This window comes from Pseudomonas sp. PF05, from assembly GCF_056521845.1.
Genome location: NZ_JBWLPW010000004.1, coordinates 224,235 through 320,404, shown reverse-complemented (window position 1 = coordinate 320,404; position 96,170 = coordinate 224,235). Strand labels below are relative to the sequence as shown.

Genomic DNA, 96,170 nt, shown 5'->3' with positions numbered 1-96,170 from the left:
GCTCCCACAGGGGTTTTGTGTTGAACACATTATTCGTGAACACCACAGACCTACTGTGGGAGCAAAGCTTGCTCGCGATGGGGCCAGTCCAAGTGCCACATTTTTTCAGGAGAAAACCAAAAAGCCCCGCCATTCACATGGCAGGGCTTTTGTTTTTCAGCGCTCGGTCACTCAGACCATCGGGTCGCCAACGTGCAGGATTTTCATCCCGTTGGTGCCGCCGATGGTGTGGTAGCTGTCGCCCTTGGTCAGGATGACCCAGTCACCGGTCTGCACCACGCCGCGCTTGACCAGCTCATCCACCGCCGCCTGGCTGACTTCGCCCGGTTGCAGGGCGGCCGGGTCGAACGGCACGGTGTAGACGCCACGGAACATGGCGGCGCGCGCCTGGGTTTCGCGGTGCGGGGAGAACGCGTAGATCGGCACCGAGGAGCGGATGCGCGACATGATCAGCGGCGTGTAGCCACTTTCGGTCAGGGCGATGATCGCCTTCACGCCCGGGAAGTGGTTGGCGGTGTACATCGTCGCCAGGGCGATGCTTTCGTCGCAGCGCTCGAAGGTCTTGCCGATGCGATGGCTGGAAGTCTTGCTGGTCGGATGCTTTTCAGCGCCGATGCAGATGCGAGCCATGGCCTGCACCGCTTCGAGCGGGTAGAGGCCGGCGGCGCTTTCGGCCGAGAGCATCACGGCGTCGGTGTAGTCGAGCACGGCGTTGGCTACGTCGGACACTTCGGCGCGGGTCGGCATCGGGTTCTGGATCATCGACTCCATCATCTGGGTCGCGACGATCACCGCTTTGTTGTGGCGGCGTGCGTGCAGAATGATCTTCTTCTGGATGCCCACCAACTCGGCATCGCCGATTTCCACACCCAGGTCGCCACGGGCCACCATCACGGCGTCGGACGCCTTGATCAGGCCATCGAGGGTTTCGTCGTCGGCCACGGCTTCGGCGCGTTCGATCTTGGCCACCAGCCAGGCAGTGCCGCCGGCTTCGTCGCGCAGTTGACGGGCGTATTCCATATCCGCTGCGTCACGCGGGAAGGACACGGCCAGGTAGTCGACCTCCATTTCCGCCGCCAGCTTGATGTCGGCCTTGTCTTTTTCAGTCAGGGCCGGAGCGGTCAGGCCACCACCGCGACGGTTGATGCCTTTGTGATCCGACAGCGGGCCGCCGATGGTCACGACGCAGTTCAGTTCAGTAGCGGTGGCGGTCTCGACGCGCATCACCACGCGACCGTCGTCGAGCAGCAGCTCGTCGCCCACGCCGCAATCCTTGACCAGGTCCGGGTAATCGATGCCGACCACCTGCTGGTTGCCTTCGGTCAGCGGATGGCTGGTGGAGAAGGTGAACTTGTCACCAATCTTCAGCTCGATGCGCTTGTTGGCAAATTTGGCGATACGGATCTTCGGGCCTTGCAGGTCACCCAAAAGGGCAACGAAGCGGCCGTGCTTGGCGGCGAGGTCGCGCACCAGCTTGGCACGAGCCTTGTGCTCGTCGGGGGTGCCGTGGGAGAAATTCAGACGGGCAACGTCCAGGCCAGCCAGAATCAGCTGTTCGAGAACTTCCGGCGAATTACTGGCCGGGCCAAGGGTAGCGACGATTTTGGTGCGACGGACGGACATGCAAGACTCCTCAAGTTCAAGCGCCAGCGAAGGCTACTATGCTCTTTGGGTGTAGTCATTGTTCATATGCACTACTTTTTCGTTTGTTTTTCGAAATGAACATTCCTGAAAATTTTTGCGCCTTAATAAAAAGAAGATGAACCCCTTTGCAATGGGAACTCATCCTGTAGGAGCTGCCGAGTGCAACGAGGCTGCGATCTTTCCCCAGACAATTGAATCTCAAGCGAAAGATCAAAAGATCGTCCGAACGCGGCCCGAGCCTTCGGCAGCTCCTACAGATTTTTCCACCCAGGTCGATACAGAGCTCAAGACAGGAGAACCTCCCATGCGATTCGTGCTTTTCGTTGCCCTGGCCCTGAGCGTCACGGGCTGCACCCGTTGGTCGATGAACCACCACATGAACCTGGCCTACAAGGCCTATGACCGCGGCAATTGCGAACAGGTCATGCTCGAGCTGTCCAAGGTCGACCGCGCCAGCCGTGCTCGCCGCTATATGCAGCCGGAAGTCTCGATGCTGCGCGGCCAGTGCCTGGAACGGCAGAAGCTGTTTATCGATGCGGCGCAAACCTACCAGTTCATCATCACCCAATACCCCAACAGCGAATACGCCTTCCGCGCCCGCGCCCGGCTCGAGACGCTGCAGAGCCTGGGCCATTACCCGACCCGCAGCGCGTCGGCGATCCGTCCGACGGCGTCCTGACAGGCTCACCCAGTCATGGCCGGGGCGCTCCCTGGCCACGAGCGGCTGGCGTGTTTTCGTTCATGAAAGGTTTGCGCACGGACTGGCTGCTGTACGACCATGAGCTATATTTGTACAAATCGTCACTAGAGCTAAATCTCTAACTTCACGCGGCACCTGTGACCGGCAGCAGCAGGGCCGAGACGCTTGGAAGCGTCTGGCACCGGGATCGGGGAGAGCGAGCCGACGTATGCTCGTTCCGAAGTATTAGGTTGCCCCGGTTCGGGGTCGTTCAAAAAGCGATACCAGACATGTACAAGAAGCGGAGAATCGAACGGCAGCAGTTGCCGTGTTTCCTGAGAGTGTTTAATGGTGTCAACGGCAAGCCCATCGGTTTTTTGGGCAACGTCTCTGCAGATGGCCTGATGCTGATCAGCCATTTACCGTTGATGGTCGGCGCAGACTTTGACCTGCACCTGAAAATCCCTTCCGATGAGGGACCGCAGCAGAACATTATGCTCAGAGCCAATTGCCTGTGGTGCCGCGAAGACGTGACGCCGCAGCATTTCGACGCCGGTTTCCGCCTGCAATGGGCGCCACCGGAGTACGGGCAACTGATCAGCGCGTTGCAGCAATATTTCAGTTTTTATTCGTTGCCGGAATCGGCTTGACACTGCTGAGTGTGGAGCTGTCGAGTGCAACGAGGCTGCGATCTTTCTCCAGACAATCGAGTCTCAAGCGAAAGATCAGCAGATCAAGATCAAAAGATCGCAGCCTCGTTGCACTCGACAGCGCCTACACGCTTATGCAGCGGCTACAGGGGGCGCTTCAGCGCTGAATCTTCGCCTCGTTATCCATGAACCTTTCCAGCAACAACATCCCCATCTCGCCCATCTGGTGAATCACCAGGGCCAGGTTGCGCGGGGCGCCTTCCAGGTCTTCTGATAAATCCAGAATCAGCGTGCTCACCGAGCAGAAGGTTTCGTAGGGAGGCGCCGGTAAGCCTTCGGGGAATGCTTGTGCACATCACTTTTGCCTCCGGGCGGCTAAACCCGATGGGTTCTGGGGGATCTGTAATCCGTTGCGCAGGGCGTTGTAGTCAGTTGGAGGATCCTTACAAATTTGGTTGCCGTTGATCGTGACTGTCAGGTTCGACAGGTGTCCCCTAGGCCGGACAGGTATTCACTACTCAAACGGTCGGAAAGAGCGGTTGGCGACGAAAATCGTGGATTTACATTCAAGCAGGATTTGAAATGAAAACTGAAAATGACATGAAGGATAAGTCTAGACAGGAACCTGCCTCCAGCACCGTCGAAGTAACCGCGTGGGGGGGCGATAACAATAGGCTATGGGCAAAGCTTGAAGTGAGATACTGGTGGTCGGCGGACGGTAGAACATTTACCGCTGAAACGCTTCGCTACCAAGTGGATCCCAATAACCGCAATAGTGGTGATGTGTACTTTAGGATAGAGGCGGAGGGTGATTCGGGATGGAGCACATTAACTACCACTGCCAGGCAAGATGGGCAATGGCACTCACTGACTTCTCAAACGTCAGTCGCAGGCAACTCCAGCTTTGCAGATATCTCATTTCATTATGACTATGACGTAGCCTTTGCCCCCGATCCGCGCCTCAGGGGCAGTGTGCGTGTGAAAAGAGATACTCCCTATATTGATATTGAGCACTGATTTTCCTTTGAGCAAGATGGTGAATGGAAAGATTTGTCGAGGGCGTATATGGCGACGGTAAATGCCATATCCGCAAGCGTGCATTTTAAATATATATATGATCGGGTCGGTGCACCTGGCGTCGTTATGGAAGGGGTGGCGGTGGAGTTTTCTACGGGATTTTTCCATCTTCGGAAATGTAACTTCTAATGACTAAGCGAAAGAGTTACGCTTTTTTGATTCGAATATGTAGGGTTGTAACTACGTCGCCGGCTTGGTCTCCTGGGCCACTTTGCAATAAGTGAGGCTGGCCCGCTTTGACAATAAAGCTGGTTATTAGGGCTGAAAAAGATAGTTATTGGGCAGGGCAGGGCAGGGCTGGAGGTTGAGTTGTTGGCTGTGGGGTGGAACATTCTTTTCTTGTGGGAATGCTGAGTTATCGAGCTGAGTTGTCAGCAGGGAGTCACGTCACGGGGCAAGGCCAAGACGCACAAGCTGGCGGGCTCTAGCGGATCAGTAATCAGTTGCGCAAAGCGATGTAGTCATCCACGTTTCCTACATTGGGTCCTACCGTTGGTCGGGACTGTCAGGGTTGACAGTTATCCTGGTACTTGGGGGGGGATTTACTGGGCTCGAACTCTTTTTTATAGGGTGCAGTTACTCGGAGCGAGTCTTGCGCTACAGGAGATAGTTATGAGCGTTGATAACGAATCTGATAAACACCCGTCAGCCGATGTAATGCAAGGAAATGGCGAAGAGGATGACATTGATGGAGGTGATGAACGGGCGAGAATGAACGGGCGCACGATAATAAGAGCGACAAAAGATGGTTACTGGGCAGATTACGAATTGGACCATACTTGGTCAGCAGATGGTTCCACCTTTACTCTCCGATCCTCTCGATATAGGGCCGCAGATAATGGCCGTACTTCAGGAAATGCTTTCGCAAAAGTTATCACGTTGGTCGACCCTGAATGGACAGCGCTGACGGGTGATGATGCTGTTCAGGACGAACAATGGCGCGGTCTGGCTAAAGTAATCACTGTTAATAGCTACAAGCCTGATCATAGTGTCACTGTGGGCTTTTATTTTATCTATGACAGGAGGGGCGTGGAAGATGTCCATATGTATGGATATAAAGACTTTCCTTTCGTTCCTCAGGCGCCCGTTATTAATTCCATGCAAAATGTTCCGGGAAGACGATTTACTGTATCTGGGAAAGGTGGCGTCGATAGGGTAGGTATCATCCAGCTTCACCAGACTAATAATAACAATCCTATAGGCGCCCCGGCTACGGTGGAGTCGAATACTTGGTCTACCGAGATTAATTTGCCTTCAGACATTAGGGGTATTGACTTGTATGGCCGGCAGAAAATTGGCGAAAAGTGGTCCGGCAAGTCCGTAAGTACCGGATATATACACGTGGCCGAAGTGACAACCCCCTCTGCTGGTTCGGTGGTGCTGAGTGACGCCGAGTTTTCTGGCCGCGCAGCCCCAGGGACCAGGGTCAAGATGGTCAAAAGCGGCAGCCCCAATGAAGAGGTTACGAAATATTATGACGTGCGTGATGATGCCCAATGGAAGTTAGAACTCGATCCGCCATTGGCCAGCGGTAAGCATCGGTTAACGGTTTGGTTACGGCTGAATGGTTTTGCTGACAGCTATACTTCTAATCTGGAATACGAGGTGCTCGGTATTCCCGCTATAACGGCTCCGGAAGTAAACAGTACACAGTCGATTCCCTTTACGCTCTCCGGCAATAATGGGTTGAGCGGCGCTACGATCAAAATTTACCGCTCTGATGACAGTGCAAGGGACCCGAAAGGCTCAGGATCGGTGGACGGCAACGGCTCTTGGTCTGCCACAGTGGGCAAGCAGTTGCCTTTTGGCCGGGTAAGCCTGGTGGTAGAGCAGGAAAAGGGAGGTAAGAAATCTGGTAACAGCGCACTCCGTCAATTCATCATTCCACCCAATGTACCTACAATTAATTTTGATACCAATAACGGAGTCATTCGGTTGTATGGTACCGGGCTGGCCGATGCTCGATTGGATATCCATTTTAGAAATAACGCTACGCCGTATCTTGATACGGTTGTTGAACAGGATGGTACTTGGGAAAAAGATATCCCAGCAAATCTAGTTCCGGGTTCCTACGCGTTTTCGGCACGGCAACGCGTTCCGGATGGAGGTGGGTGGATTTACTCAGGCTATTCCTCTAATTTGTCGGTTGAAGTTCCTGTCCCCCGCCCGACTGCGTTAGAAATCAGACTGGCGGGGCAAAAGCCAACTTTCTTGGGGCGGGGGCTTCGGTGGGACGGCTATAACACCTACGTCCGGATATACAGTGATAAGTCTCCCATTGACGGTGTGTCGGATGCCGACGTCGGGAATAATTTGCAATGGCAAACTACGGCAACTAAAGATCTTGCTCCTGGCCGCTATACAAAGTTGAGTGCTCAGCAAGTAGTCAATTCAACAAACTCAGCGCACACGGATGATCATGAGATAACGATACCTTCCCCAATCCCCGGATTGAGCGAGCCTAAGGCGGCTCCTGAATACACCACTCAACGCCCACTGTTTGAGGGCACAGCTTGGCGGGGATCCACTGTCGAGCTGAAGTTTACCGACGGGCCCGCTTCTATCCCCCTGACGGCGCCAGACGGCACCTTCCGCCATCAGGTCAATGAAGACTGGGCGCCTGGCTTATACACCGTCACGGCGACAGCTTCGTTTAACGATCAGCCTGCAGAAACCGTTCGCAGCTTCCTGGTCAGGACGCCGAAACCCACAATCACCACCTCCGGCTCAGTCGACATGGATCCGCGCATCGAAGGCACTGGTTGGCCCAGCGGATGGGTTGTCATCCATAAGGGGGACAACACCGTGTTGGGCGAGGGACCAGTAGACGCGCAGAGCAGGAAGTTTTCGGTGCAATTAAGTCAACAGTCGCAAGGGATACTCGTCGTTTACGCCAAACAAGCGCTGGCGCAGGACAGCACGAATATTTCCGAGGAAACTGCACGGGTGACGTTGACCGTGGAGATAAGGGCTCCGGTCATACAGGAACCGTTAGTCAAGACGACGCGCACGTCGACATTCTCAGGGACTGGCACGACGGGCGGTACCGTTGAATTTTATCTTAACGACGTAAACGATCCGATTGTCGATGGGATACCCGTTGAAGGGGGCGAATGGCGAACGACACTCGAGCTGCCTGCGGGCAACCCCAAGCTTGAGGTTGCCCTCCGACATTTTGGGGTACTCAGTGCGAAGCAGCTCCACCCCATTACAGTGGTCCCGGCGCCGCCCATTGTCGATACCCCATTGCCAGGCGAGGCGCTGGGCGATGTGTTGCACATCAGCGGCTTTGGCTTCCCCGAAGACCAGATCCGCATTGACAGGCGTAGTGATCAGCAGGTGCTAGGGAGAACCACAGTCACGCCAGCCTGCACCTGGACGGCCAGTGTTAAAAACGAACTGGTGAATGATGACGATACGATCGGCGCCTTCGCTTCCGCAGGCGCAGGGCTGGATTCAACGTATTCACCCTGGTTAAAGCCCACTTTGCTATTGAAAGACCTGCCCCACTTCACCGAACCGCTACCAAATGACCGGGTCGGGCTCAGGCCTTGGTATGCCGGCATCGCCACGCCGAACGCGACCATCAGGGTGGCGTCCTGGTTCAACACCGATGAACTGCTGGCGCCGTCCACCGTGGCCGATCAGTTCGGACGGTGGCAGGTCATGGGCAACAAGGATCTGCCGGAAGGCCCGACACGAGTGGCGGTGCGTCAAACCATGAATAGCGTTCATTCACAATGGGTCGAGAGTGGGCGTTTCATCGTGGAAAAAATGCCTGCGGGGTTCAGGCCCCCAACCGTCGATTATCCGCGGTTGGGGCAGGAGGTCGGGCGTTATCCGATGTTCTCGGGCAGCGGTGTACCGGGGGCTAGGATCTATATCTGCGAGGAAGGAAAATACGACCCGCCGTTGATCCCGAACTGCTGGGTCGGGCGTGACGGAAGATGGGCGGTGCAGTCAATAGTCGAGTTGCCGATCAAGGATGACTTCAAGTATTCAATCCAGCAATACCGTGATGGGGCGTCATCGCTTTGGCTCACGCCCAATCGCGATATCAAGGTGATCCAAGTGCAAGAAGGATTTGCCCAGGCGGTCATCCATACGCCGGAGAAGGAGACGACGGTAGAGCGGCGGCCACTGTTTGCCGGCACCGGCACGCCGGGGGCGTCGCTTCACATTTTCTCCAGATCCGAGGAGGACCTCTACCGCAAATATGGCGAAACCCAGGTTGATGCCCAAGGGCACTGGTCGATGCGCAGCGACGTGCAATTGGACGTACGGTCGCACGCAATTTCCTGCGTGCAAAAGCTCGATGGGCAAGACTCGACGAAGCCGGCGACCGTCAATTTCACTGTGACCGATGTCATTGACTTGCCCGTCGTGACCAGCCCGGCCTCTGAAGATGAGTCTGTCCCGCCTGAAGCGGTGATCAGGGGGACGGCGATGCCAGGCGTCATGATCAAGCTGGCCACCAGTGGGGATGAGAGCATTGTGTGGGGCACTACCGTTGTTGATGAGCTAGGGCAGTGGGTCATTGTTACGAGGCCGCTACCGTTGGGTCTCTTTATTATGGCTGCACTTGCCTACAAGGATGATGGCACGCGCTCCTATTGGCGTCAGTTCAAGTTCACTGTGCGGGATATAGGCTGATCCGATCCTTTTTTGACGATGGCTACTTTCCGAACGGGTGACAAAAGCCAGACAGGCGGCCCCGCAAACTGTCAGTCCTGACAGTAGATGTCGCCTCATTTTCAGCGCTAAATCCATCAAACGACAGTAGTGCCAGCCGTTCGCAGGGCAACGGTGTAGCAGGAGCTCAAGCAAATGAATGCATCTGACAACCTCCCGGTTCATCAGTTGACCAGGGCTGTACTGGGCCAGGAACGCCTGGCTGTGCTCTCAGGCTTGAACCAATACCTCGCAAAAAACACCAGTGTCTTCGATTTAATCAAGTTGAAACACGCCCAATTACGGGCGCTTGGCTTGAGCCGCGATGAAGCTCAGGCGCTGTTGGCCCGCGGCAATGCCCTGGCGGTTTACGTGGCCCGGTTTTTTCGTGAGCAAGCCGCTCCGGGGGCGGCCAACCGGCGCAACGAGAAGGCGCTGGTGGGCTTGCCCACTTACATGAACCTGTTCAATCCGGATATCAAGGGCAGTGCTCCGGCAGGCGCCATCGAAAACCGCGCCTCGACTACGGCTTACCTGGTGGCTTTGCGCGAATGGGTGCGCGATTACATCGAGGGCAACGGCCCCGAGGTCATACCTTTGCCTCTGGAAATGCGTCGACCTGACGTGGACGAGCTGTTGCTCAACGAGATGGCGGTCGACCGACGCCTGTCGCGTCTGGAAATTGCCAATTCGGTACTTGAAGCCCAGATCAAGGCCAAGGAAAACATCATCGACGTCAAGGCCTTCTTGCGCACTTGTCGTTATCACAACAGCCTGCCTTACGATCACGACTGGGAAAGCATCACCCACGTGGTGCGCACTGCGATCGAGGACGGATCGCTGGGCGATGTCATCCGCCATGTCGATTTGGATTACCCCTATTTCAAGAATCCGGGGGCCAAGGGGCAACGGGCCGATGTCGCCCAACAGTTGGGCATCGGAATCGGGCCATTGCATTTGTCGTTGTTGCTGGAGTCCCCGTATTTCAGGCTCCGTCCCGATCCGACCCGCACGTTCATGAGAGTAGACCCGCGAACCCGGTTGATCGATCCGGCACCGCAGGATTATGACTTTTACCGGGACAATTTTGGCCACCTGGCGGTGGGGTTGCTCAGCTTGCGCCAACTGAGAATTTTCAGCGAGTCAACACGGCTCGATCAGCGAGGGGTCGACGCTTTGCTGGGGCGTGGCGCTTTCACACCTGAACTTTCTGCCAACGCACCGGCCTTGGGCGAGCCAGGAACACCGCAGACGGGTGTTGATGCGGGCGCCGTTTATATCCATGGCGGGGAGTTGCCTGAGATTGAATTGCGCCCAGATGGCATCCCCCAAGGCACGTTCATGTTGCATCACGTTGGCGAGACGGATAATCAGGAACGAGTGATGGGCCATCGCATGGACCGGATCAACCGCAAGTGCCGGCTGGATCGCATGCTGGGCTTGCCTAGCCATCAAGTCGACCGCTTGCTCGTCGCCTCGATGCGTGCCGAATACCGGGGTACGGGCAATGGCGAATTCTGGATCCGTTCCAATACGCTGCGTTGCCTGGGGCTGTTCAAGGCATTGAGTACCCGTTATGGCTGCCAGGCCGAGGAGTTCGCGGCTTTCATCGATGTGTTGTCGGTACATGGCCAAGATGGGCAGTTGTCACAATTCGACCGGGTCTACAACCGGCATGCGATGTACGACGAGCCGTTGCTGATCGATGATGGTGAGTTCTCGATTGCGCCGCGAAGCGAGGCCGATGGGCGAACCGTTCACCAGATATGCAATGCCCTGGACATCAATTTCGAGACCTATCGGTTCCTGGCCTTGGTGATTGCCGGGGCGTATGGGTTGAGAACGCAATTGCAGCGCAGCCTGAGGATCCTCTCCAGTTTCTGGCGCTTGACGCATCTGGCCCGGCTCGTCGGCATGACGCCTATCGAGGCGACCGCCTTGCTGCAGACCATGAGCGATGGCGAAGGCCTGGTTGCCCTGCTGGCGGGTGAGCCGGTTGTAACGATCCATGGCATGGAGGATGGCGCGGATGCGTTGAGCGCCATCCAGGGATTGGTGGATTGCGCCCTTTGGGCCCAGGACTACGATCTGTCGGTGCTGTGGCTGGTGCGCTATGTCAATCCGGTGCATGTGCCTGCCGTCTGGACCGAAGGCCAGGAGCAGTTTTTGCGGCAATTGCGCAGCCAGGTGTTGGCGGTTCGGGTGCTTGAAGCCTCTTTGCTGGAAGAAGGCGCACCCCCGCGCATTGAATGGTTGCCACTGCTTCAAAATGAGAATCTGGTCGATGGCGAAGGCTTGGTGGTCGGTAGGCATGACGAGACCGAAGCGCAATACCTCGCACGTACTCATGAGACGGTCCGGAAAATAGTAGAGGAGGCCATCACGGAGCCAGAGTCGCGAGAGCCGCTGCAGGACCTCATCATGACCCTTCTGCTGCGTTGCCGGGACGAGCAGCGGACGGTCGTGGAGGAGGGCGTTTCAGTCTTCCTGAAGCTCGACTCATTGTTGGCCGCCCAGATCATGCGTTGGTCGCAAGGGCATGCCTATGACTTCTTGCAGAAGGCGATGGAGCTGTCCGAGCTCCAATCACCCTTGGCACGGCGTCAGCAGGAACCTGAACCTTTCTTGAAGATGCTGGCGGAGCTCGAGCGACGCGGCGAAATCGCTGTCCGGCTGGGCCTGAGCCCGCAGATGCTCGATACCCTACTGACGGGCGAGCAATATCAATGGTTCAGTCTGGAGGGCCGCTACGAAATCACGCTTCAGACGGTGTATTACCTGGCGCTCTACAGCCGCATCGTCAGTCGTGTTCGCGAACCCGAAGAGAAAATGCTGGACTACCTGCGTCAGGTCAACGAGCTGACCGACGACATGAGCGAGGACGGGATGCGTCTGGTCCGCGATGCGGCCGCTGACAAGCTGGCAACGTACCTGGGCTGCGGGATCAAGCATGTGTTGGAATGCGTGCAGCACATCCAGGCGCAACTGGGCGAGGACGACGCGCCCGTCAAGCCGATGTTGAGCAATCTGGCGCAGTTGGATGTGCTGCTGCGCACATTGGAGTTGGCCAAGAAGGGCATGGACGCTACCGCTGCGTTTTCCATGGGCTCGCTCGATCCGCTTGATAGCGACGCGGCCTTTGCTGCCGCTGCGCGCAATGCACTGGAAAGCCTGACCCAGTTCAACTCCGCTACCGGCGTGCCGGATTCCGCTGAGGTCGGCCAGAGCGTCACTACCCGGTGTCTGGTGGATAACTCACGATTGATCGCCAACGTGCCTGAAGAGGTGGCGGAGTTCGAGTGCACCCTGCTCGATTTCTATGGCGAGCCCCTCAAAGGCGTCGACGTCTACTGGGCTACTGATCTGGGCGCCATCCTCACCCCTCAAACCCGCACCGATGACCAGGGGCGGGCACGCGCGCAATTGCAATCGGGTGGGCGAATGGGGACGGCTCATGTTTCGTTCAATATTCCATTGCATGAACCGATCTACGGGCCGTCGGTGGTGATCGATTGTGATGAAGACACGTTGGTGGTCAATCCACGAAGCCAGTGGCCAATTTCCGGCTCCGTCCCTCCAATACTGGCGGGGTTACGCGGAGAACAAGAACTGAGGGTCCGGATGTACGATCGCTATGGAAATCCTGGGGCGTTGCGCAAAGTCGAGTGGTTTACGACGCTTGGCCAGATCCGGCCCAACGAATCGTACACGGACAAAGACGGTTGGAGCCGTGTGTGGATTTCCAGCCAGCAAGCCGGCAGCGCAACTATCAAGGTGACAAAAGAGAACGGCGAGGGATTCGATTTCACCTACCAACCCGAATTTGTCGACAAGCCGCGCATTCTTGACAACCCATACGCCTTCAGCGTGGCGCTGGTGGGGCAACCGTTGAGTTTACGTTGCCTTGTGGTGGGGCTCGGTGGTGAACCGGTCGAGGGGCAAGAGGTGTCCTGGTGGACCAGCTTGGATCCAGAGAGCAAGACTGAAGAGCCGAGCGATGGGCAGGGCATCTCGCAATTCACTCTCGACTCCCCTCCAGCGGGCCAGCTGACTGTTTTCGCTCAGTTGGAAAACGGCCCTCAGGTCGAGCTGCCGGTTTGGGTGGCCAGTACCGCGGTTATCCAACGACATTCCGTGGACAAGCAGCATTCGGTGCGGGGTGGCAAGCCAAGGCTGCTATGGGTCGATGTAACGGAACCGGTCGAGGGTTCGCCGCGACCGTTGGCCAATTATCCAGTGCAATGGACCTTGGTGGCCGAGTCGCCGAAAGGTGCGGTCTTGGAAACGGTTTCCATTGCGACCGATGCCCAGGGGCGGTCCGGCTATCTGTTCAATCCGCAGACGGAGGGAAACTTCAGCTTGACCGCTCGGTTGGCCTTCGATGACGAACAATCCCACGAATTCAAGTTGTCCGTGATCAGGGCTTTTGTATGGAAGGTCGATTTACTGCTCTTGGAGGACGATGAGGAACCTGTACCTATCTTGCCCGGCCTTGGCGAGCTGAACCTGTTCAGAAATGCCCGTTACCGCCTCGAGATCAGCGCTGACGTTCCAGAAACACTGGCAGGCAGCGAAGGGGCCGTGGGGTGGAGTTCCAACTACACCACCCAGGCCCTGGCCATGACGTTCAACCCGCCGTTGGCTACACGCATCACCTTTGAGCAAGACCAACCCTTGTTCGTGGAAATCCGCACTGGCGACGTGCGCAATGGCCGTTTCCAGTTGAGCCTGGTCTGCGATCGCTTGACCGAAGCACTGGTACTCAACGGCACTTTGAGCAGACGCCCCTGACGGACTGCCTTTGACGACAGCTGACCGGGAAGCCCCGGCCGGCCATCACAAGGAGCGTATTCGATGGAATTACTTCAGATCAACGAGCTGACAGAGCGCTACACCGCAGCGATGCTGGAGGCCGTGCTGGGCCAGAAAATCTGGGAAGGGGCTGTCGTGCTGGCGAGTCCCGAGGACCTGAGCGAGTACCTGATGCTCGATACCCAGGACAGCGCGCAGTTGGAGGCGACGTGGATATCGGCGAACGTGCGGTGCCTGCAGCAACATATTCAGTCGGTCTACAGCGGGATGGAGCCAGGTTACGAGGACATCCATTTCGAGCCGGAGGATGTCCAGTATTGGTATCAGATCTTGAGCCACTACAGCACCTGGTCGGCTAACGTGATCCTTAAGGATCAGGCGGAAAATTATATTGTCCCGTCACTGCGCCTGAAAAAGACCGCCCTGTTTCGATCGTTGGAAAACAGCTTGAATCAAATGCGCCTGACCACAGACTCGGTGCAGCGGGCGTTGATGGAATACACCCAGGCCTTCCAGCACATCTGCGACCTGGATGTGATCGCCGGCTATATCGACGGCGCCAATAGCCAGAAGGCGCGTTATTGCTTGATTGGGCATGAGCGCACGCCACCGTACGCCTACTACTGGCGTCCTGTCAGGGTCGAGATCGATAACAGCAGCCAGAGAATCAACCCGGCAGCCTGGGGTGAATGGCAGAAGATCGACGTTGCGACCGCGGACAAGGTGGTGGACATCCGTCCGGTGTATTGGCGCGGACGCCTGGCGTTGGTCTGGTGTGAATGGCGGGAGCGTCAGGTCGATAGCGACGGCAGGGTGCAGATCCCGTGGTCACTGGAAATCAAGGTGGCCTACAGTTTCCTGAACGGCCAGTGGTCGGCCCCTGTGTCGCTGCACCAGCGGTCCTGCGAGCACGACGTTTCCAACGGTCGCCTGACAGCGGTGTCGCTGGGGGATGGCGACCCGCGCGACGACTTGCTGGCGGTTTGTTATACGAACCGGCAATCGTTGGATGGGGCGGCTACGTTCCACGAAATTGAGATCCACGAAACCCGCGATGCGATGTTTCGCAAGGTCGCCGATGATACGGCCACCTTGTTGAAAATGACGTTCGCTCGCTTCCTGGCCCCCAACCGTCTGCAACAGAAAGTGGTGCCGGCCGATTATTCGAAAGTCACGATTGGTTCTGAAGTGGATGTAGCGGGTTCCATCACGGATGAACTTTTCCTGGATGCCATCCATACCCGTGAATATGTTGGCAGCCAACTCTTTGACGTACTCAGGGTTCGTGGACGTTGCAATGCGGTGGAGGAGACAGGTCGGACGATCGGACGGGTTTCGGTCAGTTGGGATGCCGGGCCGCACCGCGTAGAAATTGTCGATGCGGGGGAGCGACGGCTGCGCATCACCATGACCACGAACGAGGAGCCTACGCAAGCCCACACGCTGGAGCTGAAAGAGGCTCTGGTCGATGGTGAGGACGGTAAGGTAACTATTCATGCGTTCCGGACAGACGACTTCAAGCCCACGGAACGGGGGGGCTACGTTGCAGAGGCAGTGGCCGAACTGAATCCTGCTGCGCTGAAGTTGCTTCTGGAAAGAACGATGGGCGAAGTGCAGGCCGGTGCGGGTTTCACCATGAGCGGGGTCGGCGGCGCTGCACTGAACGAGCAAAATCAGGTGGTGCCGAAGATTGCCTATGGCTCGGTAACGTTCATTCTCAGCTACGAGCTCAGGAACAGTGACGACCCGAAGAACTGGGTTTCGACCGGCGTGCTGAGCGGTCAATACGCGACCCCCTGGTTGACGTATCGTCGCCCCGTTGCGACCCGAGACGATGTACAAAGCTTTCCCATCGATTCACCGCTTGTTTTCAAGTTTGGTCAGTACGAGGGGGAGGGGTATGGACGTAACAAATTCAACGTACTACTCAATGAGCAATCGGTGCTCTACCCAACAGTGTCCATCGATAAAAGTGACCCCAGGGGGTCGCAATTCCTGCACTTCGACAGGGCTGGCCAAACGCTTGAGTATGTGCGGGTGAACTCGACCTTCGGCCCGGTGTTGAGCAGCCGCGCGGCGGTTTCTGTGGATGCTTTGCTGGCTTGGGAAACCCAGCACATCGAGGAGTCACCCATGCCGGATGGCACGCAGGAGAAAAACGGGCCGTTCGACGGTTGCAACGGCTTGTATTTCTGGGAGATGTTCTTTCACACCCCCGACCTGGTAGGGACGCGCCTGACTGCAGAAGGGCGCTATCGCGAAGCCCAGGGCTGGTACGAATACATCTTCCACCCGTTGGCGCGGGAAGTTCCGGAATCGTCGGCCGAAGACGACTCCGGGGAAATTGCCGCCCCTGCCTATTGGCGCTGCCGCCCGTTGTGGAATGACCTTGATCCGTCGTACGAAACCGAGGCGCCAACCGACCCGGACGCCATTGGTTATTCCGCGCCCATCCACATGCGCATCGCCTTGTTCTTGCGTTACGTGGAGAACCTGATCGCCTGGGGTGACAGCCAATATCGACGCCTGGACTACGACAGCATGATCGCTGCCAGGCTCAATTACAGCCGGGCGTTGTCGCTGATGGGCCAGGAGCCCAGTATCCAGACCATCTCCACATGGGAACCGACGACCCTCAAAGAACTTCTGGAAAAAGTCAGCGGACGCAATGCACTCAAAGCGTTTGAAGCGAACTTCTCCATTGATTTGGCTGACGTGCCTGCCGGCATGACGGCCACGCCTCGTTTCGAACTGCTGGGCGCGGATCCGTTTCGGCCAGGACTCAACCAGCGACCCGATGCGTTGCGCGCGTTGCTCGGGACGCGGCTGGACAACCTGCGCCAGAACCGCTCGATCGAGGGCCAGCCATTGGCGATTCCGTTATTCAGCCCTCCCATGGACCCCATGGACCTCTTGCGCGCCCAGGGCAATTCCGAATCGGGTGAGAGTCGCAATCCAGGTGGGCAAGTGCAAGTGGTGCCATACAAGTGGCGGACGGTGCACGACCTTGCCTTGCAGGGCACAGAGTTTCTGATGCAACAGGAAGACCAGTTGCGGTCATGGTTGGAGCAACGTGACCGGGGTGAGCTGGAAGAACTGCAACAAAGCCACCTGATTGAAATGGCCGATTATGCCAGGACCGTCCATGAGGCGACGATTGCCCAGCTGGAGGCGACGGCGGCTTCCTTGAGGCAGAGTGAGGACATGCTCAAGGGCCGGGTGCAATATTATCAAGGGTTGATCGAGGAGGGGGTGTCCCCGGCTGAGTATCGAGTGCTGCAGACCAGTCGGGCCGCCAGGGCCCTCGGGACGGGCGCAGGTGCATTGAGAGCGGTGGGCGCGGCCCTTGATATGGTTCCCAACATTTATGGGGTCGCCAATGGCGGTGCGCATTTTGGGGCCGCCCACCAGGCTGCCGCCGAAATCATACAGGTGGCAGCCGATTTCATGATGCGCGAAGCCGACGAGACCAGTGTAAACGAGCAGTATCGTCGGCGTGGGGAAGAATGGGCATTCATGCTCGCTCAGTCGAATGCCGAGGCAAGGGTTCTGCGAGAGCAGATCCTGGCGCAAGAGCACGCGATCGAGGCCGCCCGGGCCAGCCTGCTACAGACTGAAGCGGCCAACACCCAGGCCATGGAAGTGTATGCGTTCTACAAAAATCGCACGACGGGGCGGGAGTTGAGCAATTGGATGGTCGGCCAGTTGAAGACGCTTATCTACCAAGTGTATGACGTAGTCGCCGGGCTGTGCCTGTGTGCCGAAACCTGTTGGCAATATGAAATGGGTGATTTCAAGTCACGGTTCATTCGTCCTGATGTGTGGATGGACACTTACCATGGGCTCACCACGGGCTACTCCTTGAAGTTGGATTTGCTCAGGATGGCCGCGGCCCGTATCAAACGTGATGAGCACCGGCTTGAGCTGGTCAAGACGATCTCCTTGCGTTCGCGGTTGGGCGACAACTGGAAAGACCAGATTACCTCTGAGGGGCAGTTGAGCTTTTCGTTGGATGAACGGATGTTCAACGAAGATTACCCAGGTCACTACTGCCGCCAGGTCAAGCAACTATCGCTGACTTTCCCCGGCTTATTGGGCCCTTATGAAAATGTTCGGGCGGTGCTGGTGCAAACGAGCAGTGCCACGATTCTGGAACCTGATATCGAAGCGGTCAAATACCTGCATGGCGTTAATGGGGCTTCGCCTCAAGTAGGCTCGCTGATGCTGAATCTGCGGCCATACCAACAAGCTGCTTTCTCCGTTGGGCTGGACGACAGTGGCGCGGTTGGGTTTCCTGACGATGATCGCTACCAGCGTTTCGAAGGCACCGGGGCTCATGCCTCCTACCAGTTGACGTTTCCTCGATACTCGTCAGCTTCGCAACGAAAACTGCTGGACTCCCTGACGGACATCATCCTGAGGCTGACCTATCACGCCAAGGATGGCGGCACCTCATTCGCCGCTGAGGTGGAGGCAGAGCTTGTTCCCGAATCTGAGATGACTGCGACGCCCGACAAGGCACCGCTCGCGATTCGCTGAAGGATGACGCAGCCATGAACAGCAGAAATTTTCGCTACGAAGAAAACTTTATTCACAACGGTGACTTTCAAACCGGTTTGGAGAACTGGACCCCTGTTGGAGGTGTCATCAGGTCGGAAGACAGTTGGAACGGCGCCTTAACACCTAACATGCATGCTTATGACGAAGGGGCTGCGAGCCAAATTATCGAGTTGGCTGAGTACCCGCGTCCTCATGATGAAAAAGCGTTTTATGAACTGGAGTTTTATTACGAGGCATACGGCACTCAGGGCGCCACGTTGCAAATTGACGCGGCGGATAAACACGAACAGTGGCCTCTTGTCCCATCGCTCAAGGCCGAGTCTGAACGGCCAGTTGACCCAAATAAACCAAGGGCCATCTCTCTGGTGCGGTACACGCGTCGCCTTGATCTCATTGACCTTTCAGACGATGACCTCAAGGTGACTTTCATCAGCAAGAAGGATAACGGCGCTGACGAACACGGTGTGCGGGTTACCTTTGTGCGAGTGGAGTTGGTGCTTGAGGACCTGCGGCTGAAAAGCCTGACTATCGATGATGAGCCTCAGTCCCTCGAGGAACCATTGCGCCTGTGCTTTGGTGCGTTGGGCGACAAATCGCATCGGCTCATGTTGGAGCCGGCCGATGACAGCGTTTGGCGGCAGACTCAGGCGGGATTGTGGTTGGAGGAGGAAGGCACCAGCCTCCTTGCCGCTTCACCGCCCTGGGAGCACGAGCACCCGATCGAGGATGCATGGGCCATTAGTTGCCGTGTCCCCGCCGACGACGAACAGGAGTACTTGCACCCCGTTCAGGTTCGCAGCCAATACACATCCGCACCCTATGACTTAACCGCGAGGTCGGGCCATTTCCGTCTCGAACTGGCGGTGCTGCAAGACGTCGCTTATTACCCGGTAGTCGCGCTTGAGCAGAGTGTGACGATGCGTGTCAAGGTTCGATCCCACTACACCGAAACCGCTCTGCCCAATCGGGAAGTGACCTGGGCCGTGACTTCCACAAACGCATCGGCTTCGCTCGTGCTGTTCAAGCAGCGTTCCGATGAAAATGGCGAGTCCACTTATACCTTTACACCAACAGTCGCGGGCGAGTATCAGGTCACGGCTTCTGTAGACAGTCATTATAGAAAGGATGATGCCAAGCACATATTTGAGGTGCGTGCCCTGGCGGAAGACCCTTGGGCGACAGCGACGTTTTCGCTGGAAAACACCACCGTTCCTTTTTTGTGGGGAACGCAGCCGGCTTATCCCTGCCGTGGCGGCAGCCATCGAGCAAGCGTCACCTTTGCGGCCGGCCATGCCCTGGCGGGGACCGACCTGATGTTGACGTGGGAGACCATCGATGGCGATACCCCCGTGGGGCTGGGCGTGACGTTCAGCCCGGAGCTGGACGACATGACCGCCATTGATGCTGCGGGCCTGACCTGGAGCATGGATTACCAAGATAAAAAGGACGCCAACTTCAATCTCATTGTCCGCTGCTCGAAGCTGTTGGAGGACTCTCCTCGGCAGAGGATGGAGTTGGCGCATAACTCGCTAGACATCATTGCTGACCGGCAAGTGCCGAGATTTCCTTTTCTGGACGATGATGTACCTCTGCGCTTAGAGCTTCAGGTCTCGTCAAAAATTGAAGGTGTCGAGATAAATCGGGGTATCGAAGTCGAATGGCGAGTCGACGGCGGGGAACCGAATTGGACGGAAACAGGAGACGGGGGATGGTCTGCTCACCTATTTGATTTGTCCGAGCCACGGACTTTTCAGATTGTCGCCAGCGTGGAAAGCCGTTACGAAGGCCAATTCGTCCGGCGCACATTTGACGTCGAGGTCTTCCCTGAAAGTCCGTGGCGATCACTGGTCAGTGTCACGTTGGATGGTAAAGAACCTCAGTCCGCCAGACTGCCGTTTTTTCTCGGCGGTGGGCCTTCGGTACTGCAGGTTGATCTACAGAACGACAAGTTTCTGGATGAAGAAATATGGCTCGAGGTGGGGGGGGATGGCGAGCCGCCTATTGATGCAGTCCCTGACTTTGGGATGAAGCGCGAAATGATTGCAGGAGGGCTGTCATGGGAGATTTCCCCAGTCGCCACTTCCAGTACGGGATTTCCTTTGCATATTTGCCACGAGGAAATGGGGCCTTTTGAATTCCAAGGTTTGTTGCTTTCAACAACCCTGGAAGAAGAGGGGGAGCTGACGTTTGACGGGAGAAAGATCCTCGCAGCCGACAAGATTTATCCCAGCATCGGCGGTACGCACACGTTGCGTTTTGTACCCAAGGCCAGTAGCCCTTTGATCTTGCTTGACGTTGCAGCGCAATGGATATCCGATGCGCCCGGAATCGGGCTGGACCCTCCGGCGAACGAGCCAAATGAACTGCCGTCCAGTGGGGTCGAGTGGAGGCTGACCACCCCCGAAACGGGAACGGCAGAGGAAGCCGAGCTATCGCTGAACTTTCCACAAATAGGCCTGGCCTACCCGCCTGTAACTGTGAACCTGGGACACCATCGATTTGAAATCAGGGGGACGGGACCCGATGCTGAGCCGTGGGTGGGAGAGTCTGTGCGTCTGGAAATCGAAGTCCAGTCACATTACACCAAGGCGCCATTGAGCAATGTTGACGTGACGTTTAGTCATCAGGATGGCGGCTCGGAAACGCGATCCACGGGAAGCAATGGCAAGGCGGAGTTTTGGTTCGAGGGCAAAACATCTGGGCAGGCGCATGTCATCGCCAAGGTCCCAAGCGGCTATTACGAACCTGAGGATTATCCATCCCATGAATTCGTCATCCAAGTGTTTGGACCCTAGTGGGCAGGCTTCAAACGCGAACTCATAGCGCCGCTGATATCTAACCCAACTGACGTGGAGGAGCCTCTCATGTACAACGATAAGGATTCAGTCCGTGACACTCTGCTGATCAATGACGTGCGCGAGGCCACGTTTGATCCGGTCTTGGGTGAAAGCGTTCTTCTGGCGCTCAAGGTCGTCTTGTCCTCCAACCGCATGGCCGCTACTGGGGTGACCGTCACTTTCTCGATTGAGCGAGGGGAGAAAGTATCGGTCATAACGGATGACCAGGGTTGGGCAAGCTACACCTACACCGCCGACACGCCAGGTAATGTGGCCGTGATTGCAAAGTTGACCGGGTGCGACGAACCCATTCATACGTTCCCCCTCAAGGTATTGGCGGCGGGTTTCTGGGACGGCGCAATGTTCCAGTTCGGTGCGTCCGAGCCGGCGGTCTGGGGCACAGAAGCGGCTTTCCCTCGGACGTCTGGAGGCCACACCGTCTGGTTCAAGACCGACTCGGCCCCCTTGCTCGGCCGCCAGTTTTGCCTCGGGTTGACCGGCTATTCTTCTGCCACTGAGCTGGGGCTGACTGTAGTGCCGCCCTTGGGTGAATATCGAGCGCTTCCCGACAATGGAGAGTTAAAGTGGGATTTCAGTTATACCGGTTCGAGGGGCGGTGCCTATGGGTTGAAATTGGCGTCTCCGTTGATACTCAAACACTCACCCATGAACGTAATGTCGTTAGCGCCTGAGGGGAGTCGAATCGAGGGTGCAGAGTGAGGCGTCAATGAATGCCGTTGGAGCAGAACCGAGTCAATGGTCGAGCGACCGCTCTGTAGGCTGATCACCTACAAATCCCCCGCCTTCTTCCACCCCAGATACAACGTCACCAGCTCGGCCCCCAACTCCCCGGGCCGGGCTTGCAGCACCGCCATCCCATGGGCACTCAAGCGCTCATGGAGCGTGGCCCGTGCGTTCAGATAGTCCACCGTCCCGCAATACGCCAGCGCCTCGGGCAAGGTCTGCACCGGCGCTTGGCGCAGCCGGTCCAGCGCCTCTTCCCGCAGGCTCGCCACCAATACCCGATGCCGCTGGCCCAGGCGTTTGACGGCGGTCAGCAGTTCTTCATCGTCCTCATCTCGCAGGTTGGTCACCAATACCACCAGCGCCCGGCGTTTTTGCCGGGCCAGCAGTTGCGTGACGGCGGCCTGGTAGTCGGCGGGGTGTTGGCTGCTGTCGAGGTCGTACACGGTGTTGAGCAACACGTTGAGTTGGCCGGTGCCCTTGACCGGGGCGAGGTAGCGCGGCTGTTCGCTGGCGAAGGTACTCAGGCCGACGGCATCGCCCTGGCGCAGCGCGGTGTAGCTGAGCAGCAGGCAGGCATTGAGGGCATGGTCGAAGTGCGACAGTTCGCCGTCCTGGCTGCGCATGCGCCGGCCGCAGTCGAGCATGAAGATGATCTGCTGGTCGCGTTCGTCTTCGTATTCCCGGGCGATGGGTGTGCGATGGCGGGCCGTGGCCTTCCAGTCGATCTGGCGCAGGCTGTCGCCCTCGCGGAACTCGCGCAGTTGATGGAACTCCTGGCCCTGGCCGCGCCGTTGTCGCTGGCGGATGCCGAGCTGGCTGAGCCAATTGTCCACCGCCAGCAGTTGACCGTCGTAGAGCCTGGCGAAATCCGGGTAGACGCGGGTGTGGTCGACGGCGTCCAGCAGGCGTCTGTCGGTCCACAGGTCCAGCGGGCTTGGCAGGTTGGTTTCGCACCGTTCGAAGGTGAAGTGGCCGCGCTTGAGCGGGCGCAGGCGGTAGCCGACCTGGCTGACCTGGCCGGGTTGCAGCTCGACCGACAGCGGCAGGTTCTCGAAGTCCAGAGCGTCGGGTACATGATCGAAAAGCTGCACGTGCAGCGGCTGGGCAAAGTCATGGCTGATCTCCAGGCGAACTTCGCCCCAGCGGCCCAGGGCCAGGCTGCCGGGCATCTGCCGTTGCACCCGGGGCGAGGGCAGGCGCCTGACGCGCACCGCGTCGAGCAGCGCCAGGGCCAGCAAGGCCAACAGCAACCCCCAGTTGATCGACAGCAGCGTTGATGGAACCGCCATGCCCAGCGCCCGTAGCGCGCCGAGCACGATACTGAGGGCCAGCAGAAGCGCGAGCCAGGTCAATAGCAGGCGCGAGGGTTTCATTGACACATACCCTTTGGGAGAAATGCAGGGCGAGCTTTAGTGCAGAGGGGACTCATGTGGGAGCAAGGCTTGTCCGCGATGGAAGCGACGCGGTCTCGCAGAAATCGAGGTGCCTGTTTCGCGAGCAAGCTTTGCTCCCACAGCAAGCCTTGCTTCCACATGGATTCCTTTGCCACAACAGGTATGCGCAGCATGGTGTTACTCACAACCGCGGCGCCGGCACTTGATCGAGCAGTTGCCCCAGCACCTGGTCCACCGACAGCCCTTCGATGTCCAGTTCCGGCGCCAGGCGTACGCGATGGCGCAGCACGGCCAGGGCGCAGCCCTTGATGTCATCCGGCACCACGAACTCGCCCCCGCGCAACAACGCCCGGGCCCGGGCGCAACGTACCAGCGCAATCGAGGCGCGCGGGCCGGCGCCGAGGGTCAAGCCCGGCCAACTGCGGGTAGTACGGGCCAGGCGCACGGCGTAGTCGAGGACCTGGTCGTCCATCGGCAGGTCACTGGCAATGCGTTGCAGCGCTTGCACGTCCTTGGCCTGCAACACTATGCGCAGCGGCTGCACGTCGAGCATGTCGGCGCGGGTCGAGCGGCTGACCTGGCGCACCATGTCCAGCTCCTGGTCGGCGTCCGGGTAGTCCATGCGCACCTTGAGCATGAAGCGGTCGAGCTCGGCTTCCGGCAGTGGGTAGGTGCCTTCCTGTTCAATGGGGTTCTGGGTGGCGAGGACCATGAACGGCTGGCTGATGGGCAGGGCGCGGCCTTCGAGGGTGACCTGGCGTTCCTGCATGGCTTCGAGCAGCGCAGCCTGGGTCTTGGCCGGCGCGCGGTTGATCTCGTCGGCCAGCAACAGGTTGGTGAACACCGGGCCCTTGCGCAGCTTGAACTGCTCGGTCTGCAAGTCGTACACCGCGTGCCCGGTGACGTCGCTGGGCATCAGGTCGGGGGTGAACTGGATGCGCGCGAACTCGCCGTTGAAACAGCGAGCCAGGGCCCGCACCAGCAAGGTCTTGCCCAGCCCGGGAACGCCTTCGAGCAGCACATGCCCGCCGGCGATCAGTGCGGTGAGCACATCGTCGATCACCGCGTTCTGGCCGACCACCGCTTTACGCAGTTCGGTGCGGATGGCCTGGGCCAACTGACTGGCGCGCTGGCGCTGTTGGGCGGCGTGGGCCTGGCCGTCGACAGGTTCGTTCTGTTCAGTCATAAGGCATTCCTGAGGGTTTGCAAATGGGCGACCTGGCGGCAGAAGTCAGCGCGGGAGAGGCGCTGTTTCGGCCGGGGGCTCAAGGCCTGGCTGATGGCTCGCGTCGGTTGTCGGGTCAGGCGGGCGAGTACCTGCCATTGTTCGGCGACGGCCAGTTGTTCGAAGCCTGGGTGAAGATGACGGGCCCGGCGCAGCACGTCTTGTTGCAAGGCATGCAACAGGTACTCCTGGCCGTTGTGGCGCAGGTGGAAACCGGCGCTGGCCTGCACATGTTCTTCCAACTGACGCCGCGCCTTGGAGGCGGGTTGTTGCAGTGGGCCATGACGCACCGCTGAGCGCCAGAACCACAGCGCAATCAAGGCTAGCAGTGCCACCAGTGCCTGGGGGAAATATCGCAGCAACAGGGTCAGCAGGTTGTCGTGGTCGGTGTTGAACAGCAGCGTGACGTCCGTGTCGGCGCTCAAGTACCAGAGCAGCCAGGCGTTGTCGTACTGGTCGATGTGTTCGTTCTTCCACAGCTCGGCGTCGGTGATCACGGTGACCGAGCCCAGGCCCAGGTTCAGTTGCATCATGTGGGTCGACAATGCGCTGTTGGCCCAGGCCTGGGCCAGGTTATGCGGGTCTTCGAGGTGGAAGTCGGTGTCGAAGCCGACATACGCCGGCGCCTCTTCGTCTTCCAGGTAGAGCTTGGTCAGTTCCGGATAGCGGTCCTTGATCAATTCAGGGGCCGGCTCCTTGAGGTCCTTGCTCAAAAATTGGCGCAGGCGCACGCGGTCGAGCAGCAGGTCGCCGCTGCTGCCGGTGCTGTTGTCCCACAAGGCTTCGGCAACGAAGAGCAAGCGCCCGCCGGCCCGGGTCCAGTTCATCAATTGCTCGACTTCCCGTGGCGTCATGTGCGTTCGCTCGCCCAGCAATAGCAGGCTGTGCTGGCGAGGCTCCAGGGTGGGCAGCACATCCAGGCTGTTGGCGTGTTCGACGTTGATGCGTTGCTGGCGCAGGAAATGCTCGGCGGCCAGGTAAGGATTGGCCTGGACTTCAGGGGAGGGGCCGTGCTCGACGACCTCTTCATAGGGCTCGGCCTTGGTGTAGAGGTAGAGGCCGAATGCGCACACCAGAGCGGCCAGCACGGCGCCGATCAGCCACCCGGCGTGCCGGCTCATCGAGAGGCTCCCGGACCGAACAGCTCGCGCCAGCCGTCACACAGTTCCTGTTGCAGGTGGGGCGGCGGGACGCGATGCCCATAGGCAATGTTCTGCCAATGCAGGGTCAGGCTTTGGCTGAAGCCCAGCAGGTTGTCCTGCTTGAGCTGTTCGACGCGCTCCAGCACCTGGCCTTCGGTGTCGGCCGGTTTCAAGGGGATCTTGAAGTCATGATGCAACCGACTGAGCAACGCCCGGTACAGCAGGCCCAGGGCTTCACGGGGTTGCGTGGCCCACAGCTGTTCGACGCTGGCGGCGACGTCGGCGGGCAAGCTCTCTTCGCGAATATCCAGGCCGAACATGCGCGCAGGTACGGCTCGTTCCACCGGCAGGCGCTGCGTCGGCCGGCGATTGACCAGGGTCTTGAGCCTTTCCCGATAGCGCCAGGCCAGCCAGACGATCACCGCCACCAGGCCTGCCCACAACACCACCTGGATCAATGCTGCGGCGATGTCGAAGCGTTGGCTGCCGAGCCATTTGAACAATGCCTTGAGCCAGCTCGGTTTGGCTTCGGTCTCGGTCTTGGGGGATTCGGCAGTTTCTTCGCCAAAACGATAGCGGGTGACGGTCTCGGGGTTCTTGAATGGCGGGGCGTCGAGGATTGCCTTGATGCTCTCCCGGGAGGCTTCGCTGGTGAGCGGCTGGTTGAGCAGCCGCGGGCTGTCGGGGCCGCTGTTGTCCTCGGCGGCAAACGCCGGGGGCGCCAGCGGCAGCAGCATGAGCGCCAGCAACATCAATGCCGGGGCCACGCCAATGAGGCGCTGGCGCAGGCGCCGGAACACCAGTTCGATGTCCCATGCCTCAAGGATTGTGCGCCGGTTCAGGTAGAGGCTGAAGCCGCAGGCGACATACACCGGCTCCCATAAGATCAGCAGCAGTGGGTACAGGAAGTTGACCAGGTGTTCGAACCACAACCAGTCGTGCTCGGCGGCTGACACCAGTGTCTCCCAATCCCATTGCAGTTCGACTTGTTGCGGCACGAACAGATAGAACAGGGCCATCAGGCCGAACCACAAGGCGGTTTCCAGGTGCACGCCGATGATGGTCAACCACTGTGCCGCGCCGCGGTTGCGTTGTTGCAATACCCGCAAGCGCTGCGCCCGCGCCTCACCGGCGAGCCCCTCGAGTTGCACCACCGGCATCAGGAAGCTGCGGCTCAGGCTCAGCCGGCGCCAGGTCAGGCTGGCCAGCAACTGCGGCTTGAGCAGCGCAGGCCATTGGCGCAACGCCTGCCGCAAGGTGGGGGTTTCGCCAAACAATGCCTTGGACAGAATGTACAGCGGCAGCCGGTCGAAGGCCGGCTTCAGCCACCAGAACAGCATCACCACCAGTGAAGGTGACTCCCACAGCAGCAGGGTCAGCAACAGGTACACCGGCAACGTGATGATCGCCCAACTGGTCATCAGCAGGCGTCGATGCTGCTGGCTCATCAGCACACCGAGGTCCATGGCTTCCCAGGTGGTGCGTGGGCGGATGACGACGGTGGCGTCACTCAGGCGCATGGCGGACCCGTCCGGCAAGTGACAGATAGCTGATCACCAACAGCCACAACAAGGCGCCCACCGTGTATTTGGTAGCGGGCGTCACGGCGCTGGAGGACCAGTAGGCCTCGATGAACGCGGCAATGAGCAGCAACAGCATCACGCCGCCGATCATCAGCACGCTTTTGCCCGCCGCGAGCCGCAGGGCCTCGCCTCGGGTCAGGCGTCCCGGCGCGATCAACGCCCAGCCCAGTTGCAGGCCCGCGGCCCCGGCCAGGGCGATGGCGGTGAGTTCGAAAGCCCCGTGGCCGATCACGAACGACCAGAACGTTCCCCCGGAGCCGATCTGGGTCAGGTGCCCGGCCACCGCGCCAATGGTCAGGCCATTGAAAAACAGGAAGAACGCGCTCCCCAGGCCAAACATCAAGCCACTGGCAAAGGTCTGAAAGGCAATGCCGATGTTGTGCATGATGTAGTAGCCGAACATGACCCAGTCTTCGCTGGCGGCCCGTTCGACCGAGCGTCCCAGGTGCCCGGAGGCCGGGTCATACATGCTGCGGATCTGGCTGAGTTCATCGGCGCCGAGCACGCTGTAGACCAGTTCCGGGAACAGATAGACCAGCAGCCCGATGCCCACCAGGCTGCCCAGGAACATCAGGCTGGCGGCCAGCACGAATCGCCATTGTTCACGCACCAGTCGGGGAAAGCCGACCAGGATAAAGGCCGAGAGACTGGTCGAGGGGCGGCTGCGGTCCCGGTAGAGTTGCTGGTGACCGCGCAGCGCCAGTTGTTGCAGCGTGTCGACCAGCAAGCTGCTGTAGCCCCGGGCCTGGGCCAGTGCCAGGTGATGGCAAAGCCGTCGGTAGGTAGCAGGAAAGTCGCTGCTCTGGGGCACGCTGCGGCTGCGCTCCAGTTGGTCGAGTTGCCGGGTCAGGTGCTCCCATTCCCCTTGGTGACGGCTTTCGAACAGGCTCTGCTTCATGTTGGCCCCAGCAGGCCGCGGGCGATGCCATTGAGTTCGGCCGCGGCGTTTGGCACCTGGACGTTCAGTGGCGCGGCCAGGATGGCAGCCAGTTCGTTGACCCGCGCTGGGGAAAGTTCTGCCTGGCGTTCGGCGAAGCCCAGCACGGCGCGTTGCTCATGCAGGCTGAGGGTCAAAGGTGTTCGTATCGGTGCTGCCATTGGCAATGTAGGGCGTTTGACCGGCTGTTCGCGATACACCACCAGCGTGCCGGCCGCGAGATCGCCCAGCCGCTTGAACGCTGGATGCTGCAGGCAACTGATGGCCCCGAAGGTGTAGCCGAAAGGCAGCATGTCGACGAAACGCAGCAGGTTGCGGATCAACGACGCCGACCAGCCGATGGGCCGGCCATCGTCCTGCACCACGCGCAGCCCCATGATCTGCTTGCCGGGAGAGCGACCCTGGTTGAGCACCTCGAACAGCACCATGTACCACCAACTGACGACAAACAGCAGGATGGACCCCAGGCCGATCCCCAGTTCGCCGAAAAACGCCAGGACCAGGAAGAAAAGACCCAGCACCAGCCCACGTATGCCCAGGTCGATGGCGAAAGCGATTGCACGCGGCATCAATCCGGCCGGGCGCAACGGCAGGTCGATGCCTTCGGGCGTTTCAACCTGATAGCGCGTGTCCAGGGGCGCGGGCAGCGTCGCGTTCCTTTGCAGTGCTGGTGTCTCGAGCATGGGCAACCTGTGATGGGCCAGACCGAATGTTCAATCTCGGCCCAGATGCTAGCAGTCTTCGTGCGGGCAAACGATACAACTGTGTGTGTCATTTCATGGTTTGCAACAGATTCGTGGGCACCGCAGATCAACTGTGGGAGCAAGCTTGCTCGCGATGACGGCAGTCCATTCAACATTGATGCAAGCTGAACCACCGCTATCGCGAACAAGCTCGCTCCCACATGGGGTGGGTGGTGGAACTGCGCATTGGTCTTCAAAAGTTACAGACTGCTGGTCGCAGGCGGGTTCGAGCGCCTAGACTTCGCCAGTCTTCAGTTCAGGAACAGCCCGTGACTTCCATTTTCTGGTACGACTACGAAACCACCGGCATCAACCCGCGTTGCGACCGGCCCTTGCAGGTGGCGGGTATCCGTACCGATTTCGAGCTCAATGAAATCGACGAACCGGTGAACCTGTATTGCCGGCCCAGCGATGACATCCTGCCTCATCCGGCGGCCTGTGCGATTACCGGTATCACCCCGACATGCCTGGCCGAAAAAGGCTTGAGCGAAGCCGATTTCATGACCCGTGTCCACGGCCAACTCGCCGCGCCCGGCACCTGTGGCGCCGGCTACAACACCCTGCGCTTCGACGATGAAATGACCCGCTACAGCCTCTATCGAAATTTCTTCGACCCGTACGCGCGGGAATGGCAGGGCGGTAACAGTCGCTGGGACCTGATCGATCTGGTGCGCGCGGCCTATGCGCTGCGCCCGCAAGGCATTGTCTGGCCGCAAGAGGACGGTCGCGTGACCCTCAAGCTCGAGCGCTTGACCGCCGCCAATGGCATCGACCATGGCCAGGCCCACGATGCATTGTCGGACGTGCGCGCGACCATCGCCCTGGCCCGCCTCATCCGTCAGCAGCAGCCCCGGCTCTACGACTGGCTGTTCCAGTTGCGCAGCAAACAGAAGGTGATGGACCAGATCCGCCTGTTGCAGCCTATGGTGCATATTTCCGGTCGCTTCTCGGCGGCGCGTCATTACGTCGGCGTGGTCTTGCCGCTGGCCTGGCACCCGAAAAACCGCAACGCCCTGATCGTCTGCGACCTGCACCTGGACCCCCAAGGCCTGCTGGACGACGATGCCGAAAGCCTGCGCCAGCGTTTGTATACCCGCCGTGAAGAATTGCTCGAAGGTGAGTTGCCGGTGCCCCTCAAGCTTATTCATATCAACAAATGCCCGGTAATCGCGCCGTTGGCGGTGCTGCGCGCCGAAGACCAGCAGCGACTGGAATTGGATATGGAGGGCTATCAGCAGCGGGCATTGCGGCTAACAGACGCACAGAAAGTTTGGCAGGATAAACTTCAGGCTATTTATGGTCGGGAGGATTTCACCGCCAGCGAGGATCCCGAGCAACAGTTGTACGCAGGTTTTTTGGGGGATCGCGATCGGCGTTTATGTGAACAAGTCCGTATGGCGGACCCGGTGCAATTGACCCAAGAACGCTGGCCTTTTGATGATGAGCGTTTGCCGGAACTATTGTTCCGATATCGCGCACGCAACTTTCCGGATACGTTGAGCCCCGAAGAGCAGGAACGTTGGAGACTTTTCTGTCAACAACGGCTGTCAACCCCGGAATGGGGCGCGCCTAATACCTTGGAAAGTTTTGATAAGGCGATGGGGGAGTGGATGGCCCTGTCTACGCCAGTGCAGCAAGAAGTACTCAGGGAGTGGCAGGGTTACAGCCAGCAATTGCGCAAACGTTTAAGCCTTGAGCCGCGATGAAGTAAAAAATCACAGGCAAAAAAAACGCCAGCAATCGCTGGCGTTTTTGTGTTCGCAAAGAATGGTGCGAACCGCTGAGGCTTAGCCCAGCAGGGTTGCCCAGCCTTCAACCACGTCACCGCCCCACTTGGCTTTCCACTCTTTCAGAGTCTTGTGGTTGCCACCTTTGGTTTCGATGACTTCGCCGTTGTGCGGGTTCTTGTATTGCTTAACTTTGCGAGCGCGTTTGGTACCGGTAGTTTTCACGGCGCCACGTGGTGCTTTGCTCGATTTGGCATCTGGATCCAGCAGGGCAATGATGTCGCGCAGCGACTTGGAGTATTCGCCCATCAGCGTGCGCAGTTTGCCTTCGAATTCAAGCTCGGTTTGCAGTTTGTCGTCTTGGGACAGGTTTTTCAGGCGAGCTTGCAGTTCTTTGATGGCTTCTTCTGTGGCGCGGTATTCATTGATCAAGGACATGTGGACTACCTTATGTAGGACGCGGGTGACAAGGACACAGTGCGGCAATAGTAATCAGACAGTTTCATCAAGTAAACATTTAACCGGTGTTTTATTTAATTAATTAGTGCTGCAGCACAAAAATGGGTGTTGCAGTTAAATAGCCTGACAGTCTCTTCACATCGGTTCACACATATAGCCTGCGCTCCCGGGCCGCACCGGTCATGGCCTGGGGCCGTCGTCGAGGATGTGGCGCGTCATCGATACTGCAGTTTTGCCGCGCAATGGCTAGAATGGCCGCCTTTGCGAAGTTCTGGAGTTTCCCTAATGCGCACTTTTCGTCTGGTGATTGCTTGCCCGGACCGCGTCGGCATCGTTGCTAAAGTCAGTAACTTTCTGGCGTCCCATAACGGCTGGATCACCGAAGCAAGCCATCACTCGGACAATCAAAGTGGTTGGTTTTTCATGCGTCACGAGATTCGTGCCGACTCGCTGCCCTTCGGTATCGAAGCCTTCCGTGAAGCGTTCGCCCCCATTGCCGAAGAGTTCTCGATGGACTGGCGTATCACCGACACCGCGCAGAAAAAACGCGTGGTGCTGATGGCCAGTCGTGAGTCTCACTGCCTGGCCGACCTGTTGCACCGCTGGCACAGCGATGAGCTCGATTGCGACATCGCCTGTGTGATTTCCAACCATGACGACTTGCGCAGCATGGTGGAATGGCACGGTATCCCGTACTACCACGTGCCGGTCAACCCGCAGGACAAGCAGCCGGCGTTCGCCGAAGTCTCGCGGCTGGTCAAGCAGCACGATGCCGAGGTGGTGGTGCTGGCCCGCTACATGCAGATCCTGCCGCCGGCCTTGTGCCGCGAATACGCCCACAAGGTCATCAACATCCACCACAGTTTCCTGCCGTCGTTCGTCGGTGCCAAGCCGTACCACCAGGCGTCGATGCGCGGTGTGAAGCTGATTGGCGCCACTTGTCACTACGTGACCGAAGAGCTGGATGCCGGCCCGATCATCGAGCAGGACGTGGTGCGCGTCAGCCACAGCGACAGCATCGAAGACATGGTGCGTTTCGGCCGTGACGTAGAGAAGATGGTGTTGGCCCGGGGCCTGCGTTATCACCTGGAAGACCGGGTGCTGGTGCACGGCAACAAGACCGTGGTGTTCTGACTGGGTTTTGGACACTGGGCTTTGGGCTTTGGTAGGAGCTGCCGAAGGCTGCGATCTTTTGATTTTGATCGTTCGCTTGAGACTCAAGTGGTCGGGGAAAGATCGCAGCCTCGTTGCACTCGACAGCTCCTACACAGCTACAGGCGCAGCCGAGCGGGAACAATCTCTGGCCTCTAGATTCGGGCAACCTTCTTGCGGGAGCAGCATTGCGCCATGACCGATCCGTTGGACAAAGCCACCTCCAAGGCGCCCCCCACCCTGGGTGAGGGCTGCCTCAGCCGCTACGACCCAGACGCGTTGGGCCCGGAGGACGGCACTGAGTTTCCCGATGCCGCGCAATTGTGGGAGCAACTGCATCCCCAGGACGAGCCCGAACAGAAACCGTGATGTGTCAGGCCTGCCTGAGCCTGATCAGTTTCTTGAGCAACGGCCGTCCGACCATCAGCAAGAACACCGGCCCGCCGGCCACCAGGTAAAAGTAATAGGTCACCGCCCGCCAGATCAGAATCGCCGCCGCCGCGGTGGATTTGCCCACCATGGGGGCCAACAACGCCGCCGAAGTCAGCTCGGTCGCCCCGGCGCCGCCCGGCAGCAGGCTGAATTGCCCCGCACTCAGCGACAGCATCTGGACCAGGAAAGTCCAGGCCCACTGCAGATCCGCTCCCAGCCCCTTCAATACCAGATACAACACGCTGTAGCGTAGCGCCCAATGCAGACAGGTCAGGCCGAAGACCTGGAACAGCGTCTGCTTTGGCAGCTTCAAGGTGTCGGTGAACGCTGCCAGGAAGTTCAGGATCTTGCGCGCCCAACGTCGACGGGTGACGGCTTTTACGCGCAGGTGGTGCAGCAGTCGAGCGCCCAGCAGGATCAGCTTGCGGTGATACCGGGCCACCAGCACGCAGCCGAACAGCCCGCCAGACAATGAAATCGCGCTTAACGCCAGCATCCATTCCATGCGCTGGCTGAGGTTCTGGAACAGCGCGTAGAACAGAATGCCCACCAAGGCGCAGAGGAAGAACAGCAAGTCGCTCAACTGATCCATGGCAAACACTGCACTGCCATGGGCCGGGCGCACGCCGTTGCGCGCCAGCAGGGCCATCAGCGTCAGCGGGCCGCCACTGCCACCGGGCGTCGCGCACAGGGCGAACTCGGTGGCCATCACCACGCCGATGCTCTTCAGCCCGCCGATGCGTCCACGGTGTTCACCCAGCAGCAGGCGCAAGCGCATGGAGTTCAGGCCCCAGCACAGCACGATCATGCCGAGCATGGCCAGCAGCAGCGACAAGGGAAAGCGCTGCACTCGCGACCACATTTCCCCACCACCGACCAGCAGCGGCACCAGTAACGCCGTGAGCAGGGCGGCGCCCAGCCAAATCAGCCGTTTCATGCGGCGCTGCTGACCCGCAGCCCCTGGGTCGCCAGCCAGCCGACTTTGGTCATCGGCACGCGACCGTCGTTGAGCAGGCGTTCGAGGGTGCGCAGCCAATAGTCCCGGGAAAAGGTATGGCGCATGTCCACCGGGTGCAGGCCCAGGCGGATCACCGGGGCCCGGCGCCAGCGCTGTTCGCGTTGGTCGCTGATGACTTTCGACAGGCCACGGCGCCAGGCGCTGCGAGCGCTCCAGACCAGCCCCGGCGCGTCGATGGCGGTGAAGTCGGGCAGGCGATAAAGGTGTTGGGTGTCGCTGGTGTAGCTCAGGGGCAACTGGCGCAAGGCCTGGCGCGTGCCTTCGCTCATCAGCCACGCTGGGGCGACGAAACCCTCCAGTGGCCAGTGGTAGCGTTCAAAGGTTTCGATACCGGCGCGCAGGCGGGCGAGGGCGGCGGCCTCGGACAGGTTGTAGAACTCACCCTCATGGGTATAGACCCGGCGCATGAACCAGTCCTTGGGATGACGGGCGCCAGGGCCGTCGTCGCAATGGTAGTAGCCATGCAACACCAGTTCGTCGCCGCGCTCGACCCGGCTGTCGAGCAGGCGCCGGAAGCCGGGGTGAGCCTCCAGGGCATTGTTGCGATGAAAGTCCGGCACCACCAACCAGGTCATCGGCACCTGGCCAAGGGCGTCAGCGGCTTCGACGAAGGGCTGGTAGTCGGGCCAGGTTTGCGGTGCCACGTCGTGTAGCACCAGGAGTACGCTAGTGTCCTGTATCACAAATACTGTTCCTTTTTGACGGTGTCTGTTGTCGTCATGCTGCGTTGCCGCTCCTCGCCATAGCGGGCTATGACTCATCGCGGCGCCTTGCCTGACGACAACAGCCACTCGCCAAGAAAGAAACGTATTTGCGAAACAGGACACTGGGCAAGTGATTCATCGACATGGACCTCGCCTCAACCATTGGCCAACAGTGGCATTTGCTCGCCGAGCACGGCGTAGTAGTGCCCCAGCAGGCTGTTGACCACGGTATCCCAGGCGTAATGACCCTCCACATGCCGGCGTGCCAGAATCCCCCGGCGCTGAGCACCTTCGTAAAACAGTTGGCGCACGGCATTGGCCATGGCCTGTGGGTTGTTGGGCGTGCACAGCAAGCCGCAGTCTTCGTTGACGATTTCGGTGAAGGCCCCCGCTGCCACTGCCACCACGGGAATACCGCTGGCCATGGCTTCGAGGATCACCAGGCCGAAGGTCTCCTGGTCGCCAGCGTGCAGCAGGGCATCGGCGCTGGCCATGAGCCGGGCGACTTGTGGTGCCGGGCAGAATTCATCGACCACCGTGACGTTGTCCGGCACCACGGCGGGCATCGACGAGCCCACCAACAGCAGGTGGTAGCGCTCGCCCAGGCGTTTCATGCACTTGAGCAGCACCGGCAGGTTTTTTTCCTTGGAGCCGCGACCGGCGAAAATCAGCAGGCGTGCGTCTTCAGCGATGCCCAGCTCGGCGCGCAACTCCGGGTCACGGGCGGCCGGGTTGAAGGTTTGCAGGTCGACGCCCAACGGTTGCACGTAGACGTTCTTGACCCCCAGCCCGATCAGTTTGTTGGCCATGACCTGGCTCGGCGCCAGGACTCGGTCGAAATTGCCGTACAACTTGCTGACATAGGCTTCGATGTTGGGGGTGAACCAGTTGCCCATGCGGTTGCTCACCAGCAGTGGCAGGTCGGAGTGATAAAAACCGATGACGGGCACGTCGAGCTGGCGACGGGCATCCAGCGCGGCCCACGCCGTGAGGTAGGGATCGCCGACTTCAATCAGGTCGGGCTGTAGATCGCGCAGGACATTGCGCCAGGGGGCCAGGCGAAGGGGGAAACGATAGCCCTTGCCGAACGGCAGTGCAGGGGCCGGAACCTTGTAGATCCCATCGTGCTCGCTCAAATGTGCGCCGGGGATCAACAGACTGTGACGAATACCGGGCCGATCACCCAGGCGCCGGTGCTTGGCATCCAGATAAGTGCGCACGCCTCCGCTGGCGGGGGCGTAGAACATGGTTATGTCCGCTATATGCACGATGAACATCCCTCCGGTCAGTGTTCTCCAGTGTTGACCTTTGGTAAGAATAGATGTTCGGTTGGGGTTGTGGGGACGGTGATGGGGCCAGTCCTGGTTCGCAGGCTATTATTCCCGGCGCCAGGATCTTACTGCGCCAGGCATGCTTTTATATAAGCGTGCAAAATGGCGTCATATCGCAAACATCACAGGTGACCACATGCCTGACTCATCGCAACTCATTATCGGTGCCGACCTTAGCGGCCAGCCCATCGCCCAGGCCATGCGCCTGGCGAACCGTCATGGTCTGGTGGCGGGTGCCACCGGTACCGGCAAGACCGTCACCTTGCAACGCCTGGCCGAGATGTTCAGCGACGCCGGCGTGGCGGTGTTCGCGGCGGACATCAAGGGCGACCTGTGCGGTCTCGGCGCGGCCGGCAACCCCCAGGGCAAGATCGCCGAGCGCATCGCCGGCATGCCTTGGCTCAATCACAATCCCCAGGCTTATCCGGTGACCTTGTGGGATATCCACGGCCAGTCCGGTCATCCACTGCGCACTACTTTGAGTGAAATGGGCCCGTTGTTGATCGGCAGTCTGCTGGAACTGACGGACAGCCAGCAGTCGGCGCTCTACGCCGCGTTCAAGGTGGCTGATCGCGAGGGTTTGTTGCTGCTGGACCTCAAGGACCTGAAGGCGCTGCTCAACCATCTCAAGGACAACCCTGAGTTGCTGGGGGACGACGCGGCCCTGATGACCACCGGCTCCAGCCAGGCGTTGTTGCGACGCTTGTCCACTTTGGAGCAGCAGGGCGCGGACGCATTGTTCGGCGAGCCGGCCTTGCAGCTCGAAGACATCCTGCAACCGGCCAGTGATGGCCGTGGCCGCATTCACTTGCTCGACGCCAGCCGTCTGGTCCATGAAGCGCCGAAGGTCTACGCGACGTTCCTGCTGTGGCTGCTGGCCGAGCTGTTCGAGCAGTTGCCCGAGCGCGGCGACGCAGATAAGCCGCTGCTGGCGCTGTTCTTCGACGAGGCGCACCTGCTCTTTGCCGGGACGCCCAAGGCCTTGCAGGAACGCCTGGAGCAAGTGGTACGGCTGATCCGTTCCAAGGGCGTGGGGGTGTATTTCGTGACCCAGTCGCCGGGCGACTTGCCGGACGACGTGCTGGCACAGTTGGGCTTGCGCATCCAGCACGGGTTGCGGGCCTTCACTGCCAAGGAGCAGAAATCCCTGCGGGCAGTGGCCGACGGTTTCCGGCCCAACCCGCAGTTCGATGCCCTGGCGGTGCTGACCGAACTGGGCATCGGTGAGGCTCTGGTGGGCACCTTGCAGGAAAAAGGCACGCCGGAAGTGGTCCAGCGCGTGCTGGTGGCGCCCCCGCAATCGCGCATCGGGCCGCTGAGCGAGGCCGAGCGCGCCGGGTTGATCGCCAGTTCACCGTTGCAAGGACGCTACGACAAACCCATTGATCGCGAATCGGCCTATGAGGTGCTGATGGGCCGCAAGGGGCTGGAGCCGCAGGCCGAAGTGACGCCGGGCAAGCCGACGACTGAAGAACCGAGCTTTACCGAAAAAGCCGGCGAGTTCCTCGGCACCGCGGCCGGCCAGGCATTGAAATCGGCCATGCGCCAGGCGGCCAATCAGTTGGGCCGGCAATTGGTGCGTGGGTTGATGGGGTCGTTGCTGGGGGGCAGCAAGCGCCGTCGGTAGTCAGGACCGAGTTGCTCCTTTCGCGAGCAAGCTCGCTCCCACATGGAGTTGGCGTCGTACACGAAATAGGTGTCCGCCGCAGATCCCCTGTGGGAGCGAGCTTGCTCGCGATAGCTATCCAACCGGCGCCGAAAATCTCAGCCCTTGGGCCGCGCATGTGCCGCCAACCGCTCCAGCGCCGCCCGCAGGTTGGGGTCGGTGATGCCATCGGCGGTGGCCTGGATGGTCGCGGCGGCGTCGGTGGACAAATCCAGCGTGTGCCCCTTGGCGCCGACCTGGACGGTGGGCGGTTGTACCTTGAACAGGATCCGCGTCAGGTTGGCGAACTCTTCAAACGCCTGGAGTTGGCGCAGCAGGCGTTTTTGCTGGTAGCGCAGGCGCGTGGCCCAGTGGCCGTCGGTGACGATCAGCAGCAAGCTGCCTTCGCGCCAGGAGGCCACATGGCAATGCTCGCGCGCGGCCGGTTGCAACTGGCTGTCGAGCAGGCGTTGCAGGTGACCCAGGCGCCTGGCGTGGCCAAAGATGGCTTTCAGCGGCTTGGCTTCGCGCAGCAGAACGGCGGGCGCCTTGGCTGGAAGTGGGCGAAAGGCCATGAATGAATACCGCAAGTGACAGAGGCGCCATGGTAGCAGAAAGCGCCAGATGCGCCTCGACCCTCTCGCCCAGCGGCTTTTGGCGACATAATCGACGAATAACTTCTGCGCTGAGTGGGTTGAAGTTCGCGCAAAAGTCCTTATTTTAAGCAAGCCCCGTCACAGCGCTGTGCCAGCATCGTGGAATAACGCCACTTTCCTCTCCATCGTTTCCGGGTAGAATGCTCGTTCGCATGCGGCCATGAGGGCTGCACGGGCGACTCATGGGGCCGCCCTCCATCCCTTTAGTGTGGAAGATCCTGCCGATATGTTTGCGCCTTTGTTAAAGAAACTTTTTGGAAGCAAGAACGAGCGTGAAGTCAAGCGCATGCTCAAGACGGTACAGACTGTCAATGCCTTCGAAGAGCAAATGGTGGCCCTTTCGGACGATCAGTTACGCGCCAAGACTGCCGAATTCAAGGACCGCATCGCCAAGGGGGAAACCCTTGACCAGCTCCTGCCCGAAGCCTTTGCGGTCGCCCGTGAAGCCGGCAAGCGGGTCATGGGCATGCGCCACTTCGACGTCCAGTTGATCGGCGGCATGACCTTGCACGAAGGCAAGATCGCCGAAATGCGGACCGGTGAGGGCAAGACCCTGGTGGCGACCCTGGGCGTGTACCTCAACGCGCTGTCCGGCAAGGGCGTGCACGTGGTGACGGTCAACGACTACCTGGCCCGCCGCGACGCCAACTGGATGCGCCCGCTCTACGAATTCCTCGGCCTGAGCGTCGGCGTCGTCACGCCGTTCCAGCCCCCGGAAGAGAAGCGCGCCGCCTACGCCTCCGACATCACCTACGGCACCAACAACGAATTCGGGTTCGACTATCTGCGCGACAACATGGCGTTCAGCATGGAAGAAAAATTCCAGCGTGAACTCAATTTTGCCGTGATCGACGAAGTCGACTCCATCCTCATCGACGAAGCCCGTACTCCGCTGATCATTTCCGGTCAGGCCGAGGACAGCTCCAAGCTGTACATCGAGATCAACAAGCTGATCCCGCAGCTCAAGTTGCACGTCGAGGAAGTCGAAGGCGAAGTGACCCAGGCCGGGCACTACACCGTTGACGAAAAGACCCGCCAGGTCGAACTCAACGAGGCCGGTCACCAGTTCGTCGAGGAAATGCTCACCCGTGTTGGTTTGCTGGCCGAAGGCGAGAGCCTGTACTCGGCCCATAACCTGGGCCTGCTGACCCACGTTTATGCCGGCCTGCGTGCCCACAAGCTGTTCCATCGCAACGTCGAATACATCGTGCAGGACGGCCAGGTCGTACTGGTGGACGAACACACCGGCCGTACCATGCCGGGGCGTCGCCTGTCCGAAGGCCTGCACCAAGCCATCGAAGCCAAGGAAGGCCTGAACATCCAGGCCGAGAGCCAGACCCTGGCCTCGACCACCTTCCAGAACTACTTCCGCCTGTACAACAAGTTGTCCGGCATGACCGGTACCGCGGACACCGAAGCGTTCGAGTTCCACCAGATCTACGGCCTGCAAGTGATGGTGATTCCACCGAACAAGCCGCTGGCCCGTAAAGACTACAACGACCTGGTGTTCCTGACCGCCGAAGAGAAGTACGCGGCGATCATCAACGACATCAAGGAATGCATGGCCCAGGGCCGTCCGATCCTGGTGGGTACCGCCACCATCGAAACCTCCGAGCACATGTCCGCCCTGCTCAACAAGGAAGGCATCGAGCACAAGGTGCTCAACGCCAAGTTCCACGAGAAGGAAGCCGAGATCATTGCCCAGGCCGGTCGCCCGGGTGCGCTGACCATCGCCACCAACATGGCCGGTCGTGGTACCGACATCCTCTTGGGCGGCAACTGGGAAGTGGAAGTCGCCAGCCTGGAAAACCCTACGCCTGAGCAGATCGCGCAGATCAAGGCCGACTGGCAGAAGCGTCACCAGCAGGTACTCGAGTCCGGCGGTTTGCAGGTGATCGCTTCCGAGCGTCACGAATCGCGCCGTATCGACAACCAATTGCGTGGCCGTGCCGGTCGCCAGGGCGACGCCGGTTCCAGCCGTTTCTACCTGTCCCTGGAAGACAGCCTGATGCGCATCTTCGCCTCTGACCGGGTGAAGAATTTCATGAAGGCCCTGGGCATGCAGCCAGGCGAGGCGATCGAGCACCGCATGGTGACCAACGCCATCGAGAAGGCCCAGCGCAAGGTCGAAGGCCGCAACTTCGATATCCGCAAGCAATTGCTGGAGTTCGATGACGTCAACAACGAACAGCGTAAAGTGATCTATCACATGCGTAACAGTTTGTTGGCCGCCGACAACATTGGCGAAACCATCGCCGATTTCCGCCAGGACGTGCTCAACGCCACCATCAGCGCCCATATCCCGCCACAGTCGCTGCCGGAGCAGTGGGACGTCGCTGGCCTGGAAGCCGCCTTGCAGAGCGACTTCGGTGTGGCATTGCCGATCCAGCAATGGCTCGACGAAGACGATCACCTGTATGAAGAAACCCTGCGCGAGAAGCTGCTGGCCGAACTGATCGCCGCCTACAACGAGAAGGAAGACCAGGCCGGCGCCGAGGCGCTGCGCTCCTTCGAGAAGCAGATTGTGCTGCGGGTACTGGACGACTTGTGGAAAGACCACCTGTCGACCATGGACCACCTGCGCCACGGTATCCATTTGCGTGGTTACGCCCAGAAGAACCCGAAGCAGGAGTACAAGCGCGAGTCCTTCACGCTGTTCTCCGAATTGCTCGACTCGATCAAGCGCGACTCGATCCGGGTGCTGTCCCACGTTCAGGTTCGCCGCGAAGACCCGGCCGAGGAAGAAGCCCGTCTGCGCCAGGAAGCCGAAGCCCTGGCTGCACGCATGCAGTTCGAACACGCCCAAGCCCCTGGCCTGGAAGTGGCCGCCGAAGAGGCCGTCGAAGTGGATGTCGCCCTGGCGACCGCACCGGTGCGCAACGAGCAGAAGCTGGGCCGTAACGAACTGTGCTATTGCGGTTCGGGCAAGAAATACAAGCATTGCCACGGGCAGATCCAATAAACCCGTTTCAACGCTGAACGACCCGCGCCGCGACAGGCCAGCCCCTGTCGCGGCGTTTTGCCATTTTGATTCGCCGTCTCGATGAAGCGGCATCGATTTATTTATTAAGGAGCGCATTCATGGCTGTTGGTCTTGGTCCGTTGCCAACGTTGCACCCGGTTGCCGGTTTTGAACTCGGTATTGCTTCGGCGGGCATCAAGCGCCCCGGGCGCAAGGATGTCGTGGTCATGCGTTGCGCCGAAGGCTCGACGGTCGCTGGCGTGTTCACCCTCAACGCCTTTTGCGCAGCTCCAGTGATCCTGGCCAAGCAGCGCGTGCAGGGGCCTGTGCGTTATCTGCTGACCAACACCGGTAACGCCAATGCCGGCACCGGCGCGCCAGGCCTGGCCGCTGCCGAACGCACCTGCGCCAAGCTGGCGGAACTGACCGGTGTCGACGCCAGCCAGGTACTGCCGTATTCCACCGGCGTGATCGGCGAGCCGCTGCCGGTCGAGAAGATCGAAGGCGCGCTGCAAGCCGCCCTCGATGACCTGTCGGAAAACAACTGGGCCGCCGCCGCCACCGGCATCATGACCACCGACACCCTGCCCAAGGGCGCGAGTCGCCAGTTCCAGCATGATGGCGTGACCGTCACCGTGACCGGTATCAGCAAAGGCGCCGGCATGATCCGCCCGAACATGGCGACCATGCTCGGCTACATCGCCACCGACGCCAAAGTCTCGCGCCAGGTGCTGCAAGACCTGATGCTTGACGGTGCCAACAAGTCGTTCAACCGCATCACCATCGACGGCGACACCTCCACCAACGACTGCTGCATGCTGATCGCCACCGGCAAGGCCAACCTGCCTGAAATCACCGAAGCCAGCGGCCCGCTGTTCGCCGCCTTGAAGCAGGCTGTTTTCGAAGTGTGCATGGAAGTGGCCCAGGCCATCGTGCGTGACGGCGAAGGCGCGACCAAATTCGTGACCGTGCAGGTCAACGGCGGTGGCAATCACCAGGAGTGCCTGGATGTTGGCTACACCGTGGCCCACTCGCCGCTGATCAAGACCGCACTGTTCGCCTCCGACCCGAACTGGGGCCGGATCCTCGCCGCCGTTGGCCGTGCTGGCGTGCCTGAGCTGGACGTGAGCAAGATCGACGTGTTCCTCGGTGAAGTCTGCATCGCCAGCCAAGGCGCCCGTGCTGCGACCTACACCGAAGCCCAAGGCGCGGCGGTGATGCAGCAGGAGGAGATCACCATCCGTATCGAACTGGGACGTGGGGATTGCAGCGAAACGATCTGGACCACCGACCTGTCCCACGAGTACGTGAAGATCAACGCTGAGTACCGGACTTAACACGCTCGGGACCGAGCTGCTCCAATCGCGAGCAGACACCTCAGAACCATAAGAAAGGAATTCACATGAGCCTGCACCTGATCATCGGCGACAAAGATCTATCCTCCTGGTCCCTGCGCGGCGCGTTGGCCCTGGCGCTGACCGGCGCGAAGTACACCGAAGAACTGGTCAGGCTCGATCAACCCGACACCCGCCAGAAGCTGCTCAAGTATTCGGCCACAGCCAAGGTCCCGTTGCTCAAGACCGAGTTCGGCGTGATCGCCGATTCCCTGGCGATTGCCGAATACCTGGCCGAACAGTTCCCCGATGCCGGTCTCTGGCCCAAGGATGTGGCCGCTCGGGCCCAGGCGCGCTCGGCCTGTGCACAAATGCACAGCGGCTTCTTCGCCATCCGCAGCAACATGCCCTTTGACCTGCTGCGCGATGCACCGCTGTCGCCCATGCCGGCCGACGTCCAGGTGGAAATCGAGCGGATGCTGGCGCTGTGGGCAGAATGCCGTGCCGCAGCGACCGAAACCGGTCCCTACCTGTTCGGCCGCGTGAGCCTGGCCGATGCATTTTTTGCCCCTGTTGCCGTGCGCTTGCGCACTTACCAGGTCAAACTGTCGGAGGTCGATGAGGCCTACGTCGAAACCCTTTATCGATGGCCGGCGTTCAAGGCGTGGCAACAAGCTGGCCTGGAGGACACTGCGCGGTGAAACGAGTCCATGTGGCGGCAGCGGTCATTCGCGATGCCGCCGGTAAAATCCTGATTGCCCGACGGGCCGACACCCAGCACCAGGGCGGCTTGTGGGAATTCCCCGGTGGCAAGGTCGAGGCCGATGAATCTGTCGAAACCGCCCTGGCCCGCGAACTTCATGAAGAGCTGGGCATTGTCGTCGATGCCGCGCGACCGTTGATCAAGGTGCGTCACGATTACCCGGACAAGCAGGTATTGCTGGATGTCTGGGAAGTCTCGGCGTTCACCGGCGAGCCCCACGGCGCCGAAGGGCAGCCGTTGGCCTGGGTGACGGCCCGTGATCTGACGAACCATGAGTTTCCGGCAGCCAATCAGCCGATCGTCGCGGCGGCCCGTTTGCCGGGTGAGTACCTGATCACCCCTGATGGCCTTGAGACGCCGACCTTACTGCGCGGCATACAGCAGGCGATTGCCGGCGGGATCAAGTTGGTCCAGCTACGTGCTCCCAACGGCTACGACCCGCAATACCGCGACCTGGCGGTGGACGCGGCGGGGCTGTGTGCCGGCAAGGCCCAGCTGATGCTCAAGGGACCGTTCGAATGGCTGGGGGATTTTCCTTCTGCCGGCTGGCACATCACCGCCGCGCAATTGCGCAAGCATGCAGCGGCCGGTCGACCGTTTGGCAAGGACCGCTGGCTGGCGGCCTCCTGCCATAACGCCGAGGAACTGTCCCTGGCGCAGCAGATGGACGTGGACTTCGTGACACTCTCGCCGGTGCAACCAACCCAGACCCATCCCGACGCACAGCCGCTGGGGTGGGCAGAGGCGGCGCGGTTGATCGAGGGCTTCGATAGGCCGGTTTACCTATTGGGTGGGGTCGGGCCTGGCGAGCGGCAAAAAGCCTGGGAGACCGGGGCGCAGGGTGTGGCGGGGATTCGGGCGTTCTGGCCAGGGGCTTGATTTTGTGGTGTGGCTGCTGGCCCCTTCGCGAGCAAGCCCGCTCCCACAGGGAGGCTGTGAACGCCGAAGATCGAGTGTGGGAGCTTGCTCGCGATGGCGGCCTCAGGAACGATTCAGTCCCCAGGCTTGGCCGCCGCCACCCAAAGTACCTCAGCCACCCCCTGCCGCCGGGCAATGATCCGCGCGGCCACAAACAGCAGGTCCGACAACCGATTGATATAGGCCAGCCCTGGCCCGGCCAATGGCTCCATGGCGTTCAATTGCTGGCAACGCCGCTCGGCACTGCGGGCCAGGCTGCGGCAGACATGCGCCAGGGCAATCAAGCTCGAACCGCCGGGCAGGATGAAATTTTCCAGCGGCCCCAATTCCTCGTTCCACACATCAATCGCGGTTTCCAGTCGCTCGACTTCTGCCATGTTCAGCGCCTGATAGGCCGGCATGGCCAGTTCGCCGCCGAGATCGAACAGCCGGTGCTGACAAGGTGTCAGCACGTCGATGACCTCCTTCAGTGCCGGGTATCGACCCATTTCAGCGGCCAGGCCGGCCAGTAACAACCCCAGCTGGCTGTTTAGCGTATCCACTTCGCCGATGGCTTCGACCCGTGGGTGGTCCTTCGCCACGCGGCGACCATCGCCCAACCCGGTTTCACCTTTGTCGCCGGTGCGGGTGTAAATCTTCGACAGGCGAAAACCCATGCTCAGCGCTCCAGTTGTTTGTTTTCCTGCGGCACCATCGGGGTGCTCGCCAGGGGCAGGCGCAAGGTGAAGCAGGTGCCTTGGCCCGGCGCCGACTGCACTTCCATCTGGCCCTTGTGGTTGTTGGTGATGATGAAATACGAGACCGACAGGCCAAGGCCCGTGCCCTGGCCTATCTCCTTGGTGGTGAAGAAAGGCTCGAAGGTGCGTTTGCGCACGTTCTCGCTCATGCCGATGCCGTTGTCCTCGACCTGGATTTCCGCCCACGGAGGATTCAACCGCGTGCGCAGGATAATGCGCCCCGGTTCGCTGTCGTCCTGGCGTTGGTGGATCGCTTGGGCGGCGTTTTTCAGCAGGTTGAGCAGCACCTGTTCCAATTCGTTGGCCGTGCCAGGTACCGGGCCCAGGTTCGGGTCGAATTGACGAATGATCGCCTGGCCCTTGAAGTCGAAACCGATTGCCAGGTCGAAGTCGTTGCCGGCGATTTCCACCGCTTGGTCGATCAGCGCCGGCAGGTCGCAAGGCGCCATCTGCCGGGTGCTGCGACGACTGAAGCTGAGCATGTGGGTGACGATTTTCGCCGCCCGGGCGCCGGCCTGCTGGATGCCGTCGAGCAACTGCGGAATCTCCCGGCTCTGCAGGTAACGATTGACCACCGGCAGGTCGATGCCCAGTTGCTCGGCCTGTTCGAGGTTCTTGGGCAACTCCGGCGACAGGCGTCGGCGGATGTTCTGCACGTTGTGCAGGATCGCCCCCAGCGGGTTGTTGATTTCATGGGCCATGCCCGCCGCGAGACCGCCGACCGAGAGCATTTTCTCCGATTGCACCATCATTTCTTCCAGCGACAGGCGCTGGGTGATGTCATCGATCCGGATGACCACGCCACGCCCGGCGCCGCCCATCAGTGGGTAGAAGGTGAGGGCGTAATGCCGGGCTTCGTCGTCCTTGGTCCAGGTGACGCGTTCGATCTTGGCCACTGTGTGTTGCTCGACGGTCTGCTTGAGCTGCGGCAGGTAGGGTTTGAGCGGTTCGAAGGCGAGGAAGATCGGCTGGTTCAGCGCTTCGTCCAGCCGTGTGCCGGAGAGGGCGCTGGCTTCCTGGTTCCATTGGGTGACATAGAGCTGTTCGTCGAGGGCGATCAGCGCCGAGGGCATGGAGTCGATGATGCTGTTGAGGTAATTCTGAAAGCCCGTGAGTTTTTTCTCGATCTTGCTGCGCACCTGGACTTCCAGCTCCAGCTTGCGATTGGTATGGCGGGTTTCTTCCGCCAGGCCCTGGGCCTGGTCGTAAGCGGCCTGGGAGTCGTCCCGCGCGCGCTTGAGTTGCTGTTCCCGGGCTTCGATCCGCGAGAGCATGGTGTTGAACGCCTCGGCCAGGCTACCGATCTCATCGTGGTTGCCGCGTGCGGCACGCAGGGCATAGTTCTCTTCGCGGGTGACCTGGCGTGACAGTTCTTCGAGTTGATGAATCGGCCGGGTGATCAGGCGCTTGATCTGCTGGGCAATGACCAGCCATAGCAACACGCTGAAAATCAGGATGCCGAGGCTGGCGGTCAGGGTGCCGGTGTAGAACGCGGTCGGCAATTCGCTGCTGGCCACCAGTAACAGATGGCCGGGCAGCGTGCCGGGACGGGGCAGGGTAATGATCTGGTTGCTGCGAAACTCGCCCGCCTGCCAGGCTTGTATGTTGCGGTATTGGTCCGGCAGCTTGAGCTTTTCGCCCTGTTGCAGTTGTGCCAGGCGTTCGCCCTGGCCGTCGTACAGCGCCGCCGCCCGTAGCGGTGCGTAGCTGTTGAGCTCATCGAGCAAGCGCTGGGCGCTTTGTGGCGATTGCAGGGCGTCGGAAATCAGGCTCGGGTTGGCCACCAGTCGGCCAATGGTCTGCAGGGCCTGGGGCGCCATGCTTTCCTGGGAAATGTAGTAGGCGGCGCTGATAAAGGTCAGGTTGGCCACTAGCAGGACAGTGGTCAACAACACCAACAGGGCGGCCAGCAGTTTCTGGCCGACCGGGAGGTTTTCAAGGCGCTGGCGCAATGGCATCAGACTCGTCGCTAAAAAGGAACACGAGGGCCAGCGTAGCCGCTGCTCAGTCGCTGGGCAATCCGAGGTTGTGCAAGTGGACAATCAGTCGCTGGCGCAGTTGTTCCAGGTGCGGCACGGTCAGCTCGTGGCGTTGGGCGATCTTGCAGGCATAACCGAGCAAGTAGCTGATTTCAGTGCGGCGCCGATTGGCGACATCCTGGTACATCGAGGAGTAATTGGCGGCCGTGGCCTGGATCACCCGTTCGACTTCCGGCTGCAAATCTTCGGCCGCCGCGGGCTGGCCGCAACGTTCGAGCAGGTCGGTGAGCTCTGCACACAGGGTCGCCACTTCGCAGCGGTGTTCCTGCAAACCGCCGTTCTTGCAGTGATGCAGCACGGTCAGCGGGTTGATTGCGCAGTTGAGCGCCAGCTTGCGCCAGAGCCGGATGAGGATGTCGGCGCTCCATTCATGGGGAATGCCGGCAGCGGCCAGGTCGTCGAGCCAGAACGGCGCCACGGGGTGAGCAGGATCGCCCAGCCAGGTGTAGCCGTGGCCGGCGAACACCACGCGCCAGTCACCGTCGCGGAACGCGCCTTCGGTGCTGGAGGCGCTGATGCATCGGGCTTGGGGCGCGCAATTGGCCACCGCGTCCTGGCTGCCGAGGCCGTTCTGCAGCAGGATCAGTTCCGATTCGGCGTCCAGGCGGTGGGCCACCGAGGCCACGGCGGCTTCGGCGTCGTAGGCTTTGCAGGCCAATAGCAGTCGCCTGATTGGTTCCGGGCTGTCCGCCGTTTCGCCAGGTATCGGGTAGCTCTGCGCCAGGCCCTGTTCCACCAGCGTCAGGCCGCCGGCGCTACGGTAGGCCTGCAGGCGGGCTTCGTTGCGCAGCACCAGCCGCACCGGCAACCCGGCCCGGGCCAGGCGCGTGGCCCACAACGTGCCGAGACTGCCGGCCCCCAGGACATGCCAGGTGGTGGACATCAGTTTTTTACTCGGATTGGCGCTGGCATCTGAGGGCTCGCAGTGTCGGCAGGAAAAGAGCCGTTATAATGAGCCCGATTTTAACCACAAGCCAAGCGCGCGCCGTTGATACTGGCGCGCCTTTTTATTTGGAGAACACTACATGCCGTCATTCGACGTGGTATCCGAACTGGACAAGCACGAAGTCACCAACGCGGTTGAAAACGCCGTCAAGGAACTCGACCGTCGTTATGACCTCAAGGGCAAGGGCAGTTTCGAGTTCAAGGAAAAAGACCTGACCGTGAACCTGACCGCCGAGGCCGACTTCCAGCTCGAGGCGATGATCGAGATCCTCAAGCTGGCCCTGGTCAAGCGCAAGATCGACGTGCAGTGCCTTGAGGTCAAGGATGCCTATGCCTCGGGCAAGCTGATGAAACAGGAAGCCGTGCTCAAGGAAGGCATCGACAAGGAACTGGCGAAGAAGATCGTCGCTCATATCAAGGACGCCAAGCTCAAGGTGCAAGCCGCCATCCAGGGCGAGCAGGTGCGGGTCACCGGCAAAAAGCGTGACGACTTGCAGGAAGCCATTGCGGCACTGCGGGGCAAGGAATTCGGCATGCCGCTGCAATTCAACAACTTCCGCGACTGATACTTCGGTTGTATGGAAATTCTGTGACGGGGGGCTTGTGTAGGAGCTGCCGGAGGCTGCGATCTTTTGATCTTTTGATCGTTCGCTTGAGACTCAAGTGTCTGGGGAAAGATCGCAGCCTCGTTGCACTCGACAGCTCCTACACAGCTCCTACACAGCTCCTACAGGGCTCTACAGGGCTTCTATATGGGGCTTCTATGCAGCTCCCAGGTTTCTTCGTCAGAGATGCCGCGTGCAACAGAAATAAGGAGAGTTAGATGGACTTGAATGCTGAAGTGGACAACCTGGTCAGGGCTTCCCAGGCCTGGATCCCCATGATCATGGAATACGGCAGCCGCGTGCTGCTGGCGGTCATCACCCTGGCCATCGGCTGGTGGTTGATCAACAAAGTGACACGCAAACTGGGCGCGCTGCTGGCCCTGCGTAACGCCGACCTGGCATTGCAAGGGTTTATCAGTACCCTGGCCAACGTCATTCTGAAGATATTGCTCATCGTCAGCGTCGCTTCGATGATCGGTGTGGAAACCACTTCGTTCGTCGCCGCCATCGGTGCCGCCGGCCTGGCGATTGGCCTAGCCTTGCAGGGCAGCCTGGCGAACTTCGCCGGCGGCGTGCTGATCCTGCTGTTCCGTCCGTTCCGCATCGGCGACTGGATCGAAGCCCAAGGTGTGGCCGGTACGGTCGACAGCATCCAGATCTTCCACACGGTGATTCGCACCGGTGACAACAAGACTGTCATCGTGCCAAACGGCAATCTGTCGAACGGCATCATCACCAACACCAATCGCCAGCCGACCCGCAAGGTGGTGTTCGATGTCGGCGTGGATTACCAGGCCGACCTGCAAAAGGCCCGGGAAGTGTTGCTGGCGCTGGCCAAGGATGAGCGCGTGCTGGCTGATCCGGCCCCGCAAGCAGTGATTTCTACCTTGGGCGACAGCTCTATCACTGTGTCACTGCGGATATGGGTCAAGACGGCTGATTATTGGGATGTCATGTTCATGCTCAATGAACAGGCGCGCGATCGTTTGAAGGACGCGGGTATTGATATTCCGTTCCCACAACGTGTTATTCGTATGGTCCACGAAGGTGCTGCACAGTAACGGTTTGACTGTATGGGATTATTGTTAGTTAGCTTGCTAATTACAAAGTTGCTTTAAACTGACATGCCATAAGCACAAAAAAACCGCTCACCTGAATCAGGTGAGCGGTTTTTGTTTGTTACGGTGCAGCTATCGAATTAGCACTGAATTACAAGATGCTCAGTGGGTATTCGACGATGAAGCGGAAGTCGTTGACGTTACCACCATCATAGGCATTGTTCGAACGAGCGATTGCGCTACGAATGCGGAGGGACAGGTCTTTCGCTGGGCCGCTTTGCAGAACGTACTTGGTCTCGAAGTCGAACTCATGCTCTTTACCTTCACCGGAAGCAGTGGTGATGTTGTCGCCTTTGACGTAGCGAGTCATGAAGCTCAGGCCAGGAACGCCGTAGGACTTCATGTTCAGGTCGTAGCGAGCTTGCCAGGAGCGCTCGTCCTCACCGTTGAAGTCGGAGTATTGGATGGAGTTGGCGAGGAAGATAGTGCCACCGCCGTCTACTGCGCCGTACTTATAGCCGCTATCACCCGAGGAGCGTTGGTGCGCCAAGGTGAACTTGTGAGCGCCGACGCTATAGGCTGCCGCGAGGGACCAGATGCGGTTGTCAACGTCACCGTCCAGCTCCTGACCTTGGCTTTTGCTGTCATAGCCGTTGAAGTCGAGGTTCAGGGACTGATCCTCGCTGATCGGCATGGTGTAGTTCAGGTTCAGGTACTTTTTCTTGTAGTAGTCTTCGATGTCGGAAGCAGCTACACCGGCTACAAAGTTGTCAGTGAACTGGTAGGTTGCACCGGCAATGTCAGCCGTCTTCAAGCCGAGGCTGTCGCGGCCCATTTGGTCCTGGTCACGCATGGCAGTGAAGCGACCGGCGCTCAATTCGAGACCTTTGATTTCCTTGCTGGTGATCAAAGTACCGGTGGCGACTTCTGGCAGCAGACGGCTGTCGTCTGTAGAGAAGACTGGACTGGCAACGTACTGGTTGCCGTACTTCAGAACAGTGTCGGAGAAACGGAACTTGACCGCGCCGCCAGCGCTGGATTGGGTGTCTTCCGGATGGCCTTCGCTATCCTTGCCGAACATGCCGTTACCGGTACGACCGGCGCCGCTGTCCAGTTTGACCATGCCATTAGCCAGCGCGTCCAGACCAAAACCAATGGTGCCTTGGGTAAAGCCCGACTCGTAAACAGCCTGTACACCCAGGCCTGTTTCTTCGCGATAACCTTTTTTACGAGTTTTGTTAGGGGTGGACTGGCTGTTGGATTCACCGTGTTTGAAATCACGGTTCATGTACAGCATACGACTTTTGACATTCAGGCTCTGATCTTCAAAAAAGCCCTTGGATTCTTCCTGGGAAGAGGCCATTGCGAACTGCGAAACGCTGGCCGATACAGCCAGTGCGATCATGCTCCACTTCATCACGCGCATCGTGATTTGCTCCTTTGGTTTTTAGAAGAGTACTGCCGTCCCACCTGTTTTTTTATCTGGGCGGCTCTTTCTTTTTGTGTCGGCGCAAACTTATATCACGCCGACATTATTGGCGATACTTGCCCATTCAACCTTTCAGCTTCTTTACGACCATGTCGCCAATGGCTCGATCCATGTCGTATTCAGCTCATCCGACGCAACCGTGTTCACAACTCTAATGTTGTTTTTCTTTTCCGGCATCGGTGTAAAGAGTCCGTCATTACCGCGCTTGAAGCTCCTGAGGGCAGCCTTGCCACTTTAATTTGTATGTCGGCAGGTTCCCGCTTCCGGCGAGACCTTTGGACAGTGCGGGGATGAATGCAACAAGCATGCTCAAACCCGATTTTCGTTTACATTTTTTTCACATCTTACCGATTGAAGCGGTGAAACCTCATGAAACCGGGCTCCAAAGGCCTTGTTTTAAATAGGGTTGACTCGTGTGCGTCTCTCGTGTTTGACGCCGACAAACGTGGCGAGACAACCAAAAACGTTACCGGTTCACCCTACCCAGTGAGTAAATCACGGATACTTTGTGCACTGAGCGTAGACCCACTGTGCTGTTTTGGTGCAAAAAATTTTCAAGCTGTACGAAAATTTTCCAGCCTCGATGCCTTTCCCGAGCCCTGGCACGGTCCTGTCAGGAGCGTGTCGTGTCGCTTGCGCTGTGTTGGTGCGCCTGCATGCACAGGTTGATGCCGTGCGTTGAGAAAAACATTCGAAGGCCGGGTATCCGGACGGTACGCCGTGATCGATCCCGCGTTCGAAGGTATGCTGCGTATCTGAGTCCGGTGCAGGCCTGCGGGCCGCCAACCGGGCAGAACCGATAACGAGCGAGGAGTACGCGCGGTGTTCGCTTTAGATCCACGACTGCAACAAGACACATTGCCCATCGGTGATTTCCCGTTGTGCCGGTTGCTCTTGTCCAACGATTCGAACTACCCGTGGTTCATTCTCGTACCGCGGCGGGAAGATATCAGCGAATTGTTTCAATTGGATGACGCTGATCAGCAACAGCTGTGGAAAGAAACCACGGCGCTGGCCGAAACCCTCAAGGATTCGTTCGATGCCGGCAAGATGAACGTTGCAACCCTGGGTAACGTCGTCAGTCAATTGCACATGCATGTCATCGTGCGTAGGCGTGATGATGCCGCCTGGCCTGCGCCGGTCTGGGGCAAGCACCCGGCGCAGCCTTATAATGCAGGGCAGGTCGCGGCGATTCGTGAACGGTTGCGGGTGGCCTTGACCGATGATTTCAAGTTTCTGGAGGGCTGAATCATGAACCTTGAAGACCGCGTGACCGATCTGGAAAGCCGCTTGGCGTTTCAGGATGACACCATCCAGGCATTGAATGATGTACTTGTGGAGCAACAGCGGGTCGTCGAGCGTCTGCAGCTGCAGATGGCGGCGTTGCTCAAGCGCCAGGAAGAAATGGCCGGGCAGTTCGAGTCGTTCGAAGAAGAGGCACCGCCTCCTCACTACTGATTGAGCCCGACTCCCGTTTGACGGGCAATAAAAAACCGCGAGCAGCCAGGCTGCATCGCGGTTTTTTTACGCTTGGATCAGCGGCGCGGCAGCGCGGCGATCACATCTTCGGCCTGCAGGCCCTTGTCGCGGTTCATCACGGAGAACTCCACGCGCTGGCCTTCCACCAGGACGCGATGGCCTTCGCCACGAATGGCCCGGAAATGCACGAAAATGTCATCGCCGGAGTCGCGGGAGATGAAGCCGAACCCTTTGGAGGTGTTGAACCACTTCACCGTGCCGGTATCGCGGTTGGACATGTCGTAGTTCTGCGCAGCGGCGGCCGGCGCCGACTTCTTGTAGAAGCTGACGGCCAGGTGCAGTGCCACGGCGAGCAGTGCTGCACCCAGGCTGAACACAATGGCCGGTTGACCACCGATTTGCGGCATAGGCGCCAGCAGGGCCAGGGTTTGCAGGGCAACGGCCAGCACCAGCAGGACGCTGACCAGGTTTTGCAGTTGGTGACGTGGACCTTTGTTCCAGTAAGGGATGACGGGTGCAAGGGTCAGGTTGAGCAGGCCGAAAAAGGCCAGGTACAGTGCATCGGGGTGTTGCAGGTAAGGTGTGGCTTCGGAACCCAGGCTAGGGATGAAGGACAGCAGCAGGGCAGCTGCGCCCATTAGCAAGTGGACGATTTTCAACATTTTGATTGGCTCACGGTTAAGACAGATCACTAAGGAAGAGCTGGTCGGGGGCGGTTCGCTTCGAAACAATGAGAGGCGTTGGACACGTACCCGAATCAGCCTATGCGCCACACCCGGGAAAATAAGCGTAGCGACACACTGCCTATTTAACAGCAAAGCCCCGGCCTTCTCAAACTCGTTACGGGCGCGTACCGCGCTGTTCGTCGGCCAGAAAAGACCAGCCGCTGCTTGAAGGTGCCAGGCAAACGGCGTTGAATCCTACGGGGCGTCGGAACCGCTCGCTGTCCTGGCTTGTCGGTTCAGGAGGGCTGGCGATCTGTCGCAGGCCATAGGCGGCCAAAACCACTAGAGTTTGGGGCGTTGTCGAATTCATCACCGTCAGGAGATCAACCAACATGGCAATTGATATCGGTATCAGTGAAGAAGACCGCAAGTCCATCGTCGACGGGCTTTCGCGCCTGCTGTCGGACACCTATGTGCTGTATCTCAAGACCCACAATTTCCACTGGAACGTCACAGGGCCCATGTTTCGGACCCTGCACCTGATGTTCGAGGAGCAATACAATGAGCTGGCCCTGGCGGTGGATCTGATTGCCGAGCGAATTCGCGCCCTGGGTTTCCCGGCCCCAGGGGCCTACTCGGTGTACGCGCGCTTGTCTTCTATTAAGGAAGAGGAAGGGGTGCCGGGTGCCGAAGACATGATCCGGCAGCTGGTCGAGGGTCAGGAAGCGGTAACGCGTACGGCCCGTGGCATCTTTCCTTTATTGGACAAGGTCAGCGATGAGCCCACCGCCGACTTGCTGACCCAGCGCATGCAGGTTCACGAAAAGACCGCGTGGATGCTGCGCGCGTTGCTGGAGGGACAGTGACCCCCCCCAGGCAGGTGCTGACGTGGAGTGGGCAGCATTCCCAGCGAGCGGCGTGTAGGACGGCGTAATTCGTCGCCTGCCTGCTGTTGGCTTGTCCTACGTCCATGGTCATAAAATCGTCTGGAACTGGCGATGCCGTTGAGCTTCCATAGAGCCACAGATGGATTGTTCCAGCTGAGAGGCTCGTATGGCAAAGGAGTGTCAACGGTATGATTCAAGGAAAAGAACCGGGGGAGGGGGGGCATGGGCGTTTCCAGCCCATCAGCGTCGATCCGTTCGTCAGGGGGTTCGATATGCAGTTGGTGCGTCCCCTGGCCCGGTCCATTCGTCTGAACGGGTTCGCCACCTGTCTGCGGCTGGAACAGGTCTATTGGGATATCCTCGGCGACATGGCCCAGCTCAACAGCTGCTCCATCAGTACGTTGCTGTCCCATGTCGACAGGGAAGTGCACCTGCGCCATGGCGGGGTGCGCAATTTTAGCGCGCTGGTGCGTGTGGTTTGCGTGGTGCACAGTTTGAAGGAGGCGGGAATGGATCATGGTGCGGCGTAGGCGCTGCCCAAGGCTGCGATCTTTTGATCTTGATCTTGATTTCGCTTGCGACTCAAGTGTCTGGGGCAAGATCGCAGCCTCGTTGCACTCGTCAGCTCCTACACGCGGTCTTACGGCTGCACAGGCCGCATTTAATGGATATAATCCCGCTCTTTGCCGCAAAGCCCAGCCTTTGCGCGAGTAACCTGATCGCCGAGACAACCCCCATGCCGATGTACGATTATCAATGTGCTTCCTGTGGTCATCAGATGGAAGCCATTCAAAAGATCAGCGCGGCACCGCTGGTCGACTGCCCTGCCTGCCAGGCGCCAGAACTGAAAAAGATGCTGTCCATGCCAGGTTTCCGCCTCGGCGGCACAGGCTGGTATGAAACCGACTTCAAGACCGGCGCCAAGAAGAATTTGGCCGGTGGCGACAAAGCTGATTGAGTTGAACACGCGCGAGTGCTTGCACGGGCAGGTCCTCCAACCGAATTTCGAATTACGAGAAGTGAAACCACTACCATGATGCGCAGCCATTATTGCGGCCAACTGAACGAAAGCCTGGAAGGTCAGGAAGTTACTCTTTGCGGATGGGTCCATCGTCGCCGTGACCATGGCGGGGTGATTTTCCTCGATATCCGTGATCGTGAAGGCCTGGCCCAGGTGGTATTCGATCCGGACCGCGCTGACACCTTCGCCACCGCCGACCGCGTGCGCAGCGAATACGTGGTCAAGATCACCGGTAAGGTGCGCCTGCGTCCGGCCGGTGCCGGCAACGCCAACATGGCGTCCGGCATGATCGAAGTGCTGGGCTATGAGCTGGAAGTGCTCAACGAGTCGGAAACCCCGCCGTTCCCTCTCAACGAATACTCCGACGTGGGCGAAGAAACCCGCCTGCGCTATCGCTTCATCGACCTGCGTCGCCCGGAAATGGCCGAGAAGCTGCGCCTGCGTTCGCGCATGACCACCAGCATCCGTCGTTACCTGGACGAGAACGGCTTCCTCGACGTCGAGACGCCGATCCTGACCCGCGCCACGCCGGAAGGCGCCCGCGACTACCTGGTGCCGAGCCGTACCCACCCCGGCAGCTTCTTCGCCTTGCCGCAATCGCCTCAGCTGTTCAAGCAGTTGCTGATGGTGGCCGGGTTCGATCGCTACTATCAGATCGCCAAGTGCTTCCGCGACGAAGACCTGCGTGCCGACCGTCAGCCTGAGTTCACTCAGATCGACATCGAGACCAGCTTCCTCGACGAAAAAGACATCATGGGCCTGACCGAAGGCATGATCCGCAACCTGTTCAAGGAAGTGCTGGGTCTGGAATTCGGCGAGTTCCCGCACATGACCTTCGAGGAGGCCATGCGCCGCTACGGTTCCGACAAGCCGGACCTGCGTAACCCGCTGGAACTGGTGGACGTGGCCGATCAGCTCAAGGACGTCGAGTTCAAGGTGTTCAGCGGCCCGGCCAACGACCCGAAATGCCGTATCGCGGCCCTGCGCGTTCCTGGCGGTGCCAGCATGCCGCGCAAGCAGATCGACGACTACACCAAGTTCGTCGGCATCTACGGGGCCAAGGGCCTGGCCTACATCAAGGTCAACGAACGCGCCGCGGGTGTTGATGGCCTGCAATCGCCAATCGTGAAGAACATCCCGGAAGCCAACCTCAATGTGATCCTCGATCGCGTGGGCGCAGTTGACGGCGACATCGTGTTCTTCGGCGCCGACAAGGCCAAGATCGTCAGCGAAGCCCTGGGCGCGCTGCGTATCAAGCTGGGTCACGACCTGAAGCTGCTGACTTGCGAGTGGGCGCCAATGTGGGTCGTTGACTTCCCGATGTTCGAAGAAAACGACGACGGCAGCTTCTCTGCACTGCATCACCCGTTCACCGCGCCGAAGTGCTCGCCGCAAGAGTTGGAGGCCAACCCGGCCACCGCTCTGTCGCGCGCTTACGACATGGTCCTGAACGGCACCGAGCTGGGTGGCGGTTCGATCCGTATCCATCGCAAGGAAATGCAACAGGCGGTGTTCCGTCTGCTGGGCATCGACGAAGCCGAGCAGGAAGAGAAGTTCGGCTTCCTGCTCGACGCCCTGAAATACGGCGCGCCGCCCCACGGTGGCCTGGCCTTCGGCCTGGACCGCCTGGTGATGCTGATGACGGGCGCCCAGTCGATCCGTGAAGTGATCGCATTCCCGAAAACCCAGAGCGCGGCCGATGTCATGACCCAGGCGCCGGGTGTGGTGGATGCCAAGGCGCTGCGCGAGTTGCACATCCGTCTGCGTGAACAGCCAAAGGCTGAGTAAGGCTGGCACCTGAGAGGGCGCATCTTCGGATGCGCCTTTTCATTGGGGTCGATATTTCTGGTTGCCGGCGGTTGCGCAAGCGCAGGGCGGGCAATAGTTTCAAAGAAAAACCGGAGCGAGTTATGGCAGGTCATTCCAAGTGGGCGAACATCAAGCACCGCAAAGAACGTCAGGATGCCAAGAGAGGCAAGATCTTCACCAAGTGGATCCGTGAGCTGACGGTCGCGGCCCGCCAGGGTGGCGGCGACCCGGGTTCCAACCCGCGCTTGCGCCTGGCCCTGGACAAGGCGCTGGGTGCCAATATGAGCCGCGACATCATCGACCGGGCCATCGCCCGTGGCGCGGGTGCGACCGAAGCTGACAACGTTGAAGAACTGACCTACGAAGGTTATGGCCCGGGCGGCGTGGCGGTGATGGTCGAATGCATGACCGACAACCGCAACCGTACAGCCGCCGCCGTGCGTCACGCGTTCAGCAAATGCGGTGGCAACCTGGGCACCGACGGCTCGGTGGCCTATCTGTTCGAGCGCAAGGGGCAAATCAGCTTCGCGCCGGGCCTCGATGAAGATGCCCTGACGGAGGCGGCCCTGGAGGCCGATGCCGATGACGTGGTCAGCCATGAAGACGGTTCGTTCGATGTGTTCACATCGTTCGCCAGCTTCTATGCCGTGCGCAACGCCCTGGAGGCGGCCGGTTTCAAGCCCGCCGACGCGGAAATCGTCATGCAGCCGACCACCAGTGCCGAACTGGACCTGGAAGGCGCCGAGAAGGTGCTCAAGCTGATCGACATGCTGGAAGACCTGGACGATGTGCAGAACGTCTACTCTAACGCTGACATTCCGGAGTCGGTGGCTGAACAGCTGGGCTGACGGAGCGTAATGCTGCTCACTTAAGTTTGTGTGGAACCATTGTGGCGAGGGAGCTTGCTCCCGCTGGAACCTGTAGGAGCTGGCGAAGCCTGCGATCTTTTGATCTTGGTCTTGGTCTTTCGCTTGAGATTCAAGTGTCTGGGGAAAGATCGCAGCCTCGTTGCACTCGACAGCTCCTACACAGCTCCTGCGTAGCCCGGCGGGAGCTGGCTCTCTCGCCACGGATTCACTGCAAGCCTTTGATGAGCTGTATCCTCTTGTAACCCGCATTACCTTTTCGCAGGCGCTATGACTTTAATCCTTGGTATCGACCCTGGTTCGCGCATCACCGGCTACGGTGTGGTTCGCGATACCGGGCGCGGCTGCGTGTACGTCGCATCTGGTTGTATCCGCACCGGGGCGGGTGAGCTGCATGAACGCTTGCAGATCGTTTATCGCGGCGTGCGCGAGGTCATCCAGACCTATGGGCCGGTCACCATGGGCATCGAAAAGGTCTTCATGGCGCGCAACGCCGACTCGGCCTTGAAGCTGGGGCAGGCCCGGGGCGCAGCCATTGTGGCTGGCGCCGAGGAAAACCTGGAGATCGCCGAGTACAGCGCGACCCAGGTCAAGCAGGCGGTCGTCGGAACCGGGGCGGCGAACAAGGAGCAGGTGCAAATGATGGTAATGCACCTGTTGAAACTGGTCAGCAAGCCGCAGATCGATGCTTCCGATGCCCTGGCCATCGCCATTTGCCATGCCCATACCCGTTCCAGCCTGTTGCCTCACGGCCTGGGAACCGCACGCAGTCGTGGCGGGCGCCTGCGTCTCTGATAGCATCAGCGCAATCTTTCGTGAGCCCGAGCATCTTGCGCCTGTGTCGTCGGCCCTATGCCCGGGCTGTTACTCGCCAGCCAGCAGGCTGGCCAACACCCAAGGATCTGAAACGTGATTGGACGCTTGCGCGGCACCCTGGCTGAAAAACAGCCGCCGCACCTGATTCTGGATGTAAACGGCCTGGGCTATGAGCTGGAAGTGCCCATGACCACGCTGTATCGCTTGCCGTCGGTCGGCGAGCCGCTGACCCTTCATACCCATTTGGTCGTGCGCGAGGATGCGCAGTTACTCTATGGCTTCGTCGGTAAGCGCGAGCGGGATTTCTTCCGCGAGCTGATCCGTCTCAATGGCGTCGGCCCGAAACTGGCCCTGGCCTTGATGTCTAGCCTGGAGGTCGACGAACTGGTGCGTTGCGTGCAGTCCCAGGACACCTCGGCCCTGACCAAGGTGCCAGGTGTGGGCAAGAAAACCGCCGAGCGCCTGCTGGTCGAACTCAAGGATCGCTTCAAGGCCTGGGAAGCGGTGCCGGCGATGTTCGCCCTGGTGCCGAACCAGCCGGATGCGCCTGCGCCTGCGGTCAGCGCCGAAAACGATGCAGTCACCGCCCTGATCTCCCTGGGCTACAAGCCGCAGGAAGCCAGCAAGGCGATTTCTGCGATCAAGGAAAAAGGCTTGAGTACCGAAGATATGATTCGTCGCGCCCTGAAGGGAATGATTTAAGTGATTGAAGCTGACCGCCTGATCGCCGCCACGGGCGCGCCCCGTGACCGCGAGGAAATCCAGGACCGCGCGATTCGTCCTGTCAGCCTGGCCGACTACATCGGCCAACCGACGGTGCGCGAGCAGATGGAGTTGTTCATCCAGGCCGCCCGTGGGCGCAGCGAGTCGCTGGACCACACCTTGATCTTCGGCCCGCCGGGCCTGGGCAAGACCACCCTGGCCAACATCATTGCCCAGGAAATGGGCGTCTCGATCAAGAGCACGTCGGGGCCGGTCCTCGAACGACCGGGTGACCTGGCGGCGCTGCTGACCAACCTTGAGCCCCATGACGTGCTCTTCATCGACGAAATCCATCGGCTGTCGCCGATCGTCGAGGAAGTGCTGTACCCGGCCATGGAAGATTTCCAGCTCGACATCATGATCGGTGAAGGGCCGGCCGCACGCTCCATCAAGCTCGACCTGCCGCCCTTCACCCTGGTGGGCGCCACCACCCGTGCCGGGATGCTGACCAACCCGCTGCGGGATCGTTTCGGTATCGTCCAGCGCCTGGAGTTCTACAACAACGCCGACCTGGCGACGATTGTCAGCCGTTCGGCGGGCATCCTCGGGTTGCCGCTGGACCCGGACGGTGCCTATGAGATCGCCCGTCGTGCCCGGGGTACGCCGCGGATCGCCAACCGACTGCTGCGCCGGGTCCGGGACTTTGCCGAAGTCCGGGCCAAGGGTCACATCACCAAGCCGATTGCCGACCTGGCGTTGAACCTGCTGGACATTGACGAGCGTGGTTTCGACCACCAGGACCGGCGCCTGCTGCTGACCATGATCGAGAAGTTCGACGGTGGCCCGGTGGGCGTGGACAGCCTCGCCGCGGCCATCAGCGAAGAGCGCCACACCATTGAAGATGTGCTGGAGCCATACCTGATCCAGCAGGGCTACATCATGCGTACCCCTCGCGGGCGCGTGGTGACCCGCCACGCTTATCTGCATTTTGGCTTAAACATCCCGACACGAATGGGTGAGATGCCGGTGGTAGACGAATTCCTCGATGCCGTGGACGATTAACGAGCTCTGTTCGCCGACTTTTTTCCGGTTCGTGCTGTCCCAGACGACGCCTGGAACGTCAATGCGTTCGAGAATGAAAAAACAGTTGCCAGGCCGATTGGCAACCTGAGGAGTAAGCACTAGAGTATGCGCGCGCAAAACGGGCTGGAGTCGTTCGCACATCGCTGTCGCGTTTATTACGAGGACACCGATGCTGGCGGCATCGTCTACTACGTCAATTACCTCAAGTTTATGGAACGGGCTCGAACCGAACGGCTGCGGGAACTGGGTTTCGCCCAATCCGCGCTGGCAGGGGAGGACCTGTTATTCGTCGTGCATTCCAGCGAAGCGCGCTACCACGCGCCGGCGCGACTGGACGACGAGTTGGTGGTAAGTGCCGATGTCATCGAATTGAACCGTGTCAGCCTGCGCTTCAAGCAGCAGGTCAGGCGGGCTACGGATAACGTGCTGCTCTGTGAAGGGCAGTTTTTGGTGGCCTGTGTGCGCACCCATAGTTTGAAACCCCGGGCCATTCCCGAAGCTCTACGCGCGGCCTTTGCCGGCGTGAGCGGCGCCGGTACACACTCAGAGCAGGAGATAAAGCGTGGAAGCTAACGTCGTCGACCATACCTCCATGTGGAGCTTGGTCAGCAATGCCAGCGTCGTGGTGCAACTGGTAATGCTGATCCTGGTAGCCGCATCGGTGACCTCATGGATCATGATTTTTCAGCGCAGCAACATGCTGCGCGCCGGTCGTCGAGCCTTGGAGAGCTTCGAAGAGCGCTTCTGGTCCGGCATCGACCTGTCCAAACTCTACCGCCAGGCTGGCAGTAATCCGGACCCGGATTCGGGCGTGGAGCAGATCTTCCGTGCCGGCTTCAAGGAGTTTTCCCGCCTGCGCCAGCAGCCGGGCGTTGACCCGGAAGCGGTGATGGAAGGTGTGGCCCGTGCCATGCGCGTCGCCATCTCCCGCGAGGAAGAAAAACTCGAACAGGGCCTGTCGTTCCTGGCCACCGTCGGTTCGGTCAGCCCGTACATTGGTCTGTTTGGTACAGTGTGGGGGATCATGAACTCCTTCCGTGGCCTGGCTTCTGCCCAGCAAGCGACCCTGGCCACCGTGGCCCCGGGCATCGCCGAGGCACTGGTCGCCACCGCCATCGGCCTGTTCGCGGCCATTCCGGCCGTTATCGCCTACAACCGCTTCGCCGCCCGCAGCGAAATGCTGACCGGCCGTTACTACACCTTCGCCGATGAATTCCAGGCGATCCTGCACCGTAAAGTGCACACCAGCGAAGAATAAGCAGGTATTTCCCAATGGCTTTAATCGCTCGAGCCCGAAAAAAGCGCAAGCCGGTTGCCGAGATGAACGTGGTGCCCTACATCGACGTGATGCTGGTACTGCTGGTCATTTTCATGGTGACCGCACCCATGCTCAATCAGGGCGTGAAGGTCGATCTGCCCAAGGTTTCCAGCGAAGCCTTGCCGCAAGACAACAACACCCAGGTACTGACCATTTCGATCAAGGCCGACAAGACCTACTACTGGAACCTTGGCAGCGAAGTCGACACCGAGAAGCAGCAGGACCGGGCCATGACCTTGCCGCAGATGACCGACGCGGTGACCAAGATCATTCGTGTCGGCAACGATGCCGGCAAGCGCACCCAGGTCTTCATTCGCGGCGACAAGACCGTCGACTACGGTGCCGTGATGGGCGCCATGGGCGGCCTGCAGAAAGCCGGGGTCGGTAATGTTGGCTTGATCACCGAGGCCCCCTGATGCAGCAACAGCGAGAGCCGTCCGCCTCGGAAAGCTACTTCTGGCCCAGCGTCCTGGCAATCGGCCTGCATGTGCTGGTGTTCGGCATGCTGTTCGTCAGTTTTGCCATGACTCCAGAGCTGCCGCCAGCCAAGCCGATCGTGCAGGCGACGTTGTACCAGCTCAAGTCGAAAAGCCAGGCGACCACCCAGACCAACCAGAAACTCGCCGGTGAGGCGAAGAAATCTGCTGCGCGCCAGACCGAAGTCGAGCAGATGGAGCAGAAGAAGGTCGAGCAGGAAGCGATAAAGGCCGCGGAACAAAAGAAAGAGGAAGCGGCTCAAAAGGCCGAGGAAGCCAAGAAGGCCGATGAGGCGAAGAAAGCTGACGAGGCGAAAAAGGTTGACGAAGCCAGGAAAGCCGACGAAGCGAAGAAAGCCGCCGAGGCCAAAAAGGCAGAAGAGAAACAATTGGCTGATATAGCCAAGAAGAAAGCCGAAGAAGAAGCCAAGAAAGCCGCGCAAGAAGAAGCCAAGAAAGCGGCCGCTGAAGAAGCGAAGAAAAAGATCGTCGAGGACGCGAAGAAAAAAGCGGCCGAAGACGCCAAGAAGAAAGCTGAAGCTGAACAGGCGAAAAAGAAAGTCGCCGAAGACGCGAAGAAGAAAGCCGCCGCCGACGCCGCCAAGAAAAAGGCCCAGGACGCAGCGCGTAAATCCGCCGAAGACAAAAAGGCCCAGGCCTTGGCAGATCTGCTTTCCGACACGCCGGAGCGCCAGCAGGCCTTGGCCGATGAGCAGGGCGACGAAGTCGCCGGCAGCTACGATGATTTGATTCGCGCCCGAGCGGCAGAAGGCTGGGCTCGTCCACCTTCGGCGCGTAAAGGCATGACGGTAGTATTGCAAATCGGCATGTTGCCCGACGGTACGGTTACCTCGGTCAACGTCGCCAAGTCCAGTGGTGACGGCCCGTTCGACGCTTCGGCGGTCGCAGCGGTCAAGAACATTGGGCGATTGACGGAAATGCAAGGAATGAAACCGAGCGACTTTGCTCCCTATCGTTCATTCAAGATGACATTCACACCTGAGGATCTAGCCTTGTGAGAAACCTTCTTCGATCAATGCTGGTCGTTATCTGCTGCCTGGCAGGGATAGCGGTAGCAGAGGAAAAGAATATCCTGGTCACCAGCGGCAGCGACCGGGCGACGCCGATCGCCGTCGTACCGTTCGGCTGGCAGGGCGGCAGCGTCCTGCCGGACGACATGGCGGAAATCATCGGCAACGACCTGCGCAACTCGGGTTACTACGCGCCGATTCCGAAACAGAACATGATCAGCCTGCCGACCCAGGCCAGCGAAGTCATCTACCGTGACTGGAAAGCCTTGGGCGCCCAGTACCTCATGGTCGGCAGCATCGTGCCGGCCGGCGGTCGCCTGCAGGTGCAGTACACCCTGTTCAACGTCGCCACCGAGCAGCAAGTGCTGACCGGCAGTGTGTCGGGCAGCGTCGATCAACTGCGTGACATGGCGCATTACATCTCCGACCAGTCGTTCGAGAAACTCACCGGCATCAAGGGCGCGTTCTCTACCCGCATGCTCTACGTGACGGCCGAACGCTTCTCCCAAAACAACACCCGCTACACCCTGCAACGCTCCGACTATGACGGCGCGCGTGCGGTGACCTTGCTGCAATCGCGCGAGCCGATCCTGTCGCCGCGCTTCGCTCCCGATGGCAAGCGCATTGCCTATGTCTCGTTCGAGCAGAAGCGTCCGCGCATTTTCGTGCAGCACATCGACACCGGTCGTCGTGAGCAGATCACCAACTTCGAAGGCCTGAACGGCGCGCCAGCCTGGTCGCCGGACGGTTCGCGCCTGGCGTTCGTGCTGTCCAAGGACGGTAACCCGGACATCTACGTGATGAACCTGGCTTCGCGTTCGATCTCCCGCGTCACCAACGGCCCGGGCATCAACACCGAACCGTTCTGGGGCAAGGATGGCTCGACCATCTACTTCACCTCCGACCGTGGCGGCAAGCCACAGATCTACAAGACCAGTGCCGGTGGTGGCGCTGCCGAACGCGTGACATTCGTCGGTAACTACAACGCCAACCCTAAGCTGTCGGCGGACGAAAAGACCCTGGTGATGATCCATCGCCAGGATGGTTTTACCAATTTCAAGGTGGCGGCCCAGGATTTGCAGCGCGGTAGCGTAAAAATCCTCACTGATAGCACTCTGGATGAGTCGCCCACTGTTGCGCCCAACGGCACCATGGTAATCTACGCCACCCGCCAGCAGGGCCGGGGAGTCTTGATGCTCGTGTCCATTAACGGACGCGTGAGGCTCCCGCTTCCTACCGCTCAAGGCGAAGTCAGAGAACCGTCCTGGTCCCCTTACCTGAACTGACGCGGCGCTACACGTTTTACTTAACACACTGGGGTTCATTAGGAGTTTCACGATGGAAATGCTGAAGTTTGGTAAATTTGCTGCGCTGGCTCTGGCCATGGCTGTAGCTGTAGGTTGCTCGTCCAAAGGCGGCGACAATGCCGGTGAAGGTGCTGTTGATCCAAACGCTGGTTACGGCGCTAACACTGGTGCAGTTGATGGCTCCCTGAGCGAAGAAGCTGCTCTGCGCGCAATCACCACCTTCTACTTCGAATACGACAGCTCGGACCTGAAGCCAGAAGCCATGCGCGCTCTGGACGTTCACGCCAAGGACCTGAAAGCCAACGGCGCTCGCGTCGTTCTGGAAGGCAACACCGACGAACGTGGTACTCGTGAGTACAACATGGCTCTGGGCGAGCGTCGTGCGAAAGCCGTTCAACGCTACCTGGTACTGCAAGGTGTTTCCCCAGCTCAGCTGGAACTGGTTTCCTACGGCGAAGAGCGTCCAGTTGCTACCGGCAACGACGAGCAGTCCTGGGCTCAAAACCGTCGCGTCGAACTGCGTAAGTAATTCGTCATGCGAACGTGCCGTCGTGCTGTAACTGTCCTGGCTCTCAGTCTCGCGCCGCTTGCGGCGTGGGCTGCGGTTCCTGTGGTCGATAACGATACCGGCTATAACAATAGCGGGAGCAGTTATCCGCCTGCAGGTTACGGTACGAACGGCGCCTATGCCGGGGGAGGGGTTTCGGCCCCTGTCTCGGCACAGGGCGTGCTGTTCAACCAGCTCCAGCAAATGCAGGATCAGCTGTCACGCCAACAAGGCGCGATCGAAGTTCTGCAAAATGAAGTGTCGCGCATGAAGCAGGAAAACCTGGAGCGATACCAGGATCTTGATCGGCGCATAGGAACCGGCGTTGCACCTGCCGCGACTCCTGAGAATTCTCCTGCCGGTGGCGACTTGAACGCCCCCGGTGCAGCCGCAGGCGCGGGAGCAGCCGCTCCCGCAGCACCTGCCGCCGGTGGCGAGCCGGCTGATCCGGCGAAGGAAAAGCTCTACTACGATGCTGCCTTCGACCTGATCAAGGCCAAGGATTTCGACAAGGCCAGCCAGGCTTTTGCCGCTTTCCTGCGCAAATACCCAAACAGCCAGTACGCGGGCAATGCCCAGTACTGGCTGGGTGAAGTGAACCTGGCCAAGGGCGACCTGCAAGGTGCCGGCCAGGCGTTTGCCAAGGTTTCGCAACTGTATCCCAAGCACGCCAAGGTGCCGGATTCGCTGTACAAGCTGGCTGACGTAGAGCGTCGCCTTGGTCACACCGACAAGGTAAAAGGCATTCTGCAGCAGGTGGTGGCCCAATATCCGGGTACATCCGCCGCCCAGTTGGCCCAGCGTGATCTGCAACGCATGTAAGTCGGCTTGACCCTGTCTTGAAGAAACCCGCGCCTGTCGCGGGTTTTTTCGTTAGAATTCACGCCCTTTTTATGAAACACGCTTTTTGGGATCTGCGCGTTGGCGGGGTTCCTTGAAGTGCCTGACGGAGGCGGACAGCCTGTTTAGCTGTTACGCCCGTGGCGACTATGCAAGACACATTGAGAATCACCGAAGTTTTTTACTCGTTGCAGGGTGAAACACGGACGGCTGGGCTGCCCACAGTATTTGTGCGCCTCACCGGTTGCCCGTTGCGTTGCCAATACTGCGACAGTGCCTACGCATTCAGCGGCGGCACCCTGCGAACCCTCGACGATATCCTGGAGCAAGTGGCCAGTTATCGTCCGCGTTATGTCTGCGTCACGGGCGGTGAGCCATTGGCGCAACCTAACGCCATCCCTTTGCTCAAGCAGTTGTGTGATGCCGGTTACGAGGTTTCGCTGGAAACCAGCGGCGCCCTGGATATCTCGGCCGTCGACCCGCGCGTCAGTCGCGTCGTGGACCTGAAGACTCCAGGCTCCAAGGAAGCGCACCGCAACCGTTACGAGAATATCGAGCTGCTGACCCCCAACGACCAGGTCAAGTTCGTGATCTGTTCGCGGGAAGATTACGATTGGGCCGTGTCCAAGCTGATTCAGTACGGGCTCGACCAGCGGGCTGGCGAAGTGTTGTTGTCACCAAGCCATCACGATTTGAGCGCCCGGGACCTGGCGGACTGGGTGGTGGCGGATAACCTGCCGGTGCGCCTGCAACTGCAGTTGCATAAATATCTTTGGAACGACGAGCCGGGGCGCTGATATGACTGAACATTCGAACATTGCCGAAAAACGTGCGGTCATCCTGTTGTCCGGTGGCCTGGATTCGGCCACCGTCGTGGCCATGGCCCGTGCCGAGGGTTACCGCTGCTACACCATGAGTTTCGATTATGGCCAGCGCCACCGCGCAGAGTTGCACGCCGCCGAGCGAGTTGCCCGGGACCTGGGCGTGGTGGAACACAAAGTGATCGGCCTGAACCTCAACGGCATCGGCGGCTCGGCCTTGACCGACAGTTCCATCGACGTGCCCGAGGCGCCGAGCGAAGGCATTCCGGTGACGTATGTGCCGGCGCGTAACACCGTATTCCTGTCCTTGGCATTGGGCTGGGCCGAAGTACTGGGCGCCCGTGACATTTTCATTGGCGTCAATGCCGTGGATTATTCCGGCTACCCGGATTGCCGCCCGGAGTTCGTCGAAGCCTTCGAGCGCATGGCCAACCTGGCGACCAAGGCCGGCGTAGAAGGGCAGGGGTTCCGCATCCAGGCGCCGTTGCAGAATCTCAGCAAGGCCGACATCGTCAAGGCCGGTGTGAAGCTTGGCGTGGACTACGGCCTCACCGTTTCCTGCTATCAGGCCGACGATCAGGGCCGTGCTTGTGGCAAGTGCGACAGCTGCCGCCTGCGCGCAGAAGGCTTTGCGACGGCGGGTGTGAGCGATCCAACCCGTTATTTTTGATTTATTTCAAATTAGGTGTTGAATAGTCCTTAGAAATCAGTATTATACGCGCCACCACACAGCGGGTCGTTAGCTCAGTTGGTAGAGCAGTTGGCTTTTAACCAATTGGTCGTAGGTTCGAATCCCACACGACCCACCATTTTTTGCAGTTTTAAAAGTCTGGAAGGCCCACGAAAGTGAGGATTTCCGGATTTTTTTTTGCCTGCGAGAAAGTGGCCGGACAAATCCCGAGGCTGGCTGGTGTCGTGGCAGTCCTTGGGGATTACGTCATTAACCTGGAAAAAATGGCCTCAGCTCCTAGACTGTTGAAGCCCGCTCCCTGTGCAAGCGCAGCGTGCATCTCGTTATAAAAACGCGAGAGGTTCGATCAAGGAGGATTCGACATGAAGCTGCGAATTACCCAGTTTGCTCCATTCGATCAGGGCAAGGATATCGACGCTGATATCAAGGGCGGATGGTGTGCCGGGGTAACCGCCATGGTCGGTGTTGCCGTGGGCTCCTATGACGTGGAAGAGCAACCCGATTTTGGGCATTGGGTTGAACATGTCGCTTTTGTAAGGGCCAAGGCGGCATTGCTGAAGATCAATTCCAGCCTCAACACGGCCGAAACGCTGCAGGCCGTCCTGGGCCGATACGAGAAAACCCGCGACGTCTGCGGTGAGCTGCATACATCCAAGTTTGAAGTGCGAGGTTGCAAAGTTCTCCTGAGCTTGTCGCGATGGTTTCCAGTGCTGGGTTATGCGTCCTACCTGAAAAACGCCAAATGGCTGACCAATCATATTGGCTACATCATCCGAGGCGCGGACAAACTGGTGTTGTTCGACCCCAACTACGGTATCGGTTTGTTCATCATTGAAGATGCGCTGCCGCTGAACCTGAACGAGCTGACCAAGGCGATCGGCATCCTCGCCTGGAAGAGTGGCCTTTCCAGTTATCTGCTGTCCTACACGGCGGCGATTTCCGTTGTTGACGAAGATCCCTTGCAACTGCGCTTGTCGAACGATAGCGAGGAGAAAGCCCGAGCCTTGGGAGAGTTCAGGAGTCGTTTTTTCACCGGGACAAAGCAGTAGCCTTAGCGGATATGTCGCCCATAACCCTTTGGGTCAAACCGCAATACCATCACCATCATCAACGCCATGACCGCCGTGAGCGACCACCAGGCCCACTCAAAACTCCCCAATTGGTCGCGGATCATCCCGGCAATCAAGGGCGAGAGGCCGGCGATGAGATAGCCGACACCCTGCACGAACGCAGTAAGGCCGCCGGCCCGGCGTGGGTTGTCCAAGTGGTCGAGGGACACGATCAGGCTCATGGGGAACAGGCCGCCGATACCCAGTCCCAGCAGGCAGGGCCAGAGCAGGCTGAAGCGTTCCGGGCTGAGGATCAGGCCGCAGAAGCCGCCGATGATCAGGGCCAGCAGGACGGTCAGGACCAGGCGTTTATCCCGGCTGCGGTTGGCAATCGCCGGGGTGACCAAGCCGGATAGCACTTCCATTGCCGTGAGGAACCCCAGAAGCAGGCCAGCGTGCTGTTCGCTCCAGCCCTTTTCCACGTAATACGGCGCCAGCCAGGCCAGCACGCAGGTGTAGGAGGCGGTGCCCAGGCCAAAGAAAATCGCCAGGAGCCAGGCCCGGGCGTTGCTGGAAAACGCTTCGTGATGCCGGGACGTTGCTTCGGGCAAAGGCCTGATGTTCGAGCGCTGGGCGTACCAGCAGCCCAGGGCGACCAGCGCCAACAATGCCCAGATGGCCAGGCCAACGCGCCAACTGCCGGTCTGCGTCAGGACAAAGGGTGAAAACGATGCGGCAATCGCCGCCCCGCCCATGATGGAGGTGACGTACAAGCCCATGAACAAGGATACGTTGTCGGCGAAGCGCGACTTGATCAGCGCCGGCATCACAGCCTGGATCAAAGCAATCCCAAGCCCTGCCACGACCGCGCTGGCGATCAACCCGGCGGCGCTGTCCAGATACAAGCGCGATGCCGTGGCAATGCCAATGATCAACAGCGACATTACGATGGTGCGGTGTTCACCGATGCGCAGGGCGATGCGCATGCCCAGGAACATCGCCAGGCCCATCGCCATGACGGGCAACATGGTCAGTAGCGAGGCGGTACTGAAACTCAAGGGCACCTCGCCGCGAATAGCCGACAACAGCGGCCCGACCGCCGCCATCGAGGGCCGCAGGTTCAGCGCGACCAAGACGATGCTGACCATCAGCCAGATGGCGTGGGTGCTTGAGGTTCGAATGTTTTCCATAACGGGGCCTTGGCTAAACAAAGCGCCATTTAGGCCGGGGAGTCGTGATGGGAGCAAATTGAAAACTGGTGGAGGCTATTGAAAAATTAAATACCGAGCCTGGTGCTCCCGCTGGCGCGCGTAGAAGCGTAGGAGCTGTCGAGTGCAACGAGGCTGCGATCTTTCCCCAGCCAATTAAGTCTTGAGCGAAAGATCAACATCAAGATCAAGATCAAAAGATCGCAGCCTTCGGCAGCTCCTACATGCAGCGCAGCGGGAGCAAGCTCTCTCGCTAGGCGCTATTCCATCCCCGGGCTTAGCGTCCCCAACCACGCCACCAACCCAAGGATGGCCACCGCCACAGCGAACTCCAGGACCATGCTGCGTCGCAGGGCATTCACCGCGACCCTGTGCTCGCCGGTCTGTCGAGCCTGCTCCAGCAGTGGGCTCAGGTGAAAGCGGTTAAGCGCGGCGAACACGAGCATGGCGGCGAACAAGATGAGTTTGAGCGCCAGTAACTGCCCGTAGGTGCTGTCCAATAGCCCTTCGACGCTTGGGCCGACGATGAACAGATAATTGACCACCCCCGTCACGCTGATGAGCACCACGATCACCGCCCCGGCGGTTTCAAACCCGATCAATGTCCGGGCCAGTACCGCCAACTGCGGTTCGGCCTGGCGAAGCAGCAGGGCAAACGCGGCCAAGGCCCCGACCCAGCCACCCGCCGCCCACAAGTGCAGGAAGTCGGTGATGAAGTGCCAGTTGCGGCGTGCGCCTTCGTCCATGGCGCCGTGCCCTGCCCAGGCCAATGTCGCCAGCGCCACGGCCCCGCCCAGCATGACCAGGCCCAGGCTGGCGGCCGGCCAGCGTTTATTGAGCGTCACGGCGATACCGGCCAGCAGCAGCGCAGCCATCCGCAGTGTCCAACTCAAGCCGACGTCGGTCTCCACTACCATCATTTCGATATGCGGCCACAACTCGACCCACTCCACAGCGCCGCTCATGGCCCAGGCCATGCACGCCATGGCGGCGAGGGAGAGCAACCCGCCCAGCACCGCCGAGATCAGCAGCAGCGGCGTGAAAGGCAACTGTGCGCCTGACACCCGCTCCTGGCCTCGCAGGCTATAGAGCCCGAACGCGGCCAGGCCGAACAGCAACATCAGATCCAGATACAGGGCAAAACGCAGGACGATGTTGATCGAGTCGCTCATCAACTCACTTCACCTTGAACGTGACGTTACCGGTGATCGGGTGGGTGTCGGACGACACCGCGCGCCACTGGACCTGATAGGTGCCGGCGGTGAGGGGGGCATTCGGCGTGATGACCATGGTTTTCGGGTCATCGCTGCCGGAGACCTTGGCCGGCATGGGCATGGGCGAATGCGCCGCCATGCCGGGCATCGCGGTCATCATCAGTTTGGCGCCGGAAAACTTGGTCATCAGGTTTTCGGAAAAATGCAGCTCGATCTTTGCCGGTGCCGCACCTTCGGCGCCTTCGGCAGGGGTAGAGGACAGCAGTTTCGGGTGGGCCTGGGCCAGGCCACTGAGCAACAGGCCGGTGGACAGGGCGACAGCAACGACAGCGGTTTTGATGAGTGACATGCAAGGACTCCTACAGCTTGTTTTTAGTTTTAGTTTTTAGTGATGCCGGTAAGCGGGTCAGAACCACATGCGCAAGCCCAGTACCAGGCGTGCTTCGCTGCGGTCCTCGCCTTCTTCCCGGGCGTAATCGGCGGTGTTGCCATAGACCCGATTCCAGGTGACGCCAATGTAGGGTGCGAATTCGCGGCGTATTTCATAACGCAGCCGTACGCCGAGTTCGGTGTCCGACAACCCTGAGCCGACGCCACGGGCGGGATCGTTCTTGCCATAGAAGTTGACCTCGGCGGTGGGCTGCAGGATCAATCGATTGGTCAGCAGGATGTCGTAATCGCCTTCCAGGCGCGCCGCGCTCTGGCCACCTTCACCGATAAAGGCAGTGGCCTGGGCTTCGAAGTTGTACAGCGCCATGCCTTGCACGCCGAAGGCAGCCCAGGTTTGCGGATCGACCGGCTTGAAGTCCTGGCGTACGCCGGCCACGACGTCCCACCAAGGACTGATGCCGTGGCCCCACAGGGCCTGGAGCTCGGCTTCTTCGGTCTTGCCGTTGAGGCGTTCGCCCTCGGAGCGCAGCCACAAACGATCGATGTCGCCGCCGATCCAGCCGGAAGCGTCCCAGCTCAGGGCGCTGCCGTCATCGGCGTCCTGCCACTCCAACTGGTCGATGAGGAAAAACGAATTGATGGCACTGTCATGCACTGCGTGTCCGCCATGATCCTCGTAGACCGCGGCGCGGTCGGCAGCGGTCAGTTCCGGGATCGGCGTGCGGCTGCTGGTCGGTGCTGACTGCATGGGTTCCATGCCCTGCATCGAGTCCATGCCTTGCATCTGGCTATGGTCCATCCCGGGCATCTGGCTGTGATCCATGCCTTGCATATCGTTGCCCGCTGCCCAGGCCGAGGTGGTGGCGCCGAGGGTCAGGCTGGCAATGAGTGCCATGGGGTATTGAAAAACAGTGGTCATGGTCGGCTCCTCATTCCTGCACCCGAACTTCACGGAACATCCCCATTTCCATGTGAAACAGCAGATGACAGTGGTACGCCCAGCGCCCGAGGGCATCGGCGGTGACGCGGTAGCTGCGCTTGGCGCCCGGTGGCACGTCGATGGTGTGCTTGCGCACCATGAACTGGCCGTTCTCATCCTCCAGGTCGCTCCACATGCCGTGCAGGTGGATGGGGTGGGTCATCATCGTGTCGTTGATCAGCACGATGCGCAGTCGCTCGCCGTACTTGAGTAGCAGCGGCGCGGCGTCGGAAAATTTCACGCCGTTGAACGACCAGACGAATTTCTCCATGTGCCCGGTCAGGTGCAGTTCGATCGTACGGCCCGGCTCGCGGCCGTCGGGGTCGGGGAAGGTGCTGCGCAGGTCTGAGTAGGTCAGCACTTTGCGGCCGTTGTCGCGCAGCCCCATGCCCGGGTCGTCGAGCTTGGGCTTGACGCTCATGGCCTGCATGTCCACCAGGGGGTTGTCTTTCTCGGTGTCGGGATGCGACAGCATGCCGTCCATGCCTTGCATGGCTCCGTGATCCATACCCGCCATGTCGTCCATGCCCTGCATCGAGCCGTGGTCCATGCCGCCCATGCCCATGTCGTCCATGGTCACCAATGGCCGAGGGTCCAGGGCTGGCACCGGTGCCGACAACCCGGCCCTGGTCGCGAGGGTGCCGCGGGCGTAGCCGGTGCGGTCCATGGACTGGGCGAACAGGGTGTAGACCTCCTGGGTCGGTTCGACGATGACGTCATAGGTTTCGGCCACGGCGATCCGGAACTCATCGACGCTCACCGGTTTGACGTATTGGCCGTCGGACGCCACCACCGTCATCTTCAAGCCGGGAATGCGCACGTCGAAATAGCTCATGGCCGAGCCGTTGATAAAGCGCAGGCGAAGACGTTCGCCAGGCTTGAACAGGCCGGTCCAGTTCATGTCCGGCGCCTGGCCGTTCATGAGGTAGGTGTAGGTGGCGCCACTGACATCGGCCAGGTCAGTGGGATTCATCTTCATCTCGGCCCACATCTTGCGGTCGGCCACGGTACTGGCCCAGCCGTTCTTGCCCACATCGTCAATGAAGTCGCCGACGGTGCGTTTGTTGTAGTTGTAGTAGTCCGACTGTTTCTTGAGCTTGCGAAGGATGTTGTCGGGTTCTTCATCGGTCCAGTCGGTGAGCATCACCACGTAGTCTCGTTCGTACTGGAAGGGCTCCGGTTCCCGGGCGTCGATCACCAGCGGGCCGTAGACCCCGGATTGCTCCTGGAAGCCGGAATGGCTGTGGTACCAGTAGGTGCCGTTCTGCCGGACCTTGAACTGATACACGTACATGCCGTCGGGTTCTATGCCCTTGAAACTCAACCCTGGAACGCCGTCCATGTTGGCTGGCAGCAGGATGCCGTGCCAGTGGATGGAGGTGGTGTCCTTTAAGCGGTTGCGCACCCGCAGGGTCACGGTATCGCCTTCGCGCCAGCGCAGCAGGGGGCCGGGAATACCGCCGTTGATGGTCTGGGCGGTACGTGGGTTGCCGGTGAAGTTGACCGGGCTTTCGCCGATGAACAGGTCGAACTCGGTGCCGCTCAGGACGTTGGGCTGGCCCGGGCCGGTGACGGCCCAGACAGGCGCGCGCCACAAGCCCAGGCCGCCGAGGATGGCGCCGGCAGTCAGGCCCTTTACGAAGGTTCGCCGGGAAGTTTTTGTGTGCATACGATGGAAGTCCGTCAGTCGATTCGCAGCGAATACGGGGGCAATCCCTCGGTGTCGCTTTGAAAAGAAGATGACATAAGCCGGCTGGGCAGGTGATTACATTTCGGTCAGCTTGCTCTTGCTGGGGCGCGCGTCCGGTTCCAGGGGCGGGCACAGGGCAGAATGATCTTTTGCATCGACGGGATATTCTGTAGCCTTGCCGGCTTCAAGCTGTCCCGTGCCTGATTGATACCCACTTTCCCGGCGGTACCCGAGTGGTCCGGAGCCGGGTGTATACTCGACTTTCGCGCAAAACGCGCCTGCAGGTCTTGCGAACATGACGCAAATTTCCGAACGCCTTCTGGTCCAGGCCCACCTCGACGCCAAGCAGCCCAAGCCGCTGACTGCCGAGCAAGAGGCCTGGTACCGCGCCGCCATCGCCGCCGAGCTCAAGGCTCAGGACGCGGTGCTGGTCGCGCACTTCTACTGCGACCCGATCATCCAGGCCCTGGCCGAAGAGACCGGAGGTTGCGTGTCCGACTCCCTGGAAATGGCCCGCTTCGGCAATGCCCACCCGGCCAAGACCGTGGTGGTGGCGGGTGTCAAGTTCATGGGGGAGACCGCCAAGATCCTCAACCCCGAAAAACGTGTGCTGATGCCCACCCTGGAAGCCACCTGCTCCCTGGACCTGGGTTGCCCGGTGGACGAGTTCTCGGCGTTCTGCGACCAGCATCCGGAGCGCACCGTGGTGGTGTATGCCAACACCTCGGCGGCAGTGAAGGCCAGGGCCGACTGGGTGGTGACATCCAGTTGTGCGTTGGAAATCGTCGAGAGCCTGATGGACAACGGCGAGACGATCATCTGGGGCCCGGACAAGCACCTGGGTACTTACATCCAGCGCAAGACCGGCGCCGACATGCTGCTCTGGGACGGTGCCTGTATCGTCCACGAAGAGTTCAAGTCCAAGCAGTTGGAGGACATGAAGGCGCTCTACCCGGACGCCGCGATCCTGGTGCACCCGGAGTCACCGACGTCGGTGATCGAACTGGCGGATGCCGTTGGCTCCACCAGCCAGTTGATCGCCGCGGCCCAGACCCTGCCGAACAAGACACTGATCGTCGCCACCGACCGGGGCATTTTCTACAAGATGCAGCAGTTGTGCCCGGACAAGGTCTTCATCGAAGCCCCTACCGCCGGCAACGGCGCGGCGTGCCGCAGTTGCGCACACTGCCCATGGATGGCGATGAATACCCTGGAGCGCACGCTCAAGAGCTTGCAGGAAGGCACCAACGAGATATTCGTCGACCCGGCGCTGATCCCCCAGGCGATTCGCCCGCTCAAGCGCATGCTGGACTTCACCCAGGCCGCGCGGATGAAGCTGGCGGGCAATGCCTGATCGTTGGGAGGCTTGAGGCTTCAAGAAGTCTTGAGGCCTATGACGCTTTTTGTGGCGAGGGAGCTTGCTCCCGCCGGGCTCTGTAGGAGCTGCCGAAGGCTCGGGCCGCGTTCGGACGATCTTTTGATCTTTCGCTTTAGACTCAAGTGTCTGGGGAAAGATCGCAGCCTCGTTGCACTCGACAGCTCCTACAGAGCCCAGCGGGCAGGCGCCCTCGCCACGGGTTTTGTGGTGTTCTTATTTGGCCTTCTTGGGAATCCGCACCAACTGCGTATCCGAGTAGATGTCATGCCAACTGCGCTTGCGCTTGTCGAACAGCGCCCAGATGAAGCCTGCGCCCAACAGCAGCAATGATGCAATCGACACGACGAACCGTAACAGCGCCTGCCACAGGCTGATGGCCGTGCCATCGGCGTTCTGTACCCGGATGCACCACACCTGCATGCCCAGGGTCTGGCCGTTGTGGGTCCAGAACTTGGCGAAGAAGCCGAACAGCACGAACAGCAGCACGGTGGACAGCAACGGGTCGCCGTCCAGGGCGCCAGCTTCCGTGAGGTCACGCATTTTCTCTTCGCCGATGATCGCCATCTGGATCATCTTGTAGGCGCCGCTGGTGACGATCAGCAGTGCCGTGCACAGCAGGAAGTCATAAAACATCGCAGCCAGGCGACGGCCAAGGCCGGCGGGAGGAAAGTCGCCCTGGGGGATGAGCAGGTGTTTCGGCATGTCGGCCTCGGCTGAAAAAAGAAGCCATTTTACGGATTTACGCCCATAAAAAAGCCCCTGATATCAATCAGGGGCTTTTTAGTTCGCGAAAGCCTTAGGCTTCAGCTTGTACTTCGTCAGCCTGCATGCCTTTCTGGCCTTGCACAGCAACGAAAGTGACTTTCTGGCCTTCTTTCAGGCTCTTGAAGCCGTTGCCCTGAATGGCGCGGAAATGCACGAACAGGTCCGGACCGCTTTCAGGCGTGATAAAACCAAAACCCTTCTCGTCGTTGAACCACTTGACGGTACCGCTCTGACGTTGAGACATTTTCTTATTTCCTTTGACGCTAAAATTGATGACAGCCTCTTTCGCATGAAAGAGTACTGGGGCTGGGTTGCAGGAAAGTAAGATGACGTCGAACGGGATGTAGCTAACTTCGTAGGCTACTGCCCAGGTCACGATCCAAGCGACCCATGCAAACACAGTGACCAAACTCTACGCCAACTCCGAACGAAAAAACAACCCCCCGGGGAAGCCCGTATTTGCTCAGCTTGCAGGCATTTACATACATCGCCAGGCGGGGCTTATTCGATAGGCTAGTTCAATTGTTAATGACCGTTATAAGCGCCATTGAATGTCTAAGGATATGCACCTTTTTATGGCGGTTGCGTTACACATTAGTGCACGTATAACGCAATCGCGTTACTTATAGAAACAGTCAATCAACCGCGGTAGTAGCGTTGTGGGACGAATGGCATTTTACTTACAAGTAAAGGCACCTTTTTCCCACGCACGATGGCCCAGACTGGCGTATCCAGTGCGACATAGGCGCTATCCAGGTAACCCATTGCCAACGGACCGCCCAGGGTCGGGCCGAAGCCGCCGCTGCACACTGCACCAATAATCTCGCCTGCGTCGTTGACGATCTCTGCGCCTTCGCGCACCGGTGTGCGTTCTTGGGGCAGCAGGCCGACACGTTTGCGCTTCACGCCATTGTGCTGCTGGGCGAACACGGTTTCAGCGCCGGGGAAACCGCCGGCGCGAGCGCCATCGGCACGACGAACCTTGGAAATGGCCCACAGCAGGCTGGCTTCTATCGGGGTCGTCTCGCTGTTCATATCATGGCCATAGAGGCACAGGCCGGCTTCCAGGCGCAGGGAATCACGGGCACCGAGGCCGATGGCGGCCACTTCTGGTTCGGCCAGCAGCGCGCGGGCCAGTTTTTCCGCGTCGGCGGCGGGCACCGAGATTTCGAAACCGTCTTCACCGGTATAGCCCGAACGGCTGACAAAACAGTCCACGCCCAGCAGCGTGACGCGCTGGAACTGCATGAAAGTCATCTTCGCCACGTCCGGCGCCAGGCGGGCGAGCACGGTGACGGCGGCCGGGCCTTGCAGGGCAAGCAGGGCACGGGCTTCAAACAACGGCTCGATGCTGCACTGCGCGCCAATATGGGCCCGCAGGTGGGCCAGGTCCTGTTCCTTGCAAGCGGCGTTGACCACCAGGAATAATTCGTCGTTGCCCAGGTTGGCGACCATCAGGTCGTCGAGAATGCCGCCGTTGTCGTTGGTGAACATGGCGTAGCGCTGCATGCCCACCGGCAGGTCGATGATGTCCACCGGCACCAGGGTTTCCAGGGCCTTGGCGGCACCTGCACCGGTCAGGCGGATCTGGCCCATGTGGGACACGTCGAACAGCCCGGCCTGATCGCGGGTGTGCTGGTGTTCTTTCATCACCCCCAGCGGGTACTGCACTGGCATGTCGTAGCCGGCGAACGGCACCATGCGGGCACCGAGTTCGAGGTGCAGGGCGTGCAGCGGGGTCTTCAGCAGTTGTTCGGTGGACATATCAGCTCCTGGAAAAAGTGTAGAAGTGAGGCAAGCGCATCAGCATTCGATGATGTTGACCGCCAGACCGCCGCGGGCGGTCTCCTTGTATTTGCTTTTCATGTCGGCGCCGGTCTGGCGCATGGTGCGGATGACTTTGTCGAGGGAGACGAAGTGATGCCCGTCGCCGCGCATGGCCATGCGCACCGCGTTGATGGCCTTCACCGAGCCCATGGCGTTGCGTTCGATGCACGGCACCTGCACCAGACCGCCGATCGGGTCGCAGGTCAGGCCGAGGTTGTGTTCCATGCCGATCTCGGCGGCGTTTTCCACTTGTTGCACGCTGCCGCCGAGCACTTCGCACAGGGCGCCGGCGGCCATGGAGCAGGCCACACCCACTTCACCCTGGCAACCGACTTCGGCGCCGGAGATGGAGGCGTTTTCCTTGTACAGGATGCCGATGGCAGCGGCGGTCAGCAGGAAGCGCACCACGCCATCCTCGCTGGCCCCGGGAATAAAGCGCATGTAGTAATGCAGCACAGCCGGGATGATGCCCGCCGCCCCGTTGGTCGGTGCGGTGACAACGCGCCCGCCGTAGGCGTTTTCTTCGTTGACCGCCAAGGCATACAGGTTGACCCAGTCCAGCACCGACAGCGGGTCGCGCAGGGCGGCTTCGGGGTTCTTGCACAGCTGGCGGTGCAACGCCGCAGCCCGGCGCTTGACCTTCAGCCCGCCCGGCAAAATCCCTTCGTTGCGACAGCCGGCCGCCACGCAATCCTGCATCACCTGCCAGATCTTCAGCAGGCCGGCACGGGTCTCGGCTTCGGGACGCCAGGCGCTTTCGTTAGTCAGCATCACCTGGCTGATGGACAGGCCATAGGTGCTGCAATGGCCCAGCAGGTCCTTGGCGCTCTTGAACGGGAAGGTCAGGGGGGTGGTGTCTTCGACGATACGGTCGGCACCGGCCGCGCCTTCATCCACGACAAAGCCGCCACCGACCGAGTAGTACTCGCGGCTGCGCACTTGCAGGCCCGCGGCATCGAAGGCGCGGAAGATCATGCCGTTGGGGTGAAAGGCCAGCGGCTTGCGGATCATCGCCAGGTGCAGCTTTTCATTGAATTCGATGGAGTGTTCGCCGAGCAGGTTCAGGCGACCGCTGCTGCGGATCGCTTGCAGGCGGGCGTCGATGGTTTCGGTGTCCACGGTGTCAGGGTGCTCGCCTTCCAGGCCCAGCAGCACGGCCTTGTCGCTGCCGTGCCCCTTGCCGGTGGCGCCGAGCGAGCCGTAGAGCTCGACCTTGACGCTGGTGGTGACGTTGAGCAGGTCATCACGACGCAGCCCTTCGGCGAAACGGGCAGCGGCACGCATCGGGCCGACGGTATGGGAGCTGGAAGGGCCGATACCGATCTTGAACAGGTCGAACACGCTTAACGACATGGTGTTTCTCCGGTTTCTTTTTATGAGGATCGACGATTATGAAGTCGGCGTAGATCCAATGTGGGAGCGAGCAAGCCCACTCCCACAAGGGGATATGCGGTGTGGTTGAAAGGGGCGAGCAAACCCGCCCCCTCACAGGTCAAGCGTAGCTTTCGATCGACGGGCAAGCGCAGACCAGGTTGCGGTCGCCAAACACGTTGTCGACCCGGCCCACGGGCGGCCAGTACTTGCCTTCGATCAACGACGCCACCGGGTACACCGCCTGTTCGCGGCTATAAGGGTGGGTCCACTCACCGACGATTTCCGCGGCAGTGTGCGGGGCGTTTTTCAGTGGATTGTCGTCTTTGTCCAGGCTGCCGTTTTCCACCGCGCGGATTTCTTCGCGGATGCAGATCATGGCGTCGCAGAAACGGTCCAGTTCTTCCTTGGATTCGCTTTCGGTCGGCTCGATCATCAACGTGCCAGCCACTGGGAACGACATGGTCGGGGCGTGGAAACCGAAGTCGATCAGGCGCTTGGCCACATCATCGACGCTGATGCCGCTGCTGTCCTTGAGCGGACGCAGGTCGAGGATGCATTCGTGGGCCACCAGGCCGTTGCTGCCGGAGTAGAGCACTGGGTAGTGCTCTTCCAGGCGACGGGCGATGTAGTTGGCGTTGAGGATCGCCAGTTGCGAGGCGCGCTTGAGGCCGGCGCCGCCCATCATGCGGATGTACATCCAGGTGATCGGCAGGATGCTCGCGCTGCCGAACGGCGCCGCGCACACCGCGCCTTCCTTGCGTGCCATGTTGGCGTGGCCCGGCAGGAACGGTGCCAGGTGGGACTTGACGCCAATCGGGCCGACGCCCGGGCCGCCACCGCCGTGGGGGATGCAGAAGGTCTTGTGCAGGTTCAGGTGCGACACGTCGCCGCCGAACTTGCCCGGGGCGCAGAGGCCGACCATGGCGTTCATGTTGGCGCCGTCAATGTACACCTGGCCGCCGTTGTCATGAATGATGCCGCAGATTTCGCGGATGCCTTCTTCGAACACACCGTGGGTGGACGGGTAGGTGATCATTAGCGCGGCGAGGTGTTCGCGGTGCTCGATGGCCTTGGCCCGCAGGTCTTCGATGTCGACGTTGCCGCGGGCATCGCAGGCGGTCACGACCACGCGCATGCCGGCCATGTGGGCGGTGGCCGGGTTGGTGCCGTGGGCCGAGGACGGGATCAGGCAGATGTCGCGGCGGTCTTCGCCACGGCTCTGGTGATAGGCGCGGATCGCCAGCAGACCGGCGTATTCGCCTTGGGAACCGGCGTTGGGTTGCAGCGACACTGCGTCATAGCCGGTGGCGGCGCAGAGCATGGCCTCCAGCTCGTCGGTCAGTTGCTGGTAGCCTGCGCTCTGCTCGGCCGGGGCGAACGGGTGCAGGGCGCCGAACTCGGCCCAGGTCACCGGGATCATTTCGCTGGCGGCGTTGAGTTTCATGGTGCAGGAACCCAGCGGGATCATGGTGCGATCCAGGGCCAGGTCCTTGTCGGCGAGCTTGCGCAGGTAGCGCATCAGCTCGGTTTCGGAGTGGTAGCGGTTGAACACCGGGTGGCTGAGGATCGCCGATTGGCGCACCAGTTCGGCCGGGATGCGGCTTTGCACGCTGGCGGCCAGTGCCGCGAAGTCCGGCAGGGCCTTGCCGTCGGCCAACAGCTTCCACAGGGCTTCGACGTCAGCCTGGCTGGTGGTTTCGTCCAGGGACAGGCCCAGGCGTTCAGCGTCCACCACACGCAGGTTGATGCGCTGGGCGCGGGCCTTGTCGTGCAGGGCGGCGGTTTGCGTGCCGGTGTGCAAGGTCAGGGTGTCGAAGAAACTGTCTTGCTCGACGCTCAAGCCCAACGCACCCAGGCCCTTGGCAAGGATTGCGGTCAGGTGATGGATGCGGTTGGCAATTTGCACCAGGCCCTTGGGGCCATGGTACACGGCGTACATGCTGGCGATGTTGGCCAGCAGCACCTGGGCGGTGCAGATATTGCTCGTGGCTTTCTCGCGGCGGATGTGTTGCTCGCGGGTCTGCATCGCCAGGCGCAGGGCCGGCTTACCGAAACGGTCCACGGAAACGCCGACCAGACGGCCCGGCATGTCGCGCTTGAAGGCGTCCTTGGTGGAGAAATACGCCGCGTGCGGGCCGCCGAAGCCCAGGGGCACGCCGAAGCGCTGGGCGCTGCCGATGGCCACGTCGGCGCCGAATTCACCTGGCGGGGTCAACAGGGTCAGGGCCAGCAGGTCCGCGGCAACCGCTACCAGGGCATTGGCGGTGTGGAAACGTTCGGTCAGTTCGCGGTAGTCGAACAGGTCACCGTTGCTGGCCGGGTACTGCAGCAGCGCGCCGAAGAAGCCGCTGACGTCGCTCAGTTCGCGCTCATCGCCCACCACCACGTCGATGCCCAGGGGCTCGGCACGGGTGCGCAGCACGTCGAGGGTTTGCGGGTGGCTGTGCACGGAGGCGAAGAACGCGTTGCTGCCCTTGTTCTTGCTCAGGCGCTTGCAGAAGGTCATGGCTTCGGCAGCGGCGGTGGCTTCGTCGAGCAAGGAGGCGTTGGCAATGGGCAGGCCGGTAAGGTCGCTGATCAGGGTCTGGAAGTTCAACAGCGCTTCGAGACGGCCCTGGGAGATTTCTGGCTGGTACGGGGTGTAGGCGGTGTACCAGGCTGGGTTTTCCAGCAGGTTGCGCAGGATCGGTGCCGGCGTGTGGCAATTGTAGTAGCCCTGGCCGATGTAGGTCTTGAACAGCTGGTTCTTGGCGGCGATGGCCTTGATCGAGGCCAGTGCATCGGCTTCGCTCTGGCCGTCGCCCATGTCCAGCACACTGGTGCCCTTGATGCTTTCCGGGATGACGCTGGCGCTCAGGGCCTCCAGGGAGTCGTAGCCCAGGCGCTCGAGCATGGCTTGCTCGTCGCTGGCACGCGGGCCGATGTGGCGGGCGATGAATTCATTGGCGGTGCCGAGATTAACGGTCATGTGGCGCTCCTCAGGCTTCGGCGTTGGCTTTGATCAGGCGGTCGTAGGCGTCCTGATCCAACAGTTGGCCAACGGCGGCTGTGTTGACTGGCTTGAAACGAAAAAACCAGCCTGCGCCCAACGGATCTTCGTTGACCAGTTCCGGATTGCTTTCCAGGGCCGGGTTCACTTCGAGCACTTCACCGTCCAGTGGCATGTAGACACCGCTGGCGGCTTTCACCGATTCCACGGTGGAGGCTTCGGCTCCCTTGTCGTAGCTTTGCAGTTCCGGTAACTGAACATAGACCACATCGCCCAAGGCGTTCTGGGCAAACGCAGTAATACCGACTGTAACGCTGCCGTCGGCTTCGGTGCGCAGCCATTCGTGATCTTCAGTGAAACGCAACTCGCTCATGGAAACTCCTGGGGCCAGATTCGTCTGGTGGACGCGAAGAAAGGCGCGGGGCTTGGCCCGGCCGAATGACAATACCCATAGCAAGAATACGGCCAATGTTGATAATTGCTTAAATATCAATGGCTTGAACGATTTTTTCGAAACTTGGATCGACTTTGCTGTAGCGAAATCGCTACAGCTGGGAGGCTGGATAAAATCGTTGTGGGATCAAAGCCTTGCGCAGCGCTGGTTAGCGATGAGTGTAGCGATATCGTTCCGCTGTAGCGCTTTCAGTACAGGTGGAGGTCGTTTTTCACGCAGTTTCGCCACAACACAGAATTTGTGGGAGCAAGCTTGCTCCCTCAGTGGGGACTGGGGCGGGTTTATGGCTTCCCGGAAATCCCGTACTTACGCAACCGATGGGCAATCGCCGTGTGGGAGGTCTGCAGGCGACTAGCGAGCTGGCGGGTGGAGGGGTAGTTGACGTAGAGGCTTTCGAGCAGGTGCTTCTCGAAGCTTTCCACGGCCTGCTCCAGGCTTTCCACTTCCACATCGCCCTGGCGCGCCACGGAGGTGCCGGCGATGTCCAGGTCGCCGATGTCTACCAGGCTGCTTTCGCAGATGGCCGCGGCGCGGAAGATCACGTTCTGCAATTGCCGCACGTTGCCCGGCCAGCGGTTGCCCAGCAACGCCGGGTAAGTGCCGGGGGCCAGGCGGCAGACCGGGCGCTGGATCTGTGCGCAGGCCTGCTGCATGAAATAGCGCGCCAGCAGCAGGATGTCCTGGCCGCGTTCACGCAGTGGCGGGACTTCGACATTAAGCACGTTCAGGCGATAGAACAGGTCTTCGCGGAACGAGCCTTCACTGACCATTTTTTCCAGGTTGCGGTGGGTGGCGCTGAGGATCCGCACGTTGACCTTGATTTCCCGGTCGCCGCCCACCCGGCGAAAGCTGCCGTCGTTCAAGAAACGCAGCAGCTTGGCCTGCAGGTAGGGCGACATCTCGCCGATTTCATCGAGGAATACCGTGCCCTGGTTCGCCAACTCCATCAGCCCGGGCTTGCCGCCGCGTTGCGCCCCGGTGAAGGCGCCGGGGGCGTAGCCGAACAGTTCGCTTTCCGCCAGGTTCTCCGGCAATGCCGCGCAGTTCAGGGCCAGGAACGGTGCGCCATGACGGGCGCTGATGGCATGGCACGCCCGGGCCACCAGTTCCTTGCCGGTGCCGGTTTCGCCCTGGATCAGCAGCGGTGCATCCAGCGCCGCGACCCGCTGGGCCCGGGCCTTGAGGGTGCGGATCGCCGGGGACTCGCCCAGCAGCGCGTCGAAGCCTTCGGCGTGATCGTGATGCAGTGCCGACAGGCGCTCGCCGATGCGGTTCGGCTGATACAGCGTCAGCAGCGCGCCGGCATCGGTGATGGGCGTGGCGTCCAGCAGCAACGTCTGGCCGTTGAGGGTGATTTCCCGCAGCGGCAAGCGGAAACCGTTCTCCAGCAAGGCGTCCAGCAAGGCCTCGTCACCGAACAGTTCGGCCACGCTTTCCCCGGCCGGCTCACGACCGTACAGGGCAATCAGCGCGGGGTTGGCCAGCAACACCTTGCCGGCGCTGTCCAGGGCCAGCACCGGGTCGGTCATGGCCGCGAGCAAGGCATCGAGCTGCAAGTGCCGACGCTGGCCCGGCAGGATGTCCACCACGGTGACCGCCTGCACGCCGCGCACGCTGAACAGCGCCTCGCGCAACTCGTCGAGCACTTGCGGGCTGAGGGTCGGGGCGTCGATGTAGACGTTGGGCGGCACCATCTCCACCGCATCCAGGTTGAGATTGCGCCCACCGAGCAAGGCCAGGACTTCCTGGGTAATGCCGACGCGGTCGATGAAACTGACGTGGATACGCATGGGGCGATGGATTCTGGAACTCGGAGGGCCGCAAGTATGCCTTGGGGCGGGCTGTTGGTGAAATCCTGGTGTAATACTTGAGAACGACGGTGACCCCCTGTGGGAGCGAGCAAGCCCGCTCCCACAGGAGGTCGGCGGTGAGGCGGATATCGTTTACAACCCAATATCCCACTCCGGTCTCTCGGGAAACTTGAGCACCAGAAAATCCAGCAGGCTGCGCAGCGCCGACGGCATGTGTTTGCGTGAGGCGTACACCGCGTACATGTTCATCCGGCGGGGTTCGGCGTGGGGCAGCAGGCGGATCAGTTCGCCGTTCTTGATGTGGGCGCCGGCCTGGTAGCTGGGCAGCATGGCCACGCCGGCACCGGCTATCGTTGCCTGAAGCAATGTACTGGCTTCGTTGGCGCTGATGTTGCCTTGCACCGGCACCGAGACCTGCTCGCCGTCCTGCTCGAAATGCCACAGGCTCTTGCCGACGTAGGAATGGGTCAGGCAGTTGTGTCGGCTCAGGTCTTCCACGCGCAGCGGTGTCGAGTGCTCTCGCAGATAGCGCGGCGAGGCGCAGATCACCGAGCGGCAGACCGTGAGGCGACGGGCAATCAGGTTCGGGTCCAGGTCGTTGCTCATGCGGATCGCCAGGTCGATGCGCTCGTCCACCAGGTTCACAGTGCGGTCGAGCATTTGCAGGTCGACGCTCACCCCAGGGTATTGCTTGACGTATTCGGCCATGGCACTCGCCAGTTGGGCCTGGCCGAACGAGGTACTGGCACTGATGCGCAACATGCCCCGTGGCGCGTCGTCCGGGGCGCTGACCGCGGCTTGCATGTCGCCGGACAGCTCCAGCATCTGCCGGCAACGCGGCAGGATCTCGGAGCCTGCGGCCGTCAGGCTCAGCTTGCGGGTGGTGCGATGCATCAGCCGGGCACCGACCCAGTCCTCCAGCTCCGCCAGATACCGCGATACCACCGGCCGCGACAGGTCCAGATGCTCGGCCGCCGCCGACTGGCTGCCCAGGTCCACCACCGTGACGAACACCCGCATTGCTTGTAGACGATCCATGATCTGCCCGATTTCAGAAACAAACTATGTCCGATCATCGCATTTTTTGAAACGAGTCAGGTCACTAAGCTTCGTCTCATTCCCTCTCGGGCCTTTGGACAACGGAGCACACCATGACCGGATTCACCCCACTCAAGCGCCTGATGCTGGCAACCGCCGCCCTGGCTTTCACGGCCCAGACCTGGGCCACCGACCTGACGCTGGACGTCTACAACCCCGGCGCGGCAGCGGTTTTCCCCGTGACTTCGGTTTTAGTCAGCGGCGAAAAAGACGCGATCCTGGTGGACGCCCAGTTTGGCAAGAGCCAGGCCGAGCAGGTGGTGGAAAAAATTCGCGCCAGCGGCAAACGATTGACCACGATCTACATCAGCCATGGCGATCCAGACTACTATTTTGGTCTGGAAACCCTTACCACCGCGTTTCCCGAGGCCAAAGTGCTGGCGTCCGCGCCGACCGTCGCGCACATCAAGCAAACCGTCGATGGCAAGCTGAAATATTGGGGGCCGATCCTGAAAGCCGATGCCCCGGCCAAAGCCATCGTGCCCCAGGTGCTCAAGGGCGACAGCCTGACCCTGGAAGGCCAGCGCTTGCAGATCGTCGGTCTCGATGGCCCGCAGCCGGACCGCAGTTTCGTGTGGATTCCATCGATCAAGGCCGTGGTTGGCGGTGTGGTGGTGGCCGAGAACATTCATGTCTGGATGGCTGACACCCAGACGCCGCAGTCCCACAAGGACTGGCTGGCGACCCTCGCCGGTATTGAAAAGCTGCAGCCGAACACCGTGATTCCGGGCCACTACCTGGGTCAAAGCGCCCGTTCCCTGGCCCCGGTGCGCTTCACTGCCGACTACATCAAGGCCTTCGATGAGGAAACCGCTCGGGCCAAGGACTCCGTCGCACTGATCGCCGCCATGAAGCAACGCTATCCGGACCTGGGTGAAGACAGTTCCCTGGAGCTCAGTGCCAAGGTGGCAAAGGGCGAGATGAAGTGGTGAAACCCTGATTCCAGGGTATCGGATGCGCTTTTGTGGCGAGGGAGCTTGCTCCCGCTGGGCTGTGTAGGAGCTGTCGAGTGAAACGAGGCTGCGATCTTTCCCAAGACACTTGAATCCCAAGCGAAAGATCAAAAGATCGCAGCCTTCGGCAGCTCCTACAGGGCCGAGCGGGAGCAAGCTCCCTCGCCACAACGGTGTACATACCGCAAAGTTTTGTCATGTCCGTTTCGAGCACAGCTTTAATAGCCCTTATGTGTAATCACTGGAGAACACCATGAGCAAAATCGCAATCATCGGCGCCACCGGCCGCGCCGGCAGCCAATTGCTGGAAGAGGCCCTGCGCCGCGGCCACAGCGTGACCGCCATTGCCCGCCACACCGCGAAAATCGGCGAAAGGGCCGGTGTGGTCAGCAAGCAGTTGGACGTATTGGACAGCGAGGCGTTGACCGCAGCCATCACTGGCCATGACGTGGTAATCAGTGCCGCTCACTTCGCCAGCGTGCCGGCCGACAAGGTCATCGCGCCGGTGAAAGCCGCCGGGGTCAAGCGTTTGCTGGTGGTCGGCGGGGCCGGTTCGTTGCTGCTCCCGGACGGCTCTCGTGTGATCGACAGCGAAGGCTTCCCGGAGGAATACCTGGCCGAAGCCAGCGCCGGCGCATTGTTCCTGGATGTACTGCGCCAGGAGCAGGACCTGGACTGGACCTTCCTTTCGCCTTCGGCAGAGTTCGTCGAAACCGAGCGCACGGAGCAGTTCCGTCTCGGCACGGATTACCTGCTGTTCGACGATGCCGGGCGTAGCTGGATCAGCTTTGCCGACTACGCGATCGCGATGATCGATGAAGTGGAAACACCGCAGTTTTCGCGCACGCGGTTTACCGTCGGCTATTGATCCTGCACGAACGCTCTGACCTTGCCCGGCCTGCACGCACTGTCTGGCCTGCGCGAACTGTAGGAGCTGCCGAGTGCAACGAGGCTGCGATCTTTCCACTGACAATTGAGTCACGAGCGAAAGACCAAGATCAAAAGATCGCAGCCTTCGGGGGATGTGCGTCGCCGCAGCTTCAGCCGTGGATTCTTACCCAGACGCTGACCAGCATCGTCGCGGCCATCAGCCACGCCACCGCCGCCACGGCCAGGGACGCTTCCAGGCGCATGCGGTCCACCATCACATACAGCGTTGCCAGGTACACGAAGTACGGAATGATCGACCACATGCCAAACACGATGGTGGTCTTCAGGTCGTCCACCGAGCGGCCCTTGCCGACGATGTAATGGGCGATCAGGGCGAAGGTCGGGAACAACGGCACCAGCCCGGCGATGTAATAGTTCTTGGTCTTGGCCAACATCGCCAGGATCACCACTACGGCTGCACCGAGCGCCGCCTTGAAAATCAGATCCACAGGTCTACCGCTCAGTTGGTTAATGACTCAGGCCATATTTTTTGACTTTGTCGAACAGCGTGGTCTTGGCCATGCCCAGTTCCTGGCTGGCCTGGGTCAGGTTGCCACCGCTGCGTTGCAGGGCGTCCACCAGCAGGTTGCGCTCGAAGGCTTCCACGGCTTCGGCAAAGGCCAGGCCCTGGCTGCCACCGCTGGCACCGGAGCGCTTGAACGCCGGCAGGCCCAGGGCGTAGCGTTCGGCGACGTTGCGCAGTTCGCGCACGTTGCCCGGCCAGTCGTGGCTCATCAGGTTCGACAGGGTCTGGTTGTCCAGCTCCGGCACCGTGCGGTCGAAACGCAGGGACGACTGCTGAAGAAAATGCTCGAACAGCTGCAAGATGTCTTCACGCCGCTCGCGCAAGGGGGGCAGCTCCAGGGTCACCACGTTGAGGCGGTAATACAGGTCGCTACGGAACTGCCCGGACCGGCCCATTTCGTCCAGGTCGGACTTGGTGGCGGCGATCACCCGGCAATCCACGGCCACGCTCTGGTTCGAACCCAGGCGTTCGAGGGTGCGTTCCTGCAACACGCGCAGCAGCTTGATCTGCAAGGGCAGGGGCATGCTTTCCACTTCGTCGAGAAACAGTGTGCCGCCATCGGCGTGCTCGATCTTGCCGATCCGGCGTTTGCCGGCACCGGTGAAGGCATTGGCCTCGTGGCCGAAAATCTCGCTTTCGAACAGGTTCTCCGGCAGGCCGCCGCAGTTCAGTGCGACGAACTGCTTGTCGTGGCGCCGACTGAAATCATGCAGGCAGCGGGCGACCAATTCCTTGCCGGTGCCGGTTTCGCCTTCGATCAGCACGTTGGCCGAAGTGTCGGCGACGTTGGCGATCAGCGCGCGCAGGTGTTGCATGGCCGGCGAGCGGCCAATGATGCGGCCTTCCAGGGAGTCGCGTTCGGCCAGTTGCCGACGCAACGATGACACTTCCCGCGCCAGGCTGCGCTGCTCCAGGGCACGGCGGGCGACGTCCACCAGGCGTTCTGGGGAGAAGGGTTTCTCCATGAAATCATAGGCGCCTTTTTGCATGGCACCGACGGCCATGGAGATGTCGCCGTGGCCGGTGATCAGCACCACCGGCAGGCTGCGGTCCCGTGCCTTGAGTCGGGTCAGCAGCTCCAGGCCATCGATGCCCGGCAGGCGAATGTCGCTGATGACGATGCCAGCGAAATTATCGTCGACTCGCTCCAGGGCCTCTTCGGCGCTGCCCACACCGATGCAGGGAATGTCTTCCAGGCTCAAGGCCTGCTGGCAGCCCAGCAGGACGTGGGGGTCGTCTTCGACGATCAGTACGCTCAGGTCGTGGTTCATAGCGGCTCGGCAGGTGAAAGGCTGACCAACGGTAAATTGAGGACAAACGTGGTGCCACGCTCAAGCGGGTACTCGACACCCAGGTGCCCGCCAGCGGCGGCGGCCAGGCTCGCCGAGAGCGTCAGGCCCAGGCCCAGGCCTTGTTCGCCAGGTTTGGTGGTGAAGAACGGTTCGAACAAATGCTTGCGGGCCTCTGGATCAATGCCGTGGCCATTGTCCCGCACCCGCAGGCGGTATTTGCCATCGACCGCCTGGCCTTCGAGCCACAGTTTCGGTTCGGATTGCGTCTGCATGGCGTCCAGCGCATTGCCGATCAGGTTCACCAGGATCTGCTCCAGGCGAGTCTGGTCGATTTGCAGTTGGACGTCATCGAAACTGCTATGGATCTGGATATGCAGGTTTTCCAGGCGCCCACCCAGCAGTTGCAGCGCCGCCTCGACGGCCTTGGCCAGGCTTGCCCGGCCCTGGTCGTCCCCGCGCCGGGCGAAGGCGCGCAGGCTGGCGGTGATCCGGCCCATGCGGTCGATCAATTCGTTGATGGTCTTGAGGTTGGTGCTGGCGATGTCCAACTGGCCGCGCTCCAAGAAGCGCACGGTGTTGCCGGACAAGGTGCGCAGCGCCGCCAGCGGCTGGTTGAGTTCATGGGCAATGCTGGTGGACATCTGACCGATGGCCGCCAGTTTCCCGGCCTGCACCAGTTCGTCCTGGGCCCGGCGCAAGGTCTCTTCGGCCTGGCGCCGTTCGCGGATCTGGCCCTTGAGTCGTTCGTTGCTGGCGCGCAGGTCGGTGGTGCGTTCGGTAATCCGACGCTCGAGCTGGTTGTTGGCTTGCTGCAAGGCTTCCCGGGCGGCGAGGCGGGTGGCGATGACCTTGCGCCGTTCGTTCCAGGCGATCAACAGGAACGCCACCAGGGCGAAGGCCACGGCCACCAGGATGCCTTGGTTGATCGCCTGGCGACGCAGGTCTTCAAGTGGCGTCAGCAGGGTGAAGTTCCACGGCGTATCGCTCAAGGGGCGGGTCTGCGACAAGTAGCTGATGGCGCGCTCGTCGGACACCAGTTCGCTGTTGGCCGGGAACGTCAGCTTCTCCATGCCTTCGGCCAGGCGTTCGCGGGCCAGGGGCACCAGTTCGTTCAGTGGAAACCAGTAATACTGCAGGCTGCGGGCCAGGCGTTCCTTGGTTTCGTCACTCAGGGGCCGCACCGACTTGAGGCGGCGCGCCGGGTCGCTGGACAGGATGATGATGCCGTTCTCATCACTGACGAACGCCTCCAGTCGCGCTCGCTGCCAGCGTTCCTCCATGGCTTCGAGGCGCACCTTGACCACGGCGACGCCGATGATCTTGCCTTGTTGTTCCAGGCCATGGGCCAGGTAGTAGCCGGGTTCGCCATTGGTGCTGCCGATGCCGTAGAAACGCCCCGGCTGGCCGCGTACGGCGCTCTGGAAATAGGCACGGAAGGACAGGTCCTCACCCAGGTAACTGTCGACGTCGCGCCAGTTGCTGGTGGCCATCACTCGGCCGGTGGTGTCCATCACGTAGATGGCTCGGCTGCGGCTGCGGCGGTTCAGGCCTTCGAGGTATTCATTGACGACCCTGCGATGCTCGGGCGTCGGGTCGTCGAGCAGTTGCGAGACGCTGGATTCAAGCTCCAGCAGGCTGGGCAGGTAGGTGTACTTGCTGATCTCGCTTTCGACCGCACGGGCGTGCAGCTCCAACTGGCGCTCGCCATTCTCGGCGAGGCCGCGAACGCCGTAGTGCTCGCTGATCCAGAAGCCGAGATAACCCAGGCCGATCATCAGGGCGATGATCAGTGGCGGCAGGAACAGATGACGGATCAGGCGGGGTTTCACGGCGAGTGATGGCGGCGCGGCGCGATAAAGGGTGGGGTCGCATTTCATCACAGAAGCCTTGGGTCAACCACAACACAAATCGACAAGCCAACACTTCTCCCTTGTGGGAGCGAGCTTGCTCGCGATGACTGCTGATCACTCGACAATGATGTAACTGGCAGTCCGCTATCGCGAGCAAGCTCGCTCCCACAGTGGGGAGCGGTGTTGTTTAGTGCTGCAGGATTTTCTCAAGGAAATGCTGCGCGCGTTCGGAGCGGGCGCTGATGTCGCCGAAGAACTCTTCTTTCTTGCAGTCTTCGATGATCTGGCCCTGGTCCATGAAGATCACCCGGTTCGCCACTTTGCGGGCGAAGCCCATTTCGTGGGTCACGCACATCATGGTCATGCCTTCGTGGGCCAGTTGCACCATCACGTCGAGCACTTCGTTGACCATTTCCGGGTCAAGGGCCGAGGTCGGTTCGTCGAACAGCATCACCACCGGGTCCATCGCCAGGGCACGGGCAATCGCCACGCGCTGCTGCTGGCCGCCGGAGAGCTGGCCCGGGTGCTTGTGGGCGTGGGCCGAGAGGCCGACCCGCTCAAGCAGTTGCAGGCCTTTTTTGGTTGCCTCTTCCTTGCTGCGGCCCAGTACCTTGATCTGCGCGATGGTCAGGTTCTCGGTGATGGTCAGGTGCGGGAACAGTTCGAAATGCTGGAACACCATGCCCACGCGCGAACGCAGTTTCGGCAGGTTGGTCTTCGGGTCGGCGATGGACGTGCCATCGACCACGATGTCGCCTTTCTGGAACGGTTCCAGGGCGTTCACGCACTTGATCAGCGTGGACTTGCCCGAACCGGACGGCCCGCACACCACCACCACCTCACCCTTGCTGACCTCGGTGCTGCAATTGGTCAGTACCTGGAAGTCCCCATACCACTTGTTGATGTTCTTGATAGAGATCATACGGCGAACCTTTTTTGCAGACGCTTGACCAGCAGCGAGGCGGCAAAGCTGATTGTGAAGTACACGAGACCTGCGATGATCAGGAACTCATTGGAGCGGCCGATGATGTCGCCATTGGCCCGCGAAGCATTGAGGAAGTCCACCAGGCCGACCGTGTAGACCAGCGAGGTGTCCTGAAACAGGATGATGCTTTGTTGCAGCAGCAGCGGGGTCATCTTGCGGAATGCCTGGGGCAGGATGATCAGGCGCATGACCTGGCCATAATTCATCCCCAGCGCCTGGGCGGCACCCATCTGGCCCTTGGGGATCGACTGCACGCCAGCCCGCACGATCTCGCAGAAGTACGCCGCCTCGAACATCATGAACGCCACGACGCAGGAGCCGAACGCACCGATCGGCGTGTCCTCGCCGGTGATCCAGCGCAGCACGAACGGCACCGCCAGGTAGAACCAGGTGATCACCAGCAGCAACGGGATCGAGCGGAAATAGTTGACGTAGGCGCCAGCGATATTGGAGACCAGCTTGTTGTGGGACAGGCGCATCAGCGCCAGGATCGTCCCCAGGATGATCCCGCCGACGACACCCATGGCCATCAGCTTGAGGGTCATCACCATGCCGTTCCACAAGCCGGGAATGGCCGGGATGATGCCAGTGAAGTCGAATTCCATTATTTACCCCCCACGGAGATCAGGCCGGGCACCGCGACTTTCTTCTCGATCATGCGCATGAGCAGCATCAGGCTCATGTTCAAGGTGAAATAGATCAGCGTCGCCAGGGTAAAGGCTTCGAACAGGTTGGCGGAGAACTCGGCGGTCTGCTTGGTCTGCGCGAGCAGTTCCATCAGGCCGATCAGCGAGGCCACGGAGGAGTTCTTGAAGACGTTGAGGAATTCCGAGGTAAGCGGCGGAATGATGATCCGGTAGGCCTGGGGCAGCAGCACGTTCCAGTAGATCTGCGGCAGCTTGAAGCCCATGGCACGGGCGGCGGATTCCTGGCCGCGCGGCAGCGCCTGGATACCCGTGCGCACCTGTTCACAGACCCGGGCGGCGGTAAACAGCCCCAGGCACACGACGACGCTCAGGTAAGCGGAGGTGGTCGGGTTCAGGTCCTGCTTGTACCACTCCTGCAGATCGGCGGGCAGCAGGTCCGGCACCAGGAAGTACCAGATGAAGAGCTGGACCAGCAACGGCACGTTACGGAAAAGCTCCACATAGCAGGTGGCGATGCCCGACACCAGCCGGTTAGGCACGGTGCGCATCACACCCAGAATCGAGCCCAGCAGCAGGGCAATGATCCAGGCGACGACGGCGATGGCGATGGTCCAGCCCAGGCCGGCCACGTACCAGTCGAGATAAATCTCGCTGCCGATGCCGGTGGACTTGAAGAACACGCCCCAGTCCCAGTTGTAATTCATTAGGGTCTCCCCTCAGATCGATCAATGTACAAATGCCCGCCTGGGGAAACTCCGTTCCCGCCCGGCTTGAAGGCCAGGCACACGCGATCGGCTCGACAGCCACCGGTTCGAGTGTTTCCAGATTTGCCAGCAGGGAGTGACCATCCCCTGAAAGGGCCGGGCCCCTTCAGGAGATAAGGTTAGTCAGAAATCAGGATTTCTTGTCGTCAGCCGCTTTGTCGGTCGGCTTGGCGATCAGTGCCTTGAGTTCGTCGCTCATCGGGAAGTTCAGGTTCAGGCCTTTTGGCGGGATGGGTTGCATGAACCATTTTTCGTAGATCTTGTTGATCTCGCCCGACGCGTAGGTGGCCTTGATGGCGTCATCGACAGCCTTTTTGAACGGCTCGTCGCCCTTGCGCATCATGCAGCCATAGATTTCGTAGGACTGTGGGGTACCGGTCACGGCCCAGTCATCGGCCTTCTTGGCCTTGGCGGCTTCGCCAGCCAGCAGGGCGTCGTCCATCATGAAGGCGACGGCACGACCTGATTCCAGCATCTGGAAGGATTCGCCGTGGTCCTTGGCAGAGATGACATTCATGCCCATCTGCTTGTCGGCGTTCATGGACTTGAGGATGCGCTCGGACGTGGTGCCGGCGGTGGTCACGACGTTCTTGCCCTTGAGGTCGTCGAAATCCTTGTACTTGGAATCTTTCTTGGACAGCAGCCGGGTGCCGATCTCGAAAATGCCAACGGAGAAGTCAACCTGCTGCTGACGCTCGACGTTGTTGGTGGTGGAGCCGCATTCCAGGTCCACGGTGCCGTTCTGTACCAGCGGGATACGGGTTTGCGAAGTGACCAGATTGTATTTGACTTGCAGGTTCGGCAGGTCCAGGTCTTTCTTGATCGCTTCGACGACTTTCATCTGGATGTCGTGAGAGTAGCCGACTGGCTTGCCGGAAGCGTCCGCGATGTAGGAAAACGGAATGGAAGCGTCGCGATGCCCAAGCGTGATAACGCCGGACTCTTTGATCTTTTTCAGTGTGCCGGTCAGTTCGGCCGCGAAAACCGGAGTGCTGATCAGAGCGGCAGCAATGGCTGCGCCCAGGAGATGGGGAACGATGCGCATCTATATTTCCTCGACATTGTTTTTTTTATTTCGGCCGGTTCGTCGGCCCTGAGTACTTCGAAGTGCCTGGCAGCTCCTGTTGTGTTGGCTACAGACATTCGTCTCCAGGAGTGTAGAGCAGGAGTCGTGCCAAGCCAGTTGAAGTCGTATAACAGACTGATTTAAAAGGTAATTAATGTTCTGTTTCAGGTTTTATGAGACCCGTTTTATCCGGTTGACCGAACTGACTGGTGGGTCTTGTTCGGAAAACCGAATGCCTTGAGCCTGCCTCGATCCATTGTGGGAGCGAGCTCGCTCGCGATAGCGGTGGGGCAGTCACATAGATGTTGAATGTGCTGGCCTCATCGCGAGCAAGCTTGCTCCCACAGGGGTATCGGTAGAGTCCAGAATGCAAAAAAGCCCCTGAATCGCAGGATTCAGGGGCTTTGGGTTTAGCGGGCTATTATTCAGGCCGCTTCGATCTTGCGGCGGTTGTGCTCGACCTTGTCCAGGTACTGCTGCAGCTTCTCCTGCTCGAGCGCGGTGGTGAACAAGCCCAGCTTGCTGCGGCGCCAGAGGATGTCCTGGGCATCGACGGCCCACTCGTCGCTGCACAGGTAGTCGACTTCGCGGGTATAGAGACCGGCGCCGATGTGCTCGCCCAGGTCGCCCAGGTTGTGTACACCTTCGAGCATGCGCCAGGTACGGCTGCCGTAGGTGGTGGCCCAGCGACGGGCGATATCGGTTGGCAGCCAGTCGAACTTGTCGCGGATCGCCGAGCACAGCGCTTGCGGGGTGGTCATGTTTTCGCCGCCGGGGAGGGCCTCTACGGCGGTCCAGCTCGGACGCATCTGGGTGAAATACGGGGCCAGTTGCGCCATCGCCGATTCGGCCAGTTTGCGGTAGGTGGTCAGCTTGCCGCCGAACACCGACAGCAATGGCGCTTCTTCACCGCTACCCGACAGCGCCAGGGTGTAGTCGCGGGTCACGGCCGATGGGTTGTCGGATTCGTCGTTGCACAGCGGACGCACACCGGAATAGCTGTGCAGGATATCGTCGCGGCTGATCTGCTTCTTGAAGTGGGCGTTGACCACCTTCAACAGGTAATCGGTTTCGCCTTCGGTGATCGCCACTTTGGCCGGGTCGCCGGTGTATTCACGGTCAGTCGTGCCGATCAGGGTGAACTGGTTCAGGTAGGGAATGGTGAACACGATGCGCTGGTCTTCGTTTTGCAGAATGTGCGCATGTTCGCCGTCGTAGAGTTTCGGCACGATCAGGTGGCTGCCCTGGATCAAGCGGATGCCGTAGGGCGATTCCAGCTTCAGGTCATCGCGAATGAACTTGGCGACCCACGGGCCGGCGGCGTTGACCAGTGCCTTGGCGCGGATCGAAAACAGGCTGCCGTCGGCACGTTCCAGATGCAAGTGCCACAGGCCTTTGCTGCGACGGGCGTTCACACAACGCGTGCGGGTGTGGATATGCGCGCCTTTTTCCCGGGCGGCCATGGCGTTGAGCACCACCAGTCGCGCATCGTCGACCCAGCAGTCGGAATATTCGAAACCTTTGGTGATCTCGCTTTTCAATGCGCTGTCGGCACCGAACTTCAGGCTTTTGGAGCCGGCGAGCTGTTCACGTTTACCCAGGTGATCGTAGAGGAACAGGCCGGCGCGGATCATCCAGGCCGGGCGCAGATGCGGGCGGTGAGGCAGCACGAAGCGCATTTGCTTGACGATGTGCGGGGCCTTGGTCAGCAGCACTTCGCGCTCGGCCAGCGCTTCGCGCACCAGGCGGAATTCGTAATGTTCGAGGTAGCGCAGGCCACCGTGGATCAGCTTGCTGCTGGCCGACGATGTGTGGCTGGCCAGGTCGTCCTTTTCACAAAGGAACACCGAAAGACCGCGACCGGCAGCGTCCGCGGCAATCCCCACGCCGTTGATAC

The 96,170-nt window shown here is 60.2% G+C and carries 79 protein-coding genes, 1 tRNA gene and 1 pseudogene (1 of these 81 only partly in view); 42 read left to right on the top strand and 39 right to left on the bottom strand.

Annotation, left to right across the window (positions count from 1 at the left end; translation table 11 throughout):
* Nucleotides 1–171 precede the first annotated feature (171 nt).
* Nucleotides 172–1,623 carry a pyruvate kinase gene (gene pyk, locus AC09SL_RS10485; protein ID WP_058546087.1) on the bottom strand — a complete coding sequence of 484 codons (1,452 nt, stop codon included), beginning with the start codon at nucleotides 1,621–1,623 and terminating at the stop codon, nucleotides 172–174.
* A gap of 325 nt (nucleotides 1,624–1,948) precedes the next feature.
* On the opposite strand from pyk, the gene AC09SL_RS10480 reads away from it, so the two are divergent.
* Nucleotides 1,949–2,323, top strand: a complete 375-nt coding sequence (locus tag AC09SL_RS10480) for a tetratricopeptide repeat protein (RefSeq protein ID WP_058546388.1) — start codon at nucleotides 1,949–1,951, stop codon at nucleotides 2,321–2,323.
* A gap of 290 nt (nucleotides 2,324–2,613) precedes the next feature.
* Nucleotides 2,614–2,973 (top strand): PilZ domain-containing protein, encoded by a 360-nt coding sequence (locus tag AC09SL_RS10475; protein ID WP_058546387.1) that lies wholly within the window; start codon nucleotides 2,614–2,616, stop codon nucleotides 2,971–2,973.
* Between the two features lie 157 nt (nucleotides 2,974–3,130).
* On the opposite strand, the pseudogene AC09SL_RS10470 reads toward AC09SL_RS10475, so the two are convergent.
* A pseudogene (locus AC09SL_RS10470) lies at nucleotides 3,131–3,298 on the bottom strand (DUF6124 family protein); the annotation flags it as partial.
* Between the two features lie 257 nt (nucleotides 3,299–3,555).
* Here AC09SL_RS10470 and AC09SL_RS10465 point away from each other — a divergent pair.
* From AC09SL_RS10465 to AC09SL_RS10440, 6 genes are all read left to right on the top strand, one after another.
* Entirely contained in the window at nucleotides 3,556–3,990 is a 435-nt protein-coding gene (locus tag AC09SL_RS10465; RefSeq protein WP_058546088.1) for a hypothetical protein, read from the top strand.
* A gap of 672 nt (nucleotides 3,991–4,662) precedes the next feature.
* Nucleotides 4,663–8,703: a hypothetical protein gene (locus AC09SL_RS10460; RefSeq protein ID WP_155742103.1), complete on the top strand. Its 4,041-nt coding sequence runs from the start codon at nucleotides 4,663–4,665 to the stop codon at nucleotides 8,701–8,703.
* Nucleotides 8,704–8,877: 174 nt separating this feature from the next.
* The gene (locus AC09SL_RS10455) at nucleotides 8,878–13,512 is read left to right on the top strand and encodes a Tc toxin subunit A (RefSeq protein ID WP_058546091.1); all 4,635 of its coding nucleotides are present in this window, start codon (nucleotides 8,878–8,880) and stop codon (nucleotides 13,510–13,512) included.
* Between the two features lie 63 nt (nucleotides 13,513–13,575).
* The gene (locus AC09SL_RS10450) at nucleotides 13,576–18,072 is read left to right on the top strand and encodes a Tc toxin subunit A-related protein (protein WP_058546092.1); all 4,497 of its coding nucleotides are present in this window, start codon (nucleotides 13,576–13,578) and stop codon (nucleotides 18,070–18,072) included.
* A 14-nt stretch (nucleotides 18,073–18,086) separates the two neighbouring features.
* Nucleotides 18,087–20,888: a hypothetical protein gene (locus AC09SL_RS10445; protein ID WP_058546093.1), complete on the top strand. Its 2,802-nt coding sequence runs from the start codon at nucleotides 18,087–18,089 to the stop codon at nucleotides 20,886–20,888.
* A 69-nt stretch (nucleotides 20,889–20,957) separates the two neighbouring features.
* The gene (locus AC09SL_RS10440; protein ID WP_058546094.1) at nucleotides 20,958–21,650 is read left to right on the top strand and encodes an Ig-like domain-containing protein; all 693 of its coding nucleotides are present in this window, start codon (nucleotides 20,958–20,960) and stop codon (nucleotides 21,648–21,650) included.
* Between the two features lie 68 nt (nucleotides 21,651–21,718).
* Here the strand turns inward: AC09SL_RS10440 and AC09SL_RS10435 are convergent, their stop codons facing one another.
* From AC09SL_RS10435 to AC09SL_RS10410, 6 genes are all read right to left on the bottom strand, one after another.
* Entirely contained in the window at nucleotides 21,719–23,050 is a 1,332-nt protein-coding gene (locus AC09SL_RS10435; protein WP_058546095.1) for a DUF58 domain-containing protein, read from the bottom strand.
* A 202-nt stretch (nucleotides 23,051–23,252) separates the two neighbouring features.
* Entirely contained in the window at nucleotides 23,253–24,257 is a 1,005-nt protein-coding gene (locus AC09SL_RS10430; RefSeq protein ID WP_058546096.1) for an AAA family ATPase, read from the bottom strand.
* On the bottom strand, nucleotides 24,254–25,417 hold the full coding sequence (locus AC09SL_RS10425; protein ID WP_058546097.1) for a DUF4350 domain-containing protein: 1,164 nt from the start codon (nucleotides 25,415–25,417) through the stop codon (nucleotides 24,254–24,256). The genes AC09SL_RS10430 and AC09SL_RS10425 overlap by 4 nt, the downstream gene beginning before the upstream one ends.
* A complete protein-coding gene (locus AC09SL_RS10420) occupies nucleotides 25,414–26,958 on the bottom strand; it encodes a DUF4129 domain-containing protein (RefSeq protein ID WP_058546098.1) in 1,545 nt (514 codons plus the stop codon). Before AC09SL_RS10420 ends, AC09SL_RS10425 begins: the two co-directional genes overlap by 4 nt.
* Nucleotides 26,945–27,919 (bottom strand): stage II sporulation protein M, encoded by a 975-nt coding sequence (locus AC09SL_RS10415; protein WP_058546099.1) that lies wholly within the window; start codon nucleotides 27,917–27,919, stop codon nucleotides 26,945–26,947. Before AC09SL_RS10415 ends, AC09SL_RS10420 begins: the two co-directional genes overlap by 14 nt.
* Complete coding sequence (locus AC09SL_RS10410; protein ID WP_064107030.1) at nucleotides 27,916–28,641, bottom strand: RDD family protein; 726 nt, start codon at nucleotides 28,639–28,641, stop codon at nucleotides 27,916–27,918. Before AC09SL_RS10410 ends, AC09SL_RS10415 begins: the two co-directional genes overlap by 4 nt.
* A gap of 329 nt (nucleotides 28,642–28,970) precedes the next feature.
* Between AC09SL_RS10410 and sbcB the strand changes: the two genes are divergently transcribed.
* A complete protein-coding gene (gene sbcB / locus AC09SL_RS10405) occupies nucleotides 28,971–30,407 on the top strand; it encodes an exodeoxyribonuclease I (protein WP_058545369.1) in 1,437 nt (478 codons plus the stop codon).
* An 81-nt stretch (nucleotides 30,408–30,488) separates the two neighbouring features.
* Here sbcB and mvaT read toward each other — a convergent pair whose 3' ends face one another.
* The gene (mvaT, locus tag AC09SL_RS10400; protein ID WP_042732166.1) at nucleotides 30,489–30,866 is read right to left on the bottom strand and encodes a histone-like nucleoid-structuring protein MvaT; all 378 of its coding nucleotides are present in this window, start codon (nucleotides 30,864–30,866) and stop codon (nucleotides 30,489–30,491) included.
* Nucleotides 30,867–31,172: 306 nt separating this feature from the next.
* Here mvaT and purU point away from each other — a divergent pair, with 306 nt between their 5' ends.
* Nucleotides 31,173–32,021, top strand: coding sequence for a formyltetrahydrofolate deformylase (purU, locus tag AC09SL_RS10395; RefSeq protein ID WP_003205089.1), 849 nt, complete (start codon nucleotides 31,173–31,175; stop codon nucleotides 32,019–32,021).
* 213 nt (nucleotides 32,022–32,234) lie between these two features.
* Nucleotides 32,235–32,408: a hypothetical protein gene (locus AC09SL_RS10390; protein ID WP_196764486.1), complete on the top strand. Its 174-nt coding sequence runs from the start codon at nucleotides 32,235–32,237 to the stop codon at nucleotides 32,406–32,408.
* A 4-nt stretch (nucleotides 32,409–32,412) separates the two neighbouring features.
* Here the strand turns inward: AC09SL_RS10390 and AC09SL_RS10385 are convergent, their stop codons facing one another.
* The 3 genes from AC09SL_RS10385 to AC09SL_RS10375 form a co-directional block, all read right to left on the bottom strand.
* Nucleotides 32,413–33,408: a glucosaminyl phosphatidylglycerol flippase gene (locus AC09SL_RS10385; RefSeq protein ID WP_058545370.1), complete on the bottom strand. Its 996-nt coding sequence runs from the start codon at nucleotides 33,406–33,408 to the stop codon at nucleotides 32,413–32,415.
* Nucleotides 33,405–34,169, bottom strand: a complete 765-nt coding sequence (locus AC09SL_RS10380; RefSeq protein WP_058545372.1) for an N-acetylglucosaminyl phosphatidylglycerol deacetylase — start codon at nucleotides 34,167–34,169, stop codon at nucleotides 33,405–33,407. The genes AC09SL_RS10385 and AC09SL_RS10380 overlap by 4 nt, the downstream gene beginning before the upstream one ends.
* A gap of 179 nt (nucleotides 34,170–34,348) precedes the next feature.
* A complete protein-coding gene (locus AC09SL_RS10375; RefSeq protein WP_064107031.1) occupies nucleotides 34,349–35,470 on the bottom strand; it encodes an N-acetylglucosaminyl phosphatidylglycerol synthase in 1,122 nt (373 codons plus the stop codon).
* Nucleotides 35,471–35,660: 190 nt separating this feature from the next.
* Here AC09SL_RS10375 and AC09SL_RS10370 point away from each other — a divergent pair, with 190 nt between their 5' ends.
* Nucleotides 35,661–37,151: a helicase HerA-like domain-containing protein gene (locus AC09SL_RS10370; RefSeq protein ID WP_058545371.1), complete on the top strand. Its 1,491-nt coding sequence runs from the start codon at nucleotides 35,661–35,663 to the stop codon at nucleotides 37,149–37,151.
* Nucleotides 37,152–37,288: 137 nt separating this feature from the next.
* On the opposite strand, the gene AC09SL_RS10365 is transcribed toward AC09SL_RS10370, so the two are convergent.
* Nucleotides 37,289–37,744 (bottom strand): DUF721 domain-containing protein, encoded by a 456-nt coding sequence (locus AC09SL_RS10365; RefSeq protein ID WP_064107032.1) that lies wholly within the window; start codon nucleotides 37,742–37,744, stop codon nucleotides 37,289–37,291.
* 307 nt (nucleotides 37,745–38,051) lie between these two features.
* Between AC09SL_RS10365 and secA the strand changes: the two genes are divergently transcribed.
* The 4 genes from secA (at nucleotide 38,052) to AC09SL_RS10345 (ending at nucleotide 43,763) form a co-directional block, all read left to right on the top strand.
* Nucleotides 38,052–40,787 carry a preprotein translocase subunit SecA gene (secA, locus tag AC09SL_RS10360; RefSeq protein ID WP_058542627.1) on the top strand — a complete coding sequence of 912 codons (2,736 nt, stop codon included), beginning with the start codon at nucleotides 38,052–38,054 and terminating at the stop codon, nucleotides 40,785–40,787.
* 119 nt (nucleotides 40,788–40,906) lie between these two features.
* Nucleotides 40,907–42,124, top strand: a complete 1,218-nt coding sequence (argJ, locus tag AC09SL_RS10355; protein WP_058542626.1) for a bifunctional glutamate N-acetyltransferase/amino-acid acetyltransferase ArgJ — start codon at nucleotides 40,907–40,909, stop codon at nucleotides 42,122–42,124.
* A gap of 65 nt (nucleotides 42,125–42,189) precedes the next feature.
* On the top strand, nucleotides 42,190–42,822 hold the full coding sequence (locus tag AC09SL_RS10350) for a glutathione S-transferase family protein (RefSeq protein WP_058542625.1): 633 nt from the start codon (nucleotides 42,190–42,192) through the stop codon (nucleotides 42,820–42,822).
* Nucleotides 42,819–43,763, top strand: coding sequence for a Nudix family hydrolase (locus tag AC09SL_RS10345; protein ID WP_058542624.1), 945 nt, complete (start codon nucleotides 42,819–42,821; stop codon nucleotides 43,761–43,763). Before AC09SL_RS10350 ends, AC09SL_RS10345 begins: the two co-directional genes overlap by 4 nt.
* A gap of 113 nt (nucleotides 43,764–43,876) precedes the next feature.
* On the opposite strand, the gene AC09SL_RS10340 is transcribed toward AC09SL_RS10345, so the two are convergent.
* The 3 genes from AC09SL_RS10340 to AC09SL_RS10330 are packed head-to-tail and all read right to left on the bottom strand — an operon-like array spanning nucleotide 43,877 to nucleotide 47,461.
* A complete protein-coding gene (locus tag AC09SL_RS10340) occupies nucleotides 43,877–44,458 on the bottom strand; it encodes a cob(I)yrinic acid a,c-diamide adenosyltransferase (RefSeq protein WP_058542623.1) in 582 nt (193 codons plus the stop codon).
* A gap of 2 nt (nucleotides 44,459–44,460) precedes the next feature.
* Nucleotides 44,461–46,497: a sensor histidine kinase gene (locus AC09SL_RS10335; RefSeq protein ID WP_058542622.1), complete on the bottom strand. Its 2,037-nt coding sequence runs from the start codon at nucleotides 46,495–46,497 to the stop codon at nucleotides 44,461–44,463.
* 46 nt (nucleotides 46,498–46,543) lie between these two features.
* Nucleotides 46,544–47,461, bottom strand: coding sequence for a putative 2-dehydropantoate 2-reductase (locus AC09SL_RS10330; protein ID WP_058542621.1), 918 nt, complete (start codon nucleotides 47,459–47,461; stop codon nucleotides 46,544–46,546).
* Nucleotides 47,462–47,603: 142 nt separating this feature from the next.
* Here AC09SL_RS10330 and AC09SL_RS10325 point away from each other — a divergent pair, with 142 nt between their 5' ends.
* Entirely contained in the window at nucleotides 47,604–48,089 is a 486-nt protein-coding gene (locus tag AC09SL_RS10325; RefSeq protein WP_003205057.1) for a YajQ family cyclic di-GMP-binding protein, read from the top strand.
* A gap of 257 nt (nucleotides 48,090–48,346) precedes the next feature.
* Nucleotides 48,347–49,189 carry a mechanosensitive ion channel family protein gene (locus AC09SL_RS10320; protein ID WP_058542620.1) on the top strand — a complete coding sequence of 281 codons (843 nt, stop codon included), beginning with the start codon at nucleotides 48,347–48,349 and terminating at the stop codon, nucleotides 49,187–49,189.
* 148 nt (nucleotides 49,190–49,337) lie between these two features.
* On the opposite strand, the gene AC09SL_RS10315 is transcribed toward AC09SL_RS10320, so the two are convergent.
* The gene (locus AC09SL_RS10315) at nucleotides 49,338–50,612 is read right to left on the bottom strand and encodes an OprD family porin (protein WP_058542619.1); all 1,275 of its coding nucleotides are present in this window, start codon (nucleotides 50,610–50,612) and stop codon (nucleotides 49,338–49,340) included.
* An 885-nt stretch (nucleotides 50,613–51,497) separates the two neighbouring features.
* Between AC09SL_RS10315 and AC09SL_RS10310 the strand changes: the two genes are divergently transcribed.
* On the top strand, nucleotides 51,498–51,923 hold the full coding sequence (locus tag AC09SL_RS10310) for an HIT family protein (protein WP_058542618.1): 426 nt from the start codon (nucleotides 51,498–51,500) through the stop codon (nucleotides 51,921–51,923).
* A gap of 3 nt (nucleotides 51,924–51,926) precedes the next feature.
* Nucleotides 51,927–52,133 (top strand): SlyX family protein, encoded by a 207-nt coding sequence (locus AC09SL_RS10305; RefSeq protein ID WP_042728752.1) that lies wholly within the window; start codon nucleotides 51,927–51,929, stop codon nucleotides 52,131–52,133.
* 77 nt (nucleotides 52,134–52,210) lie between these two features.
* On the opposite strand, the gene AC09SL_RS10300 is transcribed toward AC09SL_RS10305, so the two are convergent.
* On the bottom strand, nucleotides 52,211–52,816 hold the full coding sequence (locus tag AC09SL_RS10300) for a cold-shock protein (protein ID WP_058542617.1): 606 nt from the start codon (nucleotides 52,814–52,816) through the stop codon (nucleotides 52,211–52,213).
* Between the two features lie 395 nt (nucleotides 52,817–53,211).
* Between AC09SL_RS10300 and AC09SL_RS10295 the strand changes: the two genes are divergently transcribed.
* The 19 genes from AC09SL_RS10295 (at nucleotide 53,212) to AC09SL_RS10205 (ending at nucleotide 68,083) form a co-directional block, all read left to right on the top strand.
* Nucleotides 53,212–53,685, top strand: a complete 474-nt coding sequence (locus AC09SL_RS10295; protein WP_014339923.1) for a Dps family protein — start codon at nucleotides 53,212–53,214, stop codon at nucleotides 53,683–53,685.
* Nucleotides 53,686–53,894: 209 nt separating this feature from the next.
* A complete protein-coding gene (locus AC09SL_RS10290) occupies nucleotides 53,895–54,236 on the top strand; it encodes a ribbon-helix-helix domain-containing protein (protein ID WP_058542616.1) in 342 nt (113 codons plus the stop codon).
* 206 nt (nucleotides 54,237–54,442) lie between these two features.
* On the top strand, nucleotides 54,443–54,664 hold the full coding sequence (locus AC09SL_RS10285) for an FmdB family zinc ribbon protein (RefSeq protein ID WP_003178589.1): 222 nt from the start codon (nucleotides 54,443–54,445) through the stop codon (nucleotides 54,662–54,664).
* A 75-nt stretch (nucleotides 54,665–54,739) separates the two neighbouring features.
* The gene (gene aspS / locus AC09SL_RS10280) at nucleotides 54,740–56,515 is read left to right on the top strand and encodes an aspartate--tRNA ligase (RefSeq protein WP_058542615.1); all 1,776 of its coding nucleotides are present in this window, start codon (nucleotides 54,740–54,742) and stop codon (nucleotides 56,513–56,515) included.
* A 122-nt stretch (nucleotides 56,516–56,637) separates the two neighbouring features.
* Nucleotides 56,638–57,384 (top strand): YebC/PmpR family DNA-binding transcriptional regulator, encoded by a 747-nt coding sequence (locus AC09SL_RS10275; protein ID WP_018614256.1) that lies wholly within the window; start codon nucleotides 56,638–56,640, stop codon nucleotides 57,382–57,384.
* Nucleotides 57,385–57,672: 288 nt separating this feature from the next.
* Nucleotides 57,673–58,197 (top strand): crossover junction endodeoxyribonuclease RuvC, encoded by a 525-nt coding sequence (gene ruvC, locus AC09SL_RS10270; protein WP_003178595.1) that lies wholly within the window; start codon nucleotides 57,673–57,675, stop codon nucleotides 58,195–58,197.
* Between the two features lie 114 nt (nucleotides 58,198–58,311).
* Nucleotides 58,312–58,920, top strand: a complete 609-nt coding sequence (ruvA, locus tag AC09SL_RS10265) for a Holliday junction branch migration protein RuvA (RefSeq protein WP_058542614.1) — start codon at nucleotides 58,312–58,314, stop codon at nucleotides 58,918–58,920.
* Nucleotides 58,921–59,982: a Holliday junction branch migration DNA helicase RuvB gene (gene ruvB, locus AC09SL_RS10260; RefSeq protein ID WP_003178599.1), complete on the top strand. Its 1,062-nt coding sequence runs from the start codon at nucleotides 58,921–58,923 to the stop codon at nucleotides 59,980–59,982. It begins immediately after the preceding gene.
* 126 nt (nucleotides 59,983–60,108) lie between these two features.
* Nucleotides 60,109–60,576 (top strand): tol-pal system-associated acyl-CoA thioesterase, encoded by a 468-nt coding sequence (gene ybgC / locus AC09SL_RS10255; RefSeq protein ID WP_003205037.1) that lies wholly within the window; start codon nucleotides 60,109–60,111, stop codon nucleotides 60,574–60,576.
* Entirely contained in the window at nucleotides 60,566–61,261 is a 696-nt protein-coding gene (tolQ, locus tag AC09SL_RS10250) for a protein TolQ (RefSeq protein WP_058542613.1), read from the top strand. The genes ybgC and tolQ overlap by 11 nt, the downstream gene beginning before the upstream one ends.
* Before the next feature lie 23 nt (nucleotides 61,262–61,284).
* Nucleotides 61,285–61,737, top strand: coding sequence for a protein TolR (tolR, locus tag AC09SL_RS10245; RefSeq protein WP_161798348.1), 453 nt, complete (start codon nucleotides 61,285–61,287; stop codon nucleotides 61,735–61,737).
* Nucleotides 61,737–62,816, top strand: a complete 1,080-nt coding sequence (gene tolA / locus AC09SL_RS10240; protein WP_058542612.1) for a cell envelope integrity protein TolA — start codon at nucleotides 61,737–61,739, stop codon at nucleotides 62,814–62,816. The genes tolR and tolA overlap by 1 nt, the downstream gene beginning before the upstream one ends.
* Nucleotides 62,813–64,114: a Tol-Pal system beta propeller repeat protein TolB gene (tolB, locus tag AC09SL_RS10235; RefSeq protein ID WP_058542611.1), complete on the top strand. Its 1,302-nt coding sequence runs from the start codon at nucleotides 62,813–62,815 to the stop codon at nucleotides 64,112–64,114. The genes tolA and tolB overlap by 4 nt, the downstream gene beginning before the upstream one ends.
* A 52-nt stretch (nucleotides 64,115–64,166) precedes the next feature.
* A complete protein-coding gene (gene pal, locus AC09SL_RS10230) occupies nucleotides 64,167–64,664 on the top strand; it encodes a peptidoglycan-associated lipoprotein Pal (protein ID WP_003178634.1) in 498 nt (165 codons plus the stop codon).
* A 6-nt stretch (nucleotides 64,665–64,670) separates the two neighbouring features.
* Nucleotides 64,671–65,504, top strand: a complete 834-nt coding sequence (gene ybgF, locus AC09SL_RS10225) for a tol-pal system protein YbgF (RefSeq protein WP_058542610.1) — start codon at nucleotides 64,671–64,673, stop codon at nucleotides 65,502–65,504.
* A 167-nt stretch (nucleotides 65,505–65,671) separates the two neighbouring features.
* Nucleotides 65,672–66,319, top strand: a complete 648-nt coding sequence (gene queE, locus AC09SL_RS10220) for a 7-carboxy-7-deazaguanine synthase QueE (RefSeq protein WP_003205025.1) — start codon at nucleotides 65,672–65,674, stop codon at nucleotides 66,317–66,319.
* A 19-nt stretch (nucleotides 66,320–66,338) separates the two neighbouring features.
* The gene (gene queC, locus AC09SL_RS10215; RefSeq protein ID WP_175360374.1) at nucleotides 66,339–67,013 is read left to right on the top strand and encodes a 7-cyano-7-deazaguanine synthase QueC; all 675 of its coding nucleotides are present in this window, start codon (nucleotides 66,339–66,341) and stop codon (nucleotides 67,011–67,013) included.
* Between the two features lie 63 nt (nucleotides 67,014–67,076).
* Nucleotides 67,077–67,152 (top strand) — tRNA-Lys (locus AC09SL_RS10210).
* A gap of 244 nt (nucleotides 67,153–67,396) precedes the next feature.
* A complete protein-coding gene (locus tag AC09SL_RS10205) occupies nucleotides 67,397–68,083 on the top strand; it encodes a hypothetical protein (protein ID WP_058542608.1) in 687 nt (228 codons plus the stop codon).
* Between the two features lie 2 nt (nucleotides 68,084–68,085).
* On the opposite strand, the gene AC09SL_RS10200 is transcribed toward AC09SL_RS10205, so the two are convergent.
* The 5 genes from AC09SL_RS10200 to AC09SL_RS10180 form a co-directional block, all read right to left on the bottom strand.
* Entirely contained in the window at nucleotides 68,086–69,273 is a 1,188-nt protein-coding gene (locus AC09SL_RS10200) for a cyanate transporter (RefSeq protein ID WP_058542607.1), read from the bottom strand.
* Between the two features lie 278 nt (nucleotides 69,274–69,551).
* On the bottom strand, nucleotides 69,552–70,463 hold the full coding sequence (copD, locus tag AC09SL_RS10195) for a copper homeostasis membrane protein CopD (protein WP_058542606.1): 912 nt from the start codon (nucleotides 70,461–70,463) through the stop codon (nucleotides 69,552–69,554).
* Between the two features lie 4 nt (nucleotides 70,464–70,467).
* Complete coding sequence (gene copC, locus AC09SL_RS10190) at nucleotides 70,468–70,854, bottom strand: copper homeostasis periplasmic binding protein CopC (RefSeq protein WP_058542605.1); 387 nt, start codon at nucleotides 70,852–70,854, stop codon at nucleotides 70,468–70,470.
* Between the two features lie 57 nt (nucleotides 70,855–70,911).
* Nucleotides 70,912–71,814: a copper resistance protein B gene (locus AC09SL_RS10185; protein ID WP_058542604.1), complete on the bottom strand. Its 903-nt coding sequence runs from the start codon at nucleotides 71,812–71,814 to the stop codon at nucleotides 70,912–70,914.
* 10 nt (nucleotides 71,815–71,824) lie between these two features.
* A complete protein-coding gene (locus AC09SL_RS10180) occupies nucleotides 71,825–73,543 on the bottom strand; it encodes a copper resistance system multicopper oxidase (protein ID WP_058542603.1) in 1,719 nt (572 codons plus the stop codon).
* Nucleotides 73,544–73,859: 316 nt separating this feature from the next.
* Here AC09SL_RS10180 and nadA point away from each other — a divergent pair, with 316 nt between their 5' ends.
* Complete coding sequence (gene nadA / locus AC09SL_RS10175) at nucleotides 73,860–74,918, top strand: quinolinate synthase NadA (protein ID WP_058542602.1); 1,059 nt, start codon at nucleotides 73,860–73,862, stop codon at nucleotides 74,916–74,918.
* Between the two features lie 237 nt (nucleotides 74,919–75,155).
* Here the strand turns inward: nadA and AC09SL_RS10170 are convergent, their stop codons facing one another.
* From AC09SL_RS10170 to AC09SL_RS10135, 8 genes are all read right to left on the bottom strand, one after another.
* The gene (locus AC09SL_RS10170) at nucleotides 75,156–75,644 is read right to left on the bottom strand and encodes an RDD family protein (protein WP_058542601.1); all 489 of its coding nucleotides are present in this window, start codon (nucleotides 75,642–75,644) and stop codon (nucleotides 75,156–75,158) included.
* Nucleotides 75,645–75,738: 94 nt separating this feature from the next.
* Nucleotides 75,739–75,951 carry a cold-shock protein gene (locus AC09SL_RS10165; protein WP_003175786.1) on the bottom strand — a complete coding sequence of 71 codons (213 nt, stop codon included), beginning with the start codon at nucleotides 75,949–75,951 and terminating at the stop codon, nucleotides 75,739–75,741.
* Nucleotides 75,952–76,346: 395 nt separating this feature from the next.
* Complete coding sequence (gene gcvT, locus AC09SL_RS10160) at nucleotides 76,347–77,471, bottom strand: glycine cleavage system aminomethyltransferase GcvT (protein WP_058542600.1); 1,125 nt, start codon at nucleotides 77,469–77,471, stop codon at nucleotides 76,347–76,349.
* A 39-nt stretch (nucleotides 77,472–77,510) separates the two neighbouring features.
* The gene (locus AC09SL_RS10155; protein ID WP_058542599.1) at nucleotides 77,511–78,887 is read right to left on the bottom strand and encodes an L-serine ammonia-lyase; all 1,377 of its coding nucleotides are present in this window, start codon (nucleotides 78,885–78,887) and stop codon (nucleotides 77,511–77,513) included.
* Nucleotides 78,888–79,026: 139 nt separating this feature from the next.
* Nucleotides 79,027–81,876 (bottom strand): aminomethyl-transferring glycine dehydrogenase, encoded by a 2,850-nt coding sequence (gene gcvP, locus AC09SL_RS10150; protein WP_058542598.1) that lies wholly within the window; start codon nucleotides 81,874–81,876, stop codon nucleotides 79,027–79,029.
* A 10-nt stretch (nucleotides 81,877–81,886) separates the two neighbouring features.
* Nucleotides 81,887–82,270: a glycine cleavage system protein GcvH gene (gene gcvH, locus AC09SL_RS10145; RefSeq protein ID WP_058542597.1), complete on the bottom strand. Its 384-nt coding sequence runs from the start codon at nucleotides 82,268–82,270 to the stop codon at nucleotides 81,887–81,889.
* A 362-nt stretch (nucleotides 82,271–82,632) separates the two neighbouring features.
* Nucleotides 82,633–84,141 (bottom strand): sigma-54-dependent transcriptional regulator, encoded by a 1,509-nt coding sequence (locus AC09SL_RS10140; RefSeq protein ID WP_058542596.1) that lies wholly within the window; start codon nucleotides 84,139–84,141, stop codon nucleotides 82,633–82,635.
* Nucleotides 84,142–84,294: 153 nt separating this feature from the next.
* Nucleotides 84,295–85,200 carry a LysR family transcriptional regulator gene (locus tag AC09SL_RS10135; protein ID WP_058542595.1) on the bottom strand — a complete coding sequence of 302 codons (906 nt, stop codon included), beginning with the start codon at nucleotides 85,198–85,200 and terminating at the stop codon, nucleotides 84,295–84,297.
* 113 nt (nucleotides 85,201–85,313) lie between these two features.
* Between AC09SL_RS10135 and AC09SL_RS10130 the strand changes: the two genes are divergently transcribed.
* Both AC09SL_RS10130 and AC09SL_RS10125 read left to right on the top strand, forming a co-directional pair.
* Nucleotides 85,314–86,192 carry an MBL fold metallo-hydrolase gene (locus AC09SL_RS10130; protein ID WP_058542594.1) on the top strand — a complete coding sequence of 293 codons (879 nt, stop codon included), beginning with the start codon at nucleotides 85,314–85,316 and terminating at the stop codon, nucleotides 86,190–86,192.
* Between the two features lie 274 nt (nucleotides 86,193–86,466).
* Nucleotides 86,467–87,081, top strand: coding sequence for an NAD(P)-dependent oxidoreductase (locus AC09SL_RS10125; protein ID WP_058546104.1), 615 nt, complete (start codon nucleotides 86,467–86,469; stop codon nucleotides 87,079–87,081).
* Between the two features lie 172 nt (nucleotides 87,082–87,253).
* On the opposite strand, the gene AC09SL_RS10120 is transcribed toward AC09SL_RS10125, so the two are convergent.
* The 8 genes from AC09SL_RS10120 to glpD all read right to left on the bottom strand — a co-directional run.
* Nucleotides 87,254–87,583, bottom strand: coding sequence for a GlpM family protein (locus AC09SL_RS10120; RefSeq protein WP_165826069.1), 330 nt, complete (start codon nucleotides 87,581–87,583; stop codon nucleotides 87,254–87,256).
* 28 nt (nucleotides 87,584–87,611) lie between these two features.
* Nucleotides 87,612–88,940 carry a two-component response regulator AauR gene (aauR, locus tag AC09SL_RS10115; RefSeq protein WP_058546102.1) on the bottom strand — a complete coding sequence of 443 codons (1,329 nt, stop codon included), beginning with the start codon at nucleotides 88,938–88,940 and terminating at the stop codon, nucleotides 87,612–87,614.
* A complete protein-coding gene (gene aauS / locus AC09SL_RS10110) occupies nucleotides 88,937–90,838 on the bottom strand; it encodes a two-component sensor histidine kinase AauS (protein ID WP_064107034.1) in 1,902 nt (633 codons plus the stop codon). Before aauS ends, aauR begins: the two co-directional genes overlap by 4 nt.
* Nucleotides 90,839–90,998: 160 nt before the next feature.
* The gene (locus AC09SL_RS10105; RefSeq protein ID WP_003204983.1) at nucleotides 90,999–91,733 is read right to left on the bottom strand and encodes an amino acid ABC transporter ATP-binding protein; all 735 of its coding nucleotides are present in this window, start codon (nucleotides 91,731–91,733) and stop codon (nucleotides 90,999–91,001) included.
* Nucleotides 91,730–92,401, bottom strand: a complete 672-nt coding sequence (locus AC09SL_RS10100) for an amino acid ABC transporter permease (RefSeq protein ID WP_058542198.1) — start codon at nucleotides 92,399–92,401, stop codon at nucleotides 91,730–91,732. The genes AC09SL_RS10105 and AC09SL_RS10100 overlap by 4 nt, the downstream gene beginning before the upstream one ends.
* A complete protein-coding gene (locus tag AC09SL_RS10095) occupies nucleotides 92,401–93,147 on the bottom strand; it encodes an amino acid ABC transporter permease (RefSeq protein WP_058542199.1) in 747 nt (248 codons plus the stop codon). Before AC09SL_RS10095 ends, AC09SL_RS10100 begins: the two co-directional genes overlap by 1 nt.
* A gap of 190 nt (nucleotides 93,148–93,337) precedes the next feature.
* Nucleotides 93,338–94,252, bottom strand: a complete 915-nt coding sequence (locus AC09SL_RS10090; RefSeq protein ID WP_058542200.1) for a glutamate/aspartate ABC transporter substrate-binding protein — start codon at nucleotides 94,250–94,252, stop codon at nucleotides 93,338–93,340.
* Between the two features lie 446 nt (nucleotides 94,253–94,698).
* On the bottom strand, nucleotides 94,699–96,170 hold the 3' portion of the coding sequence (gene glpD, locus AC09SL_RS10085; RefSeq protein ID WP_058542201.1) for a glycerol-3-phosphate dehydrogenase. The gene runs 67 nt beyond the window's last position; only the last 1,472 of its 1,539 coding nucleotides appear in the window; its start codon lies beyond the right edge, outside the window; the stop codon is at nucleotides 94,699–94,701.

Excerpts from the sequence above, each read along its gene's own strand:
- pyk (WP_058546087.1), bottom strand. The coding sequence starts at position 1,623 with ATGTCCGTCCGTCGCACCAAAATCGTCGCTACCCTTGGCCCGGCCAGT.
- AC09SL_RS10480 (WP_058546388.1), top strand. The coding sequence starts at position 1,949 with ATGCGATTCGTGCTTTTCGTTGCCCTGGCCCTGAGCGTCACGGGCTGC.
- AC09SL_RS10475 (WP_058546387.1), top strand. The coding sequence starts at position 2,614 with ATGTACAAGAAGCGGAGAATCGAACGGCAGCAGTTGCCGTGTTTCCTG.
- AC09SL_RS10465 (WP_058546088.1), top strand. The coding sequence starts at position 3,556 with ATGAAAACTGAAAATGACATGAAGGATAAGTCTAGACAGGAACCTGCC.
- AC09SL_RS10460 (WP_155742103.1), top strand. The coding sequence starts at position 4,663 with ATGAGCGTTGATAACGAATCTGATAAACACCCGTCAGCCGATGTAATG.
- AC09SL_RS10455 (WP_058546091.1), top strand. The coding sequence starts at position 8,878 with ATGAATGCATCTGACAACCTCCCGGTTCATCAGTTGACCAGGGCTGTA.
- AC09SL_RS10450 (WP_058546092.1), top strand. The coding sequence starts at position 13,576 with ATGGAATTACTTCAGATCAACGAGCTGACAGAGCGCTACACCGCAGCG.
- AC09SL_RS10445 (WP_058546093.1), top strand. The coding sequence starts at position 18,087 with ATGAACAGCAGAAATTTTCGCTACGAAGAAAACTTTATTCACAACGGT.
- AC09SL_RS10440 (WP_058546094.1), top strand. The coding sequence starts at position 20,958 with ATGTACAACGATAAGGATTCAGTCCGTGACACTCTGCTGATCAATGAC.
- AC09SL_RS10435 (WP_058546095.1), bottom strand. The coding sequence starts at position 23,050 with ATGAAACCCTCGCGCCTGCTATTGACCTGGCTCGCGCTTCTGCTGGCC.
- AC09SL_RS10430 (WP_058546096.1), bottom strand. The coding sequence starts at position 24,257 with ATGACTGAACAGAACGAACCTGTCGACGGCCAGGCCCACGCCGCCCAA.
- AC09SL_RS10425 (WP_058546097.1), bottom strand. The coding sequence starts at position 25,417 with ATGAGCCGGCACGCCGGGTGGCTGATCGGCGCCGTGCTGGCCGCTCTG.
- AC09SL_RS10420 (WP_058546098.1), bottom strand. The coding sequence starts at position 26,958 with ATGCGCCTGAGTGACGCCACCGTCGTCATCCGCCCACGCACCACCTGG.
- AC09SL_RS10415 (WP_058546099.1), bottom strand. The coding sequence starts at position 27,919 with ATGAAGCAGAGCCTGTTCGAAAGCCGTCACCAAGGGGAATGGGAGCAC.
- AC09SL_RS10410 (WP_064107030.1), bottom strand. The coding sequence starts at position 28,641 with ATGCTCGAGACACCAGCACTGCAAAGGAACGCGACGCTGCCCGCGCCC.
- mvaT (WP_042732166.1), bottom strand. The coding sequence starts at position 30,866 with ATGTCCTTGATCAATGAATACCGCGCCACAGAAGAAGCCATCAAAGAA.
- purU (WP_003205089.1), top strand. The coding sequence starts at position 31,173 with ATGCGCACTTTTCGTCTGGTGATTGCTTGCCCGGACCGCGTCGGCATC.
- AC09SL_RS10390 (WP_196764486.1), top strand. The coding sequence starts at position 32,235 with ATGACCGATCCGTTGGACAAAGCCACCTCCAAGGCGCCCCCCACCCTG.
- AC09SL_RS10385 (WP_058545370.1), bottom strand. The coding sequence starts at position 33,408 with ATGAAACGGCTGATTTGGCTGGGCGCCGCCCTGCTCACGGCGTTACTG.
- AC09SL_RS10375 (WP_064107031.1), bottom strand. The coding sequence starts at position 35,470 with ATGTTCATCGTGCATATAGCGGACATAACCATGTTCTACGCCCCCGCC.
- AC09SL_RS10370 (WP_058545371.1), top strand. The coding sequence starts at position 35,661 with ATGCCTGACTCATCGCAACTCATTATCGGTGCCGACCTTAGCGGCCAG.
- AC09SL_RS10365 (WP_064107032.1), bottom strand. The coding sequence starts at position 37,744 with ATGGCCTTTCGCCCACTTCCAGCCAAGGCGCCCGCCGTTCTGCTGCGC.
- secA (WP_058542627.1), top strand. The coding sequence starts at position 38,052 with ATGTTTGCGCCTTTGTTAAAGAAACTTTTTGGAAGCAAGAACGAGCGT.
- argJ (WP_058542626.1), top strand. The coding sequence starts at position 40,907 with ATGGCTGTTGGTCTTGGTCCGTTGCCAACGTTGCACCCGGTTGCCGGT.
- AC09SL_RS10350 (WP_058542625.1), top strand. The coding sequence starts at position 42,190 with ATGAGCCTGCACCTGATCATCGGCGACAAAGATCTATCCTCCTGGTCC.
- AC09SL_RS10340 (WP_058542623.1), bottom strand. The coding sequence starts at position 44,458 with ATGGGTTTTCGCCTGTCGAAGATTTACACCCGCACCGGCGACAAAGGT.
- AC09SL_RS10335 (WP_058542622.1), bottom strand. The coding sequence starts at position 46,497 with ATGCCATTGCGCCAGCGCCTTGAAAACCTCCCGGTCGGCCAGAAACTG.
- AC09SL_RS10330 (WP_058542621.1), bottom strand. The coding sequence starts at position 47,461 with ATGTCCACCACCTGGCATGTCCTGGGGGCCGGCAGTCTCGGCACGTTG.
- AC09SL_RS10325 (WP_003205057.1), top strand. The coding sequence starts at position 47,604 with ATGCCGTCATTCGACGTGGTATCCGAACTGGACAAGCACGAAGTCACC.
- AC09SL_RS10320 (WP_058542620.1), top strand. The coding sequence starts at position 48,347 with ATGGACTTGAATGCTGAAGTGGACAACCTGGTCAGGGCTTCCCAGGCC.
- AC09SL_RS10315 (WP_058542619.1), bottom strand. The coding sequence starts at position 50,612 with ATGCGCGTGATGAAGTGGAGCATGATCGCACTGGCTGTATCGGCCAGC.
- AC09SL_RS10305 (WP_042728752.1), top strand. The coding sequence starts at position 51,927 with ATGAACCTTGAAGACCGCGTGACCGATCTGGAAAGCCGCTTGGCGTTT.
- AC09SL_RS10300 (WP_058542617.1), bottom strand. The coding sequence starts at position 52,816 with ATGTTGAAAATCGTCCACTTGCTAATGGGCGCAGCTGCCCTGCTGCTG.
- AC09SL_RS10295 (WP_014339923.1), top strand. The coding sequence starts at position 53,212 with ATGGCAATTGATATCGGTATCAGTGAAGAAGACCGCAAGTCCATCGTC.
- AC09SL_RS10290 (WP_058542616.1), top strand. The coding sequence starts at position 53,895 with ATGATTCAAGGAAAAGAACCGGGGGAGGGGGGGCATGGGCGTTTCCAG.
- AC09SL_RS10285 (WP_003178589.1), top strand. The coding sequence starts at position 54,443 with ATGCCGATGTACGATTATCAATGTGCTTCCTGTGGTCATCAGATGGAA.
- aspS (WP_058542615.1), top strand. The coding sequence starts at position 54,740 with ATGATGCGCAGCCATTATTGCGGCCAACTGAACGAAAGCCTGGAAGGT.
- AC09SL_RS10275 (WP_018614256.1), top strand. The coding sequence starts at position 56,638 with ATGGCAGGTCATTCCAAGTGGGCGAACATCAAGCACCGCAAAGAACGT.
- ruvC (WP_003178595.1), top strand. The coding sequence starts at position 57,673 with ATGACTTTAATCCTTGGTATCGACCCTGGTTCGCGCATCACCGGCTAC.
- ybgC (WP_003205037.1), top strand. The coding sequence starts at position 60,109 with ATGCGCGCGCAAAACGGGCTGGAGTCGTTCGCACATCGCTGTCGCGTT.
- tolA (WP_058542612.1), top strand. The coding sequence starts at position 61,737 with ATGCAGCAACAGCGAGAGCCGTCCGCCTCGGAAAGCTACTTCTGGCCC.
- pal (WP_003178634.1), top strand. The coding sequence starts at position 64,167 with ATGGAAATGCTGAAGTTTGGTAAATTTGCTGCGCTGGCTCTGGCCATG.
- ybgF (WP_058542610.1), top strand. The coding sequence starts at position 64,671 with ATGCGAACGTGCCGTCGTGCTGTAACTGTCCTGGCTCTCAGTCTCGCG.
- queE (WP_003205025.1), top strand. The coding sequence starts at position 65,672 with ATGCAAGACACATTGAGAATCACCGAAGTTTTTTACTCGTTGCAGGGT.
- AC09SL_RS10205 (WP_058542608.1), top strand. The coding sequence starts at position 67,397 with ATGAAGCTGCGAATTACCCAGTTTGCTCCATTCGATCAGGGCAAGGAT.
- AC09SL_RS10200 (WP_058542607.1), bottom strand. The coding sequence starts at position 69,273 with ATGGAAAACATTCGAACCTCAAGCACCCACGCCATCTGGCTGATGGTC.
- copD (WP_058542606.1), bottom strand. The coding sequence starts at position 70,463 with ATGAGCGACTCGATCAACATCGTCCTGCGTTTTGCCCTGTATCTGGAT.
- copC (WP_058542605.1), bottom strand. The coding sequence starts at position 70,854 with ATGTCACTCATCAAAACCGCTGTCGTTGCTGTCGCCCTGTCCACCGGC.
- AC09SL_RS10185 (WP_058542604.1), bottom strand. The coding sequence starts at position 71,814 with ATGACCACTGTTTTTCAATACCCCATGGCACTCATTGCCAGCCTGACC.
- AC09SL_RS10180 (WP_058542603.1), bottom strand. The coding sequence starts at position 73,543 with ATGCACACAAAAACTTCCCGGCGAACCTTCGTAAAGGGCCTGACTGCC.
- nadA (WP_058542602.1), top strand. The coding sequence starts at position 73,860 with ATGACGCAAATTTCCGAACGCCTTCTGGTCCAGGCCCACCTCGACGCC.
- AC09SL_RS10170 (WP_058542601.1), bottom strand. The coding sequence starts at position 75,644 with ATGCCGAAACACCTGCTCATCCCCCAGGGCGACTTTCCTCCCGCCGGC.
- AC09SL_RS10165 (WP_003175786.1), bottom strand. The coding sequence starts at position 75,951 with ATGTCTCAACGTCAGAGCGGTACCGTCAAGTGGTTCAACGACGAGAAG.
- gcvT (WP_058542600.1), bottom strand. The coding sequence starts at position 77,471 with ATGTCCACCGAACAACTGCTGAAGACCCCGCTGCACGCCCTGCACCTC.
- AC09SL_RS10155 (WP_058542599.1), bottom strand. The coding sequence starts at position 78,887 with ATGTCGTTAAGCGTGTTCGACCTGTTCAAGATCGGTATCGGCCCTTCC.
- gcvP (WP_058542598.1), bottom strand. The coding sequence starts at position 81,876 with ATGACCGTTAATCTCGGCACCGCCAATGAATTCATCGCCCGCCACATC.
- gcvH (WP_058542597.1), bottom strand. The coding sequence starts at position 82,270 with ATGAGCGAGTTGCGTTTCACTGAAGATCACGAATGGCTGCGCACCGAA.
- AC09SL_RS10140 (WP_058542596.1), bottom strand. The coding sequence starts at position 84,141 with ATGCGTATCCACGTCAGTTTCATCGACCGCGTCGGCATTACCCAGGAA.
- AC09SL_RS10135 (WP_058542595.1), bottom strand. The coding sequence starts at position 85,200 with ATGGATCGTCTACAAGCAATGCGGGTGTTCGTCACGGTGGTGGACCTG.
- AC09SL_RS10130 (WP_058542594.1), top strand. The coding sequence starts at position 85,314 with ATGACCGGATTCACCCCACTCAAGCGCCTGATGCTGGCAACCGCCGCC.
- AC09SL_RS10125 (WP_058546104.1), top strand. The coding sequence starts at position 86,467 with ATGAGCAAAATCGCAATCATCGGCGCCACCGGCCGCGCCGGCAGCCAA.
- aauR (WP_058546102.1), bottom strand. The coding sequence starts at position 88,940 with ATGAACCACGACCTGAGCGTACTGATCGTCGAAGACGACCCCCACGTC.
- aauS (WP_064107034.1), bottom strand. The coding sequence starts at position 90,838 with ATGAAATGCGACCCCACCCTTTATCGCGCCGCGCCGCCATCACTCGCC.
- AC09SL_RS10105 (WP_003204983.1), bottom strand. The coding sequence starts at position 91,733 with ATGATCTCTATCAAGAACATCAACAAGTGGTATGGGGACTTCCAGGTA.
- AC09SL_RS10100 (WP_058542198.1), bottom strand. The coding sequence starts at position 92,401 with ATGGAATTCGACTTCACTGGCATCATCCCGGCCATTCCCGGCTTGTGG.
- AC09SL_RS10095 (WP_058542199.1), bottom strand. The coding sequence starts at position 93,147 with ATGAATTACAACTGGGACTGGGGCGTGTTCTTCAAGTCCACCGGCATC.
- AC09SL_RS10090 (WP_058542200.1), bottom strand. The coding sequence starts at position 94,252 with ATGCGCATCGTTCCCCATCTCCTGGGCGCAGCCATTGCTGCCGCTCTG.